The following is a 114,597-nucleotide window of genomic DNA, read 5'->3' on the forward strand; positions in this document are numbered from 1 at the left end:
CGATCTGCGGGACGAGCTCACCGACGCTCACATCAGCCGGCAGCGCCAGGTCGACCGCACGATGTGCGTCGTCGGTGCAGGACGCCACGGTCAGCCGACACAGCGAATCTGGCATCAAGTCCCCCTTCACCCGGCCGCGTCAACCGTAACTGCCTCCGCGGGAACGCGATCGCGCCAATTCGATCGGCTGGGGATGGAACCGGAATCACCGCTACGACGTCCATTGTTCGATGGAATTCGTACGTCAGCCGCGCGTGCCGCCGCCGCCCTTGCCCGATGGCGCCGTCGTCCTCGAAGCTCCACCGCGGATCCCGGCGCCGACGCCGCTGAACCCGCTCGCCCGCCTCCTGCCGCTGGCCATGCTCGTCGCGGCCGTCGGAATGATGGCGGTCTATTTCACGTCGAGTGGGCAGTCGATGCGCAACCCGATGTACATGTTCTTCCCCGTGATGATGTTGACGTCGGTGCTCGGGTCGCTGGTCTACGGCGCCAGGGGAACCAACACCACTGCCGAGATCAACCGGGGTCGGCAGAAGTACCTCGACTACCTCGACTCCGTCGACCGTCAGGCCGGCGGCGCTGCCGATGCGCAACGCGAGTCACTGCGGTGGCGCCACCCTGAACCCGGCGCGCTGTGGACCCTGACGGGTAGCGGACGGATGTGGGAGCGAACACCGGATGACCCGGATTACTGCGTCATCCGGGTGGGGATGGGTGAGCAACCCCTGTCGACCGCGTTGGCCGAGCCGAAACTCGACGGCACCGACGAGCAGGATCCCGTCGCGGTCGGCGCGGTACGGCGGCTGATCGGGTGCCGGTCAGTCGTGGCCGATGTGCCGATCACGCTGGCGCTGCGCAGGTTTTCGGCGATCACCCTTGACGGTGACGCAGAGGTGGCACGGGCATTCCTCCGAGCCCTCATATGTCAGCTCGCGGTCTTTCACGGCCCGGACGACGTCGCCATTGTCGCTGATCCGAAAGATGAATGGGATTGGCTGAAATGGCTTCCGCACCAGCGGCACTCGTGCGCTGGTGCACCCCGACGTGACATCGTGAGAATCCTGGACCGCCCAGAAGGGTTTGAACTTCAGACAGAAGCATCACCGGATGTCGTCGCGATTGGAGAGCGGCTGCAGCTGCGCGTCACCGAGGAAGCCCTGGTCGTCCGCGGGCGGGGTGACGAAGAGGTGCATGCGAGGCCTGATCTGTTGACGGAGGCACAGGCGACGGCGTGCGCTCGACGTCTCGCCCGCAATCGGCTCACCACCGCAGCGGCAACCGATGCCGAGAAGCGAGGGATCGACTGGATGGATCTGATGAGTATCGGAGAGATCGATCCCGAGAAGCTCTGGCGGGCAAGCGGCGACGGACGCATCGTGCCGGTTCCGATCGGGGTCGCGGACAACGGAACCTGCGTACTTCTCGACATCAACGAGGCAGCGCGAAATGGCATGGGTCCGCACGGATTATGTGTGGGCGCAACGGGATCTGGTAAGTCTGAGCTGCTGCGCACGCTGGCGCTGGGGATGATCGCGTCTCACCCGCCGGATGCCCTCAACCTCATCCTCGTGGACTTCAAGGGCGGTGCGACATTCTTCGGTATGGAGCGCGCCAGGCACGTCGGTGCCGTCATCACCAACCTGGCGGGTGAAGCACACCTCGTCAGCCGGATGAATGACGCGCTCCTGGGTGAGATGAACCGGCGCCAGGAGGTACTGCGGGCTGCCGGACGATTCGCCAGTCTCGCCGAATATCAGCGTGCACGATCCCGTGGTGCCCACCTGCCGCCGCTGCCCGCATTGTTCATCTTGGTCGACGAATTCTCCGAACTGCTCAGCCAGCATCCCGATTTCGCCGAACTATTCGTGGCGATCGGACGGCTGGGTCGATCACTGGGCATGCATCTACTGCTCGCCAGCCAGCGCCTCGACGAAGGCAGACTCCGCGGCCTCGAGACACATCTGTCGTACCGGATCTGCCTGAAGACTTTTTCAGCCGGTGAGTCTCGAGCGGTCCTCGGAGTTCCCGACGCCTACCACCTGCCCAGCACGCCTGGATCGGCCTATCTCAAGTCCGCTTCGGGAGATCTCGTACGGTTCCAGACCGCCTTCGTCTCGGGCCCTGGCCGCGAGTCGTGTACCCGACGCATATCGACGGCGCCACCACGCGCTCGACTGTTCACGGCCGCGACCGTCGATACTCCCAGTGAGAGTGCCGTTATCGAGCCGCAGCCGCCGACTCGATCCGTTTTGGACACGATGCTGGACCGGGTGGCCGGCCGCGGTGCCGCCGCGCATCAGGTGTGGTTGCCGCCGCTGACGCAGTCGCCGACCCTGGACGCCTTGCTGCCCGGGCCCGGTCATCGCCGGTTGACGGTGCCAATCGGCGTGGTGGACAAACCGTATGAACAGCGTCGCGATCCGTTCGTCGTCGAATTGGACGGCGCGGCAGGCAACGTCGCAATCGTCGGTGCACCACGGTCCGGAAAGTCGACGGCGTTACGGACCATGTTGCTTGCGCTCGCGGAGCACCACGATCCCGCGGACGTCGGGTTCTACTGCCTCGACTTCGGCGGTGGAGCCTTGTCGTCGCTGCGCGATTTGCCGCACGTGGGCTCAATGGCCGGACGTCTGGACGGCGACCTGTGTCGCCGCACCGTCGCGGTGGTGACATCGGTGATGCGGACGCGGGAGTCGCTGTTCCGTCGACTGGCCGTCGATTCAGTGGCCGCCTATCGCCGTCATAAGGCCGACGATCCGTTCGGCGACGTGTTTCTGATCATCGACGGATGGGCGACGCTGCGGCAGGAGTTCGACCATCTCGAAGGGACGATCACTGCAATTGCCGCCCAGGGTCTTTCGTTCGGCGTCCACGTCGTCATCACCGCGTCGCGGTGGGCCGAGCTACGGCCTGCCTTGAAGGATCAGATCGCGACACGCATCGAGCTACGTCTGGGTGACCCCGCCGAATCCGAGATGGATCGCAAGCGTGCGCGCGACCTCTCCGGACGACCACCCGGTCGCGGCATCACGCCGAGCGGCCGCGAATTCGCGGTCGCACTGCCGCGGTGGGACGGCGTACCGACCGTTAACGGACTTGCCGAAGCGATCACCGCCGACACCCAACGCCTGCGAGACCGGTGGGCACCGAGCACGGCACCGGTGGTCCAACTGCTGCCGACTCAGGTGCAGCGTGACGAACTCGAGGACGGCGGTGTGCTGCTCGGAGTCGGCGAACGCGAATTGAGCACCGTCCAGCTCGATTTCGCCGAACAGCCCCATCTGCTCGTGCTCGGCGAAGTTGCGTGTGGGAAGACCGCGACTCTGCGGCTGTTGTGTCGGGAATTGATCCGCGGCAGCACCGCCGACGAGGTCCAACTCGAGATCATCGACTTTCGCAGGACGCTGCTGGGTGTGGTCGAGTCCGAACATCTGAGCGGTTATGCGATGTCGCCGGCTTCGCTGACGTCGCGGCTGCCGGCGATCATCGGCAGACTCGAGGCGCGCATGCCCGGCGACGACGTCACCCAGCAGCAGTTGCGGACGCGGTCCTGGTGGACCGGGCCGGACATCTACCTGGTCGTCGATGACTATGACCTGGTGGCGGGCGCGACGGGAAATCCGCTGGCACCGCTCGCCGATTTCTTGCCGCACGCCAAAGATCTCGGGCTTCATGTCGTCGTCGCCCGGCGCTCCGGAGGTGCTGCGCGCGCGATGTTCGATCCCGTCCTGGCGAGGATGCGCGAGCTCGGCTGCATGGGGTTGATGATGAGCGCAAGCGCGGAAGAGGGTGTGCTGCTCGGAACCGTGAGACCATCGGCGCTCCCGCCTGGTCGGGGGACGTTGATCACCCGGGGTGATGCGGATCAGCTGGTCCAGGTCGCCTGGACAGATCCACCATGAGCGAAGTCCTCCTCGAGGTTGGGCCTGCGACGATCCGAGGACCCAACGATGTTCGCTCGGAATGGGTTTCGGTTGCTCTCGACTTCGTGGACGACGAGCTCGCATTGCTCGACGATCGCCCGGTCCCGGTATGCGACGTATGGGCAGACGTGATGCGAGCAGTCACTGGAGCAGACGTCGACACCGCAGTCGTCGTCTGTCCGGCATGGTGGTCGCCAACGCGAATCGACACGGTGCGACGGGCCGCGCACACGGTGGCGGCTGAGGTCGTCGTGGTGGAGCGAATAGCGATGCTGCGGGGAGGGATTCCGGCTGAGACGACGATCGTCGAGATCACCGTGGATGTCGTGGTGGTGACCGTCGCGGACACGATCGTCGCCGTCGTGCCGCGGCAGGAGTCGGCCGCGGATGCCGAAGCGGTGGCGGCGGCCGTCGCTGCGCTCGCGGGCGTTCTGGTGGACGCCCCGTCGTCGGTACCCGGCGCCGGCGCCCTCGCCTCGCTGATCGCAAGCCGCATGCGGACGATCGGCGTGCCCGTCAGAGTCGCGGACGACGGTTGGGTACTGCGCGCCGCCGCTGTACACCAGTCACCTCAGCCGGACACTGCCGTCCGAGTCCGCGATCGCAAGCCCCTGGCGGTGCTGTTCGGCACGCTGTCGACGGTGTTGCTGTGCGGCGGGTTCGCCGTCATGTATGACGAGGAGCCACAGCCCGAAGGGATGCCGATGACGTTGCTCGTCGAGGGCAGGGTCGGTGTGATGGTGCCCACTGCGTGGACCGCGCAGCGCATCACCTCCGGCCCGGGATCGGCTCGGGTACAAGTGGTTTCACCGACGGATGCGGATATCGCCCTGCAGATCACGCAGTCCGTCGCTCCACTGCCGTCCAGCCTCGCGAATACCGCGGATTCTCTGCACGCAGCCTTCGCCGAGGCGCCCGACGGCGCTTTCGTCGACTTCAACCCGTCGGCTCGTCGCGCGGACCGGGATGCGGTGACGTATCGAGAGGTTCGGTCGGAGCGCCACGTGGCGTGGACCGTGTTGGTCGATGGGGCCACCCGCATCGCGATCGGCTGCCAGAGCGCGCCGGGTCGCGAACACCTCGTACAGCAGGCCTGCGAAGGCGCGATTCGCTCCGCGCACGCGGTTTCTCGAGAATGACCGCAAATCTGACGGAACCGAATGGGCGCCGATCGCGTCGAACTTCATAACAACACGGACCGACGGAAGGACATCGATGACGACACCGGCAGGTGGCGCACTCAACACCGACTTCGACCTGATGGCGGCCATCGCCGGAAAGACGGATGCGCGAAATGAGGAAATCCGGGCGATGCTGCAGTCATTCATCGGCCGCATGGGTGGTGTGCCGCCATCGGTCTGGGGCGGCGTGGCCGCATCTCGCTTTCACGACGTCGTGGATCGATGGAACGCCGAGTCGGTGAAGCTTCACGCCGCACTTCAGCGGATCGCCGAAACGATCCGCCTGAACCAGCAGACGCTTCGTGAAGCCGCGGACACCCACTCGCACCAGATCAATGCCGTCGCCACCAACCTTTGAGGAGTCCGACATGGAGAACGTGCTCTCGTACAACTTCGGTGAAATCGAATACACCGTCCGGCAGGAGATCCACACAACCTCGGCGCGGCTGAACACAGCGCTGGACGAGCTGCGCGCTCAGATCGCGCCGCTGCAGGAAATCTGGACACGGCAGGCCGCCGAGGCATACCGCATCGAGCAGGCCCGCTGGGAGCAGGCAGCGAGTGCGCTGAACGACATCCTCGTCAGGCTGGGCAACGCGGTCCGCGACGGCTCGGACGAAGTGGCGGCCACCGACCGGATGGCAGCCAACGCCTGGGGCGGATAGCCCCTCGACTCTGTGCGGTCCCACTCGGAGGGGAGCCTGGGGGGATTCGCCAGTGAAAGGGTTGCGCCACCGTGGCCGTTAGGAGAGGCGGCTGCGGTGGCGCAAACTCTCATCTGTACTGCGGTTACTCGCAGGCGACACCGTCACCGTCGCGGTCGAGATGCTCGGCGTAGCCATCCTGGCCCTGCAGGATCGGGGTCACACCGGCGTCGCGCGCCGCGGCACAGTTCCTGTAATACGTCTCGGCATTCGCGACCGAAGCGGCGCCGAGAGCGGCTGCCATGGCAACCAACCCAGCGGCAATGAGGGTACGAAACATGTTCACTCCGTTATGATCTTGATGGGAAGGTCGGTTTTCGGCAAAGGCCGCGACACCGACCCAGACGAAGCTACGACGGCATGGCCGACGGAGAAATCGGGTGTTTCCCTATGTCTCGTCGGTTGTGCCCTCGAGGGTCTGGGCCCGCGCGACGCTTCACCCCAGGTCGGGCAGTGTGCCGCCGTCGCCGAAGGCGTTTTGACCTGCGCGGACGTCCACGGGTAAGCTGCTCCGTTGGCGTGCGGTACGCCGGGGCCTCGGGTCTACGTCGGTCGCCGAGGATTCCCTGATCGCACACCATGACCGGCCCCCGGATCACTCCGGGATCAACCCGATATATGGAGAGGTAGCGCTGTGTCTACGTACACGCCGAAGGCGGGTGACACCACACGTTCGTGGTACGTCATCGACGCCACCGACGTGGTGCTCGGCCGGCTCGCCGTCGCAGCAGCGAATCTGCTGCGTGGCAAGCACAAGCCGACATTCACGCCGAATGTCGACGGTGGCGATTTTGTCATCGTCATCAATGCAGACAAGGTCGCCATCAGCGGCGACAAACTCACGAAGAAGTTCGCCTACCGCCACTCGGGTTTTCCCGGCGGTCTGCGGGCGCGAGCGCTCGGTGACGAGATGCAGAAGCACGCCGACCGCGTCGTCGAAAAGGCGATCCTCGGCATGATTCCGCACACCAAGCTCGGCCATCAGATCCAGAAGAAGCTGAAGGTGTACGTCGGGCCGGATCATCCGCACGCCGCGCAGCAGCCCATTCCGTATGAGATCAAGCAGGTGGCCCAGTGACCGAGACGACTGACACGACCGAAGAAGTGACCGAGGCCCCCGTCGAGGAGACCGCGACCGAGACCGCGACCGAGGCGCCCGCTGCTGAAGCGGCACCCGCGCGCGAGCCGGTCATCATCGACCGTCCGATCCAGACCGTCGGCCGCCGCAAGGAGGCTGTGGTCCGGGTGCGTTTGGTGCCGGGCACCGGCCAGTTCCATCTCGACGGCCGGTCGCTGGAGGCCTACTTCCCGAACAAGGTGCACCAGCAGCTCATCAAGGCCCCGCTGGTGACTGTCGACCGGGTGGATGCCTTCGACATCTATGCCCACCTCGATGGTGGCGGTCCGTCCGGGCAGGCCGGTGCGCTGCGGCTCGCGATCGCCCGCGCGCTGATCCTCGTGCAGCCGGAGGATCGGCCCGCACTGAAGAAGGCCGGCTTCCTGACCCGCGACCCGCGGGCCATCGAGCGCAAGAAGTACGGCCTCAAGAAGGCCCGTAAGGCGCCTCAGTACAGCAAGCGCTGATCGAGACCCCTCGGAGCCGCCGGGCACGCATTCGCGTGCCCGGCGGTCTTTCCGTTCAGCGGCCCAGAAAGTTTCCGAGGATATTGCCGGCGGCGCTGCCTGCCTGCTGCCCTCCGCCGGTGCCGCCGACGAACCCGCCGGGCGCCTCTTCGGATGGCTGCACGACGACGAAGCCCTGACCCGAGAACGACATGGTGAAGCCCTCACCGGTGGTGCGGCCCATGAACGTGCCGAGGCCGAACTGTTCAGCACTGTGAAAGCCGGTCTGTAGCGACGTGGACCAGCACACGGCGGCCTGCGGATCGGCGTAGGTCGGCTGGTCGACGCTCAACACCACCGGGGTGCCCTTGGTGGTGACCGCGATGCGGCCCTGGCCGGAGAACACGCAGTTGAACAGGCCGGCGTTCGACAGCATCCCCGCGCCCTGCACCCGACGGATGTCGTAGGAAAGCGACGGCTCGAACGCGAGGACGTTCTTGCCGTTGATCGTCAGCCCGTCGTGCGGGCCCTCGAGATCGAGGAGATGGATGTCGGAGGCGAGGTCGGCGAGGAAGAGGTCGCCGGCGCCTGTGCACTTCATCAGCGGCACCCCCTCGCCCGTCAACTGTTGCTTGACGAACTTGCCGATGCCGCCCGCGCCCTGGCCCTGGAACTGAATATTGCCTTGGTAGGCGACCATGGCTCCCTGACGCACCATCACCTCGCCGCTGAGCCCGATCTTGAGCATCTTGCTGTTCTGCAACTTCATGCCCGGTTGTTGCATCTGGGCCTCGGCGTTCTGCGGGGAGAACAAATCACTGCGCATGGAATGTCCTTTCGTCGTTGGCGGCGACGTTATCGACCGATCCGTCCCAGGAAAATAGGTACTCCGTACACCCAGACAGTTTGTATTCAAAGGCGAATCGAGAATCGGATCGCAATATTTTTCGCGGGTGTCAGTAACGTACGTCAAGGGTTGGACCGATAGTCAGTTAGCGCTATGGCCTGCGCTTCACCGTTGATCGGTTTACGCTTCAGTTAATTAGCTTGCCGTCATTGTACTCCTGAATTCTGTTGTCGGGCTTAAATTTTGGTTTGAGTTAGCACTGACCGTGGAATCTTTCGTGCGGAAGCAGGACGCGCCATGGGTGCGGGGCAGACCACTTCTGCCACTGGTGGGCGAGTCGCACAGTCAGCTCGTCGGGGGATCGGTTGCTGCATCCCGACTGAAAAGGAGAAATCAATGAAGAACTTCGTCAAAACCGCAGCAGTAAGCGCTTTGGCGGGCGGGTCCCTGCTCTTCACCGCAGGGCTCGGCACCGTCAATGCCCAACCTCTGAACCTGCAGGACGGGCTCGTCAACGTGGGCGTGGGGGATGTCACGATCCTCGAGGACGTGAACGTTGGCGTGGCCGCCACGGTGGCCGCCGCGATCTGCGGCATCAACGTGTCCGATGTGAATGTGCTGGCCACGCAGGTCGATGCGGATGGCGGGCAGCAGACTGTCTGCGACGTGCCCGGTGGTGACGTGCTTCTGACGCAAAACGCCGGGACTCCCGGCCAGTCGGGTCAAGCGCCCGGCGGCGGTCCGGCAACCGCTCCGGGCAATCCCACGCCCGGCGGCAATCGCTAACCGGTAAGTAAACGAGGTCCCTCACCGCCCGTGTCCACCCGGATGCGGGCGGTGAGTCGCGTTTGGGTACCAATTCGATGGAGGCTCGCGGCTGGGCGGCGTTCGTTGGCTCTTTGGACGTCACTTATGAGAAGTTTGTCCGCATGGGTCGACTGTTCGGCACCGACGGGGTGCGCGGCGTCGCCAACCAGGATCTGACCGCTGAGCTGGCGACGGCTCTTGGTTCGGCGGCGGCCCGACGGCTTGGCAGCGTCGGTGGCCACGCGCGGCGCGTGGCTGTGGTCGGTCGCGATCCCAGGGCCAGCGGCGAGATGCTCGAAGCGGCGGTGATCGCCGGAATCACCAGCGAGGGTGTCGACGCGCTGCGGGTCGGGGTGCTGCCGACCCCGGCGGTGGCTTACCTCGCGGGGGCGTACGACGCCGACTTCGGCGTGATGATCAGCGCGTCGCACAACCCCATGCCGGACAACGGCATCAAGATCTTCGGGCCGGGTGGCCACAAGCTCGACGACGCGGCCGAGGATCGCATCGAGGAGCTGGTCCACCAGGGACCTGGACACCGGCCCACCGGAGCAGGCATCGGACGCGTGGTCGACGCCGAAGATGCGCTGGACCGCTATCTGCGCCACATCGGAAAGGCGGTAACGACGCGCCTCGACGGGCTCACCGTGGTCGTCGACTGCGCGCATGGAGCCGCATCGGCGGCCGCACCACGCGCGTATCGCGCCGCGGGCGCCAACGTCATCGCCATCAATGCGGAACCCAACGGGCTGAACATCAACGACGGTTGCGGCTCCACACACATGGAATCGTTGCGGGCCGCGGTCGTGGCTCACGGCGCCGATCTCGGCCTCGCACACGACGGGGATGCCGACCGCTGCCTGGCCGTGGACTCGAATGGTCAAACTGTCGACGGTGACGCGATCATGGTGATTCTGGCGCTCGCGATGCAGGAGGCGGGTGAGCTCGCCTCCAACACGTTGGTCGCCACTGTCATGAGCAATCTCGGTCTGCACATCGCGATGCGCGCGGCCTCCATCGAGGTGCGCACGACCGGTGTCGGCGACCGCTACGTCCTCGAAGAACTGCGCGCAGGCCGGTATTCGCTCGGTGGTGAGCAATCGGGTCACATCGTCATGCCGGCGTTCGGCACGACGGGTGACGGCATCCTCACCGGGCTTTGTCTGATGGCACGGATGGCGCACACCCGCTCATCCCTGGCCGCGCTTGCCGAGCCGATGCAGACGATGCCACAGGTCCTGATCAACGTCGCGGTCGCGGACAAGGCGACGGTCGCCGAAGCACCGTCGGTGCGCACCGCGGTCGCCGAGGCTGAACGCGCGCTGGGCGATTCCGGTCGAATCCTGTTGCGCCCCTCCGGGACTGAACAGGTCGTCCGCGTGATGGTGGAGGCCGCCGACGAGGACACCGCACGTCAACTAGCCGTCCGAGTCGCGGAATCGGTCAGCGAACAGCGCTGAATCGGCGGGAACCTGTAAGGCCTCCTCCGCGTCCTAGCTCTACATGGGAGAACGAGACGTTGCGCGTGTCGACGTCGCAGCGCTGCTGAGAATCGCCGACGAGTATCAGTCGGTAGCCGATGCCGTCGACGTCATCGTCAGCAACCGGCTCGCCGGGTTGCAGTTCGGCGGTGCCACCGCGGGCCGGATGCACGTCTCGCGTGGTGAGGCGGTGCGTATTGCCGTCGAAGGTGTGGGCGATCGATTGCGGGAGTGGTCGCGGGCGTCGGCGGAGATCGCGGCGACGTTGCGTACCACCGCGCATCGATACGACGAGGCCGATGCCCGCGCGCGCCGCATGGTGGGCTGAGATGTTCGACGCTGCTTCACGATTGGCCGACGGACGGCCCGCGGCGGGCATCATCCAGGACTACGTGTGGGCCTGCCATCTGCTCGGATACCAGGACCCGGACCTGACGCTGCACGCATCGCAGGTGCGCGATTGGTACGACAGTGAGGACGGAATCGACCTGCAGGCGCTGGACTCCGATTGTGAGGCGCTGCGGGCAGCTGCGGCTGCGGCTGAGGGAGCGCTCGCCCGTCAGACCGCGCAGCTCGGGTCGATGTCGGTTGCGTGGGACGGCGTTGGTGCGCAGGCGTCCGGGGATTTCCTGCGTCGACACGGTGCGGCGTCGGCGGCTGTGGTGGCGGCAGTGCGCACCGCCGCGGAGTCGTTGGGGTCGCTACGGGATCGGTTGTGGCACAGCGTCGACGGGAAAGTCGCTGCGACGATGGCAGCCGAGGGGCGGGGCGCGGGGCCGGATTGGCAGGCCGCAGCGCAGACAGTCACGACCGGCGCGGGTGATCGCGCCAGCGCCAGTGAATTGATTGATCAAGAGGTCAGGCCGTTTGTTGCCAACGACATTCGCTCCGAATGGTTGACGGCGATGCGGTCGGCGATCGCGGCCGTGACGGACGCCTACGATGCCGCGGCTGCTGCACTCGCGTCCGAGGTGGCCGTCGCATTCGATGTTCCCGGTCAGCTCGGCCCGTCGTGGTCACCTTCCTCGGGCGACGAGGTCGTGACCGTGCCTGCGGGCACCGGTTCGGTTGCGGGGTCGATTGCGGCTCCGCCAATTGGCGCCGCCGCGCCCGCGGGTGGGCCGGCGGCGTGGTCCACTCCGCCCGCGGCAACGCCGCCCGCACCGACTCCGGCGCCGCCCGCGGAGCCGTTAGCGCCCACGGCACCGGTCGAACCTGCCGCCGCGATGCCGTCAATGCCGTCGATGCCGTCGATGGGTGGAGGGATGCCCGATATCGGCAGCGGATTGTCTGGATTCGGTGGTCAACTCGGCGAATTACTCGGCGGATTGATGGGCACGTCGCAAGACGCGCTGTCCGATCTGCCCGAGCCCGACGAGCTGGACAAGCCCGACGATTTCGATCCGCTCGACGAAGACGAAGACGAAGACGAGCAAAACGATGAGGAGCCCGCTGCTGAGGAGCCCGACGTCGACGAGGCGGAGCCCACCGCAACCGACTCCGCAGATGAGGTTGTTGAAGGACCGCCCGCCGAACCGCTTGCCGCCGAAGCTGAGCCGGTCCCACCACCCACACCCGTCCCGCCTCCAATAGAACCCCTCGCCGCGCCTGAGTCAGCAGCGGGTACGCCGTGCGAGATCGCGGCCGATGAACTGCCGCAGGTAGGCGAATGACTTTAGAACGGTGGCGGATCCGAGTTTTGTTCGCGTTCGGCCTTGATGTGCGCGGCGCGGTCTTGGGCACGGGTGCGTTTTCGTCGGGGCATCATCGCGTCCCGGTCGGTGTCGAACGTCTGCGGTTGTGGTGGGGGTGGCAGGTCTCCGGTGTTGGTGTCCCAGTTGGGAAAGTACGCCCGTGATCCCGGATATGTCGTATATGTGTGCCCGGTCGGCGAGGTCCACACCGCGGCGCCATCGGGCTGCAGTGTCAATTCCCAGTCGCCGGTCCAGAACGTCTTGAGCAAGTGATGCTTTCGGCATAAACATGCCAGATTCGACGGATGCGTCGCTCCCAGCGGGTAGGGGATCACGTGGTCGATATCGCAGAACTCCGCTGATGCAGTGCATCCGGGGAAGCGGCACGTCAGATCCCGAGCCCGTACAAAGCGCGCCAACCCCGCCGACGGCCGATACCCCGGCTCGGGGTCGGCCTCGGGTGCGCACAGGGGCCGTAATTTGGCGCCATTACGCAAGAGTTCGGCCAGCAGCGGCGTGGGCATCACCTCGGTACCCGCCAACAACGCCGTTCCCGCCGAGACGGGAGTCGATGGCGCAGAGGACTCTGGCACCGTTGCTTGCCCTCCGGCTCCCTGCGCGTTGTCGACGGTCGCTTGGTCGGTGTAGACGTTCACGACCACCGAGGACTTCGGCGCCGGGTTGGCTTGTCGGGCTGGGCAGTTCGGTGATTCGCATGCGCACGGCAGGTGATCGTTCCCGTGACTCCATGCACCTACCGCGTCCGCGCGTCGCTCTTCGGCCGTGCGAGGATCGTTCTCGCACACCGTGGCCACCATCGCGGCGATCTTCTTCTTCAACACCGCCGCATCAGCAGCACTGAGCCGGCCCCACACCGAGGTCACACCGTTCTCGTCCTCGATATCACCGACAACGAAGTCGCGGGTCCGCTGCGCGGTCTTGGCCTGGATCAGCGCCGACGCGTCGAACTCGAACACCAGCGCATCGACCGCCGAGATGAGTTTGTCCTCGGCCAGCGGACCCCACTTGACCGCCCGCTTCGCGATGGCTTGATCGATCTGCGCCCACACCGCCGCATCGATGATGAACTGTGTACGCCAGGTGATCGCCCCCACCACCCGCGCGCTGACCTCGCCACGGCGGAACAATTCCGCCACTGCGGGCAGATGATCGCGTAAAGCATCGGCGATGCGCATCTGACCCGACGCCCTGCGTGGGCTGATGTTCATCGCCGCCGCGACCTCCGCGGCCGCGCAATCCCACCAATCGCACGCCCAAAACGTGCGCGGATCATCATCGTCGACGACGCGACGGTGTCTCAGTTCAGCGATCGCCGCCAGGCGTCGTGCCGCAGCGGCGGCCTCAGCCCGCGCACCCTCCAAGATCGCGGCGACGACAGTGGCGTCGTCGGCCTCCGCGAACTCGGATTCGAACATGCATTCGAAGATACCTCAGCCCTGCGACACCCCGCGGAAGTTATCCACAGGCAGGCTGAGCGAGCGCACTCAGGCGTTGGCGGGGCGCCTGCGACGGTTGTTCGAGCGGCGCCGACGGGACTGCTCTGGCTTGACAGGTGCGGGCCGGGAAGGGGCCGCGGGCACGATTGGCTTACCGAAGGAACGCTCGCCCGGGGCGATCTCGTGCAGCACCGGATGTGACGGTCCGCGGAAGCGGGTGATCGTCGGCTTCACGCCGGCCCTGCGCGTCAGTTGCCGCACATCGGACACCTGCTCATCGAGCATCAGCGTCACGACGGTGCCGTCGTTTCCGGCGCGCGCCGTCCTGCCGGACCGGTGCAGATATGCCTTGTGCTCGACCGGCGGGTCGGCGTGTACCACGAGAGTGACGTCGTCGACGTGGATGCCGCGCGCTGCGATATCCGTCGCGACCAGCACCCAGGCCGAACCATCGGAGAATGCCGCCAGGTTGCGCGTGCGGGCGTTCTGAGACAGGTTGCCGTGCAACTCGACTGCAGGAACTCCGCGCGAATTCAGCTGGCGGGCAAGGTTCTTGGCGCCATGCTTGGTGCGGGCGAAGACGATCTTACGTCCTGGCGAGGCGGCCAGGTCGGCGAGCACGTTGATGCGGGCCGCCTTCTCGACATGCAGCACGTGATGCTCCATTGCGGCCACTGGCGACTGCTCCGAGTCGACGCTGTGCACGACGGGATCGGTCAGATACCGCTTGACCAGGACATCCACGCCGCCATCCAGGGTGGCGGAGAACAGCATTCGCTGCCCATTGCGAGGTGTCTTGTCCATCAATCGCTTCACCGGAGGAAGGAAGCCGAGGTCCGCCATATGGTCGGCCTCGTCGAGCACGGTGATTTCGACGGCGGACAGATCCGCATGGCGCGATTTCACGTGGTCTTCCAGACGACCGGGGCAGGCGATGACGATGTCGACGCCGGCGCGCAGCTTGTCGATCTGTGGCTGGTGTCCGACACCGCCGAAGACGACGACGGACCGCAAGTTCGTTGCGGCGGCCAACGGCGCGAGCGCGGCGTCGATCTGAGCGACCAATTCGCGGGTCGGGGCAAGAATGAGCGCACGGGGACGGCCCGGTGCTCGCTTCGACTGACTCGCTGTGAGTCTCGTCACCATGGGCAACAAGAACGCATACGTCTTGCCGGAACCGGTGCGACCGCGGCCCAATACGTCGCGGCCGGCCAACGAATCGGGCAGCGTTGCGGCCTGGATGGGGAACGGGGAGTCGATGCCGTTACCGGCAAGGACATCGACGACAGCCTTGGGCAGGCCGAGGTCGGCGAATGTGGGCACGGTTGTGCCGTCAGTGATTTGAACAGACAAGGTTAAAGCTCCGAAAGTAGAGTGTGGTCGTCCTGCCCGGCGCGGATCAATCCGCGGCGCTCGGTGTGACGATCGAGAAACGGCAAAAGGCAGAACAGACGATGCCGCTGAAGATCAGTCTACAGGCTCAGCCGCATTCGGCTTAATCGCTACGGGAGTAGCTCACGCAATTCCTCGACGAATCGCAGCGTCTCGGCGCGGTCACCCGACAGGGGCTGCAGCAGAAGTGTGGTGGTACCGGCTTCCGCGAAGGCGGCGAGACGCTCTTTGACGTAACCGCGCGGACCCACCAGCGATACGGCGCGCACCAACTCGTCGGGAACCGCGGCGATGGCTTCGGTCTTCTTGCCCGCCAGGTACAAGTCCTGGATGTCGTTGGCGACGTCGCCGTAGCCGTAACGCGTGGCCAGGTTGTGGTAGAAGTTCTTGCCGCGCGCGCCCATGCCGCCGATGTACAGCGCCAGTTGCGGTTTCGTCCACGCCAGCCGGTCGTTGACGTCGTCGCCGATCGCCAACGGCGCGCTGACCGTCACGTCCAGCGGGCCCAGCGCGGGATCACGCTTGGCGAACCCGGCGCGCAGGGCGTCACCCCACACCTCGTCGGCCTTCTCCGGGAGGAAGAACACCGGCTGCCAGCCGTTGGCGATCTCGGCGGTGAGTTCGACGTTCTTCGGTCCGAGCGCGGCGATATTGATCGGAATACTGTCGCGGACAGGGTGATTGATCAGCTGCAGCGGCTTGCCGAGGCCGGTACCCCGATCCGCGGGCAGCGGAATCTGATAGTGCTTGCCGTCGTACGTCACCCGCTCGCGGCGCCAGACCTGTCTGCAGATGTCGATGACCTCGCGGGTCCGGCCCAGCGGTGCGTCGAAGGGCACGCCGTGAAAGCCCTCCATGACCTGTGGGCCGGAGGTGCCGATGCCCAGCCGGAACCTGCCGTCGGACACGTAGTCGAGCCCGGCGGCCGTCATCGCGAGCAGAGTCGGCGTGCGGATGTAGATCGGGACGACGCCGGTGGCCAACTCCATGCGCGTCGTCTTCGCCGCCAGGAAGCCCAGTTGGCTGATCGCGTCGTAGGAGTATGCCTCGGCCACGAACGCGACGTCGACGCCGACCTTCTCGAGTTCGACGATTTGATCGACGGCCTCGAGGAAGCCGCCCGCGTAGTTGAGGAAGATCCCGGTGCGCATCGACATGTGTGCTTTATACACCCAACCGGTTGGTTGGCCGTGCTCAGGGCTTCAAGAGCGCGACGACTTTGTTCTCGAGAGCCACCGGATCGTCGGCGAACGGGTCCATCGTCGTCGCCTTGGGCAGCGCGATCTCCGGGTCGGCGAAGTCGCGGTAGGCCTTGTCGCCGGTGAGCATATGCAGGAAGTATCCGGTCATCAGCGCACGCACAATCTTCTGCGTGCCGCGATCGGCACCCGGCAGTCCAACCGCTTTGGCCAGCCGCCGACCCTCGACGAGCCCACCGGCCTTCACGCTGCTCACGTCGCGCAAGGTTCCGCTCTTCCAGACCCGCGCGAGTTCGACGGCGTTGGAGCGCAACGACATCGGGTCTCCAGGGTCGGCGAGGATCAACCCGGGCGCCTTCAGCGTCGACGCCGGCTCTTCGGCGCGAGGCTTGGTGACGGTCGGAAACGCCGCCACCACAGCCTTCAACCTGCCCGGCATCCCGGCCGCCGCGAAGACCGCCGCGGACGCGCCGAAACCGTGTCCGGCCACCCCGAGCTTCGTGGGATGGACGCTGATCTTGCCCGGACCCAACCGCACCCCGGCAATGATGTCGAGGGCCGTGCCCAGGTCGTAAGACAGATTGAGCACCGACGGCGCCAGGCTGGTCTCGGTGGCTGGCGCGGCGGCGACGATGCCCCACGACGCCAGATGCTCGAGCGTTCCGTGGTAACGGTCATCACTTGTCAGCCAATCGTGACCGAACGCGACACCAGCGAGATTCATCCCCGACTCCGGGGTGAAGACCACGCCGGGCAGTCCGGCAAACGCCAGGTCACCCCGCAAAACGCGGTGCGGGCCGCGGCGCTTCAACCCGTTGAAGAGCTTCGCTGTGCGCGCCACCAGACGACCGTAGCGCAGGCGGGTCTCCCGGCGCTCTTGCACTACCCTGAAAGGCTATGTGCGGAATCGTCGGCTATGTCGGGCAGCGTCCTGCCTGCGATGTGGTCGTCGACGCGCTGCGCAGGATGGAGTACCGCGGATACGACTCGTCGGGTGTCGCCCTGCTCGACGGCAAAGGCGGCATGACGGTACGGCGGCGGGCCGGGCGGCTCGCCAACCTCGAGACTGCGCTTGCCGAATCCGAGGCTGGCACCCTTGCCGGCAGCACCGGCTTGGGGCATACCCGCTGGGCGACCCACGGCAGGCCAACCGATCGCAACGCCCACCCCCACCGTGACGCCGCCGGGAAGATCGCGGTCGTCCACAACGGCATCATCGAGAACTACGCCGTCATGCGCGCTGAACTGGAAGCCACGGGCGTGGAGTTCACCAGCGACACCGACACCGAGGTGGCCGTGCATCTGGTGTCCTGGCAGTACCGCCACGGACCCACCGCGGGCGACTTCCCGGCTTCTGTGCTTGCCGTGCTGCGCCGACTCGAAGGCCATTTCACCCTCGTCTTCGCGAACGCCGACGAACCGGGCACGATCGTCGCGGCCCGACGTTCCACGCCGCTGGTGCTCGGTGTCGGCGACGGTGAGATGTTCGTCGGGTCGGATGTGGCCGCCTTCATCGAATACACCCGCGATGCCGTCGAATTGGGACAGGATCAGGCAGTCGTTGTCACCGCCGACGGGTACCGCATCACGGACTTCGACGGCGCCGACGACTCCGCGAACGCGCGTGAATTCCACATTGACTGGGACATCTCCGCCGCCGAAAAAGGTGGCTACGAATACTTCATGCTCAAGGAGATCGCCGAACAGCCGACCGCGGTCTCCGACACGTTGCTCGGCCACTTCGTCGACGGCCGCATCGTCCTCGACGAGCAGCGCCTTTCCGACCAGGAACTGCGCGAGATCGACAAGGTCTTCGTGGTGGCCTGCGGTACGGCGTACCACTCCGGGCTGTTGGCCAAGTACGCGATCGAGCACTGGACCCGCCTGCCCGTCGAGGCCGAGCTGGCGAGCGAGTTCCGTTATCGCGACCCGGTTTTGGACCAGCACACCCTCGTCGTCGCCATCTCGCAGTCCGGCGAGACAGCCGACACGCTGGAAGCGGTGCGGCACGCCAAGGAGCAGAAGGCCAAAGTGCTGGCCATCTGCAACACCAACGGCTCGCAGATTCCCCGCGAGTGCGATGCGGTCCTCTACACCCGCGCCGGGCCGGAGATCGGGGTGGCGTCGACCAAGACTTTCCTCGCGCAGATCACCGCCAATTACCTTGTCGGACTTGCCCTTGCGCAGGCTCGGGGCACGAAGTACCCCGACGAGGTGGAGCGCGAGTACCGCGACCTAGAGGCCATGCCCGACCTGGTCGCCCGCGTACTCGACAACGTCGAACCGGTTTTCGAGCTGGCACGGCGTTTCGCCCAGTCGCAGACGGTGCTGTTCCTCGGTCGTCACGTTGGCTACCCGGTCGCACTCGAGGGCGCCCTCAAGCTCAAGGAACTGGCGTACATGCACGCCGAGGGCTTCGCCGCCGGTGAGCTCAAGCACGGGCCCATCGCATTGATCGAGGACGGCCTGCCGGTCATCGTGATCATGCCGTCGCCGAAGAACTCACCGACGCTGCACGCCAAGCTGCTGTCGAACATCAGGGAGATTCAGGCCCGCGGGGCGATCACGATCGTCATCGCGGAGGAGGGCGACGAAACCGTCCGGCCGCACGCCGACCACCTGTTCGAGATCCCAGCAGTGTCAACGCTTTTCCAGCCGCTGCTGTCGACGATCCCGCTGCAGATATTTGCCGCCGGCGTCGCGCAGGCCCGCGGTTACGACGTCGACAAGCCACGCAACCTGGCCAAGTCCGTCACCGTCGAGTAGTGCCGAACCCCAGGATTGGGCACTTCCGCGGCGAGCAGGCTCGCGAGCATTTCGCCGATGTCTACCGTGCCGCCATGGCAGGAATGTCGTCGGTCCGCGAATCAACCGACGTGACGACATCGTTCGGCTCCGTCCGCGTGTACCGGTTCGACGGATCTTCCGCCGGCCCGCCGGTCATGTTGCTGCCGGGCCGCAACGCGTCCACCCCGATGTGGCTTGACAACATTCCCGCCATACTCGAGCACCGCTCGGTCATCTGCGTGGACTTGCTCGGTGAGGCGGGAATGTCCGTGCAGGACAAAGCGATCACCGGACCCGACGACGAGGCGCAGTGGCTGGGCGAGACTTTGGCGGGGCTCGGACTGGCCAAGGTGCACCTGATGGGTGTTTCGATCGGCGGCTGGACCGCGGTCAACTACGCCGCCCGTCGTCCTGGTCGGGCCGCCTCGCTGGTCCTCCTGGACCCCGTGTTCACCTTCGCGCCGATCGCGGTGAAGGCAGTGCTGGCTTCGCCGGCCTTGTTCGTGCCCGGTGTTCCCGCAGCCCTGCGAAATCGAGTGCTGAGCTGGATCTCAGGCGGCGCGGATGTGGATGGTCCGCTTCCTGCGGCGGCATTGATCTCCGCTGGTTCGACTGATTACGTGCTGCGCAAGGCGATGCCCAAGATGATGTCAGATGAGCAGCTACGGTCGCTGGACATCCCGATCCTCGCCCTGATCGCCGGCCGCAGTGTGATGCACGACTCCGCCAAGGCTGCCGCACGGGCTCGAAACGTGTTGCCGCGTGGGCAGGTCGAGCTGTGGCCTGACGCGTCGCATGCGATCAACGGCGAGTACCCCGAACGGATTGCCGAGAGGGCGGCGGCCTTCTGGGCTGAAGCCGACGCCTAGCCCGACGGCGATCAACGCCACGCCCGCCCACACCGCGGTATCTGGGGTCGCACCGGCGACCGGTACCCCGATCAAGGCTGCGGCAATCGGTGCGATGCCGGTGAGCAGTCCGGCCCGCCCGCTGCCGAGTGAGTGCACACACGAGTACCAGAGAATGAACGCCAGCGCCGTCACCCCGACGGCAAGGTATCCGATTGCGAGTAGGTCGTCCATATCGAAAGTGGCTGCTGCGGAAAGCCCTTCGAAACGTAGCGCGAGGACGGCAAATATCAGCGCGGCGATCCATGTGGCGTGCACCGAAACGCCCACCGGCCCGTGCCTACCGAGCACCGGAACGGCCAGCAAGGTGAACCCGGCCTCGCAGACGAATACCGTGACCGCCCACGCGAGTCCCACGCCGTCCGCCCGACCGAAGCTTTCGACGACGACCGCACCCACGCTGACCACGGCCGCCGCCGCCAGCACTCGTGTCCGCGGGCGGTGGCCCTCGAGCAGCGGTCCGATTGCGGCCAGCGCCAAGGGGACGCACGCTACGCCGACCGCGAGCACCGCGGGTTCAGCGTGCCTCGACCCGTGCACCAGCGCGAGGTTGAACACGACGAGTCCGCTGACGGTGACCCCGACCAGCCAGAGCCACTCCGTGCCGCGCGGCCGATGCACTGAGCGGCCCGTCATGCGGGCCCACGCGACGAGCAGCGCGCAGGCGGCCGCGTATCGCAGCGCCTGCGCGGTGTGCAGCTGCGCATCGGCGAGCACACCCGAGACGGCGACGCTGCCACCGACGAAGGTCATTCCGAGCACACCGGAGAGGCCGGCGCGGGAGGTGCTGGACATATCGCCATCGTCGCGCCCAATATGGTCCGATAAGTAGAACCAATGAGGGCATTATCTGATGGACCAAGATGGAAGCGGTGCGGACTTCCTGCTGCTCGACGCGACGCGCGCCCCGGCACGGGGGCTGACTGACTGGCTGGTCGACGCGTTGCGCACCGCCATCGACGACGGCCGGCTGGGCCCGGGCGCCCGGCTGCCCGCCAGCCGCGCCCTCGCCGCCGATCTCGCGGTGTCCCGGGGAGTCGTCGTCGAGGCGTACCGGCGGCTGACCGACGAGGGTCTGGTCGGCGGCCGAAGTGGTGGCGGGACGACGGTGCTGCACCAACCTGTCCGGCTGCCGCCGTCAGGTCGTCATCCCGCTGCGCCGTCCGCCGGGCCACCACGGCTGCCGCGTCCCCGGCTGCCCTTGGGCGACGGCGTCGACCTGTCGCCGGGCGTGCCCGACCTGTCGGCATTCCCGAGGAACCTGTGGCTGCGCACCGAGCGTGCGGTTCTGACCGAGACCCCGCCGGACGAACTCGGCTACGGCGACCCGCGCGGGCACCCACGTTTGCGCGCGGCTCTCGCACCCTGGCTCGCCCGCACCCGTGGGCTGCGGGCCGGACCCGACGACATCGTCATCGTTTCCGGTGTGGCCCAGGCGATGGCGCTGCTGGCGCAACAACTGCACCGCGACGGTGTCGGCTCTATCGCGGTGGAAGACCCCGGATCGCGAGGCGCCGTCGATGAATTGGAGTATTGGGGACTCACGGCGGTGCCGGTTCCGGTCGACGACGACGGAATCCAGGTTGATGCGTTGGCGGACACCGATGTCCGCGCCACCTTCCTCACGCCCGCGCATCAGTTCCCGACGGGCGTCGTGCTGGCGCCGCATCGGCGACGCGACCTACTCGAGTGGGCAGCCGACGCCGAGCTGGTCATCGAGGACGACTACGACGCGGAGTACCGCTACGACCGCGCACCGGTTGCTGCCCTGCACGCCGGCGCGCCGGACCGGATCGCTTATGCCGGAAGCACATCCAAGAGCCTTGCCCCCGCGCTGCGGCTTGGATGGCTGGTCCCGCCGCGCACCCGTTACGACGACCTCGTCGCGGCGAAACATGCGAGCGATCTCGGCAGCCCGACCGTGCCCCAACTCGTGCTGGCGCGACTGCTGGAAAGCGGGGAATACGACCGTCATGTCCGGTTGGTCCGCGCGCGGCATCGGGCCCGCCGCGACGCGCTTCTCGGATCTCTCGTCGACGCCTTGCCGGGCGCCTCGGTGACGGGCGTTGCCGCCGGATTGCATGTGCTCGTCACACTGCCCGACTCGGACGTCGACGACACCGTGGTGGCCGACGAGCTCCGCGATGCCGGCGTGCTGGTGCATCCGCTGTCGTGGCACCGCAGACTGCCGGGCCCCCCGGGACTGGTCATCGGCTACGCCGCGCATCCGCCCGACCGACTGCGTGCAGCCGCGGCGACAATCGGTCGGGCCGCGCGCCGGGGTGAGGTCTAAGCCCCGATTGCGCGGACCGCGTTGACCGGCGGCAGACCGACCGGTACATGACTAGTCGTCTGGCAATGCTCAATCACGTCGACAACCGCGGCTCCACGAAACCAACGGCGCTTGCCATGCCAGCCGCACTGACACGCGCCGCGGTTGTTCAACCACGACTGCAGCAAATACGCGACCGGCGTTCCCACCCCTGCACAATAGCCGGTCTGGGTGGGATTCTCACCTGCCCTTCCATGCGCTGGTCCTGCAGGGATCATCGACCGACTCGGCGTTCGGATCTCGTCGTCGCAGGGAGCCTTTTGTAGCGCACGTCAATTTTGGCAACGGAAATGATCTTGAAGTGCTCCCGAACTCGGGACGGCCGCGGCCTGAAACCCCGACCATGCTCCCGCATGGCACGTAACGTGGGCGTCGATGCGGCACTATTACACCGCCGACCAAATTCGCGAGGCAGAAGCGCCGCTGTTGGCGAGCCTCCCCGACGGTGCCTTGATGCGCCGCGCCGCCTATGGACTGGCCACCTCGATCGCACGCGAAATGGGCGGCGTCACCGGGCGCCGGGTCTGCGCGGTCGTCGGCTCCGGAGACAACGGTGGCGATGCGCTCTGGGCGGCGACCTTCCTGCGTCGTCGCGGCGCATCGACCGCCGCGGTCCTGCTCAATCCGGAACGCACGCACGCCGCTGCCCTGGCCGCGTTCCGGAAGGCCGGCGGTCGGGTCGTCGAAAGCATCCCGCCGGCAACCGATCTGGTGATCGACGGCGTGGTCGGTATTTCCGGCTCCGGGTCTCTGCGACCGAACGCGGCCGACGTGTTCGCGAGCGTGACCGCGCCCGTGGTCGCCGTCGACATCCCGAGTGGCATCGACGTGCAGACGGGAACCGCCGACGGCCCGCATGTGCACGCCACATCGACGGTGACGTTCGGCGGGCTCAAACCGGTTCATGCCCTTGGTGATTGCGGACGAATCGAACTGGTCGACATCGGCCTGGACCTGCCGGATTCCGACATACTGCAGCTCGAGGCCGCTGACGTCGCGGCGCTGTGGCCCTGTCCTGGCCCGAGGGATGACAAATACACCCAGGGTGTCACCGGGATCCTCGCCGGGTCGGCCACCTACCCTGGGGCCGCCGTGCTGTGTACCGGCGCCGCCGTCGCCGCAACGTCCGGCATGGTGCGCTATGCGGGAAGTGGTGCACAGCAGGTTCTTTCGCATTGGCCGGAAGTCATTGCCACACCTAACGTCTCCTCCGCAGGACGAGTCCAGGCATGGGCCGTCGGACCCGGGTTGGGGACCGACGAGACTGGTGCGACGGCGCTGTGGTTCGCTCTGGAGACCGACCTGCCGGTGATCGTCGACGCCGACGGGCTGACCATCCTCGCTGCGCACCCTGACCTGGTCGCCGATCGCGCCGCGCCGACGGTCTTGACGCCTCATGCGGGCGAGTTCGAAAGGCTGGCCGGCTCGCCGCCGGGGGACGACCGGGTCGGCGCTACCCGCAGGCTCGCCGACCGCCTCGGTGTCACCGTGCTGCTGAAGGGCAACGTGACGGTCATCGCGGAACCCGGTGGACCGGTCTATCTGAACCCGGCGGGCCAATCATGGGCGGCGACAGCGGGTTCCGGCGATGTGCTGTCCGGCATTGTTGGTGCGCTGCTCGCCGCAGGTCTGCCGCCGGCCCAGGCCGCCGCCGCAGCCGCCTACGTCCACGCGCGAGCCGCCAACCTGTCCGCCGCCGACCCCGGCCCGCACCCGGCCCCGACTTCAGCTTCCCGCATCCTGGCCCACGTCCGGGCTTCCATCGCATCTCTCTAATGAAAGGTCTTGCCATGAAGCGCAAGGGCACTCACTCGCAACAGATCACCCCGGCCTACACCTGCCGGATGGAGATGGCGCCCATCCCGTCGTTGCGCTTACCGGACGAAGCGATGGAGCCTGACGCCGCATACAGATTCATTCACGACGAGCTCATGCTCGACGGCAGCTCGCGGCTGAACCTCGCGACGTTCGTCACGACCTGGATGGACCCGCAGGCCGAACGGCTGATGGCGGAGACGTTCGACAAGAACATGATCGACAAGGACGAGTACCCCGCGACGGCCGCTATCGAGCAGCGGTGCGTGTGCATGGTGGCCGACCTTTTCCATGCCGAGAACCTGCGCGACGACGACCCGAACAGTGCCGTCGGTGTTTCCACGATCGGCTCCAGCGAGGCCGTGATGCTCGCAGGGCTGGCGATGAAGTGGCGGTGGCGTGCGCGGGTTGCGTCCCGCAAGAACGGAGACTGGAAGGGCCGGACCCCGAATCTGGTGATGGGCGCCAACGTTCAGGTGGTGTGGGAGAAGTTCTGCCGCTACTTCGACGTCGAACCGCGGTATCTCCCGATGTCCGAGGACCGCTACATCATCACCCCCGAGCAGGTGTTGGAGAACATCGACGAGGACACCATCGGCGTGGTCGCCATTCTCGGCACCACATACACCGGAGAACTCGAGCCGATCGGCGAGATCTGCGCCGCGCTGGACAAGGTGGCCGCCGACGGGGGAGTCGACGTTCCCGTGCATGTCGATGCGGCCAGCGGCGGCTTCGTCGTGCCGTTCCTGCACCCTCACCTGGAGTGGGACTTCCGGCTCCCTCGAGTCGTTTCCATCAACGTCAGCGGCCACAAGTACGGGTTGACCTACCCCGGCATCGGATTCGTGGTCTGGCGCAGCGCGGAGTACCTGCCCGAGGACCTCGTGTTCCGGGTCAACTACCTCGGCGGCGACATGCCGACGTTCACGCTCAACTTCTCCCGGCCGGGCAATCAGGTCGTCGGCCAGTACTACAACTTCCTACGGCTAGGCCGCGGCGGCTACGCCAAAGTGATGCAGTGCCTGTCGACGACCGCCCGTTGGCTCGGCGACGAGCTCCAGGAGAGCGAGCATTTCGACGTCGTCGCCGACGGCTCGGCGATCCCGGTGGTCAGCTTCCGGCTGAAGGGCGATTTCGGCTACACCGAGTTCGACGTGTCGCATGCCCTGCGCTCCTACGGCTGGCAGGTGCCGGCGTACACCATGCCGGAGGGCGCCGAGGACATCACCATGTTGCGGATCGTGGTCCGCGAGGGATTCTCCGCCGATCTGGCCAGGGCGCTGTACGACGACATGAAGACGGTGTTGTCGCACCTCGATGCATTGAAGCCGCAAGGCCACTTCGACAGTCTGGAACCGTTCGCCCACTAGTGTGTGCCAAAACACCCGGGTCGGGGTCGCGGACGAAACCCTAGGTCAGCCCGCCTCGCCTGGCGGCCGAACGGTTGAGACCCGGCCGCGTCCGGCAATCGGCGTTCGCCGTCTGGGAGAATCGGCCAGGGTGACATGACCATGCAAACGACCAGAACGACGCACGTGGCTCCCGAGGCGGTCATCGACCTCGACGCCGTGGCACACAACGTGGGTGTGCTGCGCGACCGTGCCGGTGCGGCGCAGGTGATGGCCGTCGTCAAGGCCGACGGGTACGGCCACGGCGCGACGCAGACCGGCCGCGCGGCCCTGGCCGCGGGCGCGTCGGAACTGGGTGTCGCCACCGTCGAGGAGGCGATCAGACTCCGCCGCGACGGCATCACCGCTCCGGTGCTGGCTTGGCTGCACCCGCCGGGAACCGACTTCGGTCCCGCGCTCGAAGCCGACGTGCAGATCGCCGTGTCGTCGCTGCGCCAGCTCGGCGAGCTGCGTGATGCAGCCCAGCGGACGGGCCGTAGCGCGACCGTCACCGTCAAGGTGGACACCGGACTGAACCGCAACGGTGCCGGCCCCGATGAGTACTCGGCGATGCTTCCGGCATTGAAGCGCGCGCTCGCCGAAGACGCGTTCACGTTGCGCGGCCTGATGTCGCATCTGGTGCACGGTGACGTTCCCGACCACCCGCTTAACGACATCCAGGCGGGCCGGCTGAATGACATGGTCGATCAAGCCCGCAGCGCAGGTTTGCGGTACGAGGTTGTGCACGTGAGCAATTCGCCTTCGACGCTGACGCGGCCGGATCTCGGATTCGACATGGTGCGGCCCGGTATCGCGGTATACGGTCAGACGCCGATTCCCGAGCGTGGCGACATGGGGCTGATCCCCGTGATGACGCTGAAATGCCCTGTGGCGCTGCTGCGCAAGGTACAGGCCGGCGAGGGAGTTTCTTACGGGCACACGTGGATCGCCGAACGTGACACGACGCTGGCGTTGCTTCCCATCGGCTACGCCGACGGCGTCTTCCGCAACCTCAGCGGCCGCATCGACGTATTGATCAACGGCAGGCGTCGCCGCAGCGTCGGGCGCGTCTGCATGGACCAACTCGTGGTCGACGTGGGTGTCGACGGCGACGTGTCCGAGGGCGACGACGCGATTCTGTTCGGGCCCGGCACCGACGGTGAGCCCACCGCGCAGGATTGGGCCGAACTGCTCGGCACCATCAACTATGAGGTCGTCACGAGCCCGCGCGGCCGAGTGGTGCGCTCCTACCGTGGAATTCGACGTTGAGCGATCAGGGAGCGCGGTGGCTGGCGGGTGCCGCGGGCGTGACCGCGGTCGGCACCGCCACCGCAGTGTCGGTCGCGAGGTCCTTACGCCGACGCGTCAGCAGCGACGATCCCTACGAATTCGAGGATTTCGGCCTCCTCGACGCTGACCGCAGCGTAGTCGTCACGACGCCGGACGGTGTCGACCTGGCTGTCCGCGAGGTGGGGGACCCCGACGCTCCGCTGACGGTTGTCTTCGCGCACGGCTTTTGTCTGCGCATGGGCGCCTTTCACTTTCAGCGTGCCCGCTTGACCGATGAGTGGGGCTCGCAAGTCCGGATGGTGTTCTACGACCAGCGTGGCCACGGCCAATCCGGGCAGGCGCCACCGGAGACCTACAACGTCGCGCAATTGGGCAGGGACCTGGAGACGGTGCTGGCCGTGATGGCGCCGCGCGGACCCGTTGTGCTCGTCGGCCATTCGATGGGAGGTATGACGGTCCTGTCGCACGCCCGGCAGTTCCCGCAGCGGTACCCCACCCGCGTGGTCGGCGCAGCGCTCATCGCATCGGCGGCCGAAGGGGTTTCACGCTCGCCGTTGGGCGAGATCCTGAAGAATCCCGCCCTGGAGGCGGTGCGCTTCGCGGTTCGGTATGCGCCCAGAACGGTGCACCGCACCCGCGGCGCCGCCAAGTCGGTGATCGCTCCCATCCTGCGCGCGGCCTCGTACGGCGATGTGAAGGTCAGCCGCAGCGTCGTCGAATTCTCCGAGAAGATGATGCACGACACCCCGATCGAGACGCTGGTCGAATTCCTGCACGCGCTCGAAGTGCACGACGAAACCGAAGGGCTGGGCACCCTCGCGAAGGTGCCCACACTGATCGCGTGCGGTGACGAGGACCTGCTCACCCCGATGAACTACTCACAGGACATGGCTGACGCCCTGCCCAAATCCGAACTCGTGATCGTCGAGGGCGCAGGCCATCTCGTCGAACTCGAGCAGCCAGAGATCATCGACGACGCGCTCGTCCGGCTGGTGGAACGCGCCACCCCCTCCAAGCTCGTCGCCCTGACGCGCCGCGTCCGGGACCGAGTTCGCCACCATGGCTGACCGCGCAGCGGGGACAGCGGAGCTGCCGACCGCCGACGACACCATCGCCCTCGGTGCGCGGCTGGGAAGTGAACTGCGCGCCGGTGACGTCGTGGTGCTGTCCGGTCCGTTGGGTGCGGGAAAGACCGTGTTGGCCAAGGGTATTGCGCAGGCGATGGATGTCGACGGTCCGGTCGTGTCGCCGACGTTCGTGTTGGCCCGTGTGCACCGGGCGCGTCGCGCCGACGCCCCGGCGATGATTCACGTCGACCTGTACCGGCTGCTCGACGACAACTCGGTCGACCTGCTCGCCGAACTCGACTCGCTGGACCTCGACACCGATCTCGAGGATGCGGTCGTCGTGGTGGAGTGGGGTGAAGGACTGGCCGAACGGTTGTCCGACAGCCATCTCGACATTCGCCTCGAACGCGGCACCGACACCGAAGTGCGCACAGCGATGTGGCAGTGGAGCGCTCCGTGAGCAGCCTGATCCTGGCGATCGACACTGCGACGCCCGCGGTGACAGCCGGGGTGGTACGCCGGGACGGCGACACGATCGAGGTGCTGGCGCAGCGGGTCACTGTCGACGCCCGCGCGCACGCCGAGCAACTGACCCCCAACGCGGTCGGCGCACTCGCCGACGCCGGGGTCGGCGTCGAGGATCTCGCGGCGGTCGTCGTCGGCTGCGGCCCCGGACCGTTCACCGGCCTGCGAGTCGGCATGGCCACCGCCGCGGCGTTTGGGCACGCGCTGGGTGTCCCGGTACACGGCGTGTGCAGCCTGGACGCGATCGCCATCGTGGCGGGCGGCAATCTGCTGGTCGTCACCGATGCGCGCCGGCGTGAGGTGTACTGGGCGCGCTACCGCGATGGGGTGCGCTTGGAGGGTCCTGCCGTCGCCGCGCCGGCCGACGTGCCGGGGGCGGATGAGGCGCTGACGCAGCCGCCCCGGTATCCCACCGCCGAGGGCCTGGTGCGCGCGGTCGCCGACTGGGCGTCGCCGCCCGCGCCCCTGGTGCCGATGTATCTGCGTCGCCCCGACGCGAAGACACTGGCCGAGCGGGCGGCCCGATGACGGTCGTCTACGGAAAGCTGAAGCCGTCGGACGCCGCACGGTGCGCCGAGCTGGAGTCCCTGCTGTTCGAGGGGGACGACCCGTGGCCGGAGCGGGCGTTTCTCGCCGAGTTGAAGGCCAAACACATTTACTATGTCGCCGCACGCAGTGACGACAAGCTCGTCGGTTACGCGGGGATCGCGCGGTTGGGCCGAGTACGCCCCTTCGAGTACGAGATTCACACGATCGGTGTCGATCCCGTGTACCAGGGTCAGGGTATCGGCCGGCGGCTGGTGACCGAAATCCTCGAATTAGCCTCCGGCAGCGTCGTTTTCCTTGAGGTACGCACCGATAATGTGCCCGCGATCAGCCTTTACGAGAGCTTCGGTTTCGTCAACGTCGGCCTGCGTCGGCGCTATTACCGCGCCAGCGGTGCGGACGCCTATACGATGAAGCGCCTTCCTCAAGAGAGCCCATCATGACGATCATCCTGGCCATCGAGAGCTCCTGCGACGAAACCGGCGTCGGCATCGCCGAACTCGGTGCGGATGGCGCCGTGACGCTGCTGGCCGACGAGGTAGCCTCCAGCGTCGATGAGCACGCCCGCTTCGGCGGCGTGGTTCCCGAGATCGCGTCGCGGGCGCACCTGGAGGCGCTGGGACCGACGATGCGCCGCGCATTGGAAACCGCAGGCGTGACCAAGCCGGACATCGTTGCGGCGACCATCGGTCCAGGGCTCGCCGGTGCTCTGTTGGTGGGAGTGGCTGCGGCCAAGGCGTATTCGGCCGCGTGGCAGGTGCCGTTTTACGCCGTCAATCACCTCGGGGGCCATCTGGCCGCCGACGTCTTCGACCACGGCCCGTTACCCGAGAGCGTGGGCCTGCTGGTGTCCGGCGGACACACCAACCTGTTGCACGTGCGGTCGCTGGGCGAACCGATCGTCGAACTCGGCAGCACCGTCGACGACGCCGCGGGCGAGGCCTACGACAAGGTGGCGCGTCTGCTCGGGCTCGGGTACCCCGGCGGCAAGGTGCTCGACGATCTCGCCAGGACCGGGGACCGCGACGCGATCGTCTTTCCCCGTGGCATGACTGGACCGCGCGACGATCGGTTCGCGTTCAGCTTCTCCGGGCTGAAGACGGCCGTCGCCCGGTACGTCGAGAGCCACCCAGACGCTTTGCAGGCCGACGTTGCGGCCGGTTTCCAAGAAGCCGTTGCCGACGTGCTGACGTTGAAAGCGGTGCGGGCGGCGAAAGAGCTGAACGTGTCGACACTGCTGATTGCCGGTGGGGTGGCGGCCAATTCGCGGCTGCGTGAACTCGCCGAACAACGCTGCGCTGAGAGCGGACTGACACTGCGGATCCCGCGGCCACGGCTCTGCACCGACAACGGTGCGATGATCGCGTCGTTCGCGGCCCATCTGATCGCCGCGGGTGCGGCGCCGTCGCCGCTGGATGCGGCAAGCGATCCCGGTCTTCCGGTGGTGAAGGGACAGGTGGCGTGAGCGACAAGCTGGACATCACTGAACTGCTCTACCGCTATGCCGAGTTGATCGACGCGGGCGACTTCGACGGCGTCGGCACGTTGCTGTCGAAGGCGTCGTTCGGCGGCACCGGTCCCCAGGGTGTCTCCGGTGCGGACAACATCGCCAAGCTGTTCGCCGCCACCACCCGGCGTTATCCCGACCATGGCAACACGCCACGGACACGTCACCTCGTGCTGAATCCGATCATCGACCTCGCCGACAGCACGGCGACCGCGCGCTCCACGTTCTGCGTCGTGCAAGACACCGAGTCCGTGCCGATCCAGCCGATCGTCGTCGGGCGGTACTTCGACACGTTCGGCCGCGACGCCGACGGCTGGCATTTCACCGAGCGCAAGGTGGAGATCCAGATGCTCGGCGACGTGTCTGATCACTTGATGGTCGATCCGACCAACTTCTGAGCGCCGCTGCGGCAGACTGCGTGGGCGTGCACTACGACTTGCGCCTGCGACCCGAACAGCCGCCGACTCCCGCGCCGGATGCGTTCACCATCCACCGCCGTGGTCGCGCCGAGCGAGGGCCGCGACGGGTTGTCCCTTGCCTTCGTCCACGAGGGGATCGGCGGCTATCCGCTGCTCCTCCTGCACGGCTACCCCGAGACGAAGCGCATCTGGTGGCGCAATATCGGTCCGCTTGCCGAGGCCGGCTACGAGGTGATCGTCCCCGACCTGCGTGGCTTCGGCGATTCAGACCTGTCGACGGAGGATGTGTACGACCTGGCGGCGTGGAGCCGGGACCTATACCTGCTGGTGCACGATGTGCTGGGCCATGAACGATGTGGCGTGGTCGGCGGTGACCTCGGCGGCGCCATCGCCTGCGATCTTCTCCACCGCTTTGCGGGGTTCGTGGAGAAGTTCGTGTTCTTCGACTCCGTGCCGCCGTTCCTGTTCCAAGAGTTCAAGGCGGCCGGAATCGACGTGGCGTCCATCCGCGGCATAGGCGACGGGCCGACGGCCGACTACCGCTACCGGCAGGGCGTGACACCCGATGATCTGGCGGCAGATCTTGATACCCCGGCTAAGCGCCGCCGCTACATCTCCGAGTTCTACGGACATCGGTTGTGGGCCTCACCAGGAACATTCACCGCGGCCGATGCGGATTTCATGGCCGAACCGTTCTCGACCGAAGAGCGGCTCCGCGCAGGCTGGGCGTGCTATCAGCTCATGCACGGACGCAAGATGAGCGAGCCGCCGATCCTCGATCGCAAGGTCGACGTGCCAACCCTGATTCTCTACGGCATGGACGACCAGGTGATCGGGCCCGATTTCCTGCACACCTGCGAGGTGGCCTTCACCAACCGGGCAGGTCCGGTCGTGGTCCCGGGGGCAGGCCACTTCCTCCAGTGGGAGCGGGCAGACCTTTTCAATCCTCTGGTGAGCGCCTATTTCGGCGACCTGCGTGTTCGCTTTACGAGATAGGCATAGGCCGATCTTGAGTGCTAGCACTCTCATGTATAGAGTGCTAGGTGGCAGACGCGCCCAAACCCTGCGCCGGCACCCGCGACGACGGAGCGAGGCACGGACGCTATGCCGAACACCTGGTAATTGAGACCCCGGGATCCCCCGGGGTCGACAACCCGAAATTAGTGGAGGGCTCCATCGTGGCGAGCGTGAACATCAAGCCACTCGAGGACAAGATCCTCGTACAGGCCAACGAGGCCGAGACCACGACCGCTTCCGGTCTGGTCATCCCCGACACCGCCAAGGAGAAGCCCCAGGAGGGCACCGTCGTCGCAGTTGGCCCCGGCCGCTGGGACGAGGACGGCGAGAAGCGCATCCCCCTGGACGTTTCCGAAGGCGACACCGTGATCTACAGCAAGTACGGCGGCACCGAGATCAAGTACAACGGCGAGGAGTACCTGATTCTCTCCGCGCGCGACGTGCTGGCTGTCGTCAACAAGTAAGCACCCGTGTCCCGCCCCGGAGCTTCCCGTATCGACGGGTGAGTTCCGGGGCGGCACTCGTTTCGAGTCAAAAGGACTTTTATGAGCAAGCAGATTGAGTTCAACGAGACTGCGCGCCGGGCAATGGAAGCCGGGGTCGACAAGCTCGCCGACGCCGTGCGAATCACGCTGGGGCCGCGCGGTCGCCACGTGGTGCTGGCCAAGGCGTACGGCGGTCCGGTGGTGACCAACGACGGTGTCACCATCGCCCGCGAGATCGAGCTGGAAGACCCGTTCGAGAACCTCGGCGCCCAGCTGGTCAAGTCGGTCGCCACCAAGACCAACGACGTGGCAGGTGACGGCACGACCACGGCGACGGTGCTCGCACAGGCGATCATCAAGGCCGGCCTGCGCAACGTGGCCGCGGGTGCCAACCCGATCGCACTCGGCCTCGGCATCAGCAAGGCCGCCGACGCGGTCTCCGAGGCGCTGCTCGCGGCGGCGACGCCGGTCAGCGACAAGACGGCCATCGCCCAGGTCGCCACGGTGTCCTCACGCGATGAGCAGGTCGGCGAGCTGGTCGGCGAGGCCATGACGACGGTCGGCGTCGACGGTGTGGTGACGGTCGAGGAGTCCTCGACGCTGAACACCGAGCTCGAGGTCACCGAGGGTGTCGGCTTCGACAAGGGTTACATTTCCGCGTACTTCATCACCGACTTCGATGCACAGGAAGCCGTGCTCGAGGACGCGTTGGTGCTGCTGCACCGCGAGAAGATCAGCTCGCTGCCTGATCTGCTTCCGCTGCTGGAGAAGGTCGCCGAGTCCGGCAAGCCGCTGCTGATCGTGGCCGAGGACGTCGAGGGTGAACCCCTTTCGACGTTGGTGGTCAACGCGATTCGCAAGACGCTGAAGGCCGTTGCCGTCAAGGCGCCGTTCTTCGGGGACCGGCGCAAGGCGTTCCTCGACGATCTGGCGGTCGTCACGGGCGGCCAGGTCGTCAACCCCGATGTCGGTCTCGTGCTGCGCGAGGTCGGCCTCGAGGTGCTCGGTACCGCACGCCGGGTCGTCGTCGACAAGGACAGCACCGTCATCGTCGACGGTGGTGGCACGCAGGACGCCATCGACGGCCGCAAGGCGCAACTGCGCTCCGAGATCGAGGCGTCCGATTCCGACTGGGATCGCGAGAAGCTCGAGGAGCGGCTGGCCAAGCTGTCCGGTGGCGTCGCCGTCATCCGGGTCGGCGCGGCAACCGAGACCGACCTCAAGAAGCGCAAGGAAGCGGTCGAGGACGCGGTGTCGGCAGCCAAGGCGGCCGTCGAGGAGGGCATCGTCGCCGGTGGTGGCGCGGCGCTCGTGCAGGCCGGTTCGGTGCTCGGCCCGCTGCGCGAGTCGCTCTCCGGTGACGAGGCGCTGGGCGTCGGCGTATTCGCCTCCGCGTTGACGGCGCCGCTGTACTGGATCGCCACCAACGCCGGGCTCGACGGCTCGGTCGTGGTCAACAAGGTGTCCGAACTGCCCGCCGGTCAGGGCTTCAACGCGGCCACGCTCGCCTACGGTGATCTGGCTGCCGATGGCGTTGTGGACCCGGTCAAGGTGACCCGGTCAGCCGTGCAGAACGCGGCGTCCGTCGCGCGGATGGTGCTGACCACCGAGACCGCGATTGTCGAGAAGCCGGCCGAGGCCGAAGACGACGGTCATGGCCACGGCCATGGCCACGGTCATCACCACCACTGAGCAGTAGCTTCACAGAACACCCCGGTCACCAGGCCGGGGTGTTCTGGTAAGCACACTCGCGCACCGATGTTCGGCCTTCGGAGCGCAATCCGTAAAAGGGTGAGCGCTCGGCCTCTAGTCTCCGGACATGGACCGCATCTGGCAGTGGGCGTGGGACCGGTTTGGAGCGGAACACCGGTGGGCGGGTCTGGCCGTCATATTGCCAGCAGGATTGCCGATCTTCCTGTTGTGGTCGTTCCTCATCGTCGCTGTTGAAGGCTCCCGCCACTACGTCGAGGCAGCCGTCGTCACCCTCGTCGCCCTGCTGGCGCTGAATCTGTACGCGGCTTTCGCCGACCGCAAGCGCTACCGCCCGGTCGAGCAATGGGCGGCCGGCCGCGACGTCGATCGGGCAATAGCGCTGGAGGCCACATATAGCTTCGCCCGGAGCGCGGTTTACCGGGCGCTTTGGTTAGCCGCGGTGTGCTTCGCCGTGATGTCGGTGATCGTCGGTGCAATTGTTGGAGCGGACGGACCGCGACTTGCGCAGTACGGGGTGCTGGGCGCCGCGGTCGGAACCGTGACGTATCTCATCAGTGTGCACAGCATGTTGGAGGCGACCGCTCGGCCTGCACGGGTCGCGATCGCCGGCGACACGAGCATTGGGGACTCCTTACCCCGCGCTCGCCCGACGATCGCCGCGTGGTCAAACATGACGGTCCTGGGGACTGCGTTCGTTTTCTCCGTCGACAGCGCGATGTTGGTTGCCGCGATCGTCGGGGCCAGCCCGCAGCCATTTCTGTTCCTTGGGATCGGCAGTGCGTTGACACTCGGATTCGGAATTCCGCTAGTCGTCGGCGTCGGTTTCTCACCGTCGATGCGGCCGATTCGGGATCTCGCGGAGGGAACCGAACGTGTCGCAGCCGGTGACTACGGCAGGCGGGTGCCGGTGGTACAGGACGACGATCTGGGAGTGCTGGCGGCGTCGTTCAATCGCATGCAGGCGGGATTGGCTGAGCGGCAACGACTTCAGGCGGCATTCGGTACCTACGTCGACCCCGCTCTCGCCGCGCGGCTGCTCGAGCAGGGCGACGACGTTTTTACCGGCGAGCGCCGCGAGGTGACGGTGATGTTCGTCGACATCCGCGACTTCACCCCGTTCGCCGAGGCGAACACCGCGGAGGACACCGTGGCCCGGCTCAACGCCCTGTTCGAGATCGTGGTGCCGGCCGTCACCGACGCCGGAGGGCACGTCAACAAGTTCCTCGGCGACGGCGCGATGGCCGTCTTCGGCGCTCCAAACGATCTCGCGGACCATGCCGACGCCGCAGTGGGCGCCGCGGTGCTGATTCACCGTCTCGTTGTCGAGCGATTCGGCGGTGAGCTTCGGATCGGCATCGGGATCAACACCGGTACGGTGATCGCCGGCACCATTGGCGGAGGGGCTCATCTTGAGTTCAGCCTGATCGGCGACACGACGAACGTGGCTGCCCGCGTCGAGCAACTCACCAAGACCACCGGCGACGCCATCCTTCTCACTGGCCAAACCGTTGACGCCCTGGTTTCTCCACCACCCGGACTCGCTGACCGGGGTGCCCACGCGCTGAAGGGCAAGTCAGCCCAAACCGCGGTCTTCGGTCTTGACCCGGTCGCGACGCCTTTGTAGTGCCTGACCAGTCGGCGGCTGTTGTACGTGTTTGCTGTTACGGGCCAGATTGTCTTTGGGTCGAGATTCGGGCCCGACGGATTACGTCACCCCGATAGGCCTTGACACTGGACTAACAACGCCTGCTTCGCAAAATGGCCATATCGACTCCTCAGTCGAAGGAAACGAGATAAGTTTGCCGCTCGGGGGAACAGAGCAACAGTTCACTTCGAGAAGAGGGGCAACGGATGAACAGGATGTTGAGGAAACTCACGATCGGCATCGTCGCGGCGGTGGTCGCTTTACTCGGACTGGCCGCCCCGGCAAACGCACAAGATCGCAACGTAGAAGTCATCAACCAAACGCAGCACGCAATCGTGCAGTTCTACGCATCGAACGTCGACCGCGGCACCTGGGAGGAAGACATTCTGGGCGAGGACGTGCTGCCGGTCGGCCAGTCGGTGAACATCAATATCGATGACGGCAGCGGGGCGTGCTTGTACGACTTCAAGGCCGTGTTCGACGACGGCGAGGAGCTGGTGCGCACCGGCATCGACGTGTGCACCACGACCGCATATACCTACACCGAAGGCTGAGACGACAAGTCATCCCCGATCCCGTTGGGCCGGGGTGTTTTTCGTTGTCAGGCCGTGGGCTGGATGGAAACGATGCGGAAGACTCCCGGCTGGGCGTTGTCAGGGGCGAACCGCACCTCCAGGACGTCTGGTGGGAACTGGCCGGCCAGGTCATTCAGTGTCCTGGGCAGGAACGCCTGGGCCTTGGCATTGCCGTACCAGTTCGGGTTGGACGGATCGACGCTGAGGGCGTTCACGCTGTCGATCGTCTCGTCCCAGCGTTGTATCGGGTCCGGCCGCGCGTCGCCGAAGCCCGCCGACTTGAGGTAGGCATCCCCTTGTCCGGCAACGGTAATCGCGGTTCCGCCCCCGACGGGTGTTCCGGTGATCGTCCCATTGACGGCGTCGGCCGTCACCGATGTCAGCCGCACGGTGCACACGTTGTCGACGACGCTCGGCGGCACACAGAATCCGGGCAGCGGGTCAGCGTGGGCCGGGGCGATGGTCAGGGCGGCAGACAATGCCAAGACGGACATTGCCGCGCCGATCCTTTCAGGCGTCACAAGAATGTATTCGGTGCGCTGACCTGAAGAGTTACGCTGCCGAGGTGATCAGGCGGTACGCAGTGGCCGGACTTGTCGCCACATTGGCTGCGGTCACGTTCGTGGCCCGGGCGAGTTCCGCCCCGCTGGACCCGATCCCGGGTAATGGCTTCTTCCTCGTTGGGCCCGACATCGCGCCGGGTCTTTACCAAACGGCCGGGTCAGCCTCGACGTTCGGCGTATGGATCAACGACGTGCCGACCGTCGACTCGATGTGCGCGTGGTTCGCGTACAGCACGCCCGACACCAACAAAGACCACGTGGTCGCCACGAATATGTCGATCGGTCCGATGTTCGCGAATATCAACGCGGAAGTGAAGGCCTTCGAATCGCGAAACTGCCAACCCTGGACCCGGGTGCCCTGAAAGTGAATGACAATCCGGTCGCCGGGGTATCCCGGCCCAATGGCGGAGCATGAAGGCGGCCAGTGGAACGTCGCCACGAAAAAGAACACGGTCTATCTCGAGCGGGTATCCGAGGATGGCGAGCGGCTCATCGACGACTCGTTGGCGCCGGAGGAGGCCCGTCAATTGGCCCGGCTGCTTACGAAGCATGCCGATGGCATCAGCGAATCGGGTGCGGACACCGTGGACGACGAAGACACCACGGACGAAGACTCGGAGGATGACGACTCTGACGAGGATGACGACTCTGACGAGGATGACGACTCTGACGAGGATGACGACTCGGACGATGACGACAAGTCCGAGGACTCTGACGAGACGAAAGACTAGTCCCGGCTTCATATCTCGACCCTGAACTGATGCGAGCGATCATCGCGCGCGACCGCGCTGCCGGAGTGCACGGCCTAGCACTGGGGGAGATGCCGTACCCGCACGCCGCCGAGAACGATGTCGTCGTCCGAGTGCACGCGGCGGGATTCACGCCGGGTGAGCTCGACTGGCCGGGCACCTGGACCGACCGGGCCGGACATGACAGGACACCGACCATCCCCGGGCACGAGGTCTCCGGGGTCGTCGCCGAACTCGGCTACGGGACGACAGGTTTGACTGTCGGCCAACGAGTCTTCGGGATCACCGACTGGTGCCGCAATGGCACGCTGGCCGAATTCGTGGCAGTCGAGGCTCGCAATCTTGCGCCGCTATCGACGGGAGTCGATCACATCGTGGCTGCGGCACTGCCGATTTCGGGCCTCACCGCGTGGCAGGGACTGTTCATTCACGGGCGGCTCTCCGCCGGGCAGACGGTGCTGATTCACGGCGCTGCCGGCGGTGTCGGTTCGATGGCGGTACAACTGGCGCTCGACGCGGGGGCACGGGTGATCGGTACGGGACGCGCGGCCGATCGTGAAGTGGCCCTGGGGCTAGGCGCAGAAGTTTTCGCCGACCTGGAAGAAGATCGGCTTGAAGACGTCGGCGAAGTGGACATGGTCTTCGACGTGATCGGCGGTGAGATCCTCCGCCGCTCGGCCGCGTTGGTCCGACCTGACGGTGCACTGGTCAGCATCGCCGAACCGCCGCCCAGCCCGCCCGACAACATCCGGGCCATCTTCTTCGTCGTGGAGCCCGACCGTGCGGGACTCGCCGAATTGGAGCTCAGGGTGCGGGACGGGCGCATCGAGCCACGTGTCGCAAAGATTCGATCCCTCGACGACGCCGCTGCCGCGTTTGACCCGACCCACCGTGGCCGGGGTAAGACCGTCATCCGCGTGATCGACGTTTGACCTCGTCGACCGCCTATCCAACCAGCGAAAATGGTCGAACTTCACAGCTAATGGCATGGTGGCTGCCATGCGCAGCACTTCCTGCAGGTTGTACCGCAAGTGGTTGACGGTGGCGATTATCGGCATCGCGACACTGGCGCTCGTGACGGCGTGCTCCGGATCGGGCCCGTCGCTCCGGGAGAATGAGGCACCCGCGTCCAAATTCACCACCGACGGCGCCGCCGCAGGCTCGCCGGAGGCCCCGCCGCCGCAGGAGCCCATGCCGGTGGAAGACGTCCAGCGCGACGTCGTCAAGACCGCATCGATGACCATCACGGTGGCCAACACCTCCGAGGCCGCGGACAAGGCGGCCGTCATGGTCGAGGACGCCGACGGCCGCGTCGACAGCCGCAGCGAGAACGCGGGGTCCGACTCGGGATTGGCGCGCACGTCGGTCGTGCTGCGCGTTCCGGTGGACAAGCTCGACGGTGTGGTGCGCGAGCTCAAGACGCTGGGAACCGTGCAGACCGCCGAAACCAGCTCCGAGGATGTGACGGCGCAGCGGGTCGATCTCGACGCCCGCATCAAGGCGCTGCAGACCTCGGTGGACCGCCTGCTGGCGATCATGCGTGATGCCCGCGACCCCGAAGCACTCATCGCCGCCGAGGACGCGCTCTCTCAGCGTCAAGCGGACTTGGACAGCCTGCGCGCCCAGCGTGAAGCCCTCGGCGACCGCATCGAATACAGCACCGTCAACGTCACCTTCGTGGCAGAAACGATCGGCGGACCGGCACCCAAGCACTATCAGGGATTTCTGGGTCAGGTCGAACGAGGTTGGGACGCATTGGTTTCCGTCGCAGGAAACCTCGTGCTGCTGTTCGGTCTCTTGCTGCCGTGGCTGCTCGTGCTGGCCGCCGTCGTCGCTCTCTGCTACGGCGTCATCCGCGTGGCTGGTGCCCGCCAGACCAAGCCGGAGGCTGCGGCCGAGCCCGCCGGTGAATCAGACGTGGACGTCGCGAAGTCCGACAGCGAATCGGATGCCTGAGCAGTTGTAGTAGCCGTGAAAAAGCCCCGTCCCGGTCGGCCGAGGCGGGGCTTTTTCTATTGAATGCGTGGTTATGAGGCGCGGCGGATACCCCGCTTCAGCAACAGTTCGCGCTCGGACTCGGAGAGGCCGCCCCAGATGCCATAGGGCTCTCCGACCGCCAGCGCGTGCGAGCGACACTGCGTGATCACCGGGCAGCTGCGGCACATCTCCTTGGCGCGCATCTCGCGCTGCGCGCGCGCCCGGCCGCGTTCGCCGTCGGGGTGAAAGAACATGGACGAGTCGACGCCTCGGCAAAGGCCGGCGATCTGCCAATCCCAGATATCTGCGTTGGGTCCGGGAAGCTGTTGCGGCTGTGGCATTGGAAAACCCCTCTCTACACACTCATTTCGCCAACTACACAAGTGCGTGAGTTACGGAACCGATCCGAGCGCAAGTCGCCGATGACTACTCGTGCACACAAACTAGGGGGGCTCACGAAATTCCGTCAATAGCCTGAACATGTGCTAATTGACATAACGGCAGGTCCAGAATTTACGTCACGTTCATCTTGGGATACTTCGCCGTCGAGATCGGTGTTTAAGCGCACGTGAAGCAGGGGTCGCCAGGGTGCATTTACCCTGATCGCATCAATCCATGCGACTTTGGCAATTATTCTCAACCCCGCGCCGTCTTACATGGAATTAACTTTCGCAGCACCAACTGTTAACCAAAGTGATTTTGACCCCTTTGAAATACGAGTCCACCGGTACCGGGTATTGCACTGGTCCATTGATACGCGTTGATACCGTCGCGGCACTGATGATCACTTCCACCGCAGACCTGGCGAACGCGGCATTCGGGGACGATCCGGGACGCTGGCCGCTGCCCGCCGCGACCACTCCGCAGCAGCTATGGCTGCGGGCGGTGGTGGCCGGCGGTCAGGGCCGATACAGCAGCGCGCTGGCCGACCTCTCCGCATTGCGACGTCAGCCGCCCGACCCGCTGGTGTCGCTGGCCCACAGCAGCCGCGCGTCGTTTCTGCGCCAGCTTGGCTGGCACGACCGGGCTCGCACCTGGGACGGCAGGGCGTTCGCACTTGCCGGTGCCGATCGGGAAGCGGGCGGCGACGCGCTGATCGGGCTGGCCGCCGATGCGCTCGGCACCGGACGGTTTGCGGCGTCGGAGCGGGCGTTGCTCCGCGCCGCCGACCTTCTCGACGGCCCGGTACCTGCGCGGCTGCACGTGCGGATCGCCTGGGTGTCCGCGGAGCTGGCGATGGCCCGCGGACGGGGTTCGTCCGCGGTGCATCATGCGGAGGCGGCCAGGGCGGCCGCCGCCACGCTCGGTTCGATACGGCACGCCGTCAAAACCGAGGTCGTCATGGCCGCCGCGCTGTGCTGCGTCGGTGACCTCGACGGCTCCCGGCGGGTGGCCGATGCCGCGCTCGAGGACACGGAAGCCCACGGAATGGTCCCGCTGCGCTGGGCGTTGGCCTCCTTGCTGGCCGGTATTGGTAGCGGGGTGCGCTCAGAAGTAGAGGTGGCGGCGATCCGCGACGGTTCTGCCGACACAGTCAGGTCACGAGGCGGCGTGTGGGCGGTCCGCTGAGACGGGAGCACTCCATCCTGAAAGTTATTGTTTAGCTGAGCCAAGCCCACCGGTAAGTGTCCGTTACGTAACGCTGGAGAGATCGCCCACGATGACAATTTCGGGAGAACGTCTCGATGATGTCGTCGCTGAGGCTGTAGCGGGCAATCGGGACGCACTCCGGAGGGTGCTGGAGACCATTCGTCCCATCGTCATCCGGTACGTCCGGGCGAGGGTGGGGTCGACTGAGCGAAGTGGCCTCTCAGCTGATGACGTCGCGCAGGAGGTGTGCTTGGCCGCCATTACGGCGCTGCCGCGCTACAAGGATCAGGGACGACCGTTCCTGGCCTTTGTGTACGGCATTGCAGCGCACAAGGTCGCTGACGCTCATCGCGCAGCGGGCAGGAACCGCTCCGACCCGACGGAAGTCGTGCCGGAACGCTTCTCGCTGGACGCCGGCCCCGAACAGATGGCGCTGGATTCCGAGGCATCAGCCCGGATGAAGAAGCTGCTGGCGATATTGCCCGAGAAGCAGCGCGAAATCCTGATCCTGCGCGTGGTCGTCGGCATGAGCGCCGAAGAGACCGCCGAGGCAGTCGGGAGTACGGCGGGCGCGGTCCGAGTCGCCCAGCACCGTGCACTGGCACGGCTGAAGGAAGAGATCATCTCGACGGGGCACGACCATGCCTGACTTCGGACGCTGGACTTCCAACGGGGGCGATCCGTCGCTCAACGAGATCAACCGCACTGACCAGTTGCTCGACGCGCTCGCGTACGAGCAGCCGGCGTATGCAAGCGATCGCGGAGACGCTGAGCTGATCAACCTGTTGTCCGGTTGGCGCGACGACATTCGGGATGCGCCGATGACGGTGCCGGTGACGCCGCGCGACGCGGTGATCGCACTCGACACCGCCCAGCGCACGCGCAAGCGTTCGCGTCGAACGCTGGCTCTGATCGGGTCGACCGCCGCGGCGGTGCTGTGTCTCGGTGGCTTCGCCAGCGTGGTGGCGGGCGCGGGACCGGGCGACTCGCTCTACGGTCTGCGCACGATGATCTTCGGCGAGGCGCCGGCTCCGCGGGATGACGCCGTGATGCTTGCCTCGCAACAACTCGCGGAGGTGCAGCAGCTCGTCGACCAGGGGCAGTGGGACGCCGCGCAGCAGAAGTTGGAGACGCTGACCACCACGGTCGCGACGGTCAACGACGATGTGCGCAAACAGGAACTGGTCTCCGAGTGGCAAGAACTGACGGTCAAGGTCGAGGCGCAGGATCCCGCCGCGGTGCTGCCGCCCGACATGCCGCCGCCGGTCTTCCCGGATGTGGTTGTCCTGGACACCCCGACATCCACGAACGGCAATACGTCGTCGGAGACGACACCGCCGTTGGATACCTCGACTCCGTTGCCGACTCCGTCTGGTCCGCTGCCTACGCCGTCGGGACCGTTACCTACGCCGTCGGGTCCGCTGCCTACGCCGTCGGGACCGTTACCCACGCCGTCGGGTCCGTTGCCGACTCCGTCGGGACCGGTTACTCAGTTGCCGGCGACTGAGCCCAGCAGCGCACCGCCTGCACCGCCCGCGTCGGAGGAAGAGCCGCCTCCGACGACTACCGCCCCGCCAACAACGGCAGTAACGACGACGACCACCGTGGCGGCTACGAGGACCCAGCAGCCTGCTGCGCCGTCATCGACTGTCTCCGAGGCCGCCGAGGAGGCACCCCCCGTCGAAGCGCCGCCTGCGACGGTTGAGGCACCTCCAGTGACGGTTGAGGAACCGCCCGCAACCGTCGAGGCACCTCCGGCGACGGTCGAGGAACCGCCGGTACAACGGCGAGCGCCGGTTACGACGACGTTCGTGGTTCCCGAGCCGGAGTCTGGCTCCGGCGGCGACGGCAGCTAACCAGCGGTTGCGCCGTCAGCGATACCCGTCGGTGTCCGTCGTGGCCTCGTTGAGAGAGGCGTCGGCGTAACCGCGGCAGTAATCCCAGGTGACGTAGGCGTCGGGTTCGGGGTCGTAGGCCGGCTCGTGCGGGCGGACCGTACCGTCGACCAGCAGCTGCAGCAGGTTCGCCCGCAGCATGTCCCAGTCGTGGTAGTGGTCCTGCTGGCATTCGTCGCAGCACACGACCAAACCGCGAATCCCCTTGTGCGCCAACAACGCTTCATATACAGCCAAGTCGGCGAGATCGGCCTCGACCGCGGTCCGCTCCTGGGGGTCCAGCGGTTGCCCCGGCTCCAGGGCGTCGAGCGCAGCCGACGGGTCGCACGGGTCGTCGGCGAACGGATCGGGCGGCAAACCCGGCGGGAGGTGGTCTCGCACGACTCCCACATTACGCAGCCGCCCACATTTCGCGCCAGCCGTCGCTCGGCATGGCGCCACCGGGAGCGTGGCGCCGAACCGGCGACGTCAATGCCGATAAGATGGGGCTTCTAGCTCGTCTGTCCCGGGAGGCCCCACCCATGTCGATTGCCGAAAGCAGCCTTCCCCTCGCTGTTCCGGTACCCACCGGCGGCGACGATCCGACGAAGATCGCGATGCTCGGCCTCACGTTCGACGACGTCCTGCTGCTGCCGGCCGCTTCAGATGTGGTGCCCGCCACAGCGGACACCTCCAGCCAGCTGACCAAACGGATCCGGCTGCGGGTCCCGCTCGTCAGCTCGGCGATGGATACCGTCACCGAATCGCGGATGGCCATCGCGATGGCCCGCGCCGGCGGTATGGGGGTGCTGCACCGGAACCTGCCCGTCGCCGAACAGGCCGGCCAGGTCGAGACGGTCAAGCGCTCAGAGGCCGGCATGGTCACCGACCCCGTCACCTGCTCACCGGACAACACGCTGGCCGAGGTCGACGCGATGTGCGCGCGGTTCCGCATCTCGGGGTTGCCGGTCGTGGATTCACAGGGCTCTCTCGTCGGGATCATCACCAACCGCGATATGCGCTTCGAGGTCGACCAGTCGAAGCCGGTGTCGGAGGTGATGACCAAGGCTCCGTTGATCACTGCGCAGGAAGGTGTTTCGGCCGAAGCGGCGCTGGGGCTGTTGCGCCGCCACAAGATCGAGAAGCTGCCGATCGTCGACGGCAACGGCAAGCTGACCGGGCTGATCACCGTCAAGGATTTCGTCAAGACCGAGCAATTCCCCTTCGCTACCAAGGACAGTGACGGCCGGTTGCTCGTCGGCGCCGCGGTCGGTGTCGGCGACGACGCGTGGACGCGGTCGATGACGCTGGTGGATGCCGGAGTCGACGTGCTCATCGTGGACACCGCGCACGCCCACAACCGCGGTGTGTTGGACATGGTGCATCGCCTGAAGGTGTCGGTCGGCGACCGCGTCGAGGTGATCGGCGGCAACGTCGCCACCCGCGCCGCCGCGGCCGCGCTGGTCGACGCGGGCGCCGATGCGGTGAAGGTCGGTGTCGGCCCCGGCTCGATCTGCACCACGCGGGTGGTGGCCGGCGTCGGAGCCCCACAGATCACCGCGATCCTCGAGGCTGTCGCAGCGTGCGCGCCCAAGGGCATTCCCGTCATCGCCGACGGCGGCCTGCAGTACTCCGGAGACATCGCCAAGGCATTGGCGGCCGGCGCGTCCACGGCCATGCTCGGCTCGCTGCTGGCGGGCACCGCCGAGTCGCCGGGCGAGCTGATCTTCGTCAACGGCAAGCAGTTCAAGAGCTACCGCGGCATGGGCTCACTCGGCGCGATGGCCGGGCGCGCGGGAGCGCGGTCGTACTCCAAGGACCGCTACTTCCAGGACGACGCGCTGTCCGAGGACAAGTTGGTGCCCGAGGGCATCGAGGGCCGGGTGCCGTTCCGCGGTCCGCTGTCGACAGTGATCCATCAACTCACGGGCGGGTTGCGCGCAGCGATGGGTTACACGGGCTCGGCCACCATCGAACACCTGCAGCAGGCGCAGTTCGTACAGATCACCGCAGCGGGATTGAAGGAGAGCCACCCGCACGACATCGCGATGACTGTCGAGGCGCCGAACTACTACACCCGCTGACAGCGTGCTCGAAGGGGAGATGACGCAGTGCGTGACACAGTTGAAATCGGCATGGGCCGAACCGCCCGCCGCACTTACGAACTCGACGAGATCAACATCGTCCCGTCCCGCAGAACCAGGTCGTCCCAAGATGTTTCGACGGCCTGGCAACTGGATGCCTACCGGTTCGAGATCCCGGTCGTGGCACACCCGACCGACGCGCTGGTGTCGCCGGAGTTCGCCATCGAGATGGGCCGTCTGGGCGGCCTCGGGGTGCTCAACGGCGAAGGCCTGATCGGCAGGCACGCCGACGTCGAGGAAAAGATCGCTCAGGTCGTCGCTGCGGCTGAGAAAGAGCCGGAACCCGCGGCGGCGATTCGGCTGTTGCAACAACTGCACGCCGCGCCGCTGGATCCTGATCTGCTGGGTGCCGCGGTGGCGCGGATCCGCGATGCCGGTGTGACCACGGCCGTCCGAGTGAGTCCCCAGAATGCGCGGGCGCTGACGCCGGCGCTGGTGTCCGCCGGCGTCGACTTACTGGTCATCCAGGGCACGATCATCTCCGCGGAGCGGGTCGCCCAAGATCACGGGGTCGGCGAACCGCTGAACCTCAAGACCTTCATTTCCGAGCTCGACATACCGGTGGTGGCGGGCGGCGTCCTCGACCACCGCACTGCCCTGCACCTCATGCGCACCGGTGCGGCGGGCGTCATCGTCGGCTACGGATCGACCCGCGGCGTCACCACCAGCGACGAGGTGCTCGGCATCAGTGTGCCGATGGCGACCGCGATCGCCGACGCCGCCGCCGCACGCCGCGAATACCTTGACGAGACCGGCGGGCGCTACGTGCACGTGCTCGCCGACGGTGACATCCACACTTCCGGCGACCTGGCCAAGGCCATCGCGTGCGGCGCCGACGCCGTGGTGCTGGGCACCCCGTTGGCCACTGCCGCCGAGGCACTGGGAGACGGCTGGTTCTGGCCCGCCGCGGCTGCGCACCCGTCTTTGCCGCGCGGCGCTCTCCTGCAGGTCGCGCTGGGCGAGCGGCCTTCGCTGGGCCAGGTGCTGACCGGGCCGTCCGACGATCCGTTCGGGTCGCTGAATCTGGTCGGTGGCCTGCGGCGATCGATGGCCAAGGCAGGTTATTGCGACCTCAAGGAGTTCCAGAAGGTCGGCCTGACCGTCGGTAACTGAGATGCCGAAAGTTAGGGTGACCTCGCTAGTGGTTACTTGCCGGTAGTTAGATACTGGGCCGATGAAGCCTGACTACGACGTCCTGATCATCGGTTCCGGTTTCGGTGGCAGCGTCACCGCGCTGCGGCTCACCGAGAAGGGCTATCGCGTCGGCGTTCTCGAGGCCGGTCGCCGGTTCGCCGACGAGGAGTTCGCGAAGACGTCCTGGAATCTGCGCAAGTTCCTGTGGGCGCCGAAACTCGGCATGTACGGCATCCAACGAATCCATCTGTTGCGCAACGTGATGATCCTGGCCGGCGCGGGTGTCGGCGGAGGGTCGCTCAATTACGCCAACACCTTGTACGTCCCGCCGGACGCGTTCTTCAACGACCCGCAGTGGAAGCAGATCACCGACTGGCGCGGCGAGCTGACCCCGCATTACGACCAGGCGCAGCGAATGCTCGGCGTGGTCCAGAATCCGACGTTCACCGATGCCGACCGCGTCATGAAAGAGGTCGCCGCCGACATGGGCGTCGAGGACACCTTCGTCGCGACGCCCGTCGGCGTGTTCTTCGGCCCCGACGGCACGAAGGCTCCGGGTAAGACGGTGCCGGATCCGTACTTCGGCGGTGCCGGTCCGGCGCGCACCGGCTGCATCGAATGCGGTTCCTGCATGACGGGTTGCCGCTACGGCGCCAAGAACACCCTGCTGAAAAACTATCTCGGTCTCGCCGAAAAGGCTGGGGCAGAGATCATTCCGATGACGACGGTATCGAGTTTCTCGCAGCGATCCGACGGAGTGTGGGAGGTGCGCGCGAAACGGACGGGCCTGTTGCCGCTGAAGCGGCGCAAGTACACCGCTACCCATGTGGTGCTCGCGGCGGGGACGTTCGGCACGCAGAAGCTGTTGTTCGACATGCGCGACAAGGGCAAGCTTCCCAAGTTGTCGGACAAGCTCGGTGTGCTCACGCGGACCAACTCGGAGTCGATCGTCGGTGCGGGCCGTTTCGAGGTCTCACCCGACCTCGACCTCACCCACGGTGTGGCCATCACGTCGTCGATTCACCCGACGTCCGACACGCACATCGAGCCGGTGCGCTACGGCAAGGGCAGCAATGCCATGGGGCTGTTGCAGACCCTGATGACCGATGGCGCGGGGCCTCTGGGGTCTGACATTCCACGGTGGCGGCAGTTCTTCGCGCAGGCCGGCCAGAACCCCCGCAAGCTGCTTCGGCTGCTCAACCCGAGGCGCTGGAGCGAGCGGACGATGATCGCGCTCGTCATGCAGCACCTGGACAACTCGATCACGACATACACCCGGCGGACCAAGTTCGGCTTCCGGCGGCTGGACAGCAGGCAAGGTCACGGCGAACCCAATCCGACATGGATCCCGGTGGGCAACGAGGTCACGCGCCGGATCGCCGAAAAGATCGACGGCGTCGCGGGCGGCACCTGGGGTGAACTGTTCAACATCCCGCTGACCGCCCACTACCTCGGCGGCGCTGCGATCGGCGACACCGCCGACCACGGAGTCATCGATCCGTATCAGCGGGTGTACGGATATCCGACGCTCTCGGTGCACGACGGTGCGGCGATCTCGGCGAACCTCGGTGTCAATCCATCGCTTTCGATCACCGCGCAGGCCGAGCGCGCGGCATCGCTGTGGCCGAACAAGGGTGAGATCGATCAGCGTCCAAAGCAGGGGGAACCCTACAAGCGCCTCGATCCGATCCCGCCGGCACATCCGGTCGTCCCCGCCGATGCGCCCGCGGCTTTGCGCCATCTGCCGATCGAACCGGTCAGCTCGGCGGGAAAAAACGCCGGCTAACAGGTTTGACCCGAGCGGTCTCGGGTAACTAGTGCCGATGCGAACCGCCTATCGCCAACAATTGTCGGGCTTGGGCGCGCGGCTGGCCGACATGTGCGGCCTGGCAGCCAAGGCGATGGACGATGCGACGCGGGCTCTGCTGGAAGCAGACCTGTCGCTGGCCGAAGAGGTCATCGCCGAGCAGGAACGCATCGCGGTCATGGGCCGGCAGGCCGAGGAAACTGCGCTCAAACTGCTCGCGCTGCAGCAGCCGGTGGCCGGCGATTTGCGGACGGTGGTCTGCGCCATTCACGTCGGCGCCGATATCGAAAGAATGGGTGCGCTTGCGGTGCATGTGGCCAGCATCTCGAGGTTGCGCCACCCGGAGTGCGCGCTGCCCGACGAGGTGAGGGCCAGCTTCGCGGAGATGGGTAGACGAGCTGTCCTGATGGCAGGGATTGCGCGTGAGGTACTGCTGTCCAGCGATTCGGAAAAGGCATCGCAGATGCGCGATCTGGACGATGCGGTGGATGCCGAGCACCGTCACCTGTTCACGCTGCTGATCGACAACAAGTGGCAGGACGGGGTCTGCTCCGCGGTGGATGTCGCATTGCTGGGCCGCTATTACGAGCGTTTCGCCGACCACGCCGTCGAGATCGGCAGGCGCGTCGTGTTCGAGGCAACCGGCGGTCTGCCCGAGGCCAAGAAACTGGCCTGAACCCCCTATAACGTCCTGCGGCGCAACGGCTCTCGGCCGGGCGGTTGCTGCGGTTCGGGGAGCAGCGGCTCGCGGGGCCTCAGCGCGACGGTCGTCGGGCGGTCCGTACCGAGCTTTATCTCCTCGCGGGCGTGACGGATCGTCAGGAATGAGTGCGGCCCGTCGCGGACGGTGTAGGTGACATCTTCGTGGTTGGCATCGACCGTGATCCGAAAGTCCCTCCAGCGCAACCGGAACTGCAGGCGTGAGATTCCCGACGGCAGTTGCGGATCGAGCGACAGCACACCGTCGTCGTCGCGCAGTCCGCCGAACCCTGCCACCAGCGCGGTCCACGCGCCTGCCAAAGACGCCATGTGCAGGCCGTCGCGGGTGTTGTGGTGCAGGTCGCGCAGATCGATGAGCGCCGCCTCGTACGCGTAGTCATGTGCGAGTTCCAGATGGCCGACGTCGGCGCACATCACCGCCTGGGTACACGCCGACAGCGACGAGTCGCGCGTGGTGCGGCGCTCGTAGTAGTCGACGTTGCGCGCCTTCTGTTCGGGCGTGAACGCGTGGCTCTGCCACTGCATGGCCAACACCAGATCCGCCTGTTTGATCACCTGCGCCGGGTACAGCCGTACATACGGTTCGTGTAGCAGCAGGGGATATTCGGTGTTGGACGTGAAGTCCCACTCCCGAAGCGTGGTGAAACCGGCGCACTGCGGATGGACACCGAGTTCGTCGTCGAACGCGATGAACGCGTCGTCGGCGGCAGTGCGCCAATCGGCCATCTCCGCATCGGTGACACCCAGTTCGTCGGCGCGGTCGGGGTGGCGAAGGCAAGCCTCGGCCGCAGTCCGAAGATTATGTGCCGCCATCAGATTGGTGAACACGTTGTCCCGCACGACCGCCGTGTACTCGTCGGGTCCGGTGACCCCGTCGATGTGCCACACGCCGTGCCGGTCGTGATGTCCGAGCGACAGCCACAACCGTGCCGTCTCGACGAGGACCGCAAGCCCGCACTCGGCTTCCAGGGAATCGTCACCCGTCACGATGCGATACCGCTCGAATGCCATGGCGATGTCGGCGTTCACGTGCCAGCCGGCCGTACCCGCGGGCCAGTACGCCGAGCACTCCTCACCGCGGATGGTGCGCCACGGAAACGCGGCGCCGGTGAGGTCGAGTTGTGCTGCTCGTTCCCTGGCGAGATCGAGCGTCGAGGCCCGCCACCTCAACGCGTCCGCGGCCGCATATGGCGCCGTGTAGGTCAGCAGCGGCAGCACGAATCCCTCTGTGTCCCAGAACGCGTGACCGTCGTACCCGGTGCCCGTCAGCCCCTTGCCGGGAATGGCCCGACGTTCGGCACGGGCACTGGCCTGCAGAACGTGGAACAGTCCGAACCGCACCGCCTGCTGGCTGTCGGGGTCGCCCTCGACCTCGACATCGGCGCAGTCCCAGAAGTCGTCGAGATACTCGCGCTGCGACTTGAGCAGTCCCTCCCACCCCGTATAGCGCGCACCGCTGACCGCTGCGGCGGCCTGGTCCCGCAGTGCGGGCCGCGATCTCAGGCTCGACCACCCGTAGGCGAGGTATTTCACGATGCGTAGCCGTTGACCCGGTCGTAGACCGCAGATCACGGTGGTGGTCGCCCAGTCCTCGCCCGCTCCGGTGGTGACTTCGACCCGCCCGGGGACCTCGACGTCGTGAGACATCGCCGCGGCCATCAGCAGCTGGCTGGCCCGTGTGCGGTGCAGCAGGATGGCGCCGCGTTCGGAGTGCTCGTGCCCGACGGCCTCCAACGGTTTGTCGAGCACGGCGGCCACTCTGGGATCGTCTTCGGACGAGGGCAGCTGCTCATTGGCGACCAGCTCGGACTGGACGGTGACTCGGGTGAACTCGTCGACCGCCTCGACGGTGTACTCGATCGCTGCGACGCTGCGCTGCGCCAGCGACACCAGGCGGGTCGACACGATCTTGACCTGCTTGCCCGCCGGGGAGCGCCAATGTGCGGTGCGGGTCAGCGTGCCTGCGCGCAAATCCAGAACGCGTTCGTGCTCGAGCAATTCGCCGTACCGTACATCGAAGGGTTCGTCGTCGACGAGCAGGCGGACGATCTTGCCGTTGGTGATGTTGACGATCGTCTGGCCTGCCTCGGGGTAGCCGAACCCCGCCTCGGCGTAGGGCAACGGTCGTACCTCGTAGTACGAGTTCAGATAGGTACCGGGAAGGCCGTGTGGTTCACCCTCTTCGAGGTTTCCTCGCATGCCGATGTGGCCGTTGGACAGTGCAAACAGTGATTCGGATTCGTCCAAAAGGCTTAGATCCAGCGCGGTTTCACGAATATGCCACGGTTCGACTATGAAGTTCTCGCCGGTGATCATCGCGACATCAACTCTGCGAGGTCGGCGACCACCACGTCAGCACCGTTGCGCCGCAGAGCCTCTGCGTGACCTACCCGGTCGACACCGACGACGTATCCGAAATTCCCCGCCCGGCCCGCCTCGACGCCGGAGAGCGCATCCTCGAACACGGCCGCCTCGGCAGGCGTGACTCCGAGCAGTTCTGCCGCGCGCAGAAACGAGTCCGGAGCGGGCTTTCCCGCGATGTTCTGCTCCCGCAGCGTCACGCCGTCCACGCGCTGCTGGACGAATTTGTCGAGCCCCGTCAGCTCCAGCACCTCGCGGGTGTTCGCGCTGGACGACACCACCGCCGTGCCGAACCCTGCGTTCACGACGGCCTCGAGGTAGCGGCGAGATCCGTCGAAGACCTCGATTCCGTCGGTCTGCAGGGTGTGCTGGAACGCCTGGTTCTTGCGGTTTCCGAGCCCGTAGACGGTCTGGGCGTCCGGATCGTCGTCCGGGGAACCGTCGGGCAGCTGGATACCTCTGCTGGCGAGAAAGGACCGGACCCCGTCCTCGCGCTTCTTGCCGTCGACGTAATTCAGGTAATCGGAGTCGACGTCGAACGGCACGAATTTGGTTCCCGCCTGAACTGCCTGCGCCTCGAGAAAGTCGTCGAACATCGACTTCCAGGCCTTCTTGTGCACGCTGGCGGTGTCTGTCAGCACGCCATCGAGGTCGAAAAGTGTGGCACGGATCCATTCGGGTAGACCGAGCACTTGGTACCTCGCTTTGGCTTCTCGGGTGCGTGCCTCCAGTTCACCATTCCCAAATTCGTCCGTGGGCATACTTCGGCGTCTTCACCATGAGCTCGGTGCTGTGGGGTCGCTGACTAGACTGTCCGGGTGACAACAGGTTCTCCCCGGCCCGTGCTGGTCGTCGACTTCGGAGCGCAATATGCGCAGTTGATCGCCCGCCGCGTCCGCGAAGCGCGGGTCTATTCCGAGGTGATTCCGCACACCGCGACGGTCGAGGAGATCAAGGCCCGCGACCCGCAGGCCATCGTGCTGTCGGGCGGTCCCGCGAGTGTGTACGAAGACGGTGCCCCGCAGCTGAATGCCGAGGTGTTCGACCTGGGGGTACCGGTGTTCGGTATCTGCTACGGCTTTCAGGCGATGGCCCAGGCGCTCGGCGGAACCGTCGCCCGGACGGGGACCAGTGAGTTCGGCCGCACGGAGCTGGAAGTGACTGGGGGAGACCTTCATTCCGATCTGCCCACCACCCAGCCGGTGTGGATGAGCCATGGAGACGCCGTGACCGTCGCCCCCGAAGGCTTCGAGGTGGTCGCCACCAGTTCCGGTGCGCCCGTCGCCGCGTTCGAGAACCGGGCCAAGGGCCTGGCAGGCGTGCAGTACCACCCCGAGGTGATGCACTCCCCGCACGGTCAGCAGATTCTGAGCCGATTCCTGCACGAATTCGCCGGTATCGACTCGACGTGGACGCCTGCGAACATCGCCGACGCGCTCGTCGAGCAGGTGCGCGAGCAGATCGGCGACGGACGCGCGATCTGCGGTCTGTCGGGCGGGGTGGACTCCGCGGTGGCCGCCGCGTTGGTGCAGCGGGCCATCGGCGACCGGTTGACGTGCGTGTTCGTCGACCACGGACTGCTGAGGGCGGGCGAACGCGCGCAGGTACAGCGTGACTTCGTCGCCGCCACCGGTGCCAACCTGGTCACCGTCGACGTCGCCGACCGCTTCCTCGAAGCACTGTCCGGAGTGACCGATCCCGAGGGCAAGCGCAAGATCATCGGCAGGCAGTTCATTCGCGCTTTCGAAGGTGCGGTCCGAGACATCGTGGGAGATACCGGTTCTGAGGTCGACTTCCTGGTGCAGGGCACTTTGTATCCCGACGTGGTGGAGTCCGGCGGCGGGTCGGGAACTGCGAACATCAAGAGCCACCACAACGTCGGCGGGCTACCCGACGACCTGAAGTTCAAACTCGTCGAGCCGCTGCGGCTGCTGTTCAAAGACGAGGTGCGCGCGGTTGGCCGCGAGCTCGGATTGCCCGAGGAAATCGTTGCGCGCCAACCCTTCCCGGGTCCGGGCTTGGGCATAAGGATCGTCGGCGAGGTGACCGCGCAGCGACTGGACACGCTGCGGCGGGCCGACTCGATCGCGCGGGAGGAACTGACGTCCGCAGGCCTGGATCACCAGATCTGGCAGTGCCCGGTGGTGCTGCTTGCCGGAGTCCGTTCCGTGGGTGTGCAGGGCGATGGGCGGACCTATGGTCACCCGATCGTGCTGCGGCCGGTGTCCAGCGAGGACGCCATGACCGCGGACTGGACGCGAGTGCCCTATGAAGTGCTCGAACGCATCTCCACACGCATCACCAACGAGGTTCGCGAGGTGAACCGCGTCGTGCTGGACATCACCAGCAAGCCGCCGGGCACCATCGAATGGGAATGATCAGGCGTCCCCTGGGTTCTCGCTGGGAGGCGGTTCCTTCTCGATGAACTCGCCGAGGATCTGACCGACCGTCGACTCGATGGTCGATTCGATGGAGAAGGCCAGCGTGGCCGAGACCGCCGACACAGCCTGGGTGCGGAACCGCACCAGCATCGTAATCAGTTCGGCCACTTCGGTATCCGGCGGTAGCGCGGCGCCCGGGTTGACCCGGTGCAGCACCTCCTCGATGCCGGCCTGCACGAGCAGTCCGCTGATCTGATCGATCAGCGGTGAGATCTGCTCATGCAGGTCGATGAGTTTGTCGGTGGCGACGCCGTACTGCCTGATCTCGTTGAACGCCTCGATCAGCTTGGGGCGCACCACGACCGCCTCGCCGTCTTCCAGATTGATCACGCCCAGTCCCACCATGCGGTCGAATCCCGGATCGTCATCGACCAGCCGCCGCGCGTCGGCGACGCTCATCCGCTCGGGCTTCTCCGTCGCCCAGCTACCCGCGATCGCCGATTCGATGCCCAGCATGTCGCCCAGGTTCTTGCCCTGCTCCCAGGCCGACAGCATCTCGTGGACGTGAGCGATGTTGTAGCCGCGATTCAACATCGAGGTGATTAGACGCAGCCGCGTCAGATGTGTGTCGTTGAAGAGCGCGATCCGCCCGACCCGCAACGGCGGATGCAGCAGTCCACGGTCGCGGTACACCCGGATGTTGCGGGTCGTGGTGCCGGCCAGGCGCGCGAGCTCGTCGATGCGGTACTCACCGGAAGTGGAGTCGGGGTGCGGATGGAGCACGGCCGCGTCGAACAACTGCGATACGGCGGTTTCGATGACATCGCGGGAGCCGCGCCGCACGCGCCGGGGAGCGCGCCGCAGGCTCTTCAGGATCGCCGAAATCGCCCCCGCCTGCTGGCGCGGTGGCTTCTCCGGCGGATTGGTCATGCGCTCGAGAGGGCACCGCTGCCGGTGCGCGCGCCGTGCTCGACGGCGACGTAGTCGGAGAAGCGGAAGTCGCGCATCTGACGAAGATACTGCGTGGCGAAGCCGGGGTACATCGAGGCGTTGAAGCCGTCCGCCGTCAGATACCAGCTGCTGCAGCCCGACATCCACGTCGTCTTGGTCAGGCGCTGCTGGATGCGGTCGTTGTAGCGCTCCTGGACGTCCTGGCGCACGTCCAGATACTTCAGGTTCTCCCGCAGGATCGTGGTGATGCCGCTGACCGCGTAGTCGAGCTGGCCCTCGACGTAGACCAGCAACGAATTGTGGCCCGGTCCGGAGTTCGGTCCCGTCATGAAGAACAGGTTCGGATAGCCGTGGGCGTTGATGCTCTTGTAGGCCTGTGCGCCCGACGCCCACTCTTGCGACAGTGAGCGGTCGCCGATGCCGGTCACCTCATACGGCGGTCCGGTCAGGTGCACGTCGTAACCGGTGGCGAAAACGACGCAGTCCAGATGGTGCTCGACACCGTCGCTGGTGCGGATTCCCACCGGGCTCATCGTGGCGATCGGCCAGTCGATGAGTTTGCAGTTGTCCTTTTGCAGCGCCGGATAGTAGTCGCTTGAGACAAGCATCCGTTTGCAGCCGGGGGTGAAGTCCGGCGTCAGCTGCCGTCGCAGCCAAGGATCGGAGACCTGCCTGTGCAGGTGCGCCTTGCCCAGCCTGGCGACCAGTCCGGTCAGCGGCGTGTTCCACACCAGCGCCGTCGCGGTGAGCTCGTGACCCCAGAACAACGCCTGCCGTGCAAGCTCTTGTACAGCAGGTACTTTCGCGAACAACACCTGTGCCGCGGCAGGCACGGCGGTGTCCAGACGGGGCAGCATCCAGCCCGGAGTGCGCTGGAAGACCTTCACGAACTCCGCCCGCTTGACCAGTTCGGGCACGATCTGCACCGCACTGGCGCCGGTGCCGATGACCGCGACGCGCTTGCCGGAGAAGTCGTAATCGTGGTCCCACCGGGCACTGTGGATCTTGTGCCCCTCGTAGGTGTCGAGGCCGCGGATGTCGGGCCATTTGTGATCGGGCAGTGGTCCGGAGGCCATCACCACGGTGCGGGCCCGAAAGCTCTCTCGCCCCTCGGTCTTCACGGTCCAAGTGCCGGTCTTCTCGTCGAAGTCCAGGCCGTCGACCTCCACGCCGAACTGAATACGGCGTTCGATGTCGAACTTCTCGGTCATGTCCTCGATATGCCGGCAGATCTCGTCAGCGGGAGAGTAGGCCCGCGACCACGACGAGTTCTTCACGAATGAATACGAATACAACAGCGACGGAACATCGCATGCCGCACCGGGATACGTGTTGTCCCGCCAGGTGCCGCCGACGCGGTCGCTGCGCTCCAGGATGACGAGGTCGTCGACGCCGGCCTCGCTGAGCTTGATCGCCGCACCTATACCGGTGAATCCGGCGCCGACGATCAGGGTGTCGTAGATGTGGGTGCTCCTGAGAGTGGGCATGTCACGCCGCCGGCTCGTGGGTGATCTCTTTGACCCAGCTCGGGACCGAGGGCAGCAGTGGCCGTGGATACCGGTCGGAGAGCCAGACCATCGAGTTGGCCAACAGGTGGTACGGGTGACGTGGATTGGTGACCACTCCGGCATAGCGCCGCAGGAACAGATAAGTCGGTACCCGGTGGGTGTATTGGCCGCGATCGCCGAGTTCCTTGAATCGCTTCACGGCCCGGTACAGCCGCTCGGGCTCCATGCCCATCGCGGTGATCTCGTTGCGGATCCTGTTGATCAGCGGTGCGCCCATGACCGCGCCGATGATGAGGCCCGGGGTGGCGTTGTGGCCGACGAAGTCGATCAGGAGCCTGCGGATCTTGGCGTGGCCGATCATGTCGAGCACCTCGAAATCGACCACCAGATGCCGGGACTCGTCGTTGTTGATCTTCTCGAACACCTGATGGCAGACGGGGTCGTGCACTTCGTCGAGCAGAAACTTCAACAGTGCACCGTCGAGTGCGACCTCGAGCATCGGAATGACGGTGCCCAGCAGCGAGAGCGGCATGTCGTCGGCCCAGCGGTCCAGCCAGTCGATGGCGAGCCGGATGTTGACGTTGGGTTCGGGAACTTCCCCGTCTTCGAGCATGCCCCAGCGCTTCATCAGTGCGAGTTCGGCATTGGCGTGGCGCTGTTCCTCTGCATGGAAGTAGCGGTAGATCTCGGCGATCGTCGGCGTGGGCGCCTTCTTGGCCAGCGCTGCAAAGCCACGGGCACCGATGTTCTCGATCCAGCACAAATCGGCCATGAAGGCCTTGAGCTTGGGTCGCTGTTCATCGGTGATCAGCTCCGCGCCCGGTGCGTCCCAGTCGATGTCGGCCAGCGCCCACTGCCGGTCCTTGATCTTGTCGAGCATCGCGTCCATGTTGATGGCCATCTGATCCTCCTACGGCGTGGTGAAACGGGTGGTGAGTCCGACGGCACGGGTGTACACCGTCGGGGTGAAACGTTTGATACCCCAGCCGATCCGGGCATCGGGCTGCGGCATGCAGTAGAGACCGTCGCGGTCCATGGTGTCCAGGCAGGTGCGGGCCACCCGTTCTGGTGAGAAGCCGGTCCAACGCATCAGCATGTCGGCCAGTTGTGTTGACCTGTCAGAGATCCGGCCCGCGTCGACGATATTCGTCTTGACGAACGTCGGGCACAGCACCGTGACGTTGACACCGGTGCCGGACAGCTCGGCGGCCAGCGTCTCGGAGAGCGACAGCGTGCCGGCCTTGCTGACGTTGTATGCCGCCATCCCGGGCGCTGCTCCGAACGCCGCGGCCGATGCGACGTTGATGATTCCGCCATATCCGGCCTCGCGCAGGATGGGCGTGAAGACATGGCAGCCGTGGATCGGTCCCCAGAGGTTGATGTCGAGCACCCATTGCCAGTCGTCGACGCTCAGCTCGCCGATGGGCAGGCCGCCCGCACCGACACCGGCGTTGTTGATGACCACGGTCGGTGGGCCGCCGAACCAGGACTGAGCCTGGATGGCCAGCGCCGTGACGTCGTCGAGTTGTGAGACGTCGCAACGTGATGCCAACGCCTCACCGCCGTTGGCGATGATCGCGTCGACCGTGGCGCCGGCGGCGGTTTCGTCGATGTCGCTGCACACCACGCGCCCGCCACGATTGGCGAGTTCTCTTGCGAATGCCGCGCCGATGCCACTGCCCGCGCCGGTGATCACCGCTGCGGCGTCGTGGCTGCGTTTCTTCGACGATCCGAACAGGCCCATGCCTGTCACCCCGCTGCCTGGTCGATGATGTTGTCGCGCAATGCTCCCGAGAGGAACGATGCGAGCCGGTGCATCGCCGGTCGCGCCTCAGGTGTCAGCCGCGGCAGCGCCTGGAAGACGTGCACCTGATCGGGCCACACCTCGAGTTCGCAGGTTCCACCCGCCGTGCGGATGTGTTCGGCCAGCGCGATGGCGTCGGCGGCCAGCATCTCGGCCCCGCCGGCCTGGATCAGCGTCGCCGGCAGAGTGCGGCCCGCGGCGACGTCGAGCTTCAGTCGGGGGTGCGTCGACTCGACTCCGGCGCAGTACAACTCGATCAACCGAATGGCGTCCGCCGAGCGGATGGCAGGGTCGCGACGGGTCTGTTCGCGTGTGCGCGCCAGGGAGAACGTCAGATCCAGGACGGGGGAGAGCAACGCAAGTGCCGCGGGATGGGTGACATCGGGCTGCAGCAACAGGTCGACGGCCAAATGGCCGCCTGCGGAATCCCCCGCGATGACGGTGCGCTGCGGCGCCATGCCCTGGTCGTGTATCAGCCAGTCCCATCCGGTGCGGACATCGTCTGCCGCGGTGGGGAATCGGTGCTTGGGGGCCAGGCGGTAGTCGATGGAGAAGACCGGCAGTCCGGTCAGTTGGGAAAGCCAGGACGTCAGGCGGCGGTGCGTACGCGGGGAGCAGAGGACGAATCCGCTGCCATGGACGAAGTAGATCGCTTCGGTGCGGTTGCGTTGAACACCTGGGCCGTAAACCCATTCACCGATGACGCGACGGCCGTCGGACATCCCGGTGTCGACGCGTCGCACGTGCGTGCCGATCATCGATGGGCCGAACGTATCCATGATGCGGGCCACGATCTGACGTGAAAGCCATACTCCCCACGCCTGATCCGGCGGGAGTACGGCGCTGATCTGTCGCAGGGTCATGGCGCTGATCGATGCCGCGCTGCGCGAGCGCAGCGAACCACGCTCGCGCATTGCGGGCTCTCCGTTGAGCACCTTCGGAGTACAACACCAAATGATGACATTTGTCAATGTCACCATCATGCAATGGCAAAGCTGAACGCACTCGGATCCGCTTGACGGTTGTCGGTGGGCAGGTGTTTACTCGGGATATCGAACATACATTCGAAAACACAGTGAATCTGGTGATGCAGGAGGTGCTGCTGTGACAGCTGCCTTGCCCCTGGATCAGCGCCGTCCCGACCGCGCTGAACAGCTAGAACACCTGCGTCGCAGGATAGCGGCAGTATCCGGAAAGGTGGGTGGCGGGCGTCGTGGAGCGGCACCGGCCGCCGATCCGCTTCCGGCCTCGGAAAGTTTGCTGCCGATCCCCGAAACACTCGGCAATGTGCTCCCTGCGCCGTTGCCACGCGGGACCGTGGCGGTGGTGTCGGGTGCCCGATCGCTGGCGTTGAGCATGGTGGCGGCGGTGACGGGGGAGGGCGGACATGCCGCGATCGTCGGCCACCCTGATGCCGGTCTGCTGGCCGCCGTGGAGATGGGTGCGGATCTGAGCCGGATCGCGGTCGTCCCCGATCCCGGGAGCGATCCGGTCGAGGTGGCCGCCGTGCTGATGGACGGCATGGACATGGTGGTGCTCGGGCTGGGTGGGCGTTCGGTGCCTGCCACCCGCGCGCGGGCGGTCGTTGCCCGCGCGCGGCAGAAGGGCTGCACCCTGCTGGTCACCGACGGTGACTGGCAGGGTGCGTCCGCCCGCCTGGATGCCAGGGTCTGCGGCTATGAGATCACCGGCCGTGCCCGCCCCGGATTCGGCCGAATCGCCAAGGTGCAGCTGACCTACTCGGTCAGTGGCCGGGTGGTGAACGGCCGGGCCGGACTGACCCCGGTTGCGCAGTGAGCGGGCTGCTGTGGCATCTCAGTCGTCGCGCGTATTGGCCATCTGGTGCATGGACTGGCCCGCGGTCGCCGCCGCGGCGGCGGCTGGTTTGACACCCACGGCTCCGGTCGCGGTGACGTTGGCCAACCGGGTCATCGCCTGTTCGGCGTCGGCGCGTTCGGTGGGCGTGCGACGGGGACTGCGCCGCCGGGAGTCGCAGGCCAGGTGTCCGGATCTGCATGTTGTCACGGCCGATCCGGCGCGGGATGCTCGCCATTTCGAGGATGTGACGGCCGCGGTGGACGAGTTGGTGCCGCGGGCCGAAGTGCTGCGGCCCGGCCTGCTGGTCCTGCCGGTGCGCGGGGCGGCCCGCTATTTCGGGTCCGAACAGGCGGCCTCCGAGCGACTGGTCGACGCGGTGGCCGCGGCCGGCGTCGAATGTCAGGTCGGTGTCGCCGATCAACTGCCCACCGCGGTCTTCGCCGCGCGAGCGGGACGGATCGTCGAGTCCGGCAAGGACGCACCGTTCCTGTCGGCGCTGTCGATCCGGCAGCTGGCCACCGAGCCGAGCCTGGCTGCGTCCGGCCGTGATGACTTGGCAGACCTGCTGTGGCGCATGGGTATCCGCACGATCGGACAGTTCGCAGCATTGGCTCGCAGCGACGTGGCCTCGCGCTTCGGCGCCGACGCGGTGGTCGCACACCGGTTCGCCCGTGGCGAGCCGGCCAGGGGACCGTCGGGTCGTGAACCCGAGCAGGAGCTCGACGCCGTCATGGACTGCGACCCGCCGATCGATCGGGTGGATGCTGCAGCGTTCGCGGGCCGCTCACTGGCGGGGACCCTGCACCGCAGCCTGGAGGCGTCCGGGGTGGGATGCACCCGCCTGGCCATCCACGCGATCACCGCCAACGGTGAAGAGCTGGAACGGGTTTGGCGCTGTGCCGAACCACTGACCGAGGACGCCACCGCCGACCGGGTGCGCTGGCAACTGGACGGCTGGTTGAACAGACGCAATCCGGGTGATCGGCCGACCGCACCGGTCACCGTCATCCGGCTGCGTCCGGTGGAGCTGGTTTCGGCCGAGGCGCTGCAGCTGCCGCTGTGGGGCGGCATTGGGGAAGAGGACAGGCTGCGCGCTCGCCGTGCACTGGTACGCGTACAAGGTCTGCTCGGACCCGAGGCGGTGCAGGTGCCGATGCTCAGTGGTGGTCGTGGGCCGGCTGAGCGCATCACCTTCACGCCGTTAGGTGACGAGCAGGTGCCGCGCGCCGATCCCGGTCAGCCCTGGCCGGGCCAGCTACCCGAACCGTCACCGACGGTGCTACTCGACGATCCGGTCGAACTGTTCGATGCCGGCGGGAATCCGGTGCGGGTGACCAGCCGGGGACTGTTCTCCGCGGACCCGTCGCGTCTGGTTTCATCGGGTTCGAACGATTCCCCGCTTGCCTGGTGGGCTGGGCCCTGGCCGGTCGACGAGCGGTGGTGGGACCCTGAGCTCGCCAAATCGGGTCGCACCGCCAGGGCGCAGGTGCTGCTCGATGGCCGTGATGTGGGCCCCCGCCCGAAGGGCCGGGGACGCTCGCGCGAAGAACAGACGATCAAGCCGGGGCGGGCGCTGCTGCTGTGCTACCGGCAGAGGAGGTGGTACGTCGAGGGCATCTACGAATAAGCACGACCAGATGGGGTAAGCGCGTCGCATGACAGCCCAGCCCCCAGACCCCGACCCGGCACAAACATCGGGTCTCGAACCCGGAGGCGGAGTCGCGCCCGGGTCAACACCACCGGATTCCGCGCAGACGTCCGGCCTTTCGGCGCAGCAACCGCCAGCCGACCGGAAGTTCTCGCCCGCCGTTGTGGTGAGCCTGATCGCCCTCGCCATTTTCATCCTGTTGTTCGCGGCAACGGCGCTGGTGCTCTTCGATTAGGGACTCATCCGAGCTGGCGCGCGAACGCACCCACTCGCGTGATGAACCGGTCGAAGAACGTGTCGGGATCAACGCCAACGCCTATGAGCGCGTTGGGCTCCCGGCCCCAGCGGTTGCTCCAGTCCGCGATCGTCATGCCCTTGGTGAGGGTGCCGGTGAGCTCGACGTCGACGGTGACGCGCCGACAGCGGACCAGGTCGGGATCCAGCACCACCGCCGCGGCCAGCGGGTCGTGCAGGTGTGCGATATAGCCCTCGTTCTGGTCGAAGTGGAACTCGAAGTAGAACCGCATCGCGTCCTCGAGCACCGCGATCAACGGATTGGACGCAACCGATTTCGTGCCGCGGTTGTCCAGCACGCTCATCGGGATCGACGACGACTCCGCGGCTGCGGCGAGTCGGCTCAGCAGCGTCGGCGTCATCGCGACGTTCTCGGTCAGGTTCAGGCCGAGCACAATTGGGAGATGTTCGGGTGGGTTCAACCCCCACGCCGCACCCCACACGGCGAAGACCTCTCCGGCCGCCTCCGGATCCACGCTGATGTTCCACTCCGCCACCGGTGTGGTGTTGCCGCGGTAGTCGAAAGCGCCGCCCATGATGACCAGTCGGCGAAGCAGCCTCGGCAGCGCCGGTTCCCTGCGCATGGCCAGTGCCAGATTGGTCAACGGGCCGACGGCGATCGCGACCAACTCGCCGGGATATGCGCGAGCCGCGCGAATCCACGCGTCGGCGGCGTCGTGCGTGGTGAGTTCACGATCGGTCGACGGCAGTTGCGCGTAACCCATCCCCTTGGGTCCGTGGGTGTCTTCAGCGGTGCGTAACGGCACCACCAGGGGTCGTTCGGAACCCATGGACACCGGAACGTTCATGCGGCACAGCTCCAGCAGACCGAGGTTGTTCTCGCAGACCTGTTGTACGGGAACGTTTCCGGCGGTCGAAGCGATTCCGACGACTTCGGCGTCGTCGCTGGCGAACAGATACACCAACGCCATCGCGTCGTCGACCCCCGTGTCGACATCGACGAAGACAGGCAGCGTCACGCTGCCAACGATAGGACCAGCCTGCTCACCAGTGCACGCCGGGCACCAGGCGCAGGGCGCGCTTGGCGGGGCGGGCCATCACCCGCGGGACACGGACCTTGGACACCGTGGCGCGTGCCGGTCGCTTCGGGCGACGTTCCGGCGTGGATTCGGATACCTCGCCTCGGGCGGCCGCCGAATCCGGATAGCCCAGGTAGATCTGATGCAGCACCCGCCGCGACAGCTTCGGGGTGAAGTACATGCCGACGTCGGCCAGTGTCCCGACCGGGGTGTCGATCCGCGCGGGCTTCTCGATGAGCCCGCGCACCACCATCGCCGCAGCATGCTCGGCGGTGATCGGCGGTAACGGGTTGAGTCGCCGCGACGGCGCGATCATCGGCGTCTTCACCAACGGCATGTGGATGCTGGTGAAGGTGATGTGATCGGAAAGGGTCTCGCTGCCAACGACTTCGGCGAACGCATCCAATGCGGCTTTGCTCGGGATGTACGCGCTGTACTTCGGACTGCTGGCCTGCACGCCGGCGCTGGACACGTTGACCACGTGCCCGAACTTCCTTTCGCGCCAGTGCGGTAGCAGAGCGAGCACCATCCGCACCGACCCGAAGTAGTTGACCGCCATCACGCGTTCGTAATCGTGCAGGCGGTCGGTGGACGCCGCCACCGAGCGACGGATCGACCGGCCTGCGTTGTTCACCAGATAGTCGACGTGCCCGAATTGCCCGAGGATGTCCTTGACCGTGGCCTCGACGGATGTCGAGTCGGTGACGTCGCAGGTGAATGCGTACGCCTGCCCGCCAGACGCTCGGATCTCTGCGATGAGCTCGTCGAGCGCTTCGGCGTTGCGCGCCAACGCGAATACGCATCCCCCACGTTCGGCGACGGCCACGGCAGACGCACGCCCGATCCCACTAGACGCGCCCGTGATGATGACGTGCTTGCCCACCAACGGGCCGGCGGGGTCGTCGCGGCGTGCGCGGTCGGGATCCAGGTGCTCTGCCCAGTACTGCCATAACTTCGATGCATACGTGGCGAATTCGGGCACAGCGATACCGGTGCCGCGCAACGCTTCATCGGCGTTGTCGGAGGTGAACGTCGGGAACAGGTCGACGACATCGAGCACCTCGGCGGGAACACCCAGCTGTGTGGCCGCCATATTGCGCAGGATCTTGGCGCGCCCGGTGGCCCGCACAATCGGTGTGGCTGCGCGGCGCGGCAGCGAGCCCACCAGCGGCGGCAGACCCGCGGCCTTGGCCACCCCGCGGTAGATCCCCCGCAGCCCAATGGTTTTCGATGCGGTGAGATGAAACGTCTGCCCGTCGCATTCCGGTTTGTGCATGAGCGCGACAATCGCGTCGGCCACGAAGTCGACCGGGACGATGTTTGTGCGACCGGTGTCGGGCAGCACCATCGGCGTAATGCCGGGCAATCGGGCCAACTTGGCCAGTACGCCGAAGAAGTAATAGGGCCCGTCGACCTTGTCCATCTCGCCGGTGCGTGAATCTCCGACGACGACCGCGGGCCGATAGATCCGGTACCGCAGGCCGTGCGCCGATCGCACCAGCAGCTCGGCTTCGAACTTGGTCTGGTGATAGGGCGTCGGGAGCTCCTGCGCAACGTCGAAATCGTCCTCGGTGAATTCACCTCGATAGGCGCCGGCCACCGCGATCGACGACACGTGGTGCAGGGTCGCGCCGAGGCGCCGGGCCAGGTCGATGACGGCGCGGGTGCCGTCGACGTTGGCCGCCCGCTGGTCGGCCTCGGTGGCGGTGATGTCGTAGATCGCCGCGCAGTGCACGATGTGGTCCACGGTGCCCAGCTCGGTGACGGACTCGTCGGCCAGCCCGAGATCCGCCGAGACGAGATCGCCGACCAGCGGTTTCGCTCTTTCGCCCCATGGCTGCTCACCCTCAGTGGCCAGCCGCTCGAACCGCTCGAGCGACTCGCGCCGCACCAGCACCCACACCTCGGCGTCATCGCGGCTCGCCAGAATCTGCGACACCACACGTCTGCCAATAAACCCAGTACCGCCGGTAACGACATAACGCATGCCAGCCATGGTCACCCCTGGCGGGGGATACGTCAATGGCTGGATCGCCGGCCCGGCCGGCGGTGCTGTGTATGGTCCGACACACCAGCGAAGGGAGCCTCGATGCCGCTCGACCCGAATGCCATAGGCGCAAAGACGGAACCGCAGATCTTCAAATGGACCGACCGCGACACGATGCTTTACGCACTCGGGGTCGGCGCCGGACTCGACGATCTGGCGTTCACCACAGAGAACACCCACGACACTCCACAACAGGTGCTGCCGACCTATGCCGTCATCGCATGCCTGCCGTTCGCGGCTGCCGCCATGATCGGCAGCTTCAACTTCGCGATGCTGCTGCACGGATCCCAGGGGATCCGGTTGTTCAAACCCCTGCCGCCTGCGGGCAAGCTCAGCGTCGTCGCGGAAGTCGCCGACATTCAGGACAAGGGTGAGGGCAAGAACGCCGTTGTCATGCTCAAGGCAACCGGCACCGATCCCGACTCCGGTGAGGTGATCGCCGAAACGCACACCACTGCGGTCATCCGCGGTGAGGGCGGATTCGGCGGCCAGCCCGGCCAGCGTCCGGCGGCGCCGGAAATCCCCGACCGCGAACCGGATTCGACGATCGCCCTGCCCACCCGCGAGGACCAGGCGTTGATTTATCGGCTTTCCGGTGACCGCAATCCGCTGCACAGTGATCCGTGGTTCGCGCGCGAACTGGCCGGCTTCCCCAAACCGATCCTGCACGGTCTGTGCAGCTACGGTGTTGCGGGACGAGCGCTCGTCGCCGACCTCGGTGGCGGCGACGCGACGAAAGTCAGTGCCGTCGCAGCCCGGTTCACGTCGCCGGTGTTTCCCGGCGAAACTCTCACGACGTCGATCTGGCGGACCGATCCGGGGCATGCGGTGTTCCGCACCGAGGCCGCCAATCCCGACGGCTCGAACGCGCGGCTGGTGCTCGAGGACGGCACCGCCGAATACAGCTCCTGACGCTGAGCCGGCGGCAATTTCTCTCAAACGGCGGTAACCGGGGTTCCGCGTTGACAGGATTCACCCCACGACGTCCGTACATCGGTGTGCGAGATGGAGGGTGGTACGGCTATGAAATTGATCGTTGGTTACCTGGCAACGCCGGGAGGCGCCGACGCGCTGGCGCTGGGGGTGCGGCTGGCCCGCACGCTCGGCGCCGAACTCGGGGTGAGCATCATCTTGCCGCCGGACCGGATGGTGCCCTCGCTGGTGCCGGTCGGTGGCTACGACGAGCTTCTCGCCGAACAGGCCGAGCATTGGTTGGCCGAAGCGCGGGCGTCGATACCCGCCGACGTCGTCGCGGGGACCCACGTCAGTTTCGACGACTCGTGTGCCGACGGTCTGATCAAAGAAGCGGCCCGGGTGCAGGCCGACCTGATCGTCGTCGGCGGCTCCGGTGGTGGGCTGGCGGGTCCCTACTCGTTGGGATCGGTCGTCAACGAGCTTCTGCATTCCGCGCCGGTGCCTGTCGCGGTGGCGCCGCGGGGCAGCCGCCATTGGTCAGAGAATCGGGTGCGGGAGGTGACGTGCGCGATCGGCGAGCGTGCGGGCGCGGATCTGTTGCTCGAAACCGCCGTTCGGTTCAGCCGAGCGGCGGGGACTCCGCTGCGGCTGGTGTCGTTGGTTGCGCTGGACCCGATGTTCGGAACGCTTCGTGGCGACGACGACGCGGTGCGTGGGCGTGCGCTCGCCCATGCCGAGCACACGCTCGAGACGGCCAAAAGCCAACTGCCCGAAGACTTTCCCGTGACGTCGACGATCGTCGACGGCCGCACCGTCGAGGAGGCGGTCAGCAAGCTCCAATGGCGTGACGGCGACGTGATCATGGTCGGATCGAGTCGGCTCAGCGCGCCCAAGCGCCTGTTCCTCGGGTCGACGGCGGCGAAGATGTTGCGGGTATTGGAAGTGCCGATGGTGGTTGTTCCGCGGGATCAGTTCGAGGCCTCGGACCTGCCGTGAGCGAAGCCGCGGCTTCTTCGAGCGGCGCACGCTGTCCGACAGCATGAGTTAGAACGGGCACGATCCGAGCACGAATGCGCCACTCGAGCGGGTCGCGCTGCGGTTGGATTTGTCCCATGCAGATGCGCGCGGCCCGAATGCACGACACAACCAACCCCTGCGAATCGAGGAAGTTCCGGTTCCCGACATCGGGCCGGCCGATGTGCTCGTCAAGGTGGCCGCGACAGGTATGTGCCGCAGCGACTGTCAGCTCATGGAGGGCTACTTCACTCAGGGGGCGCCGCTGACGGCGCCGATCACCCCCGGGCACGAGGTGGCTGGGCGGATCGCCGCGGTGGGTGCCGACGTGCCCGCGTTGCCGGTTTGTCCGAGGGCGATCTCGTCGTCGTCAATCCGAACTGGGGTGACGGGACGTGCCGACAGTGCCGCGAAGGCAATGAACAGATCTGCGCAAACGGACAGATTGCGGGCTTCGGGCCGCCGGGCGGGTTCGCGGAGTACATGCCCGTGCCTTATCGCCACGTCATCGCGGTTCCGGACGGACTCGACTCCCGGCCCGAAACACTGGCGCCGCTGACCGACGCCGGGCTCACGCCGTACCGCGGAATGAAGAAGCTGCGACAGGCGGGGAAGGTCGGTGCGGGTCGCACGGTCGTTGTCAACGGCATCGGCGGTCTGGGCAGTTACGGGGTCCAGTATGCGCGCTTGCTCGGTGGCGGTGCGACGGTGGTGGCCTTCGCGCGTAGTGACGAAAAGCTGGCCCTGGCAAGGGAAAACGGTGCGCACCACACCGCCAACACCCGCGGGAAGACGGCGGAAGAGGTTGCCGATGTCCTCGAGGACTCGACGGGCCGACGTGAGGTCGACGCGATCCTCGATTGTGCCGGAGCCGAAGACGGCTTGCAGTTGGGGGCGGCGGTTTTGGCGCGCGAGGGCGCGATAACCTGCGTGGGCCTCATGGGGCAGAAAGCGGTGCTGCCGCTGCTGCCGTTCACGAACGGGGAGAGGTCGTACTTCGGCTCGTTCTGGGGGAACTACGACGATCTCGCCGAAGTGCTGTCGCTCGCGAGCCAGGGCCTGATCAAGCACACCGTCAAGACGATCTCGTTGGACGAGGTCAACGACAACCTCGACGCGCTGGCGCGCGGCGACATCGTGGGGCGCCTCGTCGTGACCTTCGAGTAGCGCTAGCACGTGACACCGACATTTCGGTGGAGTTATCCCCAGTCGTGGGTTGATCCACAGGTTGGGGGTTCTGGGGTTCGGGGCGTCTGGTCGTGGCGGTGTGTGTCAGTAGCGTTGTGGTATGGGCGAATTCATCACCTCGGCGGTGGCACGGGAGCGCATCTCGGTTGCCCTCGACGCGATCGACGATGCCCACCGAGTGCTGCGGCAAACAGCCCCTGATGAGGTGGGCACCGAGTTTCGGATGGTTATGGCTGAGCGGCTGGAATTGCAGGAGCGCTTCAATCGCGGCGTGATGTACCGGATATTCGGGCAGTTGGCCGATCCGCCCGACGAAGCGGGCAGCGCACCTGGGTGGGTGCAGAACCTCGCCGCACGCCTGCGAGTGACGTCCGCGGAGGTCAAGCGTCGCAACAAAGTTGCCGAGCGGATCGTGCCGCGACGCTCGGTGTCGGGCGAGCTGCTGCAACCACATTTGTCAGCGGTGGCCATGGCGGTGGCGGCCGGAGCGATTGGCGAGGACCATGTGAAGGTCATCACGGCCGCGATGGACAAGCTGCCGTCATGTGTGTCTGTAACCGAGCGAGCCGAGGTGGAAGCGAGCCTCGTACGCGAAGCCACTAAGAGCGACGCCGAAATCGTCAGGGCCGCCGCCAACCGTATCGACGAGATCTTCAATCCTGACGGTGATTTCGACGAGGCCGACCGTGCGCGTCGTCGCGGCGTGGTGGTGGGACGCCAGGGTCGTGACGGGATGTCACGGATTTCGGGCTACCTGGACCCCGAAGCCCGTGCCTATGTGGAAGCCGCCGCCGCGGCGGTACGCCCGGGTCGTCACCTGCCCGACGGCGCGGTCGAAGAGCGGCGTGACGACCGCAGCGCATCCCAACGGTGCCATGACGGCATCAAGCTCGGGCTCAAAGCCGGTATCGCGTCCGGGGACATGGGCACTCACCGCGGGCATGCGGTGACGGTCATCGCCCGCACGACGTTGGCCGAACTCAACCAGGCCGTCCACGCGGTGATCGATCCCGCTATACCGATGCCCTCGCCCGCGCGCACCGGCGGCAACGGTGTGTTGCCGATGCGTGATCTCATCCGGATGGCTGCCGAGGCGATTCACTACCTGGCGGTCTTCGAGGACCACAGCGACCGGCCCATCTATCTGGGTCGTCAGAAGCGAATTGCGACAACCGACCAACGCATCATCTGCTACTCACGCGACGGCGGGTGCACCCGGCCGAATTGCGTTGAGCCTGGGTATCACTGCGAGGTGCATCACAGCCCGGAATGGGTCCCGAGCGGTGCCACCGACGCCGATTCGCTGTTCTTCGCCTGCGGACCCGACCACAAGCTGCTTACGGAAAAGCGATGGCGTACCGAAGTCACCGACACCGGCCGGCTGGCGTGGACGGATGGAATTCGACCTCCAGAGGTCAACCATGCCCACCACCCCGAGGAACTCCTGCGCAGCGACCCGGACCCACCCGACACCGAGCAGCGGCGCGGCCCCTGCTGCGATTAGAACATATGTTCGATAGACTGCATGGATGGGCTGGCATACCGGACCGCCGAGCTGGACGGAAATGCAGCGGGTGCTCAACGGCAAACCGCGCCGTGCCGGCTGGCCCATCGACCAGCAGATCGGCGACGGCGGGGACAGTCCGGCCTGGTCGCGCAAGCGCGGGTCCTACGAGCCGCTGGACATCGACCGCTCCGGATCGTCGGTGCCGTATGCGGAGTTGCATGCACATTCGGCGTACAGCTTCCTCGACGGCGCCAGCACGCCGGAGGAACTCGTCGAGGAGGCGGCCAGGCTCGATCTGCGTGCCATCGCGCTGACCGATCACGACGGGCTCTATGGGGTGGTGCGCTTCGCCGAGGCCGCCAAGGAACTCGACATGCAGACGGTGTTCGGCGCGGAACTGTCACTCGGCGGAGGCGACCGCACCGAGGACCCGGACCCGCCGGGTCCGCATCTGCTGGTGCTGGCTCGCGGTCCGGAGGGATACCGGCGACTGTCGCGCGAGCTCGCGAAGGCACATCTGGCGGGCGGTGAGAAGGGCAAGCTGCGCTACGACTACGACGCGTTGACCGAAGCGGCAGGCGGGCACTGGCACATCCTCACCGGATGCCGTAAAGGGCATGTCCGCCAGGCATTCTCCCAAGGCGGACCGGAGGCGGCGGCCACAGCACTCGCCGATCTGGTCGACCGGTTCGGCCGTGACCGAGTCAGCATCGAGCTCACTCACCACGGGCATCCCTGCGACGACGAACGCAACGGCGCACTCGCCGAACTGGCGCCCAGGTTCGGCCTAGGCGTCGTCGCCACCACCGCCGCACACTTTGCTGAGCCGGCCCGCGGCAGGCTGGCCATGGCCATGGGTGCGATCCGCGCTCGGCATTCAATGGATGAGGCGGCCGGTTATCTTGCCCCGCTGGGCGGTTCGCATCTGCGGTCGGGGGTGGAGATGGCGCAACTCTTCGCACACCGTCCCGAGGTGGTGACGGCGGCGGCCGACCTGGGCGAGCAGTGTGCGTTCGGGCTCGCGCTGATCGCCCCGCAGTTGCCGCCCTTCGATGTCCCGGAGGGGCACACCGAAGACAGCTGGCTGAGACATCTCGTCATGACGGGGGCCCGAAACCGGTACGGGCCACCCGAGCGTGCCCAGCGGGCATACGCTCAGATCGAGCACGAACTGAAAATCATTGAACAGCTGACTTTTCCGGGCTACTTCCTGGTGGTTCACGACATCACTCGATTCTGCAAAGAGAACAACATCCTGGCCCAGGGCAGGGGATCGGCGGCCAACTCGGCCGTCTGTTATGCACTCGGCGTCACCAACGTCGATCCGATCGCCAACGAGCTGCTGTTCGAGCGGTTCCTGTCTCCGGCGCGTGACGGACCTCCGGACATCGACATCGACATAGAATCGGACCTGCGCGAGAACGCAATACAGTACGTCTACAACCGCTACGGCCGCGACTACGCCGCCCAGGTGGCCAACGTCATCACCTACCGGGGCCGCAGCGCCGTGCGTGACATGGCCCGCGCGCTGGGCTTCTCCCAGGGGCAGCAGGATGCGTGGAGTAAGCAGATCGGCCAGTGGGGCAACCTGACCGAAGCGACTCATGTCGATGATGTCCCCGAACCGGTGATCGACCTGGCCGTGCAGATCTCCAACCTGCCACGGCACATGGGCATCCATTCGGGCGGCATGGTGATCTGCGACCGTCCCATCGCCGACGTCTGCCCGGTGGAATGGGCGCGCATGGAGAACCGCAGCGTGCTGCAATGGGACAAAGACGACTGCGCGGCAATCGGTTTGGTGAAGTTCGACTTGCTCGGCCTCGGTATGCTCTCTGCGCTGCACTACTGCATCGACCTGGTGCGCGAGCACAAAGGCCTCGACGTCGACCTGGCCAAGCTGGACCTGTCCGAGCCCGCGGTGTACGAGATGCTGCAGCGCGCCGACTCCGTCGGGGTGTTCCAGGTGGAGTCCCGCGCGCAGATGGCCACGCTGCCCCGGCTGAAGCCGAGGGTGTTCTACGACCTGGTGGTCGAGGTCGCGCTGATCCGTCCGGGCCCCATCCAGGGCGGGTCGGTGCATCCGTACATCAAGCGGCGCAACGGGGAAGAACGCGTCACCTACGAACACCCGTCGATGGAAGCCGCTCTGCGAAAGACATTGGGTGTTCCGCTGTTTCAGGAACAGCTCATGCAGCTCGCGGTGGACTGCGCGGGCTTCTCCGCCGCCGAGGCCGACCAGTTGCGTCGTGCGATGGGCTCCAAACGCTCCACCGAACGCATGCGGCGGCTGCGGGGCAGGTTCTACGACGGTATGCGCGCGCGGCACGGCATCACGGGAGAGGTGGCCGACCGGATTTACGAGAAGCTGGAAGCATTCGCCAATTTCGGTTTCCCGGAAAGCCATTCGTTGAGCTTTGCCTCGCTGGTGTTCTACTCGTCGTGGTTCAAGCTGCATCATCCTGCGGCGTTCTGTGCTGCGCTGCTGCGGGCACAACCGATGGGCTTCTACTCACCGCAGTCGCTGGTGGCCGACGCCCGCAGGCACGGTGTCACCGTTCACGGACCGGACGCCAACGCCAGCCTCGCGCACGCAACCCTGGAGAACGTCGGCACCGAGGTGCGGCTTGGGCTCGGCAGCGTCCGACACATCGGCGACGAGCTGGCCGAACGCATAGTCGCTGAGCGAAATGCCAACGGGCCGTTCACTTCTCTGCTCGATCTCACCCAGCAGATTCAGCTCAGCGTTCCGCAGACCGAGGCACTGTCCACCGCGGGTGCGCTGGGCTGCTTCGGAATCACCCGACGAGAAGGGCTGTGGGCCGCGGGCGCGGCCGCCACCCAACGTCCCGACCGGCTCCCCGGAGTGGGAGCGTCGTCGCAGATCCCCACGCTGCCCGGCATGACCGAACTGGAACTCGCCGCCGCCGATGTGTGGGCGACGGGCGTCTCGTCCGACAGCTATCCCACCCAGTTCCTGCGCCAAAACCTCGACGCACTCGGTGTCGTTCCGGCCGACAAACTGCTGGAGGTCCCCGATGGGACCCGGGTGCTGGTGGCCGGGGCGGTGACTCACCGCCAGCGGCCTGCGACGGCGCAGGGGGTCACGTTCGTCAACCTCGAGGACGAGACCGGGATGGTAAACGTCCTGTGTTCGCGGGGGGTTTGGGCGCGGCATCGCAAGCTGGCGCAGACGGCGTCGGCGCTGCTGATCCGCGGACAGGTGCAGAACGCCACCGGCGCGGTCACCGTCGTCGCCGACCGCATGGGCAAGCTCGACATGCGGGTGGGTTCGAAGTCCCGCGATTTTCGCTGAGCGCTACCGTGAAGAAGTGACGCGTCGCGGGTACTTCCTCGTTGCCGCGGGGACCGCGCTCATCGCATGCTGTTATGGCTTCGCGCGGTTTACCTACGGATTGTTCGCACCCGTGTTCACCGACGCTTTCGAGCTCACGCCCACGCTCACCGGGGTGATAGGTGCGGGAAGCTACGTCGGGTACTGCGCCGCGATCGTCGTCAGCCTGGTGCTGACCGAACGACTCGGTGCGCGATGGGTCGCCGCCGCAGCCGGAGTCGTTGCGACAGTGGGTATCTCGATAGTCGCCGTCGCGACATCAGCCTGGGTTCTGGCTGCGGGAGTGCTGGTCGCCGGGTGTAGCACCGGGATCGCCTCGCCGCCGCTGGCGGCGGCCGTCGCACAGTTCGTGCCAAGCGCAGCCGCGGATCGAGCCCAAACGGTCGTCAATGGAGGTACCGGAGTCGGCGTGGTGTTGTCCGCCCCGATTGCGCTTGCGCTCTTCACCCACTGGCGTCTGGCGTGGGCCGTATACGCGATCTTGGCCGTCCTCGTGACCATCGCGGTGATCCTGGCGATACCGTCCACGTCGGGCCTGCCTGCCCAGGCTGCAGCCGAACGGTCTTGGCGCCCAGGTTCCTTCGGTCTCATCGCCGCATCCCTGATGATGGGAATCGGCAGCATCGCGGTCTGGACCTTCGGTCGCGATCTGATCACCACGGTCGGTGGAGCCGACACGACGCGCTCGTCGCTCATGTGGATCGTGCTCGGTGCGGCCGGCATCATCGGAGCGTTGGCAGGCGACGCCGTCGGCCGCTTCGGATTGCGGCGGGCGTGGATCGCAGCGACGGTGACGATGGCCGCGGCTTCGGTGCTGTTGGCGCTGGTGCCGTCCAACCTCGTCGCGGTCATCGTCGCGGCCGCGCTGTTCGGTGCTGCCTATATCAGTCTGACGGGACTGCTCCTGTTGTGGAGCGTGCGGCTGTACCCGGACCGGACTTCGTTCGGGGTCGGTCTGTCGTTCTTCACCATCGCGGCGGGGCAGGCGTTGGGTGCACCTGCGGCCGGTCTGCTAATCGATGCTGTTGGCGCCGCAGCGGCGTTCGTGACGATCGCACTGGTGGGCTTGAGCGTCGTTGCCCTGCGTCCGGCGGGGTCGGCTCAGCCTCGAAACGCCTAGCCCTCGGTCGGGGTGGTCCACACCTTGTCGACGCTGATCTTCAATCGCAGGTTGTAGGCCGACAGGAATTCCTCGGTGAAGCCAAGGCTGGCCGCCAGCTCGGCGTACTTCGCGCGATATCGCTCGTCCTGCAACGGATCTGCGTTCTCGGCGTCGACGGTGGCCTCACCGCCCACGACGATGACGCCGGAACCGGCGCCATCGGAATCCAGATTCAGGCTCACCCGGGGATGATTCCTGATGTGTCGGACCTTCGCGGCGTTGGGTTCCGAATAGACGAAGACGTCCTTGCCGTCGAAGTAAAACCAGACCAACCGAGGCACGGGCTGGCCGGATTTGGCCACCGTGGTCAACCATCCCGAATGATCGGCTGCAAGCCGGTCGGTGACTTCTTGCGTGAATTCGACTGCCATAACGCCGAATGTAGTCTCGAAATGTGACCCTGAACTTGTCTGTCGATGAAGTCCTGACCACCACACGTTCGGTGCGCAAGCGGCTGGACCTCGAGAAGCCGGTGTCGCGCGAGGTGTTGATGGATTGCCTGGAGCTATCGCTTCAGGCGCCGACCGGATCCAACGCGCAGGGTTGGCAGTGGGTCTTCGTCGACGATCCCGAGAAGAAGAAGGCGCTCGCCGACATCTACCGCCACAACGCCGAGCGGTACCTCGAAATGCCCAAGCCCACCTACGGCGATGAGCGGGACGAGCAGCGGCCGCGCGTCACGGATTCCGCGAAGTACCTCGCCGAGCACTTCCACGAGGTGCCGGTCATGCTGATTCCCTGCCTTGCCGGCAGCCCGGACGACGCGGTTGCGGGCAGCGCCGGGTTCTGGGGCTCGCTGCTACCCGCGGTCTGGAGTTACATGTTGGCCCTGCGCTCGCGAGGGCTCGGTTCGGCGTGGACGACCCTGCATCTGGTCGGCAAGGGGGAGAAGCTGGCCGCCGAGGTCCTCGGCATTCCGTTCGACGAGTACCGCCAGGGTGGCTTGTTCCCCATCGCGTACACCAAGGGCACCGATTTCCGCCCCGCCAAACGGCTGCCCGCTGAGCAGGTGACCCACTGGAATTCGTGGTGAAGCTCAGACTGCGCCGCTGAATCCCTGCTGCCGCCACGCTTCGTAGACGACGACCGCTGCGGCGTTGGAAAGGTTCAGCGACCGTCGCCCCGCGAGCATCGGAATGCGCAACTGCGCGGTGATGTGCGGGTCGGCCAGTGTCGCCGCGTCCAAGCCGGTGGGTTCGGGGCCGAACATCACGACGTCACCCGGCTCATAGCTGACGTCGTTGAATCGTGCGCTGGCATGTGCGGTGAACGCGTACACGCGTTGCGGGGCGATGTGCTTCCACGCGGCGGCCAGGTTGCGGTGCACGGTCACCGACGCGAGGTCGTGGTAGTCCAAGCCGGCGCGCCGTAGTTTGGGTTCGGACAAATCGAATCCGAGCGGCTCGACGAGATGCAATTCGCAGCCCGTTGCAGCGACCATTCGGATCGCATTGCCGGTGTTGGGTGCGATGCGCGGCGAGAAGAACAGCACTTTCACCGGAGCGCCGTGAACCGTCTCTAACATGGCGAAACCTGCTCCCTCCGGTCTCCGGGTCCTCGGGCGGCTGCGGCTGTCGAGGTCCACCGAGGAATGTACTTCGATCACACGGCAGCGCGAGATCATCCAGCAGTGGGCCGAGGACGTGGACGCGTCGGGATCGGTCGACCGGTTCGAGTCGCCCGAGCTGGCAAGTGGCTCGGTGACAGAGCAGGCGAATGGGACATCGTCTGCTCGTGGAGGATGGACCGGATGAGCCGCAGCGCCATCCACGTCAACAAGCTGTTCGCCTGGTGTCTGGAACACGACAAGACAGTCGTGTCGTGCTCCGAAGGAATCGACATCACGACACCCGTGGGCCGACTCATCGCCAACGTCATCGCGTTCCTCGCTGAAGGCGAGCTCGAAGCCATCCGAGCGCGCGTCGCTGCCTCCAAGCGGAAGCTCCGCGAGGTTGGCCGGTGGGGCGGCGGTAAACCGCCATATGGCTACATGGCGGTACCGAGTGAAGACGGCAAAGGGTATCGACTCGCTGTCGATCCTCTGGCGTCGACCGTCGTCCGTCGAATCGTTGACGATGTTCTCGACGGCGGGTCGATCACCCGAATTGCTCGGAAGTTGAACGAGGAGCGGACCTGACGCCGGGCGATTACTACACGACCCTCAGGTCGGGCAAGCCGACGTTGCAGGCTGCCGATGGCGATAAGGACCTGATGAAGTGGGCGGCTAGTCCGATACGGAACATGCTGCGGTCCGGTGCTATTCGAGGATTCGCCCACCACAAGGGAGCCACTGTCCGCGACGACGAAGGCGACCCGGTGAAGCTCGCCGAGCCGTTGGTGACGCTAGACGAGTGGGAGCAAATACAAGCCCACCTGGACCGGATTCAAGAGTCCCGCAGGGGGTTCGCCGCACCGTGGCCAGCCCGTTAGCCGGGGTGGCGGTATGTCTGGTCTGCGAGCTCACTTTGCACCATGACCGGAACACGGCGAGGGGCCGGGAGTATCGGTACTACCGCTGCCAGAACCGCGGCAACGCCGACCACGCGGGTACGGCGAATCTCCCCGCCGACTGGCTGGAGGAACTGGCCGAGGAAGCGTTCCTAGACAAGCTGGGCGACTCCGAAGTCCGCGAACGGGTATGGGTGCCGGGGGACAGTTGAGAGGCCGACCTACGCGAGGCCCTGTCGGCTCTGGGCGAACTATCCGCCGCCGCTGGCCGTATGACCTCGGCCACGGCGAAACAACGGCTACATAAGCAACTGAGCGCGTTAGACGCTCGCATCGCCGAACTGGAGTCCGCACGGGCTCGTGAGGCCCGGTGGGAGTACCGACCTACCGGGGAGAGGTACCGCGACGTCTGGGAGTCCTCGGACACCGACGACCGCCGGGAGCTGCTCCGGAAGTCCGGTATCACCGTCGCCGCAGCAATATCCGGCAGCGGCGGTGGACGCTCGCCGTCGAACGCTGGCGCTCTCCGATTCGAGATTCGAGTGCCTGAGGACTGGCCGGGCCACCTTTCGATCTCGTCCGGGGAGCGACTTAGCATTGGGCTGTGGCACGTACACGTGACGAACTACTTGGGTTCCTTCGCGAACAGGTCGACCATCTCGAAGCGTCCAACGAGCTGTATGACTCTGGGCGACTGAGTGAGGCGAAGCGGATGGCACTGGCGGTTCGAATCCTTTTACACCACACCGCTCCTAGGTACACGTCACATGCTTTGATCAACCAGCTTGGCCTGGAGAACACTCTGACTTGGGTAGATACTGCTGGGCTGCCAGACCCGACGAATCTGTTGTCCACGCCCGGGCTAACTCGCTTCAAAATCACAGCCGGAGACACTTCAGATCCCGAGTACGAAGCGAAACTGGGCGACTATCCACCTACGCCCATCCGGACGAGGGGCGGACCCCGACTGCCCCGAGGCTCACGTGTGCCGTTCGATGAATGGTGGACGAACACCGTAATCAAGGACGCTGCAGGGACCGAGTACTCGCGCCGAAAGCTGGTCCTCGCATTGTCGAACAAGGAGGGCGGCGCACACGTCGACCCCGTAGCCGACGCCGACTACGACGCGTTAGCGAAAAGCAACTCGCTCGGGTGGTCGGTAGAGGTCGGCGAGGAAGACCCACGGCCAATGGCGCAGAACCCCGTGTTTCCTTCTATGCGCCAGATCTCTTACGAGGTTCTCGAATCTATTCGGCAGCAGCGCGATCGAATCAAGTAGGAGACGAGCGCAACCCGACGTGGACCGAGCCGTCGACGTACAAAACGTCAGGAACGGGGACGGGCCCTGAGTCGGACCCTGGTCCTCGTTCTCCGACTGCAGGTATCCGACCACCCTCCACAATGGTCTGAGCCTGCACAGCGTCGAATAAAGCGTGAGGACGTCGTCGTAGAGTTCCTCGGCCTGGACCGGGCCAAGGTCGTGGAAGACCTCCACGTCGACCACCGGCAGAGCGAACCGCTTCGGACGGTTCGCGTTTCGGGTGCCGCCTGCACGCGTCACAACGACCAGCGGATAATTCCGCTGAATCCACGTCCGGGACTTGGGACTGGACAGACACGTCGGGCAGTGCCGCCCGCAGTAGCGGCAGGATGACCGGCGGGGTCTCACGGGAGGACCTCGGGTCCGACGCTCTCAGCGGACCAGCTCTGCTGGCCGCTCACCGACCGCTCCAGTTGGTAATGGATATGGCGCGTCCGAGCCGACCCGTTGTGTCGCACCGGGTCACCGACGACGGAGTACTTCCGGCCTTGCCATTGGACCTTTGACTGAGCACCGAGGACATGGGGCCACGACCGAGAGAACCGGAGCCCGTACCGGGACCTCGTCAGGAAACCTCGGTCCTGGTCCTCGGTCGGATTACCGAGCGGCCAGATACGGGCCGCGGTCTCGATCCCGGTGTCGGACGCCTTCGTCAGCTTGTTGCCCGTCGCCGTCCGTGGTGACATCTTCCAGGTAGACGGTGACCGTCTCGTTAGTCCGGTCAAGGAGGCTCACTCAGACCACCGACCCGAACGTAGGGACAAGTTGGAACATGCCAAAAGCCTTGGTAAACCAAGGCTTCCCACTCCGCCGGCAGAACCTCCAGCTTGCCCGAAGCCAGCTTCCGGTCGCGGCTGTACTGGTAATCCCGTCGCCTTCGGAGTACAGCCCCTCCGGGTTGCGGACCAGGCGCAAAACCATGTCGGCCTCGACCTGGACGACGTCGGCCTCGGTGAACGTCTCCGCGCGGGGGAGGAGCCCTGGCACGAGAACGACGTCTAGGCCCGTAGGGCTTTGTTCATGCGTCGATACACCCAACCGGCCCCGCCCGCGCGGTCGGCAGAGCCGATCCGCTCTGGGCGGGCTATCGCCAGCCGCCTACCCCTTCAACCTGTAGTACAAGAGATTCTCGAAAAAAGTCTCACCCGAGTGACCAGGTTCACACGCCCCGGATCGGCCCCCTCTTCTAAGATCGCGGGCCGAGGCTTGGTTTCTAGGCCCAGCCATCGGCGTGTCGCCCTACTGCGTCCAGCTCGGATGCGAACGCATCCACTTACGGGTCTCGGCATCTACGGAGGTGTACTGGCCACCCGGTTCCCGGGCGGCGAGCCTCAACCTGACCAACTCGTCTGCGGCCTTCGTGTGATCGGGCGGCACGACCATGTCCGCGAGCATCGCCGCAGCGGCGGCGTCGTGCTCTTCCCCGGTTTCGGGGTGGTCGTGGACCTCTTGCAGCCAGTTCTGTTGCCTCTCGGTGTTTTGCGTCATGTGCCCAGTCTCCCCTCGGCTGCAAGTGATCAACAGGTCACTGATCGTCGAGATCTAGGTCCTGTTTGGCGGCTCGAACGAACTCGGTTGTGAGTTCGTCCGTCGACTTCGCTAGCAACGCTTGGTCGTAACTCGGTGGTGATGTTTCGGCGGGCACGCCGACGAGTAATTCGGCGAGCTTCAATCGGTCGGGTTTTGGATCAGGCCACGACTCAAACGACGAGTCGATTTCGGCGAGGACCGATTCGTAGTAGTCGTTTCGGTACTTGTCGCGTAGCGCGTGCGCCAGATTGATGACGCGTGTCGTGCTGGCGATCTCCGCGTTCGAGATCGCCTGGTCCAGCGCCGTGTACGCGCTCTGCCACGAGTCTCGGATGCCACCGATACTCGTTAACGGATCGCCCAACTTGTCGACACCACCATCCGCCGGGGGTACAGACCCGGACGGTGTGGTTCCCGTCGCCGGTGACTCGATCCCTGCGTGCGTATGGTCCATCCGATCGAACCCCGCTGCCAGTGTTCCCGCGGCCGCCAAAGCGCCGAAGGCTGAGGTGGAAAAGCTGCCTGAGTTCTCTAGCCGTGTGGCCTGTTGCAGGATCGCCGCGTAATGGTCTTGACGCTGGTCGCGCCGGAACTGCTGATCGCTTTGGTCCCGCTGCGCGTCGATGCTTGCTCGGTTGTTCTCCGAGGTCACCCAGGTTCCGAGCCCGACGCCGCCGAGGGCGACGACCGCGACGAGTAACGGGACCACCGCAGTACCCACCCAATCCCGGCTCGAATGGTCACTCGATCCGATCCCGGCGTTCCGAGCCGTAGGCGCGTCGTGTGGCCGACGCAACCGCAGTTGACGTTGCCGTTTAAAGGTTTTCCGATCTCCCACCCCTGGCATGGCGGCACGTTAACAAACCGGATGGACCGGCGCGGTGACACGACCGTCTAACTCCGCATCGACGACGATGAAGACGACACCGCGATTGACTTCGTGCGATGGGAGTCGGACTCCTCGGGGGCCAGCCATAATCAGGCCCTATGGCATGGGATTGGGTCGGCCCCGCAGCGACGGCAGCCGTCGGCATGGCAGGAATCCTCGGCACATTGCGCGGCGGCAGCAAGACGCTGGCACACGAGCGAACCCTCGCAACCGAGGCCCGACAACAACAACGGCTGGAGAACGCCTACGTCGATCTCCTCGACGTAGCCGAGCGGACAGGCAACTGGACGCACATGGTCTACCCGATGATGGACACCAACCCGCCGCAACCGGTACCGCCTGTGCCGTCTCTGGAGGAGCAAGCCCACACCGTCGCCCTCGTGAGGGCATTCGGGTCGGCCCTAGTCCTGGAGCGAATGTACGCCTGGCGGGCTATCGTCCGAGAAATGGTTGCGACCGCGGAGTTCATCGCGTGGGACGAGGCGAACCCAGGCCGACCCCGCGAGAACGGTGAACGGCTTCCCAGGCTCGTACTGCACGAACTGAGGACCAAAGAGCGGGAGGCTCGCGAAGCCCTCGGTGACCAAGTGGCATCCGAACTCGGGCACCGGAACTGACCTCCAGTTGCCGAAGCTCGGCGCCGCGCTTACCAGAGCGATAGCTCGCTCGTCCCGAACATCATGTCCGGGTCGGCCTTCAGCCGCGCCTCCCCGATCAGCTCGGCCCCGTCAAGAAAGTCCATCATCTTCCGACCCAGCGGGTCGGTCGTGCGGAGCGCGGTGTTCGGGTAGACGACGGGTGTGACTCTCCGGTGTCGAGGTCGGTTACCGTCCCGGGTACAGCCAGCCGGGCTCGATGATCTCGGTCGCCACCACGTCACCATCGCCGAACAGGTCGATACGCATAGCTCCCTTTCTACGTTCCGGATAAGTGATCCGCCGGCGAGAAGAACAGCACGCGGAACATTCATAGATCATTGCGCCGGGCGGGCTGACAGTCCAAAACGTGTTTGCTCTGTTATCACAAAGCGACTCAGACGTGCAGTTATGAACTCTGTCTGTCTAGTAAGAATGGTGGAATCAGCACGGCACGGCTGGCATACTCGATCAATTGCCAGGCGCACACCGCCAACCCGTGGACGCGGGCGAATTATCAGGAAGCATATGAACCACGCTCCAAAACTGAAATGCCGACACGCGGGCGAACGCCGATGAACGCCTTCTCGCAGGTGGCGCCGTCGGACGACGCGCCTGCCAATTTCGAAGCCAAAGCCGCGCCGCCGTCCAAGAGGCCGAGCCGTTGGTCGGTTTCCAATTGGCCGGTTCGCTGGAAAGTATTTGCGATCGTATTGGTGCCACTGGTTCTCGCAGGTGTGTTTGGCGGGTTGCGCATCTACAGCAGCATCACCGAAGCAACGGATTTGCGTCGTGCCGCCGACCGCACCGAAATGGTGCCCGCGATCGTGAACTACATGGCGGCGCTCGACCGCGCGATGTTGGCGAGTTCCACCGGCGGTGATCCCCAGTCCGCCCTCACCGAGTTCGATTCCAGCAGGCAGGAATTACAGCGCCGGCTATCCGACACCGACATCGCCGACGACGTCAGCAAGGGCGTCACGAGCATGATCGACGGCGGCCAGGCGCTGATGGACAGGGTCACGGCCAACAACATCAACCTGTTCGAGCGGGTCACTACCTACGCGCCGATCCTGCTCACCGCAGAGGACGCCATCAACGGGTCCGTACGCGTCGACGACGAGCGCATCACGGCCGAGACGCTCGGGTTGTCCCGCGCGGTCGGTGCCCGCGGTCAGATGATGATGCAGCAGCTGCTGGTGAACCTCGGCGGTGAACTGCCAGAACCCGAGCTGCGCACCAGGATGATCGCGTTGGCCGGCACGGAGCCCTCGACGCTGTTCGGGATGAGCCAGGTACTCGGCGTCGGCTCGGCGGAGGCTCAGCAGTTGCAGGGCGAGATGGTCAAGCGGTTGGCGATCATGTCGGATCCGGCTGCGGTTCTGGTCAACAACCCGGACCTGCGCGCCTCCGAAGCGGTCACCGATCAGATCGCGGGCCAGATCATCACCGACGCCACCGCTTCGGTGACGTCGACGGTGGACGAGCGCGCCGCCGCGCAGCGTACGGCGGCCATCCGGGATGCGGCGATCGTCGGGGGAGCAATGCTGCTGGCCCTGATCGTGGTCTTCGCGGTGGCGCTGTCGCTGGTGCGACCTCTGCGCCGACTGCGCGACAGCGCCCTGCGGGTGGCCCATGACGACCTGGCCCGTGAAATCGAGCACGTGCGTGCCGGCGGCGATCCGGGACCGATCGATCCGATCCCGGTGTACACCTCCGAGGAGGTGGGCCAGGTCGCGCACGCCGTCGACGAACTGCACGAGCAGGCGGTGCTGTTGGCCGGCGAGCAGTCGCGGCTGCAGCTGCAGGTCGGCGACATGTTCGAGACCCTGTCGCGGCGCAGTCGCTCACTGGTCGATCAGCAGCTGTCGCTCATCGACCGGCTCGAGCGCAACGAAGAGGACCCCGAGCGGCTGGAGAGCCTGTTCCGTCTCGATCACCTCGCGGCCCGGATGCGCCGCAACGGCGCCAACCTGCTCGTGCTCGCCGGTGCGAAGGTCCAGCGTGAGCAGGCGGAGCCGGTGCCGGTCTCGGCCGTCATCAACGCGGCGGCCTCCGAGGTCGAGGACTACACCCGCGTGGTGACCGCGACGGTGCCCGACAGCGAGGTCGCCGGCTCGGTGGCGGGCGACCTCGTTCACCTCGTTGCTGAGTTGCTCGACAACGCACTTCGCTACTCACCGCCGATCTCACAGGTGCGGGTGTCCGCGGTGCACACCGGTCAGGGAGGCCTCGTCATCGAGGTCAGCGACATCGGTCTCGGCATGACCGATTCGGACCTGCGGGTGGCCAATACGCGTCTGCAGTCCGGCGGCGAGGTCACCCCGTACACCGCGCGGCACATGGGCCTGTTCGTGGTCGGACGGTTGGCGGCGCAGCACGGTCTGGTCGTCAGGTTGCGCAGCACCATTGCGGGCGAGCCGAATTCGGGTACGACCGCAGGGGTCTACGTCCCCCCCGAACTGCTCGGCGGTGCGGATGCGCCGCATCAATACGGCGAACCCGAGTACGCGGCCGATGCGCACGCGGGCATCGCGACCGCGTTGGCACTCGACGACGACCATTCAGACGGCTGGGGCGACTACGAAGACGAGCCGCAGTACCGCAACGGCCATTCCGAGGTACCGGTCGCGTTGTTGCCGCAACGTGATCCCGGCGCCAGTGGGATCTCCGACGTCCCGGCGTCGCTCGCGCCGTCCGCGCAGCAGGACGCATGGGCGGACGACGAGTGGCCGGAAGACGAGTGGCCAGAGGACTCCATGCCCGCCCAGACGGGCGAGTGGGGCGCACCTTCTGCGCCCGCCGAGCGCCCGACGGACACGTCGGGTTTCTTCGCCGCACGGCAGCAGGCCGCGAGCAACAGTGCGGCCGCCCCTGCGGCGGAACCGGTTCGCCCGGCACCGCAGCCCGAACCCGTCCAACCCGCGGAACCGTCAGCCACGTCGGGCTCGGACGATGCGATCTACCAGCGCATGCTCTCCGAATGGCTGGTCGATCCGACGGAGCTGGCCAACAGCGCCGATCTGAATTGGGAATCGGTCTGGGACAGCGGCTGGTCGGCAGCCGAAGCCGCCGACGAGGCTCCGGTCGAGCAGCACACCGATGAGGGGCTGCCGGTGCGAGAGCCCGGTGCCCGGCTGGTACCAGGCGCGGCTGAATCCGCAGCTAGTGACGTCGAACACCACCGAAACGGCGGCGCTCACAGAAACACCGAGGTCGACGACGAGGTAGCATCGGCGGCTGAGTTCGGCTCCCCGGGGCCGGACGCATCATTCGCAAACGGTGATTTACCGCAGCGCGATCCCGATGCTGTCCGTGCGAGTATCAGCAGCCATTTCGGCGGTGTGCACGCGGGCCGCTCGCACGCGCGAGAGACCAGAGGAACAGATAGCCAGTGACCTCCCCGTCCTACCCGCCACGATCGACGCAGCGTGATTCGCTCGACTGGCTGGTCTCGAAGTTCGCGCACGACGTCTCCGGGGTCACCCATGCGGTCCTGGTGTCCGCGGACGGACTCTTGATGGCCTCCAGTGAGCACATCCCGGTCGAACGTGCCGACCAGTTGGCCGCGGTCGCCTCCGGGTTGGCCAGTCTGTCGACGGGCGCCGCGCAGCTGTTCGACGGCGGCTACGTCATGCAGTCGATCGTCGAGATGGAGAACGGTTATCTGCTGTTGATGCGCGTCGGCGACGGTTCGAACCTGGCGACGCTCGCATCGCGCAACTGCGATATCGGCCAAATCGGTTACGAGATGGCGATTCTGGTGGAACGGGTGGGCGCCGTGGTGCAGTCATCGCGGCGGCGCGCACCCCAGCACATGTGAGCGGCCGATGGACAACTGGGAGCGGGAGGTCGACGACGAGCCGAGTCTGGTCCGGCCTTACACGCTGACGGCCGGCCGCACCGAGGCCCGGTTGAATCTGCCGTTGGAAGCACCCATCGGAAAGCTCACGACGACCAAGCCGCCGCGCTGGCCGGGAAACGATGTGCGGGGCCGAATCCTCACGATGAGCGTCGAGGTCCCATCTGTCGCCGAGATCGCCGCGGGCCTGGCCCTACCGCTAGGGGTCGCACGGGTGCTGATCGGTGACCTCGTGACACAGGGATATCTGCAGGTACACACCACGCTCGGCGATTCGGAGACCGATGACGAACGACGAGATCTCATAGGAAGGACGCTGCGTGGCCTCAGGGCACTCTGAGAGGCGGTTTGCCTCGACGGATCCGGCGGCGAGGCGGGCCGCCGCTTCGACGAAGATCGTCATCTCCGGCGGCTTCGGCGCGGGCAAGACGACGTTCGTCGGCGCAGTCTCCGAGATCATGCCGCTGCGGACCGAGGCGTTGGTGACCAATGCGTCCGAAGGCGTCGACGGCCTGGACGCGACCCCGTCGAAGACCACCACGACTGTGGCGATGGACTTCGGCCGGATCACCCTTGGCGAAGACCTCGTGCTGTACCTGTTCGGCACACCCGGACAGCGCCGATTCTGGTTCATGTGGGACGACCTCATCCGCGGCGCTATCGGCGCGGTCATCCTGGTCGATGTCCGCCGCCTGCAGGACAGCTTCGCCGCGGTCGACTTCTTCGAAGCCCGCCGCTTGCCGTTCCTGATCGCGATCAACGAGTTCGACGGTGCACCAAGATATTCCATTCAGGCGCTGCGCAAAGCGCTGGCGCTCTCCGACCACATCCCGGTGGTCACGGTCGACGCCAGAGATCGTAACTCGTGCCGCGAGGCGCTGATCGCGGTCACCGAGTACGCGCTCGACACCCTGTCCTCGCTGCCCGGCTGAACCGGTGGGCGACAACGAACAGGCCTGGTTTGAAAGGGAGTTCGTCGCGTACGACTTTCGCGACGAGGATCTCAGCCGACTGCGCACCGAACGTGCGGTTTTCGACGAATGCGACTTCCGCGGTGTCGATCTAGCCGAGTCCGAGCACGTCGGCTCGGCATTCCGGAACTGCCGATTCGAGCGGGCCAGACTGCACCACAGCATATTTCAGCACTGCAGCATGCTGGGATCGGTGTTCACCGAATGTCAGATGCGCCCGCTGATACTTGTCGAGGTCGACCTCACGCTCGCGGTTCTCGGCGGGTGCGATCTGAAGAATGTCGACCTGTCCGGATGTCGGCTGCGGGAAGCCAGCCTGGTCGAAACCGACTTGCGCAAAGCGGTGTTACGCGGCGCCGACCTTCGCGGCGCTCGCGTGCAGAAAACCCGCCTCGAGGAGTCCGATCTTCGGGGAGCGCGCACCGACGCGACGTTCTGGACCACCGCGGCCCTGCGCGGCGCGAAGATCGACGTCGACCAGGCGCTGGCCTACGCCGCGGCTCACGGTCTGAACATCCATGGGGAATAACCGCTGTACATTCACGTTGAGAGCTGCATGCGAGCTGGTGAGATGACTGCGCAGACGGGGTTTCACGACGGAGAACTCGCGGTTCAGGACCGCGCAGGCGTCCGCGCGCAGGCGGCCCGCCTCGGGGAGGCGATGCTCTCCACTCCCGATCTGAACGGCGGCATGGGTGCCTTTCTGGCGGCCCGCGACTTCGCCGTGCTGACGGCCCGTGACGCCGACGGCCGGTTGTGGACGTCACCGCTGCTCTCCTCGCCCGGGTTCCTGCAGGCACACGACCACGAGCTGAAGGTCCACGCCCTGCCCTCGCCCGGTGACCCGTTGCACGACCTCGCCGCGGAGCAGCCGGTCGGCTTGCTCGCCATCGAGTTCGCCACCCGTCGCAGGGTCCGGGTCAACGGCACCCTGGCCCTGGTCGGCGACGACGGCCTACTGCTCGCGGTGGAACAGGCATACGGCAACTGCCCCAAGTACATTCATCCACGCCATCTCGAGCATTCCGACACTGCGGCGCCGGCTATCGAACGTTCGCCGGCGCTCAGCGCCGAGCACGCACAGCTCATCGCCGGCGCCGACACCTTCTTCCTCGGCACCATTCATCCGACTCGCGGAGCGGACGCCTCCCATCGGGGCGGCCCGCCCGGATTCGTCCGTGTCGAGGGCAACCGCCTGTGGTGGCCGGACTATCCGGGCAACAACATGTTCAACAGCTTCGGCAATCTCGCGGTGGATCCCAGTGCTGCGCTGCTGTTCATCGACTTCGACACGGGCACGACGCTGCACATCTCAGGCACCGCCACCGTCGAATGGGTGACGCCAAGCGACATCGACGGTGGTACCGGACGTCGCGTCAGCCTGACGGTCGAGTCGGTGGTGTGGGGTGCTCGCTGGTGAGCACCCGCCACGATCGCTGAATCTCGCCTGCGCTCGCCCCGACGGAGAGCATGATCAGGAGATGGCAGCCACCTGGGACATGATCGATCGCTATGTCGTCATCTCTACTGACACACATGCAGGCGCGGATCTCTACGACTACAAGGAGTATCTGCCCGCGCGACTTCATGACGATTTCGACGCATGGGCGAAGACCTACATCAGCCCCTTCGACGACCTGATCATCGCGACCGCCAAACGCAACTGGGATCACGAGCTGCGGATGTCGGAGATGGACGCCGACGGGGTGGCCGCCGAAGTGCTGCTGCCCAACACCGTGCCGCCGTTCTTCCCGACGTCCCCGAACATCACGATCAGCCTGCCGCGCACCCGCGAAGAGTTCGAACACCGATGGGCAGGCGTGCAGGCCCACAACCGGTGGCAGGTCGACTTCTGCTCGCTGGCACCGGATCGGCGTCGCGGGCTGATCCAGATATTTCCCAACGACATCGAGCTCGCTCTCGAGGAGATCCGCTGGGGTGCGCAGCAGCGGTGCTTCGGCGGCGTACTGCTGCCGGCGGTCTCCCCCGGGGATCCGAACGTCGCCCCGCTCTTTCATACGCGCTACGAACCGATCTGGGCGCTGTGTACCGAGCTCGACCTGACGCTGGTTCAGCACGCGGGTGCGGGCAGCCCCGTGATGCCGATGGATCAGCCGGCGTCGAACGCAGTGCTGGTGACCGAGATGGCACTGTGGGCGCAGCGTACGGTCAGCCATCTCATTCTCGCCGGGGTGTTCGAGCGCCACCCGACATTGCGCTTCGTGCCGACCGAGCAGGGGACCATGTGGTTGCAAAACCAGATGATGCTGCTCGACGTCATGGTGCCGAGCATGAAAACCGAAGCGGGCAACCGTACCTACGGAATGTTCGGCGGTTCGTCGATCGACGAGCTGACCATGGCGCCGAGCGAATATGCCAAGCGCAACTGCTACCTGGCGTCCGAACTCACGCCGTTCGAGAAGTCGATGGTCGACTACATGGGCGCCGATCACATCATGTGGGGCAGCGATTATCCGCACGAGGAAGGCTTCGCGCCGCATTCCAAGCTGGCGATCCGATGGGCGCTACACGACCAGCCCGAGGCCAACTGCCGAAAGATACTGGGCGGCAACGCCGGTCGCCTGTACCGCTTTGATCTCGACACGCTCGCACCGATTGCCGCCAAGATCGGGCCGACGGTCGCTGAGGTCGCAACACCGTTGGGGGACACCGGTTACGTCGCTCCGCCCGCGTTCGGTTACCGCCCGTTCGAAGGTGGGCTGGCGCTCAAGCGGTTGGCTCCGGCACGGGTTTGACCAGGATCGCGCGCGTGTAGAGCAGGTCGAAACCGCGGCGCTGCACGTTTTCCTGGGACTTGGAACCGGGCGCCGTCGTGACGACCGCGATGTCGCATCCCGCCGCGGCCGCGTCGACGAGCCGGGCCGCAAGCAACGCAGTCTGTACCCCGCGTCTGCGGTGTGCGGGAGCTGTTGCGGCACCGGTGAGTTGCGCGATGCCGTCGGCGAAGCGAACACTCGCCGCGCCCGCGACGACTCCGTCGGCCGTCGCGACGTAGCGAGTCGCCCCGGCGGCCACCATGTCGCGGGTCGCGTCGGCAAGGACGTCGCGCGGGAATTCCTCGTGCGACGCGACGCCTTGGGTGTCCGGGTTGGCGAAGCCTTCGACGACCGTGTCGAGCCAGGTCTCGAAATCCTCGTCAGCGCTCGGTCGAACATCGACACCGGGCGGTGTGACCCGCTCCAACCCGTCGGCCAGGGGGCGGCCGAGCACGTTCTCGAAGGAGACCAGCTGATAGCCGCGAGCTGTCAGCGCCGCGGCGATCTCGGGGTCGGCCAGGTGCGCCAGCTCGACCTGGGTCGGGCAGCCGCGCGACCCGAAAGCCGTTTCGATCTCCTGCAAGTCGGCGTCGGATGGCATGCCGCCGAACCCGAGACCGACGACCTTGTTGAAGGGCGAGTTCTCGCCGGCGAAACACGCTGCGCCGCCCGCCATCGCGATCTCGAAGCCCTCACCGCCACGGCGCCGTGCCGCATCGGCACCCGCGGCAATGAGACCTGCCTCCGCGCTCTCGATGCGCTCGGCCAGCGCAGTGCTGCAGAACATCGAATCAGTTGGCAGCGGCGAGCCGGATCTTCCACCGCACCAGGCTCAGGTAGCCGACGCAGATCAGGCCTTGCATGGCCATGTTGAACCACCAGGCGCCCGCGGTGTGCTTCCAATGCGAGTCTTGTGGTGTCAGCGGGCCCGGTACGAGCCTGATCAGATCGATCGTCGATGCCGTCGAGGCGAAGCCCCAGCGGGCTGGGGTGACCCACGCCATCTGGTCGAGCACGATGCGACCGGTCACCGGGATCATCCCGCCCTGGAACACCAGCTGCGACATGATCGCGATCACCAGCAGCGGCATGATCTGCTCGTTCGACTTGGCAATCGCCGAAAGCGCCAAGCCGACCATGGCCGCGCCGACACAGCACGCCGCGACGTCGACATATAACTCCAGGGACCGGTTCGGTAGCACCGCGCCGCTCTCGACGGCGCCGGGACCCCACCCCTTGCCCCAGATGTTGATCGCGACAACGATGCCGGACTGCAGCAACGCAAAGCAGGAGAATACGAAGACCTTCGCGAGCATGTAAGCGGTCGTTGACAATCCGACCGCCTGCTCGCGCAGGAAGATCGCCCGTTCACCGATCAGCGCCCGGATCGTCAGCGCGGTGCCCATGAAGATGGCGCCGACGTTGAGCAGCACCAGAATCTGTCCCGGCTCGTTCGGCGCTTCACCGCCCTGGATCGCCGGAACGGGAACACCGAAGCCGACGTCTCCGGGCACCGACAGCGACAGTGCGCCCATGATGAACGGCAGGAACGCCAAGAAGAGGAAGTAGCCGCGATCCGAGATGATCAGTCGCATCTGGCGGCGGGCGATTGTGGAGAACTGCTTGGGCAGACTCGTCTTGGTCGGTTCGCCGAGATCGGACGGTTTCTCGATCGCCGGGGGCGGCGCTGGCGGCCCGTGCTGGGCGAGGTAGCGCTGCTTGGCCGCTTCGGGGTCACCGGCGACCGAGCTGAAGATGTCGGCCCAGTTGGTGGTGCCCATCGATGAGCCGATCTCGCTGGGCGGCCCGTAGAACGCGGTCTTTCCGCCCGGTGCCAGCAGCAGCACCTGGTCGCAGACATCGAGATAGGTCAGCGAGTGCGTCACCACCAGCACGACGCGGCCCGCGTCGGCGAGCTGGCGCAGCATCGTCATGACCTGTCGGTCCAGCGCGGGGTCCAGACCCGAGGTGGGCTCGTCCAGGATCAGCAGCGATGGTCCGGTCAGCAGCTCGAGGGCGACGGAGGCGCGTTTGCGCTGACCGCCGGAGAGCTTGTCGACGCGGGTTTCGAGATGCTTGGTCATCTCGAGTTCCTCGAGGACCTGCATGACGACCTGCTCGCGGTCGGCCTTCGTGGTGTCGGGCGGCAACCGCAGCTCGGCGGCGAACATCAGCGCCTGCCGGACGGTCAGCTGGCCGTGCACGACGTCGTCCTGGGGAACCATGCCGATCCGGGAGCGCAGCGAGGCGTACTCGGCGTGGATGTTGTGACCTTCGAAGGACACGGTGCCGCTCGTCGGATGGGTGTAGCCGGCCACCAGCTTCGCGAAGGTCGACTTGCCTGCGCCCGACGGGCCGATCACGGCGGTCAGGGTGCCGGGGCGCGCCGCGATCGAGATGCTGTCCAGCAGAGTCTTATTGCCCTCGATGGTCCACGTGACCGAGTGCACTTCCAGGCCACCGGTCTGGGTGGCCGCTGCAGTCTCGGTGCGACGGGCCAGCGTGCCGCCGGTGAACACGAGGTCGATGTTGCCGATCGTGACGGTGTCACCCTCACGCAGCAGCGCCGAATCGACACGGGCGCCGTTGACGAACGTCCCGTTGATGCTGCGGTTGTCCCGGATTTCGGTGCCGTTCGGTGTCGGCAGCAGGGTCGCGTGATGTCGGGACGCCAGCACATCCGGTACGACGATGTCGTTGTCGGTGGCTCGCCCGATCTTGATCGCGCCCGGGCCGGCCACTGCGGCGGGCTTGTTCGGCCGCAGGATCTTCAGCATGCTCGTCGCGAGATTGCCCTCACCCGCACGTGGGGCGGCGGTCGGGCCCATCGCGGTGACCGACTCGAGCGCCGGCTGCGACATCGGCTGCGAATTCGGGGGTGGCCGCAGCGGCGGCGCGGGGCTCGACGGGGCGGACGGATACCCCGGCCCACCGCGGGCGGCCGGTTGTGGCGAGGAAGGGTATCGCGGTTGCGGCGCGGACGGGTACGCCGGCGGGCGCTGCGTGCTCGGCGGCGGCTGCGGCCGCGAAACCTGCGGCGAGGAGGCCGGCGGATGTGACGGTGTCTGCGTGGGCCACGACGTGTCAGCCGGGCGCGCCGCGTTGATGGGTACCGACTGGGTCGGTGTCCGACCGGCGGCGCCTTGATGCCGCCCGATCTCGAAACTCAATTGCGGCCCATCGGGATTGCCGATGTTGAGATGCTGACCGTCCTGCAGGTCAACGGTGGGCACCCGACGGTTGTTGACGTACATCCCGTTGAGGCTGCCGTTGTCGATGGCGACCCACCGCCCCTGGTCGAACCGCAGCACAAGGTGCGCGCGCGAGATCAACGGATGTGCGATTCGGATGTCGGCGCGAAGATCGCGGCCGACGACTACGTCGTTGCCCGGTGCGAACGTTCGGGTCGACCCGTCGTGTCGAACGGTCAGCGCGGGTGGGGCTGGTCGGCTCATCGCGACCAACTCTATCGGTATGACACCGATCTCGGCGCAGGTCTGGGGGTCGTCAATCCGCAGTCATCGGCACGGAATGCGCCATTGGGCAGTGTCAGTGATCTGGTGCAGTGCGGATATCCGGTCGCCCCGCGTCGTGATGACGTGAGCGAAAGCGGCATCGACAGCCGTCGCGCCGTCACGCGAAGGACCCCGGTACCGACCGATCACGACGATCCGGTCATCGTCGACCGAGAGGAATTCGACGGGGTCCACGGTCACGTCGTAGAGCGCGTCAATGCGGCCCCAGACCCCGGCGATCATGTCGTGCGGGCCGTTGTGCTGACCGCCGACATCGTGCGGCATACCCGCGCTGACCGTGCCGACGAAATCATCGGTGAGCAGCGCGAACAACTCGTCGGCTGCGGACCGGGCGATGGCGTCGTAGAAGCGCTGCGCGACGGTGACGGGGCCGGATTCGGACAGGGACACGGCTGCCTCCAAACTCATAATAGAGAGTGATCTCTATTATGATAGGACGATGCCAAGGCCCGCGCGATACACCGTCGACCAACTGCTCGACGCTGCGGCGACCCTGCTGGCTGACGAGGGACCGGCCGTCGTCACCATGTCGGCTGTCGCGCGCGCGGTGGGTGCGCCCAGCGGATCGATGTATCACCGCTTTCCGACCAGGGCCGCCCTGTGCGGCGAGTTGTGGATTCGCACCGAAACGCGCTTCCACTCCGGCATCACCGCGGCGTTATCCGACCCGGCAGACCCGCAGACCCGGTGTGTCGCCGCAGCCCGGTTCACGGTGCGCTGGTGCCGCGCGCATCCGAACGAAGCGCAGGTGCTGCTGGCCGGGGCCGACGCGCTGGCCGCCGCGGACTGGCCAGAACACCTGACCGCGGCCAGGCAACGTCTGCACCGCAAACTGCGGCACCTCATGAAAGAGGTGCCGGCCGTGACGGATCGAGTCAACGCCGCCGTCGTCGACATTCCCTATGCCGTCGTCCGGCGGCATCTGCTGGCCAAGCAGGCCATTCCCGGCAGCGCGGACAGCATCGTTGCCGACTGCGCGATGGCCCTCATCCCTGCCGGCTGAGAAACGCAAATAAGTGCCGGTTCGTACGGCGAGTCGCTCGGCGTCGAAGCTGTGTTCGTGGTGTCGTTGATCATGGTGTCCAAGCCGCCTGCAGCCCTGCTCACGGGCGTGGCGGCGGTGCTGGGGGTGGCCGCGGCGATCACGTCGCCGATGGCAGCCGCAGACCAGGCGTACCCCACTGATGATCGCGGTTTCGTCGACTCGCAGATTCGCTGCGACGCGCCCCAGTCGGCGGTCGCATTCAGCCGCACCGAACAATCCATCGTGGCGATCTGCGTTGACCAGGCCGGCCGCTACCAATACCGGGGAGCGCAGGTGGCCAACGAGGACGCCGTGCTCACCGTGGTGGCCGAACCGACGGTGCCCGGCGAATTCTTCGCCCAAAAGGACGGCGTCACCTACACCGTGACCGCGCAGAACCTGATCATCAAGACCGACGAGTGGGTGCGCACCGAACCGGTGCTGCAATTCGGCACGCAGCCGATGCTCGCGGTGGAGATGCCTACACCGCCCCGCTAACCGGGCGAGCCCGTCACCACGCAGTGCGTGTGGCTGTAGATCGTGGCCATGCATTTGTTGCAGTGCGTGCACAGCGACCGGATCGAGTGGGCGTCCCCGTCGTCCTGGATACGGTTGATCAGATCAGGCTCGGCGAGTAGCGCGCGTCCCATCGCCACGAAGTCGAAACCCTCGGCCATCGCCAGATCCATGGTTTCGCGATTTGTGATGCCGCCCAACAGGATCAGGGGCATCTTCAGTTCGGCGCGGAACTGCTTGGCGTCGCGCAGCAGGAACGCTTCCCGGTAGGGGTAGGCGCGAAGGAACTTCTTGCCCGTCATCCGGATGCCCCAGCGCAACGGTGGCTTGAATGCCGCCGCGAACTCCTTGACGGGTGCGTCACCGCGGAACAGATACATCGGATTGACCAGTGAGCTGCCCGCGGTGAGCTCGATGGCGTCCAGACCACCGTCGGATTCGAGCCACTTCGCGGTCTGCAGCGACTCCTCGAGTGAGATGCCCCCGCGCACGCCGTCGGCCATGGTCAATTTGGCGGTGACCGCGATCGGAGTGCCTTCGGCCTCCACCGCGCGTCGCACCGCCATCACCATGCCGCGCGCCACCTTGGCCCGGTTCTCGAGCGATCCACCGAATTCATCGGCTCGGCGATTGATCAGCGGGCTGAGGAACGAACTCGCGAAATAGTTGTGCCCCAAGTGGATTTCGACGGCGTCGAACCCGGCTTCGATCGCCATCCTGGCGGCGTTGGCGTGCGCGGCGATGATGTCGTTGATGTCGTCGCGTGTCGCCTTCTTGGCGAACCGCATCGAGAGCGGATTGAAGAACCGCACCGGCGCGTACGCCGTCGCCTTCGTCGAGCGGGCATTGGCCACCGGCCCGGCATGGCCGATCTGCGCGCTGATCGCCGCGCCCTCGGCGTGGATCGAATCCGTGAGCTTCTTGAGCCCGGGCATGGCCTCCGGACGCCACCAGATGACGTTTCCCTCGGTGCGTCCACCCTTGGTCACCGCCAGATACGCGACAGTCGTCATGCCGACTCCACCCGCGGCGGGCAGCCGGTGGTAGGTGATCAGGTCGTCGGTGACGAGCGCGTCCGGCGACGAAGCCTCGAACGTGGCCGCCTTGATGATTCGGTTGCGCAGCGTCACCGGGCCGAGTTTGGCCGGGGTGAACACATTGGGCTGTGTGTTCATACGCAGTGAGCATGCCAGACTGGCTTCGCGGGCGAGCGAAGCGACGGGAGAATCTTGCGTGGGTGCGATCACATTGGACGGTAAGGCCACACGTGACGAGATTTTCGTCGACCTCAAGGAGCGCGTGGCGGCGTTGACCTCCGCAGGTCACACGCCTGGACTTGGCACCGTGCTGGTCGGCGACGACCCGGGCTCAGAGGCTTATGTCCGGGGCAAGCACGCCGACTGCGCCAAAGTGGGCATCAACTCCATCCGCCGCGATCTGCCCGCCGACATCAGTCAGGCCACGCTCGACGAGACCATCGACGAGTTGAACGCCAACCCCGAGTGCACCGGCTACATCGTGCAGTTGCCGCTGCCCAAACACCTCAACGAGAACGCCGCCCTGGAGCGGGTCGACCCCGGCAAGGACGCCGACGGGTTGCACCCGACGAATCTGGGGCGGCTGGTTCTCAACGAGCCTGCGCCGCTGCCCTGTACCCCGCGCGGCATAGTGCACCTGCTGCGCCGCTACGAGGTGGAGATCGCAGGCGCCGAGGTGGTGGTGATCGGCCGCGGGGTGACCGTCGGCAGGCCCCTGGGCCTGCTACTGACGCGTCGCTCCGAGAACGCGACGGTCACGTTGTGCCACACCGCGACTCGGCATCTGCCGCAGCACACCCTCGAGGCCGACATCATCATCGCCGCGGCGGGGGTGCCGCACATGGTGACCGCCGAGATGGTCCGTCCCGGCGCCGCGGTGATCGACGTCGGAGTGAGCCGCGACGACGCGGGCAAGCTGGTGGGCGACGTACACCCGGACGTCTGGGACGTGGCCGGTCACGTGTCACCAAACCCCGGCGGAGTCGGTCCGCTCACGCGCGCATTCCTGCTCACCAACGTGGTGGAGCGAGCCGAGGTCCTGGCAGGTCAGTGACGTTGCGGGAGTTCGCGCACAAGGTGTTCGGCCGGCAGTGGCCAATTCTGCTGCCCGGCGTCATCGTGGTGGCGGCCTTCGCACTCGTGGTCGCCGGCTACTGGCGTCGCGGGGCACTCGTCCTTGCCATCGGAGTGGCCGTCGCTGCGGTGCTGAGGCTGACCCTGCCCGAAGACCGGGCGGGCTTGCTCGCAGTACGCAGTCGCGGCATCGACGTCGCCACGACCGCCAGCGTCAGCGCGGCGATTCTCTACATCGCGTGGACCATCGATCCGCTGGGCACCAGCTAGCGCAGTAGGCCTGCGTTGCAATTGAAGTAGTCAACTACGCTGGTGCCCCCACCGGCGCCCTGCGACGCTCCACCAAGCCGACTAGAGCCAACGCGGCTCTGCTTGCGATGGAGGGATGCCATGGTCGTGAAGGTCGAAAGCCTCGAGCTGAGTACGCTGCCGCCGGTCCCGAAGAATCCGCTCTCGTATTGGCAGAGAGTGCGTGCTGTCAGATCGTTGCACTTCGGCGTCGAGCAGCTGCGCAACGCCGGAGGCCCGGTGACGCGATTCAGCCTGGGTCCGAGGTGGCTCATGCCTCCGGTGGTGCTGGCAGCGTCGCCTCAGGGCATTCGCGACATTCTGGGCCGCAAGGACGATTTCATCGAGAAGACGGTCGTCCATCAGGAAATGCGCCACCTACTCGGCGGCAACCTGTTCGACCTCATGCACGACGAATGGTTGCCTCGAAGACGTGCGCTGCAACCGGTTTTCACCAAACAGCATGTCCGTCAGTTCGGTGGCCACATGTTCCACGCCGCGCAGACGGTTGCGGCCCGCTGGCCCGACGGTGGCGAAGTGGACCTCGACACGCAGTGCCGCACCCTCACCATGCGTGCGTTGGGTCGCTCGGTGCTCGGATTGGACCTCGATGAACGCGCTGAGACCCTGGCCGAGCCGATGCAGATCGCACTCAAGTACATCGCGGATCGGGCACTGCGTCCGGTGCGTCTGCCGAGGTGGCTGCCTACGCCCGCGCGCCGCCGCGCGCGGGCGGCCACCGATACCATGCGTCAGCTCGCGCAGGAGATCCTGCAGGCATGCCACGACGACCCGGCGAGGGATGCGCCATTGGTTCGGGCACTGATTGCCGCCACCGATCCCGTCACCGGAATATCTCTGTCTGACAGCGATATTCGTGACGAGCTGATTGTCTTCATGGTTGCCGGCCACGACACCACGGCAACCACGCTGGCCTACGCACTGTGGGCGCTGGGCCGTCAACCGGAATTGCAGGACCGCGTGGTCGCGGAAGTGGCAGAGCTGGGCGATCGTGAACTGACACCCGATGACATGTCGCGGCTGAGCTACACCGTCCAGGTGCTACACGAAGCGTTACGACTGTGTCCACCCGGCGCCACCGGGGCGCGGATGGCGATGCGCGATGTCGAGATCGACGGTTACCGAGTCGAAGCGGGCACGCTGCTGTTGTTCGGCATCATGTCGGTGCAACGCGATCCTGCGCTGTGGGACGATCCGCTGACCTTCGATCCCGATCGGTTCAGCCCCGAGAAGTCCAAGGTCCGCGACCGTTGGCAATACCTGCCGTTCGGCGCGGGGCCACGGTCGTGCATTGGCGATCACTTCGCCATGCTGGAGGCCACACTGGCGATGGCCACGATCATTCGGCAAGTCGAAATCCGCTCGCTGGACGACGATTTCCCGGTCGAGACGCCGTTCACGACCGTCGCCGCTGGGCCGATCCGTGCTCTCGCGACAAAGCGGCGCGGGTGCACACCGTGACGTACGGCAGTGGAAGGCCGTTCGAGTTGGCCAGTGCGGGATGGGTGGCCAGCAGTTCACGCACCCGGTCCAGCGTCGTGGTGCGCACCTTCTCCGGCGACGTGATGCAGTAGCTGCGTGAGGCGACCAAATCGATGACGGCCTGCGGTGTCACGTAATTCGTCCAGTCGACGCGGTGATGTTCGACATCCGTGAACACCTCTGGCAGCGTCGTCTTTTCGTTGAAGTGCGCATCCTCGTGGCCGATGATGGCGCCCAGATCCTTCACCCAGCCAAGTCGCTCGTCGCGGGCATTCCACACCAGGCCCAGCCGGCCACCCGGCCGCAGGACACGCGCCACCTCCTTGACGGCGCGCTCGGTGTCGAACCAGTGCCAGGCTTGGGCCACCAGCACCGCGTCGACGCTGTCGTCGGGCAGCGGGATCTCCTCGGCCGTGCCCAGCAGTGCGGGGGTATCGGGAAGCGAATTGCTCAGTAGCTCCAGCATTTCCGGGATCGGGTCAACGGCGATGACATCCAGTCCGCGTTCGACCAGGCGCGTGGTCAGCTTTCCCGTCCCGGCGCCGAGATCGAGGACATCGCGTGCCCGTTCCGGCAACAGCCAGTCGATCGACTCCGGGGGATAAGACGGCCTGCCGCGCTCATATGCCGCGGCTTCCGCACCGAACGACAGCGAGCGCTGCTGGCTGCTCGTCACCGCGCGGCCAACTCCAGCGTCTTGCGAATCAACTCGCCCACCGCCTCCGTCTCGACCAGGAACCCGTCGTGGCCGTAGATCGAGTCGACCACGTTCAGTTCGGTGCAACCCGGAAGGAGCTCGGCCAATTCCTGCTGCAGTCGCAGTGGGTACAGCCGGTCCGAGGTGATACCTCCGACCACTACCGGCACCGGGCAGCCGCGCAATGCCGCCTCCACGCCTCCGCGGCCGCGTCCGACGTCGTGGCTGGACAGGGAATCCGTCAGCGCCACATAGGTGCCTGCGTCGAACCGCGCCGACAGTTTGCGCCCCTGATACTCGAGATAGCTCTGCACCGAGTAGCGGCCGCCGGCCGCGGGATCCTCGTCGCCCTGTGGGTTGTTGGCGAAACGGTCGTCCAGTTCGGTCTCGCCGCGATACGTGAGGTGTGCGAACCGGCGTGCGATCTCCATACCGGTTCTCGGTGCGAGGCCGGTGTCGTAGTAGTCGCCGTCGCACCAGTTCGGATCGGATTTGATGGCCGCCACCTGGGTGCTCTGGGTGCCGATCTGGTCGGCGGTCGCGCGGGCCCCGACGGCCAGCACCAGCGCGGCGCGCACCTTGTCGGGATGGCCGACTATCCACTCCAGCGCCCTGGCGCCACCCATCGAGCCGCCGACCACGGCGGCGACCTCGGTGATGCCCAGCGCACTCAAGGCGGCGACGTCCGCTTCCACCTGGTCGCGCACCGAGACCGGCGGAAACCGGGAGCCCCACGCCTTACCGTCAGGATGCGGCGAGCTCGGACCGGTCGATCCGCGGAAGCCGCCGAGCACGTTGGTGGCGATGGCGCACCAGCGGTTGGTGTCGATCGGCGCGCCGGGTCCGGCCACCCCTTCCCACCAGCCCTCGGTTTCGTCGCCTGGACCGGTGGGCCCCGTGACGTGGGAGTCGCCGGTGAGCGCGTGCAGGACGACCACCACGTTGTCGCGGTTGGGCGAAAGCTCACCCCAGCGCTGCACGGCGATCGTGACGTCGTCGATGACCGCGCCGTTCTCCAGCGTCAGCGGGCCGATGTCGACGTAGCCGACTTCTCCTTCGGCGGGCAGCGTTGCGGGATCATGCTCTTCGCGCTCATCGATGTTCACGTCGAGTTCCTTATCGAGCAACGTCATCAGAATGCCGCCGCGGATTTCGGATCGGCCGACCCTCTGACCTGTTTGGCGGCGGCGAAGCCCTGTTCGAGGTCGGCCAGGATGTCATCGATACCCTCGATGCCGACCGCGAGGCGCACGAGCCCCGGAGTGACGCCGGTGGCCAGCTGCTCCTCGGGCGACAACTGCGCATGCGTCGTCGACGCCGGATGAATGACCAGCGACCGCACGTCGCCGATGTTGGCGACATGGCTGTGCAATGTCAGCGCGTTGACGAACGCCTTGCCCGCGTCGATGCCACCGGCCAGCTCGAACGCCAGTACCGCACCGGTTCCCTTGGGAGCCAACTTCTTTCCGAGCTCATACCACGGTGACGTGGGCAGCCCGGCGTAGTTCACCGAGATGACGTCCCCGTGCCCGGCGAGGTACTCGGCGACGCGCTGCGCGTTCTGCACGTGCCGTTCGACCCGCAGGCTCAATGTCTCCAGCCCCTGGGCGACCAGGAACGCGTTGAACGGCGAGGCCGCCGAGCCGAGGTCGCGGAGCAGCTGCACGCGCGCCTTCAATGCGTATGCGGGAGGGCCGAGTTCGGCGAACACCACACCGTGATAGCTCGGGTCGGGTGTGGTGAATCCGGGGAACTTGCCGTTGGTCCAGTCGAAAGTGCCGCCGTCGACGATCACGCCGGCGATCGCCGCGCCGTGCCCGCCGAGGTACTTGGTGGCCGAGTGCACGACGATGTCGGCGCCGTGGGCTAGCGGCTGGATCAGGTACGGCGTCGCGATCGTGTTGTCGACGATCAACGGCACGCCGTTGTCGTGTGCCACTGCGGCTACCGAGGGAATGTCGAGCACATCTATTTGAGGGTTGGAGATCGTCTCAGCGAAGAACGCCTTGGTGTTGGGGCGGACCGCGGCCCGCCAGGAGTCCAGGTCGTCGGCGTCTTCGACGAAGCTGACCTCGATCCCGATCTTGGGCAGGGTGTAGTGGAACAGGTTGTAGGTGCCGCCGTAGAGCCGTGGGCTGGAGACGATGTGGTCGCCCGCGTTGGCCAGGTTCAGGATCGCGAAGTGCTCAGCGGCCTGACCGGATGCCAGGAACAGCGCGGCGACGCCGCCCTCCAGCGCCGCGATGCGCTGCTCGACGACGTCCTGCGTCGGGTTCATGATCCGGGTGTAGATGTTGCCCGGCTCGGCGAGGCCGAACAGCGCGGCGGCGTGATCGGTGCTGTTGAACGTGTACGACGTGGTCTGGTAGATCGGCAGGGCTCGTGCGTTGGTCGCGATATCGGGAGTTTGGCCCGCGTGGACCTGCTTGGTTTCGAACGCCCAATTCTGGCTCGGGTCTTCTGGCGCGCTCATGAGACGGCCCTCCATTTGTGTCAGGGGGCCCGTCAAACGGACCCGCGCTTGCCGGCAACCGCTCGCTAGCGGCTACTCAACCTGGTCCTCACCCGGAGCACCCCACCGCGGTTGGAGGGTTGCCGGCCAGCGAGCCGGGGCTTGACGCTGGCGCTCATGACCGAGCACAGACTATCGCATGGGGCTGACTGCGTGCCAGCAGCCTGTTTTCTGTGCGCGGTGCGGCCAATGAGGCGGCGGCCGAAAGCTACCCGCCAGTAGCTGAAGTCCGCCCGGGAGAACACGGTGGCCCACGCGTAGCGTCGTGTTCGACGCAATACTTATAGCCGCCGCGCACAACGCGGAGCTTTGTCGAACTGGCCGAGAAGACCCCCGGGAGCGCATCACATGAGCGAAGAGCAGCCGACCATCATCTACACCCTGACCGACGAGGCGCCGCTGCTTGCGACCTATGGCTTCCTGCCGATCATTCGGACCTTCGCCGATCCGGCGGGGATCAACATCGAAACCAGCGACATCTCGGTGGCGGCCCGCATCCTGGCCGAGTTCGGCGATCACCTGACCGAAGAGCAGCGCGTCCCGGACAACCTCGGTGAACTGGGCAAGCTGACGCAGTCCCCGGACACCAACATCATCAAACTGCCCAACATCAGCGCGTCCGTGCCGCAGCTCTACGCGGCGATCAAGGAGCTGCAGGAGAAGGGTTACGCGGTCCCCGACTATCCGGCGCAGCCGAAGAACGACGAGGAGAAGGCGCTCAAGGAGCGGTACGGCAAGATTCTCGGCAGCGCGGTGAACCCCGTTCTGCGCGAAGGAAATTCAGACCGTCGCGCTCCCAACGCCGTCAAGGAGTACGCCCGCAAGCACCCGCACAGCATGGGCGAGTTCTCCCAGGCGTCGCGCACCCATGTGGCGACCATGAAGCACGGCGACTTCTACCACGGCGAGAAGTCGATGACGCTGGATCGAGACCGCACGGTGCGGATGGAGCTGAAAACCAAGGGCGGGCAGACGATTGTGCTCAAGCCCGAGACGGCGCTGGAGGACGGCGACGTCATCGAATCCATGTTCATGAGCAAGAAAGCGCTCGTCGAGTTCTACGAACAGCAGATCGAGGATGCCTACAAGACCGGGGTGATGTTCTCACTGCACGTCAAGGCGACGATGATGAAGGTCAGCCACCCCATCGTGTTCGGTCACTGCGTGAAGGTCTTCTACAAGGAGGCGTTCGAGAAGCACCAGGACGTGCTCGACGAACTGGGTGTGAACGTCAACAACGGAATGGTCGACCTCTACAACAAGATCGAGAAGCTGCCGTCCTTCCAGCGCGAGCAGATCATCCAGGACATCCACGACGTCCACGAGCACCGGCCCGAGTTGGCCATGGTGGATTCGGCCAAGGGAATCACCAACTTCCATTCGCCCAGCGACGTGATCGTGGACGCCTCGATGCCTGCGATGATCCGCCTCGGTGGCAAGATGTACGGCGCCGACGGACGGACCAAGGACACCAAGGCCGTCAACCCCGAGTCGACGTTCTCCCGGATCTACCAGGAGATGATCAACTGGTGTAAGACCAACGGCCAGTTCGATCCGACGACGATGGGCACGGTTCCGAATGTCGGCCTGATGGCGCAAAAGGCCGAGGAGTACGGCTCACACGACAAGACCTTCGAAATCCCCGAGGACGGTGTCGCCGACATCGTCGACGTCGACAGCGGCGAGGTGCTGCTGAGCTGGGACGTCGAGGAGGGCGATATCTGGCGCATGCCGGTCACCAAGGACGCGGCGATCCGCGACTGGGTCAAGCTGGCGGTCACCAGGGCGCGGGCATCCGGCATGACGGCGGTGTTCTGGCTGGACACCGAGCGGCCGCACGAGGCGGAACTGAGGAAGAAGGTCAAGGCCTACCTCGCCGACCACGACACCGAGGGCCTGCACATCCAGATCATGCCGCAGGTCTGGGCCATGCGGTACACGCTGGAGCGCGTCACCCGGGGGCAGGACACCATCGCCGTCACCGGAAACATCCTGCGCGACTACCTGACTGACCTTTTCCCGATCTTGGAGCTGGGCACCAGCGCCAAGATGCTGTCGATCGTGCCGCTCATGGCGGGCGGCGGAATGTACGAGACGGGCGCAGGCGGGTCCGCTCCCAAGCATGTGCACCAGTTGGTCGAGGAGAACCACCTGCGGTGGGATTCGCTCGGCGAGTACCTCGCGTTGGGCGCCTGCTTCGAGGACCTGGGCGACAAGACCAGCAACAAGCGGGCCACCCTGCTGGGTAAGACGCTCGACGGCGCGATCGGCAAGCTGCTGGAGAACGACAAGGGCCCGTCCCGCAAGACCGGTGAGCTCGACAACCGCGGTAGCCAGTTCTACCTCGCGATGTATTGGGCACAGGAACTCGCCGAACAGAGCGAGGACAAGGAGCTCGCCGACCACTTCGCCGCGCTCGCGAAGTCGCTTGCGGAGAACGAGGACGCCATCGTCTCCGAACTTGCCGCGGTGCAAGGGGATTCGGTCGACATTGGCGGCTACTACTGGCCCGACCCGGAGAAGACCACCGCGATCATGCGGCCGAGCAAGACGCTGAACTCGACGCTGGAGGCCGCGAGGAGCTAGCCGATGGCCTCCTGCGACGGGGGCGTCGCGTAGCGGTCGGTGAACTCGACGATCAGGTCGGCGACCCGGCGCGGCGCCTCGTACATCGGGATGTGCCCGACGTCGTCGAGGTGCGTGACCGTCGTTGACTGCGGCAGATGCTTGGTGAAGTGCCGGGTGAACCTCGGATGCGGTAGCACCCGGTCCTTTTCGCAGATCACCAGGTGCGTTGGCGTCTTGGCCTCGGCCAGTTCCAGCAGCCCGGGCATCAGCAGCGACTTCAACAGCAGCTGGTAGTAGGCCGGGCAGTGGGTGACGTCGTCGATGATGTCGAGCCATTGCTCGTCGCTGAGGCGATCCGCGGTCGCGCTGATCGGCACGAAGCCGAGCTGACGGACGAAGGGCAGCTTGAGCGCACGTTCCCCTAGCACCTTGGCGCCCAACCAGACGGGCAAGCCGGCCACGAACTTGAACACGATCTCGAACTTGGCGGGGGTGTAACGGGACCAGCCGCCGGCCGGTGCAATACCGGTCAGCGAGCGGGCCCGGCCGCGGCGTGCCAGCTCGAAGGCCACCCAGCCGCCGAGCGAATTGCCGACGATGTGCGCAGTGTCCCACCCGAGCGCATCCATCCGGCGTTCCATGTCGTCGGCCAACTCGGCGGTGTCCAGGAAGAACCTGCCCTTGATACCGCCGTTGTGGCCGGGCATGGTCGGGGCCAACACCTCGTAGCGCCCTGTCTCAGCAATCAGTGGGGAAACGCCTTTCCAGACGTTCTGGGACATCATGAACGGATGCAGCAAAAGCATCGGCTCGCCGGATCCCAGGTGTATCGGTGCGCGCTCGCTCATCTGACCGACAGTAAAGGTGATACCGCCGGTACCGCAAGCCCGCCACCCCGGCGATGGTCAGGGCACCGTCGAATATTCACCCGCTGTGGACTGTGAGCGGGGCGCATGACCGTTAGGGTCGGCCAATGACCGACGAAACCATCGCTCCCCGGCGTCATCGCGTCGCCATCATCGGGTCCGGCTTCGGCGGGCTGTTCGCGGCCAAACACCTCAAGCGCGCGGACGTCGACGTCACCCTGATCGCGAAGACGACCCACCACCTGTTCCAGCCGCTGCTCTATCAAGTCGCCACCGGCATCCTGTCGGTCGGTGAAATCGCACCGGCGACGCGAATCATTCTGCGTAAGAACAAGAACACCGAAGTGTTGCTCGGCGATGTGGTCGGAATCGACCTCGAGAACAAGACGGTCACCTCGAAGCTGCTCGATTGGGAGCGGGTCACGCCGTTCGACAGTCTGATCGTGGCCGCAGGCGCACAACAGTCCTATTTCGGCAACGACCATTTCGAGGCCTTCGCTCCGGGCATGAAAACGGTCGACGACGCGCTGGAGCTGCGCGGCCGGATCCTCGGCGCCTTCGAGGCGGCCGAGGTGACGACATCGGAGGCCGAACGCAAGCGTCGGCTGACATTCGTCGTCGTCGGCGCCGGACCGACCGGTGTCGAGGTCGTCGGACAGATCGCCGAGCTCGCCGATCGCACCCTCAAGGGTGCGTTCCGCACCATCGACCCCACCGAGGCCCGGGTGATCCTGGTCGAGGCCGCCCCTGCGGTGCTGCCCCCGATGGGGCCCAAGCTCGGGCTCAAGGCGCAGCGCCGGCTGGAGAAGATGGGCGTCGAGGTCAAGCTCAACACGATGGTCACCGATGTCGACTACATGGGCCTGACCGTCAAGGAAGACGGTGAAGAAAAGCGGATTGAGTGCGCCGTGAAGGTGTGGTCGGCCGGCGTGCAGGCCAGTCCGCTCGGCAAGCTGATCGCCGAGCAGTCCGACGGGACCGAGGTCGACAGGGCCGGACGCGTCGTCGTCGAGCCTGACCTCACGGTCAAGGGCCACCCGAACGTTTTCGTCATCGGCGACCTGATGAGCGTTCGCGGCGTCCCGGGGATGGCGCAGGGCGCGATTCAGGGCGCGGTTTACGCCACCAAGCAGATCAAGAGCGAACTCAAGGCTTCGGCAGGCGAACGAAAGCCGTTCAAGTACTTGAACAAGGGCAGCATGGCCACCGTCTCGCGGTTCAGCGCGGTGTGCCAGATCGGCAAGGTCGAGTTCGGCGGATTCCTGGCCTGGCTCGCGTGGCTCGGTCTACACCTCTACTACCTCGTGGGCAGCCGAAACCGCATCGTCGCCGTGTACTCCTGGTTCATCACCTTCCTGGGCCGCGGCCGCAGCCAGCTGGCGATCACCGAACGGTGGGTCTTTGCACGCAGGGCCATCGAGGAGTCCCGGGACCAGAGCGCTCAAAAAGCCATTGGCTGACCATGCCAAGATTGACGCATCATGAGCACTGCGCGTCGCGTCTTTTCCGGTGTCCAACCCACATCTGATTCCCTGCACCTGGGCAACGCCCTGGGCGCCATCAAGCAGTGGGTGGGCATGCAGGACGACTACGACGCCTTCTTCTGCGTGGTCAACCTGCACGCGATCACCATCCCGCAGGATCCCGAGGAGTTGCGTCGGCGCACCATGGTGACCGCCGCGCAATACCTCGCACTCGGCATCGACCCGTCACGGTCCACGGTCTTCGTCCAGAGCCAGGTGCCCGAGCACGCCGAACTCGCTTGGGTGCTGGGCTGTTTCACCGGATTCGGGCAGGCGTCGCGGATGACGCAATTCAAGGACAAGTCGCAGAAGGAAGGTGCGGAGGCCACGACCGTCGGGCTGTTCACGTATCCCGTGCTGATGGCCGCCGACGTGCTGCTCTACGACACCGAACTGGTTCCGGTCGGCGAGGACCAGCGCCAGCATCTGGAGCTGGCCCGCGACGTCGCGCAACGGTTCAACGCCCGCTTTCCGGACACCTTCGTGGTGCCCGACGTACTGATCCAGCAGGCCACCGCCAAGATCTACGACCTGCAGGACCCTACGTCGAAGATGAGTAAGTCCGCGGCCACCGACGCCGGGCTGATCAGCCTGCTCGACGATCCGAAGAAGACCGCGAAGAAGATCCGGTCGGCGGTGACCGACAGCGAGCGCGAGATCCGCTACGACCCGGTCGCCAAGGCCGGCGTGTCGAACCTGTTGAGCATCCAGTCCGCGATCACCGGCACCGACGTCGACAAGCTCGTCGAAGGTTACGCCGGCCGCGGCTACGGCGACCTGAAGGCCGACACCGCCGAGGCCGTTGTCGAGTTCGTCTCGCCGATCCAGGCGCGTGTCGACGATCTGATGGCCGATCAGGCCGAGCTGGAGGCGGTGCTGGCCGCCGGCGCCGAGCGTGCCAGAGAGGTGTCTTCAAACACTCTGCAACGGGTATATGACCGATTAGGGTTTCCCCGGGGGACCTAATAGCCAACGCCCGCCACTCGCTTGGAGGCTCGAATGACACCTCCGGTCGAGCCGGGTAATTCGGACGAGTCCAAACCCGGAATTCTCGATCGCTTTCGCGCGCGGTACCACTGGTTCGACCATGTGATGCGGGCCCAAGAGCGATACCAGGACAGCAAGGGCGACTTCTACGCCGCGGGCATCACGTACTTCACCATCTTCGCGCTCTTTCCGATGCTGATGGTGGGGTTCGCGATCGGCGGCTTCATCCTGGCGAGCCAGCCCGAGCTGCTCGCCGAGATCCAGCAGCGGATCAAGTCGACGATCTCGGGCGACATCGGGCAGCAACTGGTCGATCTCATGGACTCGGCGATCAAATCGCGCACCTCTGTCGGCATCATCGGTCTCGCGACCGCCGCATGGGCCGGTCTGGGCTGGATGGCGAACCTGCGTGAAGCGTTGAGCCAGATGTGGGGACTGGCTCGGCATGACACCAAGGGGTTCGTGCGCACCAAGCTGTCGGATCTGACGGCGATGGTGGGTCTGTTCCTCGCGCTGGTCGTCACGATCGGGCTGACCGTCTTGGGCAGTTCAGGCGTGATGAAACAGGTGCTGGAATGGGTTGGGCTGGAGGATGTTCCGGGCGTGAGCATTGCGCTACGGGCGGCGTCGCTGGCGGTGTCGGTGCTCATCACCTGGTTGCTGTTCACCTGGGTCATCGCGCGGCTGCCGCGTGAGTCGGTCAGCTTCCGAAGCGCGCTGAGGGCCGGATTGATCGCCGCGGTGGCCTTCGAAGTCTTCAAGCAGGTGGCGTCGATCTACCTGCGGTCGGTGGTGACTGGCCCGGCGGGAGCGACATTCGGTCCGGTGCTCGGTCTGATGGTGTTCGCCTACATCACCTCTCGCCTCATTCTGTTCGCCACGGCGTGGGCCGCGACGTCATCAGATAACCTGGCGACGGCTCCGGTCGATCCGCCCAACCCGGCCCAGATCACCCCGCGCGTCGAGTTCCGCGAGGGCCTAGGGATTCGCGGTGCGCTGGCCGCGGCCGCCCTGGGAGCCGTTGGTGCGTTGGGGATTTCGCGATGGAGTCGCCGCCCGTAAGCCTCGGCTGCGCTATACGGGCGCAGCCTCACCCGCGAGCGCAGGCTCCTTCTCGGTCTCCACTGTCGTGGAATCCAGGGCATCGTCGACATCCTGCGCGACCTGAATGTCCAGACCGCGCAACGTTGCCGGCGGTGTCATCAACGACACCACGACATAGGTCAGCAGGCCGGCTCCGAATGCGATGAAGGTGGGCCACCCGTCGAACGATGCGGTGATGAGGCTGTTCGGGATGTAGAGGATCGTGTTCTCGACCCCGAACATCGTCGGCGTCATGACGAACAGCACGATCCGGACGACGAACCCGACGCCGATCGCGGCGACCGCGGCCGTGGTCGTCCCTCGGCGCCACACCAGCCCGAGGATGAACGGCACCACCAGGCAGGCCAGCATCAGGTCGAAGGCGAGCGTCAGCAGAATGCCGGTCTGCTGCACGTAGATTGCGAACACGATCGAGAACAGCGTCATCGGCACCATCGCGATCCGGGTGGCCCGCAGCAGCGGATCCTTCTTGCCGGGCTCGTGCACCCGGCGGACGCCGCCGAGGTTGCGCACGCACACATTGGAGATCGCGAGGATTGCGCCGTTAGCGGTGGACATCGACGCACCGACCAGTCCGCACAGCACCAGCACGGTCAGTCCGACCGGCGCGTACTGGTCCAACAGGACGAACAACACCGGGCCGTCGAGTTCCGCGGGCATGAACGAATGTGCTGCCAGCACAACCAATCCGAACGGGACGCAGATGGCGACGGTACCGGCGGCCGCGGTGAAGCAGGCCTTGCGCGCGGCCTCGGGTGACTTCGCGGAGAACACGCGGGCCATGAAATCGATGGCGACGATGTCACCGATGCCGAGTGCGATCAGCGTCGCCCAGTTGATGACCGCGCCTTGCGCGGGGTCGGACAGTTGACCAAGCGCCAACGGCCCTGTGCCCTCGGCGATATCGAGACCATGCGTGGTGGTCATCCACACGAACAACCCGATCGCGCCGATCAGGATCAGCGACATCTGGATGATCGCCGTGTAGGCGTCGGCGATCAGGCCGCCGGTTCCGGTGTAGGCCACCGCGATCGCCGCGATCAGGACCACACCCAGCCAGTAGGGCATGCCGATAAAGTAGTTGAACAGGAAGCCGCCCGCGACGAGGTTGCCCGCCACCAGCATGCAGAACGCGACGGCCAGGAGTACCGAGGCGCCCACCTCGACCGAACGCCCGAACCGCAGCCGGTAGTAGTCGGGAAACGACGTCAGCCCCATCCGGTTCATCGGTTTGGCGAAGAAGATGCCGGTGATCGTCAGACACAGCGCCAGACCCAGGGGCAGCGCCGCGCCGGCCCAGAAGCCGAACTCGAAGGCGAGGTCGGTGTTGCCGAGGGTCGCGTTGGTGTCCACGGCCGCGCCCATGAGTGCGCCGCCGACGAGCCAGAAGGGCAACATCCGGCCGCCGACAAGGAAATTGGAGCTGTCGCCCTCGATGCGTTTGGACACATAGAAGCCGACGGCCACGACAACGGCGATGCTGATCGCCACGCCGAGAAGAATCATTTGGGATCTCCCGAGGTGATGCGCGGAGGCGGAGCCGCCGCACTTGCGGAAGTCTCCCGGGCTTTTGTCCCGCCGTGGAACGGTCATGCGTCGGTGCCGGCCGCCTGCGTCTCTCGGACCAGACCCGGCATGCCGGCGGAACCCTAGACGCGCCTCACAACTTCTGTGAGTCCATGCCAGAAAAGACGCAGCTCGTTACGACCGATAGCGACCGGTGTTAACGATGCGTTTCATTCAGCGCTGGACAGGGATACGCCGTCGTGCCGACAATGGCGGCAGGCGCCGTGCGATCCGGCGCCCCGGACGAGGTGCGTCGTACCCGGTCAGCGACAAGACGGCGCGTGAGGAGAATCTCGTGTCCGATTCAGCTGACCATCCCGATCGTCCGGATCCGTCGCTGCCAAACGCCGAAGGCGCGTGGGCCCAACAGGTCGAGGCCAGGCTCGGCGATCGCCGGTTGCGAGAGGAGATCGATCGCGGCCTGAGCTACGGCCTCGAAGCCGCCCCGACGATCAACGACCGAACCATCTCGACGTTCGTCCGCGGCGAGAAGCCGCACTTCGCAGGCGAGCGCGGCACCTTTCTGAAGTGCCCGTTCATCGAGGACGTCAACGAGGTCGACGACGCCGAGGTGGCGATCTTCGGTGTGCCGCTCGATGCCGGTGCCACCTACCGGCCCGGCACCCGTTTCGGGCCTCAGGGGATCCGTCGTTCCACGAACCTGTTCGGCACGTACAACTACGAGTCCGGCGTCGACCTGCGCGAGCAACTGAACATGGTCGACATCGGCGACGTGTTCACGATCCCGGGCAATCTGGAGAAGTCGTTCGACCAGATCAGTCAGGCGATGGCACACGTGGCGCAGAAGGGCGTCATGCCCATAGTTCTCGGTGGCGACCACTCGATCGGCTTTCCGACCGTTCGCGGGCTGGCGCCCTACATGGACGGCAACATCGGCATCATCCACTTCGACCGCCATGTCGACACCCAGGAGACCGACCTCGACGAGCGGATGCACACCACCCCGTGGTTCCACGCGACCAACATCAAGAACGCGCCGGCGACCAACCTCGTGCAGATCGGTATCGGCGGCTGGCAGAGCCCACGCGAGGGCGTGAAGGTCGGCCGCGAACGCCAGTCGACGGTCATCACCGTCGGCGACGTGGAACGTGTCGGCGTCGAGAAGATTGCTGAGATGGCGCTCGAAATCGCATGGAAGGGTGCCAAAGCGGTCTATCTGTCGTTCGACATCGACGTGATCGACGCCGGTTTCGTGCCGGGCACCGGCTGGCCCGAGCCGGGTGGGCTGCTGCCGCGCGAAGCGCTGAACCTGGTCAAGATGGTGTCCGAGCCCGGGTTGGCTGGTATCGAGGTGGTGGAGTGCTCGCCGCCCTATGACTGGGCAGAGCAGACCGCGCTGATGAGCTCGCGGGTGATACTCGACAGCCTCGCCGCGCAGGTCCGGTCCGGAAAGCTCGGCAAGAAGTCCGCCGCGCTGCCCCGGCCTGCTTGGGGGCCGTGAAGGGGTCGCGCGCCGGGAATCAGTGCTGGGGGCGGCGATTGAGTGATCGGGCGCCCATGATGAGTCCGAACACGATGATCGAGCCGACGATGCCGACACCCACCCGCACGGGCGTGGCGTCCATGTTGGGCAGTACCGGTGCGGCGTTGAGAGCCTGTGCGCCTGCGGCCGCTTCAGGCTTCGGCGCGAGCAGGGAAGGGTCGGGTTCGATCAGCGTGCCGACCTTGGTGCCCGGCGCCGTCGCGAAGCCGTAGTCAAGCAGATGCGCCGCCTGCTCCCAGGGTGCGATCGGTTGGCGGGTTCCGCGCAGCAGCACCGCGACCAGTCGGCGTCCGTCACGGTTGGCCGCACCCACGAAGGTCTGGCGTGCGTCGTCGGTGAAGCCGGTCTTGCCGCCGAGCGCGCCGGGATAGTTGGCGAGCAGCTTGTTGTCGTTCTCGATCGGATAGCCGGCATCACCACGACCGGGGAAGTCGAAGGTGCGCGTGCTCACGATGTCGCTGAAAATCGGGTTCTGCCAGGCATATCGGTAGAACAGGCCGATGTCGTACGCAGACGTGCTCATGCCAGGACCGTCGAGACCCGACGGCGTCGCGACTCGCGTGTCGTGCCCGCCGAGCTTGTCGGCAAGGACGTTGAGCTTGCCGATCGTGGTTTCCATTCCGCCCATCTGGGCCGCCAGCGCGTGCGCGGCGTCGTTGCCCGAATACATCAGCAGACCGTGCAGCAGGTCGTTGATGGAGTAGTGGCCGTTTTCGCCGACGCCGACCTTGGTGCCTTCCTGCGCCGAATCCTCGGCGGTGCCCGGTACGACCTTGTGGATCGGCAGTTCCCTGATGGCCTGCATCGCGACGAGGACCTTGATGATGCTGGCGGGCCGGTGCCTCCCGTGCGGATCCTTGGCGGCGATGACGTCGCCGGTGTCGAGGTCGGCGACCAGCCACGCTTCGGCCGAGATGTCGTTGGGCAGCGGTGGGGTGCCGGGCGCGGTGATGACGCCGCAACCTGAGAGCGCATCGCCGCCCATCGGCTTGGCCGGGACGGGCAGCGGACCGGGCGCGGCCTGGCCGGGTTTGGGCACCTCGGACGCGTCGACGGCCGGGGGAGTCGATTGCTTGTACGGACAAGCGTTGGTGTCCGGCGCGGCATCCGGCTGGGCGGCGGCCACCGCGGGGGAGGTCAGCAGAAACAGGGCCGCCACCAGGGCAGCAGCGCGCTTGGACGAGGTTTGTACGTTCGCCATGGTGAGCGCAGATTAGGACGTTGCGGGCGGGTTTCCCAGGAGGCGCGCTGTGACTGGTGTGATTGGAGTTTCAAATGTGACTCGACGGGGTAGCGCGGGCGGGCGGTTGGCATCGTTATCGACGAAATGCAGCGGAAGCGCGAGGAAGACCTCTGCATTTCGTCAAAAGCGATGCCGCGGCCCCTCAGCGCAAGGCGGTGGCCGCCAGATCGACGTGCGCGACGGCCGGGAATCCAAGGCAACCCATCCATAGCTTGCCGTCGGCCTCCACCATTCCCGTGACTTGGCCGAACTGCGGATGTTCGGTCCTTAGACCCGCGACCGCCTGGCCGGTGTCGGGGTCGAAGGCGACCGCCCACACCACCGTTTCCGCCTTCGGCTGTACTCGATCCGGCAGGCGCCAGATCAACTTGCGCACCAACGGCCACCCTTTGGCCAATTTGTCCGCGAGTGGGTTGGCCGGAGTGAAGAACGCGCACCAGATCCGGCCGTCGGAGCCGGTCGAAAGATTGTCGGGCATGCCGGGAAGGTTCTCGACCAACGGTGTCACCGTCCCAGCATTCGGGCCCGTCAGCCAGTACTTCGACAGCCGGCGCGCCTGCAGTTCCGCGAATACCAACGCCGACTCGTCAGCCGTCTGTGTCAGGCCGTTCGCGAAATACAAGCCGGGCAATACGGTCAGCACCGTCCCGTCGGGATCGCGACGGAACAGGCTGCCGCGTGGTCGCGCCTCCAGGATCGCGGCCAGCGAGTGCGCATAGGTGAACGCGCTTGTCGATTCGGTGAAATAGATTGTGCCATCGGCTGTCTCGGTAACATTGGAGCAGAAGCGCAGCTGGCGATTGTCGACCTCGTCCACCAGCGTTTCGAACGTTCCGGTCTCGGTGTCCATCGCCAGCAGGCCGCGCGGACTATCGCACACGAGCAGCCGTCCATCGCGCGCGACGCCGAGACCCAGGGGACGCCCGCCGGTGTCGCCGACGACGGTCGTCTCGCCAGAGTCGGGGGAGATGCGCACGATTCGGCCGTCGTCCACACCGCTCCAGAGTTGGCCGTCGGCGTCGACGACCACATCCTCGGGTGCATTGCCCGGCATCGGCACCACGGTCAGCTCGGCGGGTCCGAAGTCCGGCAACGGGTCGACCGGCGGCGGATTCCAGCGGACGGGGTCGATCGGCGGCTTGGGCTGTTTGGCAGGCACGCCGCCGACGTTAGCGCGGTTCGCTAGAGCAACCGACCCGCTTCTTCAAGGACGCCGCGAAGGATCTCGTAAATCGCGTCGAACTCCTTCTGGCCGCTGATCAGCGGCGGCGCCAACTGCACCACTGGGTCGCCGCGGTCGTCGGCACGGCAGTACAGGCCCGCCTCGAAGATCGCGGGGGTAAGAAAACCACGGAGTAACCGCTCAGATTCCTCGTCGTTGAAGGTCTCCTTGGTGGCCTTGTCCTTCACCAACTCGATGCCGTAGAAGAAGCCCTCGCCCCGGACGTCACCGACGATCGGGAGGTCATAGAGCTGCTCGAGCGTCGCGCGGAAGGCCGGTGCCATCTCCTTGACGTGGTCGTTGAGACCCTCGCGCTCGAAGATGTCGAGGTTGGCCAGCGCCACCGCCGACGACACCGGATGCCCGCCGAATGTGTAACCGTGCGCGAACGTCGTCTTGCCGTCGTTGAACGGCTCGAACAGCCGGTCGGAGGCGATCATCGCGCCGATCGGCGAGTAACCCGACGTCAAACCCTTTGCGCAGGTGATGATGTCGGGTACGTAGCCGAAGTCGTCGCAGGCGAACATCGAGCCGATCCGGCCATACGCGCAGATCACCTCGTCGGACACCAACAACACGTCGTACTCGTCGCAGATCTCGCGAACTCGCTCGAAATACCCCGGCGGCGGCGGGAAGCAGCCGCCCGCGTTCTGCACCGGCTCGAGGAAGACCGCGCAGACGGTGTCGGGACCCTCGAACTCGATCGCCTCGGCGATACGGTCGGCGCAGTACTGACCGAAGGCCTTGGCATCGTGCTCGAACTGGGCGGGCGCTCGGTAGAAGTTGGTGTTGGGTGCGCGGAAGCCGCCCGGGGTGAGCGGCTCGAACTGCTCTTTGAACGCGGGCAGTCCGGTGATCGCGAGGGCGCCCTGCGGGGTGCCGTGGTAGGCGATCGCACGCGAAATCACCTTGTGCTTACCGGGTTTGCCGGTCAGCTTGAAATAGTTCTTGGCCAGCTTCCACGCCGACTCCACGGCTTCACCACCGCCGGTGGTGAAGAACACGCGGTTCAGATCACCCGGTGCGTACCCTGCGATGCGCTCGGCAAGCTCGATCGCCGACGGCGTGGCGTAGGACCACAGCGGGAAGAACGCCAGCGTCTCGGCCTGCTTGGCCGCCGCCTCGGCGAGCTCCTTGCGACCGTGTCCGACCTGGACCACGAAAAGCCCTGACAGGCCGTCGATGTAGCTCTTGCCCTTGCTGTCCCAGATGGTGACGCCTTCGCCGCGAGTGATGATCGGCGGCGTGATGCCGGCGCCGTGGCGAGCGAAGTGCCCCCACAGGTGGCGGTCGGCGGTGGCGCCCAGCTCGGCGGAGAGGTCGATATCGGTAGCAGTCATCTTGTACCCCAATTGTATTGCTGTTTAACGAGTTTCAGGTAGACAAGTGTCTCTGTTGATATCACTCCCGGCAGTGCGCGGATCTGGGTGTTGAGGAGGTCGAGAAGGTCGTCGTCGTCGGTGCAGACGACTTCGACGATCGCATCGAACGAACCCGCCGTCAGGACCACGTAGTCGACGGATTCGATGGTGGCCAGCTTCTCGGCCACTTTGGTGGTGTCCCCGGTGCACTTGAT

General features: G+C 66.0%; 108 protein-coding genes, 3 pseudogenes and 3 riboswitches (2 of these 114 running past the window's edge). Of the genes and pseudogenes, 73 read left to right on the forward strand and 38 right to left on the reverse strand.

Annotated features, from left to right (window positions below; translation table 11 throughout):
* Positions 1-115: the start of a type VII secretion integral membrane protein EccD gene (gene eccD, locus BST47_RS07310; protein WP_083124779.1), read on the reverse strand. The gene continues 1,187 nt to the left of window position 1, outside the view; the window shows 115 of its 1,302 coding nt (coding positions 1-115); it begins with the start codon at positions 113-115; its stop codon lies off the left edge, out of view.
* A 115-nt stretch (positions 116-230) separates the two neighbouring features.
* On the opposite strand from eccD, the gene eccCa reads away from it, so the two are divergent.
* From eccCa to BST47_RS07330, 4 genes are all read left to right on the forward strand, one after another.
* Positions 231-3,902, forward strand: a complete 3,672-nt coding sequence (eccCa, locus tag BST47_RS07315; protein ID WP_083124781.1) for a type VII secretion protein EccCa — start codon at positions 231-233, stop codon at positions 3,900-3,902.
* Entirely contained in the window at positions 3,899-5,062 is a 1,164-nt protein-coding gene (locus tag BST47_RS07320; RefSeq protein WP_083124783.1) for a type VII secretion-associated protein, read from the forward strand. The genes eccCa and BST47_RS07320 overlap by 4 nt, the downstream gene beginning before the upstream one ends.
* A gap of 76 nt (positions 5,063-5,138) precedes the next feature.
* The gene (locus BST47_RS07325) at positions 5,139-5,462 is read left to right on the forward strand and encodes a WXG100 family type VII secretion target (RefSeq protein ID WP_083124785.1); all 324 of its coding nucleotides are present in this window, start codon (positions 5,139-5,141) and stop codon (positions 5,460-5,462) included.
* 10 nt (positions 5,463-5,472) lie between these two features.
* The gene (locus tag BST47_RS07330; RefSeq protein ID WP_083124787.1) at positions 5,473-5,769 is read left to right on the forward strand and encodes a WXG100 family type VII secretion target; all 297 of its coding nucleotides are present in this window, start codon (positions 5,473-5,475) and stop codon (positions 5,767-5,769) included.
* 124 nt (positions 5,770-5,893) lie between these two features.
* Here the strand turns inward: BST47_RS07330 and BST47_RS31505 are convergent.
* Positions 5,894-6,004 (reverse strand): annotated as a pseudogene (locus tag BST47_RS31505) (excalibur calcium-binding domain-containing protein); the annotation flags it as partial.
* 438 nt (positions 6,005-6,442) lie between these two features.
* Here BST47_RS31505 and rplM point away from each other — a divergent pair.
* Both rplM and rpsI read left to right on the forward strand, forming a co-directional pair.
* Positions 6,443-6,886, forward strand: a complete 444-nt coding sequence (gene rplM, locus BST47_RS07340; protein ID WP_083124789.1) for a 50S ribosomal protein L13 — start codon at positions 6,443-6,445, stop codon at positions 6,884-6,886.
* Between the two features lie 26 nt (positions 6,887-6,912).
* A complete protein-coding gene (gene rpsI, locus BST47_RS07345; RefSeq protein ID WP_083125114.1) occupies positions 6,913-7,392 on the forward strand; it encodes a 30S ribosomal protein S9 in 480 nt (159 codons plus the stop codon).
* A gap of 55 nt (positions 7,393-7,447) precedes the next feature.
* Here the strand turns inward: rpsI and BST47_RS07350 are convergent, their stop codons facing one another.
* Positions 7,448-8,197, reverse strand: a complete 750-nt coding sequence (locus tag BST47_RS07350; RefSeq protein WP_083124791.1) for an AIM24 family protein — start codon at positions 8,195-8,197, stop codon at positions 7,448-7,450.
* A 417-nt stretch (positions 8,198-8,614) separates the two neighbouring features.
* Here BST47_RS07350 and BST47_RS07355 point away from each other — a divergent pair, with 417 nt between their 5' ends.
* From BST47_RS07355 to BST47_RS07370, 4 genes are all read left to right on the forward strand, one after another.
* Entirely contained in the window at positions 8,615-9,004 is a 390-nt protein-coding gene (locus tag BST47_RS07355; RefSeq protein ID WP_083124793.1) for a hypothetical protein, read from the forward strand.
* Positions 9,005-9,147: 143 nt separating this feature from the next.
* On the forward strand, positions 9,148-10,485 hold the full coding sequence (glmM, locus tag BST47_RS07360) for a phosphoglucosamine mutase (protein ID WP_083124795.1): 1,338 nt from the start codon (positions 9,148-9,150) through the stop codon (positions 10,483-10,485).
* A gap of 43 nt (positions 10,486-10,528) precedes the next feature.
* Positions 10,529-10,834, forward strand: coding sequence for a DUF7162 family protein (locus BST47_RS07365; protein WP_083124797.1), 306 nt, complete (start codon positions 10,529-10,531; stop codon positions 10,832-10,834).
* A 1-nt stretch (position 10,835) separates the two neighbouring features.
* Entirely contained in the window at positions 10,836-12,179 is a 1,344-nt protein-coding gene (locus tag BST47_RS07370; protein WP_083125115.1) for a hypothetical protein, read from the forward strand.
* A 2-nt stretch (positions 12,180-12,181) separates the two neighbouring features.
* Here the strand turns inward: BST47_RS07370 and BST47_RS07375 are convergent, their stop codons facing one another.
* From BST47_RS07375 to BST47_RS07390, 4 genes are all read right to left on the reverse strand, one after another.
* Entirely contained in the window at positions 12,182-13,636 is a 1,455-nt protein-coding gene (locus BST47_RS07375; RefSeq protein ID WP_083124799.1) for an HNH endonuclease signature motif containing protein, read from the reverse strand.
* 69 nt (positions 13,637-13,705) lie between these two features.
* On the reverse strand, positions 13,706-14,980 hold the full coding sequence (locus BST47_RS07380; RefSeq protein WP_083124800.1) for a DEAD/DEAH box helicase: 1,275 nt from the start codon (positions 14,978-14,980) through the stop codon (positions 13,706-13,708).
* Positions 14,981-15,159: 179 nt separating this feature from the next.
* On the reverse strand, positions 15,160-16,200 hold the full coding sequence (locus BST47_RS07385) for an LLM class F420-dependent oxidoreductase (RefSeq protein ID WP_083125116.1): 1,041 nt from the start codon (positions 16,198-16,200) through the stop codon (positions 15,160-15,162).
* A gap of 43 nt (positions 16,201-16,243) precedes the next feature.
* Positions 16,244-17,089 carry a dienelactone hydrolase family protein gene (locus BST47_RS07390; protein ID WP_083125117.1) on the reverse strand — a complete coding sequence of 282 codons (846 nt, stop codon included), beginning with the start codon at positions 17,087-17,089 and terminating at the stop codon, positions 16,244-16,246.
* 56 nt (positions 17,090-17,145) lie between these two features.
* Here BST47_RS07390 and glmS point away from each other — a divergent pair, with 56 nt between their 5' ends.
* A complete protein-coding gene (gene glmS / locus BST47_RS07395; protein ID WP_083124801.1) occupies positions 17,146-19,014 on the forward strand; it encodes a glutamine--fructose-6-phosphate transaminase (isomerizing) in 1,869 nt (622 codons plus the stop codon).
* Complete coding sequence (locus tag BST47_RS07400; protein WP_083124802.1) at positions 19,014-19,904, forward strand: alpha/beta fold hydrolase; 891 nt, start codon at positions 19,014-19,016, stop codon at positions 19,902-19,904. Before glmS ends, BST47_RS07400 begins: the two co-directional genes overlap by 1 nt.
* A 9-nt stretch (positions 19,905-19,913) precedes the next feature.
* Here BST47_RS07400 and BST47_RS07405 read toward each other — a convergent pair.
* Positions 19,914-20,738, reverse strand: a pseudogene (locus tag BST47_RS07405) (DMT family transporter); the annotation flags it as partial.
* 58 nt (positions 20,739-20,796) lie between these two features.
* Between BST47_RS07405 and pdxR the strand changes: the two are divergent.
* From pdxR to BST47_RS07485, 15 genes are all read left to right on the forward strand, one after another.
* Entirely contained in the window at positions 20,797-22,236 is a 1,440-nt protein-coding gene (gene pdxR / locus BST47_RS07410) for a MocR-like pyridoxine biosynthesis transcription factor PdxR (RefSeq protein ID WP_083124804.1), read from the forward strand.
* A 414-nt stretch (positions 22,237-22,650) separates the two neighbouring features.
* Entirely contained in the window at positions 22,651-24,051 is a 1,401-nt protein-coding gene (locus tag BST47_RS07420) for an NAD(P)H-hydrate dehydratase (RefSeq protein WP_083124807.1), read from the forward strand.
* Positions 24,052-24,065: 14 nt separating this feature from the next.
* Positions 24,066-25,460 (forward strand): glutamate decarboxylase, encoded by a 1,395-nt coding sequence (gene gad, locus BST47_RS07425; RefSeq protein ID WP_083124809.1) that lies wholly within the window; start codon positions 24,066-24,068, stop codon positions 25,458-25,460.
* 135 nt (positions 25,461-25,595) lie between these two features.
* Positions 25,596-26,747: an alanine racemase gene (alr, locus tag BST47_RS07430; RefSeq protein ID WP_083124811.1), complete on the forward strand. Its 1,152-nt coding sequence runs from the start codon at positions 25,596-25,598 to the stop codon at positions 26,745-26,747.
* Positions 26,744-27,835, forward strand: a complete 1,092-nt coding sequence (locus BST47_RS07435; RefSeq protein WP_083124813.1) for an alpha/beta fold hydrolase — start codon at positions 26,744-26,746, stop codon at positions 27,833-27,835. The genes alr and BST47_RS07435 overlap by 4 nt, the downstream gene beginning before the upstream one ends.
* Positions 27,828-28,295: a tRNA (adenosine(37)-N6)-threonylcarbamoyltransferase complex ATPase subunit type 1 TsaE gene (gene tsaE, locus BST47_RS07440; RefSeq protein WP_083124815.1), complete on the forward strand. Its 468-nt coding sequence runs from the start codon at positions 27,828-27,830 to the stop codon at positions 28,293-28,295. Before BST47_RS07435 ends, tsaE begins: the two co-directional genes overlap by 8 nt.
* Complete coding sequence (gene tsaB / locus BST47_RS07445) at positions 28,292-28,888, forward strand: tRNA (adenosine(37)-N6)-threonylcarbamoyltransferase complex dimerization subunit type 1 TsaB (protein ID WP_083125118.1); 597 nt, start codon at positions 28,292-28,294, stop codon at positions 28,886-28,888. The genes tsaE and tsaB overlap by 4 nt, the downstream gene beginning before the upstream one ends.
* Positions 28,885-29,349: a ribosomal protein S18-alanine N-acetyltransferase gene (gene rimI, locus BST47_RS07450; protein WP_083124817.1), complete on the forward strand. Its 465-nt coding sequence runs from the start codon at positions 28,885-28,887 to the stop codon at positions 29,347-29,349. Before tsaB ends, rimI begins: the two co-directional genes overlap by 4 nt.
* Positions 29,346-30,371: a tRNA (adenosine(37)-N6)-threonylcarbamoyltransferase complex transferase subunit TsaD gene (gene tsaD, locus BST47_RS07455; protein WP_083124819.1), complete on the forward strand. Its 1,026-nt coding sequence runs from the start codon at positions 29,346-29,348 to the stop codon at positions 30,369-30,371. The genes rimI and tsaD overlap by 4 nt, the downstream gene beginning before the upstream one ends.
* Positions 30,368-30,811, forward strand: coding sequence for a nuclear transport factor 2 family protein (locus tag BST47_RS07460; protein WP_083124821.1), 444 nt, complete (start codon positions 30,368-30,370; stop codon positions 30,809-30,811). Before tsaD ends, BST47_RS07460 begins: the two co-directional genes overlap by 4 nt.
* Before the next feature lie 99 nt (positions 30,812-30,910).
* Positions 30,911-31,828: an alpha/beta fold hydrolase gene (locus BST47_RS07465; RefSeq protein ID WP_234809607.1), complete on the forward strand. Its 918-nt coding sequence runs from the start codon at positions 30,911-30,913 to the stop codon at positions 31,826-31,828.
* Between the two features lie 182 nt (positions 31,829-32,010).
* Entirely contained in the window at positions 32,011-32,313 is a 303-nt protein-coding gene (gene groES / locus BST47_RS07470; RefSeq protein WP_046754122.1) for a co-chaperone GroES, read from the forward strand.
* 81 nt (positions 32,314-32,394) lie between these two features.
* Positions 32,395-34,026: a chaperonin GroEL gene (gene groL, locus BST47_RS07475; RefSeq protein ID WP_083124823.1), complete on the forward strand. Its 1,632-nt coding sequence runs from the start codon at positions 32,395-32,397 to the stop codon at positions 34,024-34,026.
* Positions 34,027-34,153: 127 nt separating this feature from the next.
* Entirely contained in the window at positions 34,154-35,671 is a 1,518-nt protein-coding gene (locus BST47_RS07480) for an adenylate/guanylate cyclase domain-containing protein (RefSeq protein ID WP_083124825.1), read from the forward strand.
* A 236-nt stretch (positions 35,672-35,907) separates the two neighbouring features.
* On the forward strand, positions 35,908-36,246 hold the full coding sequence (locus BST47_RS07485) for a hypothetical protein (RefSeq protein WP_234809608.1): 339 nt from the start codon (positions 35,908-35,910) through the stop codon (positions 36,244-36,246).
* 47 nt (positions 36,247-36,293) lie between these two features.
* Here the strand turns inward: BST47_RS07485 and BST47_RS07490 are convergent, their stop codons facing one another.
* On the reverse strand, positions 36,294-36,761 hold the full coding sequence (locus BST47_RS07490) for a hypothetical protein (RefSeq protein WP_083124829.1): 468 nt from the start codon (positions 36,759-36,761) through the stop codon (positions 36,294-36,296).
* Between the two features lie 71 nt (positions 36,762-36,832).
* Here BST47_RS07490 and BST47_RS07495 point away from each other — a divergent pair, with 71 nt between their 5' ends.
* The 4 genes from BST47_RS07495 (at position 36,833) to BST47_RS07510 (ending at position 39,535) form a co-directional block, all read left to right on the forward strand.
* Complete coding sequence (locus tag BST47_RS07495; RefSeq protein ID WP_083124831.1) at positions 36,833-37,192, forward strand: Rv1352/Rv1906c domain-containing protein; 360 nt, start codon at positions 36,833-36,835, stop codon at positions 37,190-37,192.
* A gap of 39 nt (positions 37,193-37,231) precedes the next feature.
* Complete coding sequence (locus BST47_RS30640) at positions 37,232-37,561, forward strand: hypothetical protein (RefSeq protein WP_165799757.1); 330 nt, start codon at positions 37,232-37,234, stop codon at positions 37,559-37,561.
* 29 nt (positions 37,562-37,590) lie between these two features.
* Complete coding sequence (locus BST47_RS07505; RefSeq protein ID WP_083124833.1) at positions 37,591-38,511, forward strand: NADP-dependent oxidoreductase; 921 nt, start codon at positions 37,591-37,593, stop codon at positions 38,509-38,511.
* A 67-nt stretch (positions 38,512-38,578) separates the two neighbouring features.
* Complete coding sequence (locus BST47_RS07510) at positions 38,579-39,535, forward strand: DUF4349 domain-containing protein (RefSeq protein WP_083125119.1); 957 nt, start codon at positions 38,579-38,581, stop codon at positions 39,533-39,535.
* Positions 39,536-39,606: 71 nt separating this feature from the next.
* Here the strand turns inward: BST47_RS07510 and BST47_RS07515 are convergent, their stop codons facing one another.
* Positions 39,607-39,897 carry a WhiB family transcriptional regulator gene (locus BST47_RS07515; RefSeq protein ID WP_083124835.1) on the reverse strand — a complete coding sequence of 97 codons (291 nt, stop codon included), beginning with the start codon at positions 39,895-39,897 and terminating at the stop codon, positions 39,607-39,609.
* A 439-nt stretch (positions 39,898-40,336) separates the two neighbouring features.
* On the opposite strand from BST47_RS07515, the gene BST47_RS07520 reads away from it, so the two are divergent.
* The 3 genes from BST47_RS07520 (at position 40,337) to BST47_RS07530 (ending at position 43,002) form a co-directional block, all read left to right on the forward strand.
* A complete protein-coding gene (locus BST47_RS07520) occupies positions 40,337-41,125 on the forward strand; it encodes a hypothetical protein (protein WP_107528889.1) in 789 nt (262 codons plus the stop codon).
* Positions 41,126-41,216: 91 nt separating this feature from the next.
* Positions 41,217-41,795, forward strand: a complete 579-nt coding sequence (locus tag BST47_RS07525) for a sigma-70 family RNA polymerase sigma factor (RefSeq protein WP_083124837.1) — start codon at positions 41,217-41,219, stop codon at positions 41,793-41,795.
* The gene (locus BST47_RS07530) at positions 41,788-43,002 is read left to right on the forward strand and encodes an anti-sigma-D factor RsdA (RefSeq protein WP_083124839.1); all 1,215 of its coding nucleotides are present in this window, start codon (positions 41,788-41,790) and stop codon (positions 43,000-43,002) included. The genes BST47_RS07525 and BST47_RS07530 overlap by 8 nt, the downstream gene beginning before the upstream one ends.
* A gap of 15 nt (positions 43,003-43,017) precedes the next feature.
* Here the strand turns inward: BST47_RS07530 and BST47_RS07535 are convergent, their stop codons facing one another.
* On the reverse strand, positions 43,018-43,422 hold the full coding sequence (locus tag BST47_RS07535) for a DUF5319 domain-containing protein (RefSeq protein WP_014209027.1): 405 nt from the start codon (positions 43,420-43,422) through the stop codon (positions 43,018-43,020).
* 140 nt (positions 43,423-43,562) lie between these two features.
* Between BST47_RS07535 and guaB the strand changes: the two genes are divergently transcribed.
* The 4 genes from guaB to phoU all read left to right on the forward strand — a co-directional run bounded on the left by guaB (position 43,563) and on the right by phoU (position 48,781).
* Positions 43,563-45,104 carry an IMP dehydrogenase gene (guaB, locus tag BST47_RS07540; RefSeq protein WP_083124841.1) on the forward strand — a complete coding sequence of 514 codons (1,542 nt, stop codon included), beginning with the start codon at positions 43,563-43,565 and terminating at the stop codon, positions 45,102-45,104.
* Between the two features lie 51 nt (positions 45,105-45,155).
* Positions 45,156-46,277, forward strand: a complete 1,122-nt coding sequence (locus BST47_RS07545; RefSeq protein ID WP_234809622.1) for a GuaB3 family IMP dehydrogenase-related protein — start codon at positions 45,156-45,158, stop codon at positions 46,275-46,277.
* 61 nt (positions 46,278-46,338) lie between these two features.
* Positions 46,339-48,084 (forward strand): GMC family oxidoreductase N-terminal domain-containing protein, encoded by a 1,746-nt coding sequence (locus BST47_RS07550; RefSeq protein ID WP_083124844.1) that lies wholly within the window; start codon positions 46,339-46,341, stop codon positions 48,082-48,084.
* A gap of 37 nt (positions 48,085-48,121) precedes the next feature.
* Positions 48,122-48,781: a phosphate signaling complex protein PhoU gene (phoU, locus tag BST47_RS07555; RefSeq protein WP_083124847.1), complete on the forward strand. Its 660-nt coding sequence runs from the start codon at positions 48,122-48,124 to the stop codon at positions 48,779-48,781.
* Positions 48,782-48,786: 5 nt separating this feature from the next.
* Here phoU and BST47_RS07560 read toward each other — a convergent pair whose 3' ends face one another.
* Together BST47_RS07560 and BST47_RS07565 are read right to left on the reverse strand one after the other, a co-directional pair.
* Positions 48,787-51,141, reverse strand: a complete 2,355-nt coding sequence (locus tag BST47_RS07560) for a glycoside hydrolase family 65 protein (RefSeq protein ID WP_083124849.1) — start codon at positions 51,139-51,141, stop codon at positions 48,787-48,789.
* Complete coding sequence (locus BST47_RS07565; RefSeq protein WP_083125121.1) at positions 51,138-51,878, reverse strand: beta-phosphoglucomutase family hydrolase; 741 nt, start codon at positions 51,876-51,878, stop codon at positions 51,138-51,140. Before BST47_RS07565 ends, BST47_RS07560 begins: the two co-directional genes overlap by 4 nt.
* A 126-nt stretch (positions 51,879-52,004) precedes the next feature.
* Between BST47_RS07565 and guaA the strand changes: the two genes are divergently transcribed.
* On the forward strand, positions 52,005-53,564 hold the full coding sequence (gene guaA / locus BST47_RS07570; protein ID WP_083124851.1) for a glutamine-hydrolyzing GMP synthase: 1,560 nt from the start codon (positions 52,005-52,007) through the stop codon (positions 53,562-53,564).
* Here guaA and BST47_RS07575 read toward each other — a convergent pair whose 3' ends face one another.
* The 5 genes from BST47_RS07575 to BST47_RS07595 are packed head-to-tail and all read right to left on the reverse strand — an operon-like array spanning position 53,565 to position 58,744.
* Positions 53,565-54,497: a MerR family transcriptional regulator gene (locus BST47_RS07575; protein ID WP_207568556.1), complete on the reverse strand. Its 933-nt coding sequence runs from the start codon at positions 54,495-54,497 to the stop codon at positions 53,565-53,567.
* Complete coding sequence (locus BST47_RS07580; RefSeq protein WP_083124853.1) at positions 54,494-56,005, reverse strand: flavin-containing monooxygenase; 1,512 nt, start codon at positions 56,003-56,005, stop codon at positions 54,494-54,496. The genes BST47_RS07575 and BST47_RS07580 overlap by 4 nt, the downstream gene beginning before the upstream one ends.
* Position 56,006: 1 nt before the next feature.
* Complete coding sequence (locus tag BST47_RS07585; RefSeq protein ID WP_083124855.1) at positions 56,007-56,927, reverse strand: reductase; 921 nt, start codon at positions 56,925-56,927, stop codon at positions 56,007-56,009.
* A 9-nt stretch (positions 56,928-56,936) separates the two neighbouring features.
* Complete coding sequence (locus BST47_RS07590; RefSeq protein ID WP_083124857.1) at positions 56,937-57,770, reverse strand: SDR family NAD(P)-dependent oxidoreductase; 834 nt, start codon at positions 57,768-57,770, stop codon at positions 56,937-56,939.
* A gap of 5 nt (positions 57,771-57,775) precedes the next feature.
* Positions 57,776-58,744, reverse strand: coding sequence for an alpha/beta hydrolase (locus BST47_RS07595; RefSeq protein ID WP_083125123.1), 969 nt, complete (start codon positions 58,742-58,744; stop codon positions 57,776-57,778).
* A 190-nt stretch (positions 58,745-58,934) separates the two neighbouring features.
* Between BST47_RS07595 and BST47_RS07600 the strand changes: the two genes are divergently transcribed.
* The 3 genes from BST47_RS07600 to BST47_RS07610 are packed head-to-tail and all read left to right on the forward strand — an operon-like array spanning position 58,935 to position 61,531.
* Positions 58,935-59,627: a DnaE2-dependent mutagenesis accessory factor ImuA' gene (locus BST47_RS07600; RefSeq protein ID WP_207568557.1), complete on the forward strand. Its 693-nt coding sequence runs from the start codon at positions 58,935-58,937 to the stop codon at positions 59,625-59,627.
* 49 nt (positions 59,628-59,676) lie between these two features.
* Positions 59,677-61,275 (forward strand): DNA polymerase Y family protein, encoded by a 1,599-nt coding sequence (locus tag BST47_RS07605; RefSeq protein ID WP_083124859.1) that lies wholly within the window; start codon positions 59,677-59,679, stop codon positions 61,273-61,275.
* A gap of 28 nt (positions 61,276-61,303) precedes the next feature.
* Complete coding sequence (locus BST47_RS07610) at positions 61,304-61,531, forward strand: DUF6480 family protein (RefSeq protein ID WP_083124861.1); 228 nt, start codon at positions 61,304-61,306, stop codon at positions 61,529-61,531.
* A 4-nt stretch (positions 61,532-61,535) separates the two neighbouring features.
* On the opposite strand, the gene BST47_RS07615 is transcribed toward BST47_RS07610, so the two are convergent.
* Positions 61,536-62,570, reverse strand: coding sequence for a nucleoside hydrolase (locus BST47_RS07615; RefSeq protein ID WP_083124863.1), 1,035 nt, complete (start codon positions 62,568-62,570; stop codon positions 61,536-61,538).
* Between the two features lie 25 nt (positions 62,571-62,595).
* The gene (locus tag BST47_RS07620) at positions 62,596-64,617 is read right to left on the reverse strand and encodes an SDR family oxidoreductase (protein WP_107528890.1); all 2,022 of its coding nucleotides are present in this window, start codon (positions 64,615-64,617) and stop codon (positions 62,596-62,598) included.
* A gap of 102 nt (positions 64,618-64,719) precedes the next feature.
* Between BST47_RS07620 and BST47_RS07625 the strand changes: the two genes are divergently transcribed.
* The 7 genes and pseudogenes from BST47_RS07625 (at position 64,720) to BST47_RS07650 (ending at position 73,776) form a co-directional block, all read left to right on the forward strand.
* On the forward strand, positions 64,720-65,589 hold the full coding sequence (locus tag BST47_RS07625; RefSeq protein ID WP_083124867.1) for a MaoC/PaaZ C-terminal domain-containing protein: 870 nt from the start codon (positions 64,720-64,722) through the stop codon (positions 65,587-65,589).
* A 111-nt stretch (positions 65,590-65,700) separates the two neighbouring features.
* Positions 65,701-66,588 (forward strand): universal stress protein, encoded by an 888-nt coding sequence (locus BST47_RS07630; protein WP_083124869.1) that lies wholly within the window; start codon positions 65,701-65,703, stop codon positions 66,586-66,588.
* A gap of 229 nt (positions 66,589-66,817) precedes the next feature.
* Positions 66,818-66,868: pseudogene (locus tag BST47_RS31575) on the forward strand (hypothetical protein); the annotation flags it as partial.
* Positions 66,869-66,951: 83 nt separating this feature from the next.
* The gene (locus BST47_RS31010) at positions 66,952-67,773 is read left to right on the forward strand and encodes a zinc-binding dehydrogenase (protein WP_272937630.1); all 822 of its coding nucleotides are present in this window, start codon (positions 66,952-66,954) and stop codon (positions 67,771-67,773) included.
* A 121-nt stretch (positions 67,774-67,894) separates the two neighbouring features.
* Entirely contained in the window at positions 67,895-69,298 is a 1,404-nt protein-coding gene (locus BST47_RS07640) for a DUF222 domain-containing protein (RefSeq protein WP_083124871.1), read from the forward strand.
* Between the two features lie 25 nt (positions 69,299-69,323).
* Entirely contained in the window at positions 69,324-72,617 is a 3,294-nt protein-coding gene (locus tag BST47_RS07645) for an error-prone DNA polymerase (protein WP_083124873.1), read from the forward strand.
* Positions 72,618-72,633: 16 nt separating this feature from the next.
* Positions 72,634-73,776 (forward strand): MFS transporter, encoded by a 1,143-nt coding sequence (locus BST47_RS07650; RefSeq protein WP_083124875.1) that lies wholly within the window; start codon positions 72,634-72,636, stop codon positions 73,774-73,776.
* Here BST47_RS07650 and BST47_RS07655 read toward each other — a convergent pair.
* Positions 73,773-74,189, reverse strand: a complete 417-nt coding sequence (locus tag BST47_RS07655) for a TIGR03667 family PPOX class F420-dependent oxidoreductase (protein ID WP_083124877.1) — start codon at positions 74,187-74,189, stop codon at positions 73,773-73,775. The genes BST47_RS07650 and BST47_RS07655 overlap by 4 nt on opposite strands.
* Before the next feature lie 23 nt (positions 74,190-74,212).
* Here BST47_RS07655 and BST47_RS07660 point away from each other — a divergent pair, with 23 nt between their 5' ends.
* Complete coding sequence (locus BST47_RS07660) at positions 74,213-74,851, forward strand: nitroreductase family protein (RefSeq protein WP_083124879.1); 639 nt, start codon at positions 74,213-74,215, stop codon at positions 74,849-74,851.
* A gap of 3 nt (positions 74,852-74,854) precedes the next feature.
* On the opposite strand, the gene BST47_RS07665 is transcribed toward BST47_RS07660, so the two are convergent.
* Positions 74,855-75,343, reverse strand: coding sequence for a tRNA (cytidine(34)-2'-O)-methyltransferase (locus tag BST47_RS07665; RefSeq protein ID WP_083124881.1), 489 nt, complete (start codon positions 75,341-75,343; stop codon positions 74,855-74,857).
* Here BST47_RS07665 and BST47_RS31015 point away from each other — a divergent pair.
* The 5 genes from BST47_RS31015 to BST47_RS07690 all read left to right on the forward strand — a co-directional run bounded on the left by BST47_RS31015 (position 75,342) and on the right by BST47_RS07690 (position 77,545).
* Positions 75,342-75,572: a hypothetical protein gene (locus BST47_RS31015; RefSeq protein ID WP_234809609.1), complete on the forward strand. Its 231-nt coding sequence runs from the start codon at positions 75,342-75,344 to the stop codon at positions 75,570-75,572. The two genes, BST47_RS07665 and BST47_RS31015, sit on opposite strands and share 2 nt — an antisense overlap.
* The gene (locus BST47_RS31020) at positions 75,569-75,955 is read left to right on the forward strand and encodes a recombinase family protein (protein WP_234809610.1); all 387 of its coding nucleotides are present in this window, start codon (positions 75,569-75,571) and stop codon (positions 75,953-75,955) included. Before BST47_RS31015 ends, BST47_RS31020 begins: the two co-directional genes overlap by 4 nt.
* Positions 75,956-76,059: 104 nt before the next feature.
* Positions 76,060-76,248 carry a hypothetical protein gene (locus BST47_RS31025; RefSeq protein ID WP_234809625.1) on the forward strand — a complete coding sequence of 63 codons (189 nt, stop codon included), beginning with the start codon at positions 76,060-76,062 and terminating at the stop codon, positions 76,246-76,248.
* Positions 76,233-76,478: a recombinase zinc ribbon domain-containing protein gene (locus BST47_RS31030; RefSeq protein ID WP_083124887.1), complete on the forward strand. Its 246-nt coding sequence runs from the start codon at positions 76,233-76,235 to the stop codon at positions 76,476-76,478. Before BST47_RS31025 ends, BST47_RS31030 begins: the two co-directional genes overlap by 16 nt.
* Positions 76,479-77,251: 773 nt before the next feature.
* Entirely contained in the window at positions 77,252-77,545 is a 294-nt protein-coding gene (locus BST47_RS07690; RefSeq protein ID WP_083124891.1) for a hypothetical protein, read from the forward strand.
* A 386-nt stretch (positions 77,546-77,931) separates the two neighbouring features.
* Here BST47_RS07690 and BST47_RS07695 read toward each other — a convergent pair whose 3' ends face one another.
* The 3 genes from BST47_RS07695 to BST47_RS07710 all read right to left on the reverse strand — a co-directional run bounded on the left by BST47_RS07695 (position 77,932) and on the right by BST47_RS07710 (position 79,838).
* The gene (locus BST47_RS07695; RefSeq protein ID WP_083124893.1) at positions 77,932-78,273 is read right to left on the reverse strand and encodes a hypothetical protein; all 342 of its coding nucleotides are present in this window, start codon (positions 78,271-78,273) and stop codon (positions 77,932-77,934) included.
* Between the two features lie 553 nt (positions 78,274-78,826).
* On the reverse strand, positions 78,827-79,075 hold the full coding sequence (locus BST47_RS07705) for a hypothetical protein (RefSeq protein WP_083124897.1): 249 nt from the start codon (positions 79,073-79,075) through the stop codon (positions 78,827-78,829).
* A gap of 37 nt (positions 79,076-79,112) precedes the next feature.
* Positions 79,113-79,838: a hypothetical protein gene (locus tag BST47_RS07710; protein WP_133056204.1), complete on the reverse strand. Its 726-nt coding sequence runs from the start codon at positions 79,836-79,838 to the stop codon at positions 79,113-79,115.
* Positions 79,839-80,104: 266 nt separating this feature from the next.
* Here BST47_RS07710 and BST47_RS07715 point away from each other — a divergent pair, with 266 nt between their 5' ends.
* The 8 genes from BST47_RS07715 to BST47_RS07750 all read left to right on the forward strand — a co-directional run bounded on the left by BST47_RS07715 (position 80,105) and on the right by BST47_RS07750 (position 88,230).
* Positions 80,105-80,623 (forward strand): hypothetical protein, encoded by a 519-nt coding sequence (locus BST47_RS07715; protein WP_083124899.1) that lies wholly within the window; start codon positions 80,105-80,107, stop codon positions 80,621-80,623.
* A gap of 593 nt (positions 80,624-81,216) precedes the next feature.
* Positions 81,217-84,039 carry an ATP-binding protein gene (locus BST47_RS07720; protein ID WP_083124900.1) on the forward strand — a complete coding sequence of 941 codons (2,823 nt, stop codon included), beginning with the start codon at positions 81,217-81,219 and terminating at the stop codon, positions 84,037-84,039.
* Positions 84,036-84,464, forward strand: a complete 429-nt coding sequence (locus tag BST47_RS07725) for a roadblock/LC7 domain-containing protein (protein WP_083124901.1) — start codon at positions 84,036-84,038, stop codon at positions 84,462-84,464. Before BST47_RS07720 ends, BST47_RS07725 begins: the two co-directional genes overlap by 4 nt.
* 7 nt (positions 84,465-84,471) lie before the next feature.
* Positions 84,472-84,843: a DUF742 domain-containing protein gene (locus BST47_RS07730; RefSeq protein ID WP_083124902.1), complete on the forward strand. Its 372-nt coding sequence runs from the start codon at positions 84,472-84,474 to the stop codon at positions 84,841-84,843.
* Positions 84,824-85,435: a GTP-binding protein gene (locus BST47_RS07735; RefSeq protein ID WP_083124903.1), complete on the forward strand. Its 612-nt coding sequence runs from the start codon at positions 84,824-84,826 to the stop codon at positions 85,433-85,435. The genes BST47_RS07730 and BST47_RS07735 overlap by 20 nt, the downstream gene beginning before the upstream one ends.
* Positions 85,436-85,439: 4 nt before the next feature.
* Positions 85,440-86,003, forward strand: coding sequence for a pentapeptide repeat-containing protein (locus BST47_RS07740; RefSeq protein WP_083124904.1), 564 nt, complete (start codon positions 85,440-85,442; stop codon positions 86,001-86,003).
* Between the two features lie 42 nt (positions 86,004-86,045).
* Complete coding sequence (locus BST47_RS07745) at positions 86,046-86,894, forward strand: pyridoxamine 5'-phosphate oxidase family protein (RefSeq protein ID WP_083124905.1); 849 nt, start codon at positions 86,046-86,048, stop codon at positions 86,892-86,894.
* A 61-nt stretch (positions 86,895-86,955) separates the two neighbouring features.
* Positions 86,956-88,230, forward strand: coding sequence for an amidohydrolase family protein (locus tag BST47_RS07750; protein WP_083125125.1), 1,275 nt, complete (start codon positions 86,956-86,958; stop codon positions 88,228-88,230).
* On the opposite strand, the gene BST47_RS07755 is transcribed toward BST47_RS07750, so the two are convergent.
* From BST47_RS07755 to BST47_RS07765, 3 genes are all read right to left on the reverse strand, one after another.
* The gene (locus tag BST47_RS07755) at positions 88,202-89,038 is read right to left on the reverse strand and encodes a GNAT family N-acetyltransferase (RefSeq protein ID WP_083124906.1); all 837 of its coding nucleotides are present in this window, start codon (positions 89,036-89,038) and stop codon (positions 88,202-88,204) included. The genes BST47_RS07750 and BST47_RS07755 overlap by 29 nt on opposite strands.
* Positions 89,039-89,042: 4 nt before the next feature.
* The gene (locus tag BST47_RS07760; protein ID WP_083124907.1) at positions 89,043-91,706 is read right to left on the reverse strand and encodes an FHA domain-containing protein; all 2,664 of its coding nucleotides are present in this window, start codon (positions 91,704-91,706) and stop codon (positions 89,043-89,045) included.
* Between the two features lie 63 nt (positions 91,707-91,769).
* Entirely contained in the window at positions 91,770-92,177 is a 408-nt protein-coding gene (locus tag BST47_RS07765) for a nuclear transport factor 2 family protein (protein ID WP_234809611.1), read from the reverse strand.
* A 49-nt stretch (positions 92,178-92,226) separates the two neighbouring features.
* Between BST47_RS07765 and BST47_RS07770 the strand changes: the two genes are divergently transcribed.
* Both BST47_RS07770 and BST47_RS07775 read left to right on the forward strand, forming a co-directional pair.
* Positions 92,227-92,790 (forward strand): TetR/AcrR family transcriptional regulator, encoded by a 564-nt coding sequence (locus tag BST47_RS07770; protein ID WP_083124909.1) that lies wholly within the window; start codon positions 92,227-92,229, stop codon positions 92,788-92,790.
* 57 nt (positions 92,791-92,847) lie between these two features.
* Complete coding sequence (locus BST47_RS07775; RefSeq protein ID WP_083125126.1) at positions 92,848-93,309, forward strand: hypothetical protein; 462 nt, start codon at positions 92,848-92,850, stop codon at positions 93,307-93,309.
* Here the strand turns inward: BST47_RS07775 and BST47_RS07780 are convergent.
* Positions 93,306-94,502, reverse strand: a complete 1,197-nt coding sequence (locus BST47_RS07780) for an NADH:flavin oxidoreductase (RefSeq protein ID WP_083124910.1) — start codon at positions 94,500-94,502, stop codon at positions 93,306-93,308. The genes BST47_RS07775 and BST47_RS07780 overlap by 4 nt on opposite strands.
* Positions 94,503-94,560: 58 nt before the next feature.
* Between BST47_RS07780 and BST47_RS07785 the strand changes: the two genes are divergently transcribed.
* The 3 genes from BST47_RS07785 (at position 94,561) to BST47_RS07795 (ending at position 97,208) form a co-directional block, all read left to right on the forward strand.
* A complete protein-coding gene (locus tag BST47_RS07785) occupies positions 94,561-95,418 on the forward strand; it encodes a bifunctional methylenetetrahydrofolate dehydrogenase/methenyltetrahydrofolate cyclohydrolase (protein ID WP_083124911.1) in 858 nt (285 codons plus the stop codon).
* A complete protein-coding gene (locus BST47_RS07790; protein WP_083124912.1) occupies positions 95,415-95,708 on the forward strand; it encodes a DUF3017 domain-containing protein in 294 nt (97 codons plus the stop codon). The genes BST47_RS07785 and BST47_RS07790 overlap by 4 nt, the downstream gene beginning before the upstream one ends.
* A 120-nt stretch (positions 95,709-95,828) precedes the next feature.
* Entirely contained in the window at positions 95,829-97,208 is a 1,380-nt protein-coding gene (locus BST47_RS07795) for a cytochrome P450 (RefSeq protein ID WP_083124913.1), read from the forward strand.
* Here BST47_RS07795 and BST47_RS07800 read toward each other — a convergent pair.
* Genes BST47_RS07800 through BST47_RS07810 form a run of 3 tightly spaced genes read right to left on the reverse strand, consistent with a single transcriptional unit; the run spans position 97,144 to position 100,399 of the window.
* Complete coding sequence (locus BST47_RS07800; RefSeq protein WP_083124914.1) at positions 97,144-97,905, reverse strand: class I SAM-dependent methyltransferase; 762 nt, start codon at positions 97,903-97,905, stop codon at positions 97,144-97,146. The genes BST47_RS07795 and BST47_RS07800 overlap by 65 nt on opposite strands.
* A complete protein-coding gene (gene metX / locus BST47_RS07805) occupies positions 97,902-99,059 on the reverse strand; it encodes a homoserine O-acetyltransferase MetX (protein WP_083124915.1) in 1,158 nt (385 codons plus the stop codon). Before metX ends, BST47_RS07800 begins: the two co-directional genes overlap by 4 nt.
* A complete protein-coding gene (locus BST47_RS07810; RefSeq protein WP_083125127.1) occupies positions 99,059-100,399 on the reverse strand; it encodes a bifunctional o-acetylhomoserine/o-acetylserine sulfhydrylase in 1,341 nt (446 codons plus the stop codon). Before BST47_RS07810 ends, metX begins: the two co-directional genes overlap by 1 nt.
* A gap of 39 nt (positions 100,400-100,438) precedes the next feature.
* Positions 100,439-100,561, reverse strand: a riboswitch (SAM riboswitch).
* 225 nt (positions 100,562-100,786) lie between these two features.
* Between BST47_RS07810 and BST47_RS07815 the strand changes: the two genes are divergently transcribed.
* A complete protein-coding gene (locus BST47_RS07815) occupies positions 100,787-103,024 on the forward strand; it encodes an NADP-dependent isocitrate dehydrogenase (protein ID WP_083124916.1) in 2,238 nt (745 codons plus the stop codon).
* Here BST47_RS07815 and BST47_RS07820 read toward each other — a convergent pair.
* Entirely contained in the window at positions 103,021-103,854 is an 834-nt protein-coding gene (locus tag BST47_RS07820; RefSeq protein ID WP_083124917.1) for an epoxide hydrolase EphH, read from the reverse strand. The genes BST47_RS07815 and BST47_RS07820 overlap by 4 nt on opposite strands.
* Positions 103,855-103,979: 125 nt before the next feature.
* On the opposite strand from BST47_RS07820, the gene BST47_RS07825 reads away from it, so the two are divergent.
* Genes BST47_RS07825 through yhjD form a run of 3 tightly spaced genes read left to right on the forward strand, consistent with a single transcriptional unit; the run spans position 103,980 to position 107,444 of the window.
* The gene (locus tag BST47_RS07825; RefSeq protein WP_083124918.1) at positions 103,980-105,332 is read left to right on the forward strand and encodes an NAD(P)/FAD-dependent oxidoreductase; all 1,353 of its coding nucleotides are present in this window, start codon (positions 103,980-103,982) and stop codon (positions 105,330-105,332) included.
* Positions 105,333-105,353: 21 nt separating this feature from the next.
* On the forward strand, positions 105,354-106,361 hold the full coding sequence (trpS, locus tag BST47_RS07830; protein ID WP_083124919.1) for a tryptophan--tRNA ligase: 1,008 nt from the start codon (positions 105,354-105,356) through the stop codon (positions 106,359-106,361).
* A gap of 33 nt (positions 106,362-106,394) precedes the next feature.
* Positions 106,395-107,444 carry an inner membrane protein YhjD gene (gene yhjD, locus BST47_RS07835; protein ID WP_083124920.1) on the forward strand — a complete coding sequence of 350 codons (1,050 nt, stop codon included), beginning with the start codon at positions 106,395-106,397 and terminating at the stop codon, positions 107,442-107,444.
* A gap of 12 nt (positions 107,445-107,456) precedes the next feature.
* Here the strand turns inward: yhjD and BST47_RS07840 are convergent, their stop codons facing one another.
* Positions 107,457-108,992: a high affinity choline transporter 1 gene (locus BST47_RS07840; protein ID WP_083124921.1), complete on the reverse strand. Its 1,536-nt coding sequence runs from the start codon at positions 108,990-108,992 to the stop codon at positions 107,457-107,459.
* A 51-nt stretch (positions 108,993-109,043) separates the two neighbouring features.
* Positions 109,044-109,150: riboswitch (guanidine-I (ykkC/yxkD leader) on the reverse strand.
* 117 nt (positions 109,151-109,267) lie between these two features.
* Positions 109,268-109,336: riboswitch (guanidine-III (ykkC-III) riboswitch) on the forward strand.
* Positions 109,337-109,347: 11 nt separating this feature from the next.
* Between BST47_RS07840 and BST47_RS07845 the strand changes: the two genes are divergently transcribed.
* A complete protein-coding gene (locus BST47_RS07845) occupies positions 109,348-110,514 on the forward strand; it encodes an agmatinase family protein (protein WP_083125128.1) in 1,167 nt (388 codons plus the stop codon).
* 19 nt (positions 110,515-110,533) lie between these two features.
* Here BST47_RS07845 and BST47_RS07850 read toward each other — a convergent pair whose 3' ends face one another.
* From BST47_RS07850 to BST47_RS07865, 4 genes are all read right to left on the reverse strand, one after another.
* Positions 110,534-111,757: a D-alanyl-D-alanine carboxypeptidase family protein gene (locus BST47_RS07850; RefSeq protein WP_083124922.1), complete on the reverse strand. Its 1,224-nt coding sequence runs from the start codon at positions 111,755-111,757 to the stop codon at positions 110,534-110,536.
* A 184-nt stretch (positions 111,758-111,941) separates the two neighbouring features.
* A complete protein-coding gene (locus BST47_RS07855) occupies positions 111,942-112,958 on the reverse strand; it encodes an SMP-30/gluconolactonase/LRE family protein (RefSeq protein WP_234809612.1) in 1,017 nt (338 codons plus the stop codon).
* A 23-nt stretch (positions 112,959-112,981) separates the two neighbouring features.
* Positions 112,982-114,361, reverse strand: coding sequence for an aspartate aminotransferase family protein (locus BST47_RS07860; protein ID WP_083124923.1), 1,380 nt, complete (start codon positions 114,359-114,361; stop codon positions 112,982-112,984).
* On the reverse strand, positions 114,358-114,597 hold the end of the coding sequence (locus BST47_RS07865) for an Lrp/AsnC family transcriptional regulator (RefSeq protein WP_083124924.1). 270 nt of this gene lie beyond the right edge of the window; only the last 240 of its 510 coding nucleotides appear in the window; its start codon lies off the right edge, out of view — the gene reads right to left on this strand; it ends in the stop codon at positions 114,358-114,360. The genes BST47_RS07860 and BST47_RS07865 overlap by 4 nt, the downstream gene beginning before the upstream one ends.

The sequence above is a fragment of the Mycolicibacterium tusciae genome (genome assembly GCF_002086795.1).
Taxonomy (GTDB): Bacteria; Actinomycetota; Actinomycetes; order Mycobacteriales; family Mycobacteriaceae; genus Mycobacterium; species Mycobacterium tusciae.

Coding starts and splice junctions, on each gene's coding strand:
- eccCa (WP_083124781.1), top strand. CDS start 231: ATGGAATTCGTACGTCAGCCGCGCGTGCCGCCGCCGCCCTTGCCCGAT.
- BST47_RS07320 (WP_083124783.1), top strand. CDS start 3,899: ATGAGCGAAGTCCTCCTCGAGGTTGGGCCTGCGACGATCCGAGGACCC.
- BST47_RS07325 (WP_083124785.1), top strand. CDS start 5,139: ATGACGACACCGGCAGGTGGCGCACTCAACACCGACTTCGACCTGATG.
- BST47_RS07330 (WP_083124787.1), top strand. CDS start 5,473: ATGGAGAACGTGCTCTCGTACAACTTCGGTGAAATCGAATACACCGTC.
- BST47_RS07350 (WP_083124791.1), bottom strand. CDS start 8,197: ATGCGCAGTGATTTGTTCTCCCCGCAGAACGCCGAGGCCCAGATGCAA.
- BST47_RS07355 (WP_083124793.1), top strand. CDS start 8,615: ATGAAGAACTTCGTCAAAACCGCAGCAGTAAGCGCTTTGGCGGGCGGG.
- glmM (WP_083124795.1), top strand. CDS start 9,148: ATGGGTCGACTGTTCGGCACCGACGGGGTGCGCGGCGTCGCCAACCAG.
- BST47_RS07365 (WP_083124797.1), top strand. CDS start 10,529: ATGGGAGAACGAGACGTTGCGCGTGTCGACGTCGCAGCGCTGCTGAGA.
- BST47_RS07370 (WP_083125115.1), top strand. CDS start 10,836: ATGTTCGACGCTGCTTCACGATTGGCCGACGGACGGCCCGCGGCGGGC.
- BST47_RS07375 (WP_083124799.1), bottom strand. CDS start 13,636: ATGTTCGAATCCGAGTTCGCGGAGGCCGACGACGCCACTGTCGTCGCC.
- BST47_RS07385 (WP_083125116.1), bottom strand. CDS start 16,200: ATGCGCACCGGGATCTTCCTCAACTACGCGGGCGGCTTCCTCGAGGCC.
- glmS (WP_083124801.1), top strand. CDS start 17,146: ATGTGCGGAATCGTCGGCTATGTCGGGCAGCGTCCTGCCTGCGATGTG.
- pdxR (WP_083124804.1), top strand. CDS start 20,797: ATGGACCAAGATGGAAGCGGTGCGGACTTCCTGCTGCTCGACGCGACG.
- BST47_RS07420 (WP_083124807.1), top strand. CDS start 22,651: ATGCGGCACTATTACACCGCCGACCAAATTCGCGAGGCAGAAGCGCCG.
- gad (WP_083124809.1), top strand. CDS start 24,066: ATGAAGCGCAAGGGCACTCACTCGCAACAGATCACCCCGGCCTACACC.
- alr (WP_083124811.1), top strand. CDS start 25,596: ATGACCATGCAAACGACCAGAACGACGCACGTGGCTCCCGAGGCGGTC.
- tsaE (WP_083124815.1), top strand. CDS start 27,828: ATGGCTGACCGCGCAGCGGGGACAGCGGAGCTGCCGACCGCCGACGAC.
- rimI (WP_083124817.1), top strand. CDS start 28,885: ATGACGGTCGTCTACGGAAAGCTGAAGCCGTCGGACGCCGCACGGTGC.
- tsaD (WP_083124819.1), top strand. CDS start 29,346: ATGACGATCATCCTGGCCATCGAGAGCTCCTGCGACGAAACCGGCGTC.
- groL (WP_083124823.1), top strand. CDS start 32,395: ATGAGCAAGCAGATTGAGTTCAACGAGACTGCGCGCCGGGCAATGGAA.
- BST47_RS07480 (WP_083124825.1), top strand. CDS start 34,154: ATGGACCGCATCTGGCAGTGGGCGTGGGACCGGTTTGGAGCGGAACAC.
- BST47_RS07485 (WP_234809608.1), top strand. CDS start 35,908: ATGTTGAGGAAACTCACGATCGGCATCGTCGCGGCGGTGGTCGCTTTA.
- BST47_RS07490 (WP_083124829.1), bottom strand. CDS start 36,761: ATGTCCGTCTTGGCATTGTCTGCCGCCCTGACCATCGCCCCGGCCCAC.
- BST47_RS30640 (WP_165799757.1), top strand. CDS start 37,232: ATGGCGGAGCATGAAGGCGGCCAGTGGAACGTCGCCACGAAAAAGAAC.
- BST47_RS07505 (WP_083124833.1), top strand. CDS start 37,591: ATGCGAGCGATCATCGCGCGCGACCGCGCTGCCGGAGTGCACGGCCTA.
- BST47_RS07510 (WP_083125119.1), top strand. CDS start 38,579: ATGCGCAGCACTTCCTGCAGGTTGTACCGCAAGTGGTTGACGGTGGCG.
- BST47_RS07515 (WP_083124835.1), bottom strand. CDS start 39,897: ATGCCACAGCCGCAACAGCTTCCCGGACCCAACGCAGATATCTGGGAT.
- BST47_RS07520 (WP_107528889.1), top strand. CDS start 40,337: ATGATCACTTCCACCGCAGACCTGGCGAACGCGGCATTCGGGGACGAT.
- BST47_RS07525 (WP_083124837.1), top strand. CDS start 41,217: ATGACAATTTCGGGAGAACGTCTCGATGATGTCGTCGCTGAGGCTGTA.
- BST47_RS07530 (WP_083124839.1), top strand. CDS start 41,788: ATGCCTGACTTCGGACGCTGGACTTCCAACGGGGGCGATCCGTCGCTC.
- guaB (WP_083124841.1), top strand. CDS start 43,563: ATGTCGATTGCCGAAAGCAGCCTTCCCCTCGCTGTTCCGGTACCCACC.
- BST47_RS07545 (WP_234809622.1), top strand. CDS start 45,156: ATGGGCCGAACCGCCCGCCGCACTTACGAACTCGACGAGATCAACATC.
- BST47_RS07550 (WP_083124844.1), top strand. CDS start 46,339: ATGAAGCCTGACTACGACGTCCTGATCATCGGTTCCGGTTTCGGTGGC.
- phoU (WP_083124847.1), top strand. CDS start 48,122: ATGCGAACCGCCTATCGCCAACAATTGTCGGGCTTGGGCGCGCGGCTG.
- BST47_RS07560 (WP_083124849.1), bottom strand. CDS start 51,141: ATGATCACCGGCGAGAACTTCATAGTCGAACCGTGGCATATTCGTGAA.
- BST47_RS07575 (WP_207568556.1), bottom strand. CDS start 54,497: ATGACCAATCCGCCGGAGAAGCCACCGCGCCAGCAGGCGGGGGCGATT.
- BST47_RS07580 (WP_083124853.1), bottom strand. CDS start 56,005: ATGCCCACTCTCAGGAGCACCCACATCTACGACACCCTGATCGTCGGC.
- BST47_RS07585 (WP_083124855.1), bottom strand. CDS start 56,927: ATGGCCATCAACATGGACGCGATGCTCGACAAGATCAAGGACCGGCAG.
- BST47_RS07590 (WP_083124857.1), bottom strand. CDS start 57,770: ATGGGCCTGTTCGGATCGTCGAAGAAACGCAGCCACGACGCCGCAGCG.
- BST47_RS07595 (WP_083125123.1), bottom strand. CDS start 58,744: ATGCGCGAGCGTGGTTCGCTGCGCTCGCGCAGCGCGGCATCGATCAGC.
- BST47_RS07605 (WP_083124859.1), top strand. CDS start 59,677: ATGGACTGGCCCGCGGTCGCCGCCGCGGCGGCGGCTGGTTTGACACCC.
- BST47_RS07610 (WP_083124861.1), top strand. CDS start 61,304: ATGACAGCCCAGCCCCCAGACCCCGACCCGGCACAAACATCGGGTCTC.
- BST47_RS07620 (WP_107528890.1), bottom strand. CDS start 64,617: ATGCGTTATGTCGTTACCGGCGGTACTGGGTTTATTGGCAGACGTGTG.
- BST47_RS07625 (WP_083124867.1), top strand. CDS start 64,720: ATGCCGCTCGACCCGAATGCCATAGGCGCAAAGACGGAACCGCAGATC.
- BST47_RS07630 (WP_083124869.1), top strand. CDS start 65,701: ATGAAATTGATCGTTGGTTACCTGGCAACGCCGGGAGGCGCCGACGCG.
- BST47_RS07640 (WP_083124871.1), top strand. CDS start 67,895: ATGGGCGAATTCATCACCTCGGCGGTGGCACGGGAGCGCATCTCGGTT.
- BST47_RS07645 (WP_083124873.1), top strand. CDS start 69,324: ATGGGCTGGCATACCGGACCGCCGAGCTGGACGGAAATGCAGCGGGTG.
- BST47_RS07655 (WP_083124877.1), bottom strand. CDS start 74,189: ATGGCAGTCGAATTCACGCAAGAAGTCACCGACCGGCTTGCAGCCGAT.
- BST47_RS31015 (WP_234809609.1), top strand. CDS start 75,342: ATGGCGAAACCTGCTCCCTCCGGTCTCCGGGTCCTCGGGCGGCTGCGG.
- BST47_RS07665 (WP_083124881.1), bottom strand. CDS start 75,343: ATGTTAGAGACGGTTCACGGCGCTCCGGTGAAAGTGCTGTTCTTCTCG.
- BST47_RS31020 (WP_234809610.1), top strand. CDS start 75,569: ATGAGCCGCAGCGCCATCCACGTCAACAAGCTGTTCGCCTGGTGTCTG.
- BST47_RS31025 (WP_234809625.1), top strand. CDS start 76,060: ATGCTGCGGTCCGGTGCTATTCGAGGATTCGCCCACCACAAGGGAGCC.
- BST47_RS07695 (WP_083124893.1), bottom strand. CDS start 78,273: ATGTCACCACGGACGGCGACGGGCAACAAGCTGACGAAGGCGTCCGAC.
- BST47_RS07705 (WP_083124897.1), bottom strand. CDS start 79,075: ATGACGCAAAACACCGAGAGGCAACAGAACTGGCTGCAAGAGGTCCAC.
- BST47_RS07715 (WP_083124899.1), top strand. CDS start 80,105: ATGGCATGGGATTGGGTCGGCCCCGCAGCGACGGCAGCCGTCGGCATG.
- BST47_RS07720 (WP_083124900.1), top strand. CDS start 81,217: ATGAACGCCTTCTCGCAGGTGGCGCCGTCGGACGACGCGCCTGCCAAT.
- BST47_RS07730 (WP_083124902.1), top strand. CDS start 84,472: ATGGACAACTGGGAGCGGGAGGTCGACGACGAGCCGAGTCTGGTCCGG.
- BST47_RS07745 (WP_083124905.1), top strand. CDS start 86,046: ATGACTGCGCAGACGGGGTTTCACGACGGAGAACTCGCGGTTCAGGAC.
- BST47_RS07750 (WP_083125125.1), top strand. CDS start 86,956: ATGGCAGCCACCTGGGACATGATCGATCGCTATGTCGTCATCTCTACT.
- BST47_RS07755 (WP_083124906.1), bottom strand. CDS start 89,038: ATGTTCTGCAGCACTGCGCTGGCCGAGCGCATCGAGAGCGCGGAGGCA.
- BST47_RS07760 (WP_083124907.1), bottom strand. CDS start 91,706: ATGAGCCGACCAGCCCCACCCGCGCTGACCGTTCGACACGACGGGTCG.
- BST47_RS07770 (WP_083124909.1), top strand. CDS start 92,227: ATGCCAAGGCCCGCGCGATACACCGTCGACCAACTGCTCGACGCTGCG.
- BST47_RS07780 (WP_083124910.1), bottom strand. CDS start 94,502: ATGAACACACAGCCCAATGTGTTCACCCCGGCCAAACTCGGCCCGGTG.
- BST47_RS07795 (WP_083124913.1), top strand. CDS start 95,829: ATGGTCGTGAAGGTCGAAAGCCTCGAGCTGAGTACGCTGCCGCCGGTC.
- metX (WP_083124915.1), bottom strand. CDS start 99,059: ATGACGTTGCTCGATAAGGAACTCGACGTGAACATCGATGAGCGCGAA.
- BST47_RS07810 (WP_083125127.1), bottom strand. CDS start 100,399: ATGAGCGCGCCAGAAGACCCGAGCCAGAATTGGGCGTTCGAAACCAAG.
- BST47_RS07815 (WP_083124916.1), top strand. CDS start 100,787: ATGAGCGAAGAGCAGCCGACCATCATCTACACCCTGACCGACGAGGCG.
- BST47_RS07820 (WP_083124917.1), bottom strand. CDS start 103,854: ATGAGCGAGCGCGCACCGATACACCTGGGATCCGGCGAGCCGATGCTT.
- BST47_RS07825 (WP_083124918.1), top strand. CDS start 103,980: ATGACCGACGAAACCATCGCTCCCCGGCGTCATCGCGTCGCCATCATC.
- trpS (WP_083124919.1), top strand. CDS start 105,354: ATGAGCACTGCGCGTCGCGTCTTTTCCGGTGTCCAACCCACATCTGAT.
- yhjD (WP_083124920.1), top strand. CDS start 106,395: ATGACACCTCCGGTCGAGCCGGGTAATTCGGACGAGTCCAAACCCGGA.
- BST47_RS07840 (WP_083124921.1), bottom strand. CDS start 108,992: ATGATTCTTCTCGGCGTGGCGATCAGCATCGCCGTTGTCGTGGCCGTC.
- BST47_RS07850 (WP_083124922.1), bottom strand. CDS start 111,757: ATGGCGAACGTACAAACCTCGTCCAAGCGCGCTGCTGCCCTGGTGGCG.
- BST47_RS07860 (WP_083124923.1), bottom strand. CDS start 114,361: ATGACTGCTACCGATATCGACCTCTCCGCCGAGCTGGGCGCCACCGCC.